Source organism: Luteibacter sp. TLI7-4A (assembly GCF_056754745.1).
The window spans coordinates 1,598,217-1,709,440 of record NZ_JBPGWO010000001.1 but is presented as its reverse complement, the minus strand read 5'-3'; the positions used below and the strand labels follow the sequence as shown (position 1 = coordinate 1,709,440).

Below are 111,224 nucleotides of genomic sequence, written 5' to 3'. Positions count from 1 at the left end.
GCTGATCCGTCCGTCGGCCGGCGAGAGGATCGCCTGCGGGTCCGGATCGGCCTCGCGCGCGCCGGCCTTCAGCTTGCGAGTGAAGAACGCATTGAAGTGCTGGTACGCGAAGGGGTCCGGCTGGGCGGCCTGGCTCATGTCGACGGCATAGCGCTGCACGATCTCCCGAATGAGAAAATTCTTCCATGGAGCCCACTCCCACCGGGTCGCCTGGTAGACGATGCGAGAGAGAAAGCGGTGCGGGAGGATGTACTGCAGCAGGACGTTGGGCTTCATGCGCAGGAGTATAGGCGGGAGCGGACTCCCTCCGCGATGTCCCCTACCGCTGCGGCGTCACGCGGGCCGTCAGGAAATCGATGAACGCGCGTACGCGGGGCGGTACGAACCGGCTGTGCGGATAGAGCAGGTTGTAAGGGCGGGAGCGTCCCGCGAGCTCCGGCAAGACTTCTACCAATGAACCTTCGGCGAGATCCTTTTCCACGATGAAACGGTAGGTCTGGAAGATACCCGCTCCCGCGCGGGCCAAGGTCACGCCGCCGAGCACGTCCTCCGACACGGTGAACGCGCTTTCGGCCTCGAATTCGACATCCTGGCCGCCGTCGCGAAACAACCAGGGGATACGCCGGCCGCTGCTTGGCAGGTCGAACTGGATGCACTCGTGAGAGGCCAGGTCGTCGAGCGATCGCGGCACGCGACGCGTTTCCAGATAAGCGGGGGTGGCCACCAGCACCAGCGGCGCATCTTCCAGATGGCGCAGGATCAGCGTGGAATCCGCCTGCGGCCGCACGCGGATCGCGAGGTCGAAGGCCTCGTCGGAAAAGCCGATGTTGCGATTGCTGACGTGCAGGTCGAGGCGTACGTCCGGATGCTCGCGATGGAAGTCGGGCAGCATCGGAAGCAAACGATAGTGCGCATACGTGGTCGGCACGCTGATGCGCAGCCGTCCCGATACCTGGGCCTGCTGGCCGCTGGCGAGCCGCTCCGCGTCGGCGAACTGGGCCAGCGCCTGCCGGCATTGCTCCATGTAGACGCGGCCCGCATCGGTGAGACGGATCTGCCGCGTGCTGCGGACGAACAGGCGCACGCCGAGGCGTGCCTCCAACCGGGCGACCGACCGGCTGACCGCCGCGGGCGTGACACCCGCCGCCGTGGCCGCGGCGGTGAAGCCACCCAGTTCGCCGGCAAGGCAAAACAGCTCGATGCTGCCGAGCATCAGGTCGTCGAATTGCCTGTGCATGGATTACACCATGTAATGATTCAATTGCTCCGGATCTTATTTATGTGCGCCAGGCGTGGCAATAGATTGCGGGTCAGCCCGGGGCCACGGCCCCGGAACCTGACCATCTTCGGAGCAAGCAGCATGAGCACCCGTCAAACCGTCATCGTCACCGGCGCCTCCAGCGGCCTCGGTTTCGCCATCGCCAAGGCCTTCCTCGACCTCGGCTACAACGTGGTCGGCAACGGCCGCAGCCAGGCTCGTCTCGACGAAGCCGCCGTCGCACTGGGTAACCCGGACCGCTTCCTGGCGGTCGCCGGCGACATCGCCCTGCGCGACACCGCCGAGCGCCTGTTCGACCACGCCATCGAGGCGTTCGGCCAGGTGGACGTGCTGGTCAACAACGCCGGTATCTTCATCGCCAAGCCTTTCGTCGAATACACCACCGACGAGATCGCCGCGCTGATCGACACCAACCTGCGTGGCTTCATCTACCCGTCGCAGTTCGCGGCGCGCCACATGGCCGCGCGCAAGAGCGGCCACATCGTCAACATCACGGCAAGCCTCGGCTTGCAGCCGGACCGGAACGTGCCTTCCGCGCTGCCCGTGCTGATCAAGGGTGGCCTCAACGACGTCACGCGCGGTCTGGCGATCGAACTGTCGCCGCATAACGTCAAGGTGAGCGCGGTCGCCCCCGGCATCATCGAGACCCCGATGCACGCACCGGAGACCCATGGCTTCCTGAGCGGCTTGAACCCGATGGGCCGCCTGGGCTGCCCCGAGGACATCGCCGAAGCGGTGGTCTACCTCGTGACCAGCAAGTTCACCAATGGCGTCGTGCTGCCGGTCGATGGCGGTTCGAGCGCTGGCCGCTGGTGACGCCGTCATGCCCTACGTCAATGTCCGTATCACTCGTGAAGGCAATACGCCCGCGCAGAAGGCCCAGGTGATCGCGGAGATCACCGAAACACTCGAGCGCGTGCTGGGCAAGTCGCCGGAGCTGACCCATGTCGTGATCGACGAGGTCGCCATGGAGGACTGGGGATATCGCGGCGTGCCGACGTCGCAGCTGCGGGGACCGAATCCCGGCACTTAGCGGATGCGGCGACCCGGGCGTGATCGTCCAGGTCGCCGTCCGTTAGAAGCCGGTGGTTACGGGCTTGCGGGAACGATGGGAAGTTCCAGGTACGTGCCGTTCTCGCCGTCGCGGACGATCTTCTGCGTCGCCTTGCGGTAATCGCCGGGTTTCGCATTGAAGATGTTCGGCACGAAGGTTTGCGGGTTGCGGTCGTACAACGGGAACCAGCTCGACTGGACCTGCACCATCACCCGGTGCCCCGGCTGGAACACGTGGTTCACCGTCGGCAGCGGGAAGCGGTATTCCAGCGGCTTGTCCGGTACCAGCGCCATGGGCTTGTCGTAGCCCTCGCGATAGCGGCCACGGAAGATCTCCATGGCGACCGGCAACTGGTAGCCGCCCATCGACGGCTTCTCCTCCACCTCGTCGGGATAGACGTCGATCAGTTTCACCACCCAGTCGCTGTCCGTGCCGCTGGTGGATGCGAGCAAATGCACCAGCGGCTCGCCGGACACGCCCATGGGCTTGTCGAGCACGGGCGATACGTAGGTGAGCACATCCGTACGCGTGGCGAACTGGCGCTGGTCGTCCACGAGCCATTCCGGCCAGGAATCCTCGCGATCCGCCACCCCGTGCGACCACGACTGGATCGGCCGCACGCGATACGGCACCGGTTTGGCCGGATCGGAAACGTATTCGTCTTCGCCCTTCGCGGGTGCCGTCGTGGCGAGGCCACCGTCGGCTTCGACGAACCAGCGCTGCATGACCGGCGCACAGCCGGTGCGACAGGCCGAAGGCCAGGAATCGAGTTGGCGCCAGGTGTTCTCGCCGGTGACGAAGGCATTGACCGGTGCGATGTCGGCCTTCGGCGCGTCGTCCTTCAGGTACTGGGCCAGGAAGGGGCGGAGGATCTTCTGGCGGAACGTGGTGCCCGTATCGCTGCCCAGGTCGATCGCGCCGATGGTGTCGCCCTTTTCCCAGGTCTTGGCGTGGCGCCACGGTCCCAGCACGAGCCACAGTTTCGTGTGCCCGGGGTCGCGAGGGGCGAGCGCCCGGTATACCGCCATGTCGCCGTAGTTGTCTTCCTGGTCCCACAGGCTGTGCACGAGCATGGTCGGCACGGTCATCGGCTCCTTCGCCGCGACCTTGTCGATGGCTTGCTCGGACCAGAAGCTGTCGTAGGCGGGATGGGCGAGCAGCTTCTGCCAGAAGCCGAGCGCTTCCATGCCGTAGGCGCGGCCGATGTCGCCGGCGGAGCCGCCGCGCAGGTACAGGTCGTAGTCGTCACGGTAGCCCGTGGTCCAGCCGATGTCGCTGCCGCGCGAGTTCACCATGCCGTAGATGTAGGGAATCATCTGCTGGCGGAATGCGCCACGATGAAACCAGTCGTCGCCCATCCAGCCGTCGATCATCGGGTTGATCGGCACGGCCACCTTGAGCGCGGGATGCGGGCGGATCGTGGCGACCATCGCCTCGAAGCCGTCGTAGGAGATGCCGATGATGCCGACCTTGCCGTTCGACTCCGGCACGTGCTTCACCAGCCAGTCGACCGTGTCGTAGATGTCAGAGGACTCGTCGACCGGGGTGGGGTTGCCGTGTCCGATAGGCGGACGGTTCATGACGAAGTCGCCTTCGGAGCCGTTCTTGCCGCGGATATCCTGGATCACGCGGATATAGCCGTCCTGGACGATGATGTCGGCCGGGTTGTCGTATCCGCGCAGGGCGGGGCCCAGGTGTGGGCTGTCGCTGCGATGTCCCATGCCGTCCGCGCCATAGGGGGTACGCGTGAGCAGGATGCCCGCATGCGTCGTGCCCTTGGGCATGAGGATCACGGTATGCAGCTTGACGCCGTCGCGCATCGGGATCTCGACCGTGCGGCGCACATAGTCGAAGCCGGGGTTCGTCGGCGTGAATCGGGCCGGCGTCTCCGTCGGCAGGTCTTTGTAGGTCTTTTCGCCGCCGACCGCCGGAGTCGCGAGGACTCCGGCGGCGAGCGCGACGATACCCAGTCGCAGTAGTGGATGCATGGGCTTCCCGTTAGAAGTCGTAGGTGACACCGAAGCGGGCGTAACGCGGCTGCGTGTAGCTGATGACCTGCTGATAACCGTCGTTCACCGAGTTCTTGCTGCCCGAGACCGGGTTCGTCCGCTGCGACCGCTGCTGGTTGAGCAGGTTGAACACCGAAGCGGTGAAGGCCAGCTTGCGGTCGGCCCACAACGGACGGTACTCGAGGTTGACGTCGACCAGCTCTTCCCACGGCTCGCGGCCCTTCGCGCCATAGGCCGAGGGTTCGCCGAAGCAGAAGTGGTAATAGCTGCCGTAGCCGGACGGATCGCTCTCGGCCTCACCGTAGCGGCCCAGGCACGACTTCGGCAAACCGGACTGGATGAGCAGGTTCGCGGAAACCAGCCATTCGGGCGCGATCTGGTAGGAGCCGTAGAGCTTCAGCTGGTGCTTGCGGTCGTTGGCCAGGTAGCCGTTGGCGTAGTTCATCAGCGTGGCGTAATCCCAGTCGCGCGAGGCCGCGACGGAGCCCTGGCCGACGTCCGAGCGCACCTGGCCTTCGGTATTGCCGTAGCTGCGCGAGTACAGGTAGTCGATCTTGCCCGACCACGTGCCGTCGAACGGATGCGACAGGTACAGGTCCAGGCCGTAGTAGTTGCGCTTGAGGTGGCTGAAGCCGAAGTCCGCATTGGTCACCGTCACGTTGGTGTAGCCGCCGTTGTTGTTGGCCAGCTGGTAGACGTTCGCCCGTCCGGGGTTGGACAGGTAGCAGCTGCCGACGGTGACCGCGTCGATGTCCGCGCCCTGGGCGATGGCCGCGCGGGTGATCGCGCCGTTGTCGCAGACGTCGTCCAGCGCGTTGCGCAGCTTGCGCACGGTGGCCTTCGCGCCCGCTATCCAATCGGCGTTCAGCTGCTTGTCCATACCGAGGATGAACTCGTCCTGGTACTCCGACTTGATGTTCTTGGCGCTGACGGTCTTGGGATCGGGCGGCTGGCCGTACTCGCCGTTGGGAGAGACGGCGCCACCGGTGGCCGACTGGATGAAGGTCACGCCGGTCGGCATGCCGCTCGCATCGATGCCCGTATAGGTGAAGTACTGGTTGGTGGCGAGCGAACCCGCCGAGGTACGCAGTGCGACGGATGCCGGCATGGCCAGGAAATAGCGGCCGGCGTTGCCGTAGATCTTCATGCTGGAGTCGCCGTTCACGTCCCAGCTGAAGCCCAGGCGCGGCGCCCACTGCGGCTTGGTCAGCTTCAGGTAGGGCTGGCCGGCCGGGTTGTAGTTGGTGAACTGGTCGTTGCGCAGGCCCAGCGAAAGCAGCAGGCGGTCGGTGACCTGCCAGTCGTCCATGATGTACTGGGCACGCTGCTTCACGCGCACGGAGGCGAGCGTGTTGTAGTGGCGGTAATAGCCGTAGTAGCCGGTTTCGCCGCCGGGATAATTGCCCGGCTTGTCGACGAAGGGGCTATCGCTGATGTTGAGGTTCTTGTCGCCCTTGGCGTACCACAGCTCGTAGCCGTCGCCGCCGATCGTCGTGCCGTCGTCGATGTCGCGCGAATCCTGGTTGTCGATGCCCGCGGTGATCGAATGGCTGCCGATCTTGTAGTTGAGGTCGACGCGAAGGTTGCGATTGGTGGACTCGTGGTCCGGATTGTCGATCGTGTCCAGCGTCTGCCCGTTGGTGATCGGCGTACCGCCGTTGAGCGCGGGGTTCTGCTGGCTCACGTTGCCGATGAACGGGCCGGTGACGCCTGTGGCGGGCGGTTCGTTGTAATAGGTGAGTTTCGACTTGCCGTACAGCGCGGTGAGCGTCAGGTCGTCGGTGATGTAGCTGGTGAACTTGGCGACATAGACCATGGCCTTGGTCTTGTACGTCGAATCCGTGCTGGCGAAGTCGCCGATGGTGTTCGTGTCGTAGTCGTAGGTGTATTTGTTGCCGTTGGATCGATGGGTCTGGTTGACGCCGGTCAGCTCGAGGATGTTGCTGTCATTGATGTTCCAGTCGAGCTTGCCGTACCACTTCGGGTCCTTGTACGTGTACTTCGTGTCGTACGCGTGGTTCACGTCGCCGATGCTGTTGCCCTTGCTGCGCTCCATCTCCACGGCGGCGAAGGCGTACAGCTTGTCCTTGATCAACGGGCCGCCGGCATAGGCGCTGACCGTCGTGCTCCATTCGTGGTTGTCGTCGTTGCGCTGGTTGATCGTGCCCGGAGGCGCCGGATTGTCGTGGCCATAGGTGATGTTGCGGGCGCTGGCGCGGGCGAAGTCCGGCTCCCAGAGCACCTGGGCACCGAAGTGCCATTCGTTGGTGCCGCGCTTGCCGACCTGGCTGATGACACCACCGTCCGAGCGGCCGTACATCGCGGAGTAACCCCCGCTGAGCACCTCCTGCTGGTCCACCGCGCCGTAGGGCAGGGTGACGCCGCCGAAGCCGCTGAGCGGATCGGTCGTGTTCATGCCGTTGATGTAATACGCGTTCTCCGAGACGGCCGAACCGGCGAAGCTGACCAGGCTGCCACCGAAGGCGTTCTTGAATCCGGTATAGCCGGGCGAGGCGCCCGGTGCGAGCAGGGCCACGGCTTCGGCCGAGCGCTGCAGCGGCAGGCGGGCCATGTCGGCGGCGGTGATCACCGTGCTGGAAGCGACGGTGGCGACGTCGATCTTCGGCATGTTGGTCGCCGAAACGGTCACGCCTTCGAGCTGCTGGGCGTTGCCGGCCGGAGCGGTTTCGAACGAGACGTCGGTGGCGGCGCCCACACGCAGGGTGATGTTGTCGCGCGTGTCGACGATGTTGCCGTTGGCCTTCAGCGAAACCTTGTAGGTGGCCAGGGGCAGCGATTCGGCGACATAACGGCCGCGGGTGTCGACGGGCACCTCGCGGGTGATGCCGTTGCTGCCTTCGATGAGGACGGTTTCACCGGCGGCGATGGGCGCCGCACCGGTGATGCGGCCGGTGGTGGCCTGGCCGAAGACGACGCCGGACAAGGATGCCGCGACCGCGGCGCATAAGAGGGTACGTCGGAGGGTGGGGCGGGGACTCATGGGATGCTCCGGAAGGACGATGTATGTGACGGGGTGGTTTCAATCGATCTAAGCAGATGACGGATGGCGGCCTTCATGGCGCGGTGTTGTTTCAGGCGTATGCGATGTCGCCCACGGCCTTACGAATGGCGGCGATCGCGCGGGACTTCTCCGAGCGACGGTCGGTCACGAGCACGTCGATGCGGTCCGCGGGACACCAGGCGACGCGGCTGCGTACGCCCATCTTGGAATGGTCGGCCGCGATGACGATGCGGCGCGCATTGGCGCACATCGCCCGTGCGATCTCGGCTTCTTCCATCTCGAAACTGCTCGCGCCGGCCTTGGCGTCGATGCCGACCGGCGAAAGGATGGTGAGGTGCGGTTGATACCGTGCGATCTCGGCGACGGTGGCGGCACCCTGGGTGCAACCCGTTTGCGCGTTGAAGCGGCCGCCCAGCAGGTGCACGTCGTTGCCGGCCCGCGCGGCGAAGCGCGCGGCCACGTCCACCGCGTTGGTGACGATGGTGAGCCCGCTGCGCGTGGCGAGTGCCTCGGCCACGAGGTTCATCGTGCTGCCCGCATCCATGAAGATGGTCTGGCCACTGTCGACCAGGCTGGCCACCTTCTTGGCGATCGCGCGTTTCTCGCGCACCCGCGTGGCATGGCGCACGTCGATCGGCGGCTCGTCGCCGGTGAGCACCGCGCCGCCGTGCACGCGGCGGATCTCGCCGCGCTCGGCCAGTTCGACGAGGTCGCGGCGGATCGTCTCGCGCGACACGCCCAGCTCGGTGACGATCCGCTCGACGGACACCTGGCCGCTGGTGCGCAGCAGGTCGCGAATGCGGGAATGCCGTTCTTCATGCCACATGGCGTCGGTCCTTGAGTACGTGGAGGAGGAGGCGCATCGCGCCGAGTGCGAATGCGCTGGCAAGCACGACGCACATCGCATACGCGGCGGCTTGCGCGAGGAAACCGTTTTCGTCCAGGCGCATCACCGTGACCGAGGCGAGCCCGAGTTCGGGAGTGACCAGGAAGATCACGCCCGACAGCGTCACCATCGAGCGCATGAACAGGTAGAAGAAGGTGGATATCGCCGCCGGCGCGGCGAACGGCCATACCGCGTCGCGCAACACGTGGAAGGTCGTGCCGCCCGATACCGCCACGGCGTCGTCCAGCGCTTCCGGTACCTGGCGCATGCCGGTCTGCATGGTGAGGAAGGCCTGCGCGTGGTAATGGAAGAGGCTGCATGCCGCCACGATCGCCACGCTTCCGTAAAGCCAGCTGGAAAGTGGTCCGTGGTTGAAGGCCAGCACGTAACCCAGGCCCAGCACGAGGCCCGGCACGGCGGCAGGCAGGGAGGCGATGAACTGCGCGGGTTTGGCGATGAACGGCGGTGCGCGGCGCAGGCCCGCGGACAACGCGAACACCAGCAGCACGCCGGCGCCCGCGGCAAGCAAGGACATGGTGACCGATGTCGCCACGGGACCGTATCCGTCGGGCATGCCGCCCATGTAGTTGGCCAGCGTGAGCGTCCGGTCGTACGGCCACAGCTTCACCACGCTGACATAGGCGACGGTGGCGACGACGCCGACAAGAGGCAGCAGGGCCAGCAGCGAGATGCCGCCCAGAACGATGTCACGCCACGGGTGCCGCGCGGGAACCAGCGTGCGCCCCGGGCTCGCGTCGCCCGTGTCCTGGCGGCGTTTCGCCAGCCGGGCCAGCCAGACCGAGATCAGGGCGGGCGCCAGCAGCACCACGCCCAGCGTCGCGCCCATGGCGAAATCCAGTTGCCCGACCACTTCGCCGTAGATCTCCACCGCCAGCACGCGGTAGCTGCCGCCGACGACCACGGCGCTGCCGAAGTCGGTCAGCGTTTCGGTGAAGACCAGGAACGCCGCCGCGAGCAGGGCGAAGCGCAGCCGGGGAATGGTCACGTCGAGGAACTGCCGCCAGGGCGTCGCACCCATGGATTCGGCGGCGTCGTAATGGCGTGCCGGCGTTCGGGCCAGCGCGGCGGAAACGATGATCACCACCTGCGGCAACCCGTAGAGCGTGTTCGCGATGAGCAGGCCCCAGAAACCATAGATATCGGTGGGCAGGCCGGTAAGCCGGTGCACCAGCCCGTTACGTCCGAGCAGGCAGACGAGGCCCAGCGCGAGGACGAGCGAGGGCGCGAGCATCGGCAGGAGCAGGGCGCCACGGATCAGGGCCTTCCCGGGCAGGCGGGTACGATGCAGCGCCATCGCCAGGCACAGCCCCAGCGAAACGGTGCACAGCGTGGTGGCGACGCCGATGAGCAGGCTGCGCAGCGCCGCTCGTGGAAGCCCGGGATCGTCGAACAGGCGTACGTAGTTCGCGAATGTCGGCATTCCCTGTGCATCGGTGACGCTGTGCACGAGCACGGTCGCCAATGGATGAAGGAAGAACACGAGCAGGCACAACAGCGGAACCGCCAGCAGGAGCATGCCCGTCGCGCGCATCGTGTTCATGCGCATACCCACGCGCCGCGCAGCGCATCCACGGAAACGGGCTCGCCCCGGTTCAACGCACTGCGTCCGGGCTGCTCCACCAGCAGCTTCCGTCCCCGCCAGGCGAGCGTGATGCGCGCGAGGTTGCCGAGGAAGACGGTGTCCTCGACCACGGCCTCGCCGCGCGGGTCGCTTTCGATCACCACGTCCTCGGGGCGCAGGCACAGCTCGTAGGTGGCCTCGTCGCCGGGCGGGCGCCGTTCGAGGAAGCCGGGTATCGCATCGCGCACGAACGCCGTCGGCAGCAGGTTGGCGCGGCCGATGAACTCCGCGACGAAACGGGTACGCGGTCGCTCGTAGAGGTCGCGAGGGCTGCCGGTCTGTTCGATCCTGCCGCGATTCATGCAGACGATCGTGTCCGCCATCGCCAGGGCTTCTTCCTGGTCGTGCGTCACCATGATCGTCGGGATGCCGAGCGCACGCTGGAGCAGGCGGATCTCCCCGCGCAACTGCCCGCGTATGGCGGGATCGAGCGCGGAGAGCGGTTCGTCGAGCAGGAGCATGGCCGGCTCGGTGGCGAGGGCGCGGGCCAGCGCCACGCGCTGCTGCTGGCCGCCGGAGAGTTCGTCGGGGAAGCGCGCGCCGAGGCCACCCAGGCCGACCCGTTCCAGCAGTTCGCTACAGCGCGCGGCGATCTTCGCCGGAGCGTCGCGGCGCAGGCGCATGGGGTAGCCGACGTTGGCCGCGGCGGTCATGTCGGGGAACAGGGAATAGGCCTGGAAGACCAGGCCCATGCGCCGCTCGCGCGTGGGTAACGCGCTGATGTCGCGACCGCCGAGGATCACGCGCCCCGCGTCCGCCGCGGTCAATCCCGCGACGATGCGCAGCAGGGTGGTCTTGCCGCAACCGCTGGGCCCGAGCAGGCAGACGAACTCGCTCTCCCCGGCGTCGAACGAGACGCCGTCGAGCACGGTATGCCCGTTCCATGCCTTTGCGATGTCGTCGATACGCAGGTGCATTCCCCAACTCCCCAAGGCCGGCGCGTCAGCGCGTCAGCCGCTTGTATCTGGCGATGAGCGCCGCGCGTTCGCGCGCCGCGGTGGCGAAATCGCGCACGGGCAGCGTCGCGACCAGGTCGGCGGGCAAACCCTGCCGCTGTTGTTCCGCGCTCGGCACGCTGCCGGGAGCGGCGACGATCTCCTTGTAGCCGCGATACAACGCGGCCGCTTCGGGCGACGCGGTCCAGTCGAGAAAACGTTTCGTGTCATCCGCGTGCGGAGAACCCTTCATCAACGCGGATGCCTCCAGTTCGTAACCCTTGCGTCCTTCCGGGATCACCATCGTCACCGGATAGCCCTGGCGGATGGATTGCATGGCCGAGAAGGCGAACGAGATGCCGATGGGAAATTCGCCGATGCGCGCGAGCTTGCACGGTGCCGAACCGGACAGGGTGACCTGGCCGACATTGCGCGCGATGTCGCGCAACAGGTCCATGCCTTCGGTATCGCGGCCGGCATCCGAGAGCGAGGACACCAGCATGTAACCCGTGCCGGACGACGAGGGATCGGGCATGGCCACCTGGCCCCGGTACTTCGGCGAGGCGAGGTCGCGCCAGCTGCGTGGCATCGGCAGGTTACGCTCGGCCAGGGCCTCGCGATTGACGCACAGGGCGGCGAGGTATCCCGTGGGTGCGAACCAGAGCCCGTCGGTGGCGCGGAACGCCGCCGGGATACGGTCGATGTTCGGCCCATGTACCGGCGCGAGCAGCGTGGCGATGCGCGGTTCGAGCATGTCGGTGACCGCCATGCCCCAGATCGCGTCGTTTCGCGGTTCGGCCGATTCGGCGAGCAGGCGCGCGGCGAGGTCGCCACTGGACAGGCGAAGGACACGGATGTCGAGGCCGGGCAGGGCCTTCTTCGCCGCGTCCAGGTAGGTGGCGATCTCGTCGCTTTCCAAGGCGGAGTACACGGTGACCGTACCGGCACGGGCCATGCCACAGGCGGCCATGAGCAGCGCGATGACGCTTCCGATTTGGCGGTATGGACGCATGGCCGGTTTTTTCACCCTGTGACGCGGTTCGTCGAAGCTGCCCCACGGAAGGTTCATGATGCACCCCACCATGTGGCATTTTGGGTATATTTGCAAACCTGTGGCTTCCGAGTCCACCAGAGAATTTTCGTTTTTGTCATCATCCCGAAACGTGCGAACGCTAGGCCGCGCACGTCTTTCCAGCCAGGAGTGTCGTTGATGGAATCGTTGTCCGCCGCAGAGCGGAAGGAGTTCGAGGCATTCGCCGCGGGTATCGCCGATAACGCGCGTGCGTTGTCCCTGCCGAGATTCCGCCGCCCGGTGGATGTGACGCTCAAGGGTGACATGAGCCCCGTGACAGCCGTGGACCGGGGCGTGGAATCGATGTTGCGAGAGCGCATCGAACTGGCGTGGCCCTCGCACGGCCTGCTCGGCGAGGAATACGGGGCGACACGCGTGGATGCGGAGTACGTCTGGTCGATCGATCCCATCGATGGCACGCGCAGCTTCATTTCAGGCTGGCCGCTCTGGGGCACCTTGCTGGCCTTGCTCCGCCACGGCAAGCCGGTACTCGGCGTGCTGGACATGCCCGTGCTGGACGAACGCTGGATCGGGCACACGGGCGTGGGAACGACGATGAACGGATTGCCTTGCCGTACCCGTGCGTGCGAGACCCTCGCGGCCGCCACGCTCTACACGACCACGCCGGACATGTTCAGCCCTGACGAATGGTCTCGTTTCGACCGCACGAGCCGTGCCGCGTATGCGCGCCGTTTCGGCGGCGACTGCTACGGCTATGGCATGTTGGCGGCCGGCCATATCGATGCGGTGGTCGAGGCCAACCTCATGCCGTACGACTACCTCGCCATCGCGCCGGTGGTCGAAGCCGCCGGTGGCGTCATGACCGACTGGGAAGGCCGCGCTCTCGGCCTCGACAGCGGCGGTCGCGTCGTCGCCGCGGCCACGCCCGCCTTGCATGCGGCACTCATCGAATCGCTCGCCAGGGACTGACGCCGGATGTTTTCCCGCGATCGCCGCCGTTTCCTCCATGCCGCGGGCGCCACCGTCGTCGCCTCGCTGGTCGCGCAGGGTTTCCCTGCGGCGATCGCCCGAGCGCTGGCGACCGGCCCCGACCGCCGCACCGGCACGATCGCGGATGTCGGTCATGTGGTGATCCTCATGCAGGAGAACCGTTCGTTCGACCATTACTTCGGCAGCTTGCGCGGTGTGCGTGGCTTCGCCGATCCGCGCGTGCTGGAACTCGGCAATGGCGATCCGGTGTGGCGCCAGCCAGTGACGGCGGCGCGCACGAAATACTGGAAGGCACGCGGCATCGGTGACGACGTGGGCTGGGTCTATCCCTTCCACCTGGACACGCGCGCCTGCGGCGATCATCACGAGGGCACCGACCATGGCTGGAGCAGCGGCCACGGTGCCTGGAACCTCGGCCGCAACGACCGTTGGATCGAACAAAAGCAGGACGTGCTGACGATGGCGTACCTGCGCCGCGAGGACGCGGCATTCCATTACGCGCTCGCCGACGCCTTCACCGTCTGCGACGCGTACCACGCCTCCGCACTCGCCGACACCGCCATCAACCGGATCTACCTCTGGAGCGGCACGGCCGATCCTTCCGGGCGGCTGGGCAAGAAGGGCAATGGGCCGGGCACCGAGGAACGCCCCGATGCGGATGGCTATACGTGGACCACGTATCCGGAGCGGCTGGAGAAGGCGGGCGTCAGCTGGCGCGTGTACCAGGGTGGCACTGGCGATCCGGGCTCGCCGACCGACAACTACACGGACAACTCGCTGGAGTTCTTCGCGAAGTACCAGGTGAAGGAAGGCGCCGATCCGAAGGGTTCGCTCGTGCGCAACGGGGTGTCGAACCACAGCCTGCGCGAACTGCGCGACGACGTGTTGCACGATCGCCTGCCACAGGTGACGTGGATCGTCGCGCCGTACAAGTACAGTGAACATCCCACCTCGTCACCCGCCGATGGCGCTTTCTACATTCGTCGCGTCATGGAAGCCTTGACCGCCAATCCGAAGGTGTGGAGCCGCACGGTCCTTTTCCTCAACTACGATGAGAACGACGGCTTCTTCGATCACGTGGTACCGCCGGCGCCGCCACTGGAAAGCGGCGAGGACGGGCAGGGCATGGTTTCCGACGACCTGCTCGCCGGCCTGGGCGACGAGATCATGGACCTCGACGCCCACCCGAGGATCTCGTCGCCGCTCGTACCGGACAGCGATCCACGCGGCGAACAGCCGGTCGGCCTGGGCAATCGCGTGCCGATGATCGTGGTCTCGCCGTGGACCCGTGGTGGCTGGGTCTGCTCGGAAACCTTCGATCACACCTCGGTGCTGCGTTTCCTCGAAAAGCGCTTCGGTGTCGAGGAGCCGAACATCAGCACATGGCGCCGCTCGGTATGCGGCGACCTGACCAGCGCCTTCGATTTCGCCGGCAACGCCGACCAGCGCGTGCCGACGCTGGGTGTGCCGGCTGGTTCGGATGGCAAGGCAGTCATCACGGTACCGCACGAGCAGGCCATGCCCGTGCAGGAGCCGGGCACGCGTCCATCGCGCCCTCTCGGCTACGCATGGACGGTCGAACACCGCCTGGATGCGGACAGCAGTCGCATTGCCTTCGCCAACAGCGGCCGCCTCGGTGCCGCTTTCCTCGTCTACGACGGGCTCCAGCGCGACGCCCCGCCGCGTCGCTACGCGGTCAGCGCGGGCAAGCGCATCGAGGATCGCTGGGCGCTGGCGAAAGCCGGCGACGGCTACGACCGCCGCATCCATGGCCCGAATGGGTACTTCGCACACCTGCGTGGGTTCGCCGGTGATGGGTTGGAAGTGGTCGTTGCAGGCACGTCAGGCGCTCGCAGCGTTGACGTGCGCCTGAGCAACCGGGGGACGACGAGCGTGACCGTCCGCGTCACGGATGCGTATGGCAGCACGGCACCCCGCGATCTCGAACTCGACGCTGGCCAGTCGAAGACCCTGCCGCTCGATCTGACGGGCAGTGCCGGGTGGTTCGACATCGCCGTTACCACGCCGAGCGCACCACGCTACCTCCGGCGTTTCGCCGGGCATCACGAAGACGGTAAACCTGCGACAAGCGATCCTGGTCCGCGGAGGCTCTAGTAAAAATGGTTCTTCAGGCATTTCCGGGGTTCGCCTGGTGCGGGGCTCGGCTTCGCCCTCGCATTCGTTGTGTGCGTGGCGGGGAGCTGCCGGGCGCCACCCTCGGCGCGACGGTAGTCGCCGTCCCTTGGGGAGGGATGCCGCTGCGCGGCCGTGTTTGATGGCTGCGCCCCTTCGGGCTCGGACGGTCGGGCGGGGGTTTCCGATTCGCCCTCCTGGCTCAGCGGAAACGGCCGGCCATCCCTGGCCGGCCCCCTGCGGGCCTTCTCCGCCCGCCCGTCCTCGGCTCCTAATGTCGCGCCGAGGGTGGCGCCCGGCAGCTCTCTCGACCCTGGGGTGGGTGGGAAGGAAAGAGCAACGCTCGCCGCGTGTCGCGTGTCGCGTGCCGCTCTCCGTGTTGCCTACCGCACCCGGGTGGGAAGCGGGCTGGCCCGCGAGTCCTCGATCCCTCCGCTGGCGAAGGAGGCCTTGCACTGATCGAGCGAGGCTTGTCACCGCTCGCTCGGTTGCGATGCATGGCCTCGCTCGAAATAGGGGTGACGAATCGCGGGCCAGCCCGCTTCCCACCCGCGTGAGGGGGGTTCACACGGAGACGGCATCCACCCGAGTCGCGGGCCTTGCTTGTGCCACCGACCCTCCTGGTGCGACGGGGCGCCAGCCATCAGACATGGCTGCGCAGCGGCATCCTTTCCCGAGCGACGGGGTAACCGGAGCGACGAGGGTGCGGTCTACGGCTCCGCCTACCGCATTATCCATTTTCCAGACGACACGCCTGTCCCTGACCACTTGAAGCCGACGCCATGACCGAATGGAAGGATCTTTTACCTCTCGACGACATGCTTGCGCGTATTGCCTCGTTTCCGGTTGACGAGATTCGCATCGACCCCAACGCGCAAACTGTCTGGGGTTCTGTGGAAGTGAAGAGCTTGAAGGCGGCCGGGAGTGTGTTCGTTCTTTCCTGGGACTATGTCGACGTCCAGTTCAAGTTCGAAATGTATGTTACGTCGCTTGATGAGCGAACCTCCGAATTGTCGGGCAGCTGGAAAACGGTGGCTACGATGAAGCCTGCCGCTCGCATTCTTTTCCTGGTTCGCGCGGAATGGATCAGGCCGGCAATGTCCGGCGAGGTTCCAGATGCATACGAACAAGTCATAGAAGAGGGTGGGCGACTGGATGTTGCGCCAGCTTCGGCCATCGCGGGAGGCCTTGGACTTCGGGGCATCATGCTGATGGGAGACACGACGGATCAGCGAGTGGGTGTCATTGGAATTGACGACAGCCATGGTTACAGCCTTCAGTGGCTTTCAGAGCACGCCGCGATCGATGCGTACCTGTCGGACTGCCACGTTTACGACCTGGATGCGCTGAGGGCATTCAGAAAGCGGGTTTCTCGCGCTGACGGTGATCCGCTGCGAGCTTAGCGCATCGCTTCCGCCGCCTTCTCGCCGCGAAGCGCGCCGGCGCGGCCGGGGGCTTGGGTGAGCGCGGTCTTGAACGCGGCCAGCGCCGGTCCCGGTTGCTTCTGTGCCAGCAGAAGCTCGCCGAGTTGTTCGCGCGCGGGGACGATCGGTCCCGGTGTCACCGGCCGCTTCTCGACCCGGTCTTCCCGTTCGGCGGCATCGGTCATCAAGGCGACGGCGGCAGCGGCGTCGCCGCTGGCCTGGGCGGCCCATGCCTTTACTTCGGAAGCGAGGACGCCGGTCTGCGTGGACCAGTAGTCGTCGCCGGAGGTCTTGAGCTGGGCCTCGATCTGGTCGAGACGGGCCGCCTGGGCGCGCGCTTCGTCGGGATGGCCGCTGCGTGCGAGGCCCAGGCCCTTCGCCCACACCGCGATGGCCACCACCGAGGCGGGCGCGCCGTCGGGTGGCGCGATCGTGGCGGCCTCGCTCCATCGCCCTTGCTCCATGACTTCGCGAATCGGCATGGCGGTCGCGGCATAGGCGACTCCGAAGTCGCTCATGTCAAGGCCGCGCATGGTCTTCAGGTCGCCGATGACCGCCCGGGCCTCCTTGTCGCGGCCGGTTTGCATGTACGCGTAGACGAGATAGTCCATGGCGTGCAGCTGGCCCATGGTGTCGCCGTGCTCGCGCGCCGCCTTTTCCGAGGCGAGGTTGGAGTGGATCGAATCGTCCCACAGGCCGAGCCGGGTGAAGATGTGCGAGGGCATGTGCAAGGCATGCGGCGCCGAAGGCGCGATACCTGCGTATTTCCTCGCCGCCGGCAGGCCGCGTCGCGCGAGTTCGGCGCTATCGCAAGCGTGGATCAGGTAGTGCGCGATGCCAGGGTGATCCGGGTATGCGCGGAACAGTGGGTCCAGGATCGCGATGGCCTGCTTCTGCTTCGCGTGTGTCTTGTCGGTCATCGGGGCGTTCGACAACAGGGCCACGGCATAGAACACCTGCGCCTCGACGTCCTTCGGGTTGTCGCGGGCGACGCCGGCCATCGCCTGTTCGTAGCCAAGGGTGCGCAGCGCGGGCATGATGTCGCCGTCCTGATAGAGCTGTCCCAGCGCGCGGATGTATGCCCGCTCGCGCGGTGACGAGGTCGCCGCCAGGCGTGCCGCCGCCCGGGCCGCCGCCTGGCCTCGGGCGAAGGTGTCCGTCGGCAGGGCGGGCGTCCACACGGGGTGGAAGAAAACCATCGCGATGCCCCAGTGGCCCATGGCGCAGGCCGGGTCCTTCGCCACGACACCCTCGAAAGCCTGGCCGGCGGCGGCATAGGCGAAGGAGTGGAGGAGGGCGACACCACGGTCGAACGGCTTCTGCACCGAGGGATCGCACGAGATCGGGAACGACACCTTGCCGAGCTTCTCGGGGATACCGTGGTCGTGCATCTCCTGGGCCCGGGCAGCGGATGCCACGAGCAGCGATACGGCGAGGATGCGCAGGAAAGCGGTCATGCCAGACTCCGTTCATCGGGCGTCGCGCGCCCGCGAGACCGTTGGAATGTACGCCCGCCGAAGGCCGGTGCCCATCGGCAGAAAGGCCGATGGCGATCGTGTGGGCCCCGACCCGGACGGCTATACTCCCCCGTCAGCCCCATCGAACGCCGCCTCCCGTGACCAGCGAACTCTCCTCGATCATCGATTTCATCCGCTACGGCGCCAGCCGTTTCTCGGCCGCCGGCCTGACTTTCGGGCATAGCCACGACAATCCGATCGACGAGGCGACCCATCTGGTCCTGGCCGCGCTGCACCTACCGCCGGATATCCCGCCGGCCTATGGCGCGGGCAATCTGGTCGCCGAAGAGAAAGCGAAGGTGCTGGCGCTGATCGAGCGCCGCGTGACCGAGCGCGTGCCGGTGGCCTACCTGGTGGGCGAGACCTGGTTCGCCGGGCTGAAGTTCAAGAGCGACCATCGCGCCCTGGTCCCGCGTTCGCCCATCGCCGAGCTGATCGAGAGCCGTTTCACCCCGTGGCTGGACGACCGCCATGTGGAGCGCGCGCTGGATCTCTGCACGGGCTCCGGTTGCATCGGCATCGCCATGGCCGAGTACAACCCGGATTGGCGGGTCGACCTCGTCGACATCAGCGACGACGCCCTCTCGCTGGCCAACGAGAACATCGTGTTCCAGCACGCGGACGACCGCGTGCGGGCGATCAAGTCGGACCTGTTCGACGGGGTGAAGGGCGAGGTCTACGACCTGATCGTGTCCAACCCGCCGTACGTCACCAATGACGAATACGCCGCGATGCCGGCCGAATACAGCCATGAACCGGTCCTCGGCCTGACATCGGGCGATGATGGACTGGACATCACCTTGCGCATCCTCGACGAGGCGGCCGACCACCTCAGCGAAGATGGCCTGCTGATCGTCGAAGTGGGCGACAGCGAGCACGCGCTGGTCAACCTGCTGCCGCGCGTGCCGTTCGTCTGGCTGGAGTTCAAGGTCGGGCAGATGGGCATCTTCGCGCTGGAGCGGCGCGACCTCGTCGAACACGCCGCGGAGATCTCCGCGGCGCGTGCAGCAAGAAACTAAATCCTCACCGGAAGCACCGTGTCCTCCAATACGTTCGGCAAGCTCCTCTCCGTCACCACCTTCGGCGAAAGCCACGGCCCGGCGATCGGGTGCGTGGTGGACGGTTGCCCGCCCGGGCTCCCGCTCGACGCGGCGGAGTTCCGCGCCGACCTCGAACGCCGCGCCACCGGCCGCTCGCGGCATACCTCGCAGCGTCGCGAGGCGGATGACATCGAGATCCTCTCGGGCGTGTACGAAGGCGTGACCACCGGCACGCCGATCGCCTTGCTGATCCGCAACACGGATGCCCGCTCCAAGGATTACGGCAACATCCTCGATACCTTCCGCCCGGGCCATGCGGATTACACGTACTGGCAGAAGTACGGCATCCGCGATCCTCGCGGCGGCGGCCGTTCGTCGGCGCGGGAAACCACGATGCGCGTGGCCGCCGGCGTCATCGCCAAGAAGTGGCTGGCACAGCGCCACGGCGTGACCGTGCGCGGCCACGTGGCCCAGATCGGCGAACTCGTGCCGCGCGGCTTCGATGCCGGTGCGATCGAGGGCAATCCGTTCTTCTGGCCCGACGCCACGCAGGTGCCGGAGCTGGAGTCGTACATGGACGCCCTGCGCAAGTCGGGCGATTCGGTCGGCGCCAAGGTCACCGTGGTGGCCGATGGCGTGCCCGCCGGATGGGGCGAGCCGATCTACGGCAAGCTCGACGGCGAACTCGCCGCCGCCATGATGTCGATCAACGCGGTGAAGGGCGTCGAGATCGGCGACGGCTTCGCCGCCGTGGCCCAGCGTGGCACGCAGCACCGCGACGAGCTCAGTGCCGATGGTTTCCTCTCCAACCACGCGGGTGGCATCCTCGGCGGCATCGCATCCGGACAGCCGGTGGTCGTCTCGATGGCGTTCAAGCCGACGTCGAGCATCCTCGTGCCGGGCCGCAGCGTCGATCGCGCAGGGCAGCCGGCCGAGGTCGTGACCAAGGGGCGCCACGATCCCTGTGTCGGCATCCGCGCCGTTCCCATCGCCGAGGCGATGCTCGCCCTCGTGCTGATGGACCAGGCCCTGCGCCATCGCGCCCAGTGCGGCGACGTGGGCGAGGTGCCGCCGCGCATCCCGGGCACGTTGCAGGAATAGATCATGAGCAAGCCGATCGTCTGGATCTCCCGTCCGTTCTTTCCGGACATCGTCGACCGCCTGCGCCCGTGGTTCGAGGTGCGCGCGGAGACGGAGGAGCGTTCGTTCTCGCCAGCGGACCTGGCCGCGCGGTTGGCCGGTGCCGATGCCGCCATCGTCGGCCTGGCCGAGCGCATCGACGCGGCGGCGATCGCTTCCGCGTCGCGCCTGCGCTTCGTGGCCAACCTCGGCGTGGGCTACAACAACCTCGATATCGACGCGCTGACCGAGGCCGGCATCGGCGCGTCGAACACACCGGACGTGCTCAACGAAACCGTGGCCGACTACGCCTGGGCGCTGATGCTCGCGGCGGCCCGCCGGATCGGCGAAGCCGAACGCTGGCTGCGTGACGGCCAGTGGCATGGTTCGCGCTTCGAAGGCTGGCTGGGCGCCGACGTGCACGGCAAGACCATCGGTATCCTCGGCATGGGCCGGATCGGCCAGGCCATCGCACGGCGTGCCTCCGGGTTCCGGGCGAAGGTGATCTACCACAATCGTTCCCGGCTGGCGCCGGAGATCGAGCGCGAGTACGCGGCGACCTATGTGGACAAGGCCAGCCTGCTGGCCGCGTCGGACCACCTGATCCTCGTGCTGCCGTACACGCCGCAAAGCCACCATGCCATCGGCGAGTCCGAACTCAAGGCGATGAAGCCCACGGCCACCCTGGTCAATGTCGCCCGCGGTGGCATCGTCGACGACGCGGCCCTGGCCCGCGCCCTGGCCGATGGCACGATCGCCGCGGCCGCCCTCGACGTGTTCGAAGGCGAGCCGAAGGTCCATCCCGACCTCATGAAACTGCAAAATATCGTGCTCAGTCCACACATCGCCAGCGCAAGTCGCGACACACGTCGCGATATGGCTGCGCTGGCTGTGGACAATGTGCTGGCGGCGTTCGGGCATGGTCCTGACGCCGGCCGGCCGCCCACGATCCTCAATCCGGGTGTGCTGGCCGACGCCAGCTGAACCTGTTTTCCCACGCCTGACGAAAGCGAAGCATGAGCAAGAAGACGAGTTACAAGGTGGCCATGGTGGGTGCGACCGGCGCGGTCGGCGAAACCCTCCTGTCGATCCTCGCCGAGCGGGACTTCCCCGTGAGCGAACTGGTGCCCCTGGCGAGCGAGCGCTCGGCGGGCGGTACGGTCGACTTCAATGGAAAACCTTACGTCGTCCAGGACCTGGCCAAGTACGATTTCGCCGGCGTGGACATCGCCTTCTTCTCGGCCGGTGGTTCCGTGAGCCGCGAGCACGCGCCTCGCGCGGCGGCGGCCGGGGCCGTGGTGATCGATAACACCTCCGAATTCCGCTACCAGGACGACATCCCCCTGGTGGTGTCCGAGGTGAATCCGCACGCCATCGCCGACTACACGGTGCGCGGCATCATCGCCAACCCGAACTGCTCCACGATGCAGATGCTGGTGGCGCTGGCGCCCATCCATCGCGAGGTGGGCATCGAGCGCATCAACGTCGCCACCTACCAGTCGGTGTCGGGCGCGGGGCGCAGCGGCATGGACGAACTGGGCAAGCAGACCGCGCAGATGCTCAACTTCCAGGAAGTGGAGACGGCCAAGTTCCCGAAGCAGATCGCGTTCAACGTGATCCCGCACATCGACGACTTCCAGGCCAATGGCTATACCAAGGAAGAAATGAAGATGGTCTGGGAGACCCGGAAGATCCTCGAGGACCCATCCATCCAGGTGAACCCGACCGCGGTGCGCGTGCCGGTGTTCTACGGCCACGCCGAGGCCGTGCATATCGAGACCCGCGACAAGATCACGGCCGAACGCGCGCGCGAACTGCTAGAGCAGGCACCGGGCGTGGTCGTGCTGGACGAGCGCAAGCCGGGTGGCTATCCGACGCCGGTGGGCGACGCGGCGGGCAAGGACCCGGTGTTCGTCGGCCGCATCCGTGAGGACATCTCGCACGAGCGCGGCCTCGACCTCTGGGTGGTGGCCGATAACATCCGCAAGGGCGCGGCCCTCAACGCCGTGCAGATCGCGGAGATCCTGATCGAGGACTACCTGTAATGAAAGCGTGCGCCGCCGCCTGCCTGCTTGTCCTGCTGTCGCCCCTGGCGCTGGCGGAACAGCGGTCGCCGACGGCTCCGGCACCTGCCGCGACGGCCGAGGCCCGCGCGAGGCTCGAGGCCTTGCAGGGCCAGGTGAAGAGCGAGGACGCCCAGGTCCGCCAACTCAAGGCGAAGGTCGACACGCTGGAATCGAACACGCAGGCCGCCCGCCGCGCACTGGAGGAACGCGATCGCAAGATCGCCGAACTCCAGCGCCAGCTGGAGGCGAAACAGGGCCACTGACCGGGGCCGGGACATGTAAGGGGGGCGTGTACGGGCCTCGCGAACGACTTAACGTTGTCGCGTAACTATCCGTACCCGCTATTGTTAGTTGTTGCTGGGGTGCACTACAGTGGCGCCTTCGCGGCCGATCGCCCTAATAGAGGCGCGCCGCCGGCATGGGTTTAGTTCGGGGGAAGCGAGTGATGAACCGTACGTTGAAGCTTTCGATCATGCTGGCGCTCGCCACATGGGGCAGTCAGGCCCTGGCGCAGAACCTGGGCCCGGTCCAGGTCCGCTCCACGATGGACCAGCCGTTGGTCGCGGAAATCCCGCTGACGGGCGTGTCGGGCAACCTCGACAATGTGCATGTCGCCCTGGCCTCGGAAGAAGCCTTTACACGCGCCGGACTGAATCGCGGCGGCTTGCCCGTGGCCCTGAACTTCGCCGTGAGCAAGAACGCATCCGGACAGCCGGTGGTGCGGGTCAGCAGCGCCGAGCCGGTGCGCGACACCTACCTCGACTTCCTGGTCGAGGTGTCCACGGGCGGCAACAAGGTCGTGCGCGAAGTGACCATGCTGCTCGATCCGCCGGGTACGCCGGTGAATTCCGCGGCGGCCACTTCCGCCGCACCCAAGGCCCAGCCCTCGCGCACTTCCGAGGTTCCCGCCCGGGTACCGTCGCATGCGGAGGCACGGCCTTCGCGCGCGGAGGCCACGGCCACGGCGGCTCCCGCCAAGGCCGCCGCCGGCGATACCTACGGTCCGGTGCAGCGCGGCCAGACCCTGTCGACCATCGCCCGCCAGCACGCGGGCGGCGCCGACATGAACCAGATGTTGGTGGCCCTGCACAAGGCCAACCCGGATGCCTTCTATCGCGACAACATGAATGCGCTGAAGACCGGCGCCGTCCTGCGCATTCCGTCCACCGACGACGTCCAGGCACTGTCCGCCGCGTCGGCGCTGGCCGAAGTGCGCCGCCAGAACGAAAGCTGGCGCGCGGGCACCACGCGCGCCCCGTCGGTGGTGGCCGATGCCGCTTCGTCCGCCACGGGCCAGGGTGAAGGAAAGCCGGCCGCTCCGGCGACCGATCGCCTGGCCATCGTCCCCTCCAAGGACGGTGGCGACGCCGCTTCCACGCGTGCGGGCAGCAAGGGCGGCACGGGCGACGCGCAGGTCGCGGGCCTCAAGCAGCAACTGGCCACGTCGCAGGAAAGCGTCGCTTCGCTCAAGCAGCAGGGCGAGGAACTGAAATCGCGCATCGGCGACCTCGAGGACATCAACTCCAAGAACCAGCGCCTGCTGAGCCTCAAGGATTCCGAAATCGCCGAACTCCAGCGCAAGCTGGCCGAGGCGCAGAAGGCTTCCGGCCAGCCGGCCGTGGCGAGCGCGCCGGCTCCGGCCGCCGCCGCGACCTCGTCGGCACCGGCACCGCCGGCTCCCGTCGCCGCCGCCAGCGCGCCCGCACCGGCCTCGGTTCCGGTCGCCTCGGCCACGCCGGCGGCCTCGGCTCCGGCACCTGCCTCGACCGTGGCGATTTCGCCGCTCAAGGAACCCTCGGCGGCGACGTCACCCGCCGCCAAGCCGGTGACGAAGCGGGCGCCGGTCGCTCCCGTTCCGGTCGAGGAAGACCCGTGGTACATGCAGCCGTGGGCCTGGGGTGGCGGTGCCATCGTCATCCTCCTGCTGCTGGTCGCGGCGGTTTTCGGCCGCAAGAAGCCGAAGGCCGCGGCCGCTGCCGGTACCACGTCGCTGGCCGACCGCTTCGGCCAGGAACACGCGTTTGGCAGCTTCGGTGAGCCCAGCGAGGCCATGGACCAGGACCAGCGCGAAATACTCGACGCGCTGGCCGAGCATCCGGACGACATCGGCCTGCACCTCGAACTGGTGAGCCTCTACTACGGCCGCCGCGACGTCGAGCATTTCGAAGCCGCGGCCGAAGCCATGTTCGCCCACGTCGCCGATCCGGAGCAGCCGGAATGGCGCGAAGTGATGATGATGGGCGAGGACCTGGCACCGAGCCATCCGTTGTTCGGTGGCGTACCCGTCGACGAGATCGAGGAGCCGTACGAGGACACCTATACGGCCTCGCGTCCGCACAACGAGGACGAAGTCGCCGCACTCGAGGAATTCGACCTCGGCAACTACGTCACCGGTCCGGACGAGGAAGAACCCCCGCAGAAACCGGCGCCGCAGAAGCACAGCGAATACCATTTCAACTTCGACCTGACGCCGGTGCAGCGCGCCGAAGCGGATCGCCGTCCGAACGCCCCGGGCGTGTTCGATGTCGATGCGCCGGAATCGCCTTATGCCGAGCCGCACGAGACGAACGGCAAGGCGGCCGCCGGTAATGAAACGGCCGGCAAGGACGAGGAACCCTCGACCTGGTCGTTCGAGGACGAGCATGACCTCGCTTCCCGTGGCCATGCCGAGCCGGCCACGACGGCCGGTCACGTGCCCCGTTTCGACGAACCGACCTTCCCGGACGAAGAGCCGCTAGAGGACCACGGTCCGGAGAGCTTCAGCGACGACCCGGTCGATACCAAGCTCGACCTGGCCCGCGCCTACCTCGACATGGGCGACGCCGAAGGCGCCCGCCTGATGCTCGACGAAGTGCTCGCCGAAGGCTCGCAGATGCAGAAGGACACGGCCCGCCGGATCCTCGGCGACATCGTCTAAGAACCATGTGTGTGGCAGCAGCTCTTGTGGGAGCCGACCTTGTCGGCGATGGGTGCTCGCCACACGCTGGCCCGCTGGCGCGGGATCGCCGACAAGGTCGGCTCCCACCCGGCGGTCTGTTACACCCTGGCACGTACCTGCTTCAGTGACTTCATTCGAAGGAGTGCGAATATGTCCAAGCGTCTGCTCGCGGAGTTCTTCGGTACCTTCTGGTTGGTTTTCGGTGGTTGTGGAAGCGCGGTGCTCGCCGCGGCCTTTCCCGAACTAGGCATCGGCTTCGCCGGTGTCGCCCTGGCCTTCGGCCTCACCGTGCTGACGATGGCGTATGCCGTCGGGCACATTTCCGGCGCCCATTTCAATCCGGCGGTGACCCTGGGTTGCTTCACGGGCGGGCGCATTCCCGCCAGCGACGTATTGCCCTATATCGTCAGCCAGGTGATCGGCGCGGTGGCGGCGGGTGGCGTGCTTTACCTCATCGCCAGTGGCAAGCCGGGCTTCGACGTGGCGGCCGGTTTCGCCACCAACGGATACGGCGAGCATTCCCCCGGTGGTTATTCGTTCCTCGCCGCCGTGGTCGCCGAGTTCGTGCTGACCGCCTTCTTCCTGCTGGTCATCCTCGGCGTGACGCACAAGCGGGCACCGGTGGGTTTCGCCCCGCTGGCGATCGGCCTGGCCCTCACGCTCATCCACCTGATCAGCATCCCGGTCACCAATACCTCGGTGAATCCCGCGCGCAGCACGGGCGTGGCCTTGTACCAGGGCGGATGGGCGATCTCCCAGCTCTGGGTGTTCTGGGTCGTGCCATTGCTCGGCGGTGCCGTCGGCGGCTGGATCCATCGGGCGCTGTTGGAGAACGACGGCTCGATCGATCGTTGAGCCAGAAGGAAGGCTCCCACCCCCGGCGGTGGTAACCTTTCCGGTTTCCACCGCCTTTCGAACAACTCCATGCGCATCGCCCTAGGCGTCGAATACGACGGCACCGACTTCCGCGGCTGGCAGCGGCTCAGCCATGCGAAGACCGTGCAGGGGGCGCTGGAGGAAGCGCTGAGCCGGGTCGCCCATCAGCCCATCGAAGTGACCGCCGCCGGGCGCACCGACGCCGGCGTGCACGGCCGCTGCCAGGTGGTCCACTTCGACACCGAGGTGGTGCGGGACATGCGGGGCTGGGTCCTGGGTGCCTGCTCGAACCTGCCGCACAGCGTGGCGGTGACCTGGGCGCTGCCGGTGGCCGACGATTTCCATGCGCGCTTTTCCGCGCGGGGCCGCCGGTACCGTTATCGCATCCTGCCGCGCTTCGTCCGTCCCGCGCTGGACGCCCGTTTCGTGGCATGGGAGCGCCGGGCGCTCGATGCCGAGGCGATGCACGAGGCGGCGCAGGCGATCGTGGGCGAACACGATTTCTCCGCGTTCCGTGCGATCTCGTGCCAGGCGGCGCACGCGCGGCGCAACGTGCGCTCGATCCGCGTGTTTCGCGAAGACATCCACGTGGTGGTGGAGATCGAGGCCAACGCCTTCCTGCATCACATGGTGCGCAACATCGTCGGATCGCTGCTGCCCATCGGTCGTGGCGAGCAGCCCGTGGGCTGGATGGCCGAGCTGCTGGCCGGCCGCGATCGCGAAGTCGCCGGTGCCACGGCGCCCGCGGAAGGCCTGACCTTCATCGGTCCCCTTTATGAAGCCCATTGGGGCCTGCCACAGGAAGTGACGCTATGACCCGGATCAAATGCTGCGGATTGACCCGTATCGACGACGTGCAACTGGCCGCGCGGCTGGGTGCCGATGCCGTCGGTTTCATCATGACGCGCAAGAGCAAGCGTTTCGTCGACCCGGCGTCCGCCGCGTGCTTGCGCGATGCCGTGCCGCCCTTCGTGACGACGGTGGCGCTGGTGATGGACGACGATCCGGCCTATGTGGAGGAAGTGGTGCGGGTGCTGCGTCCGGACATGCTGCAGTTCCACGGCGCGGAAGCGGATGCGGAATGTGGCGCTTACGGTGTGCGCTACCTGAAGGCCATCGCGATGGGCGAGGGTGCTTCGGCGCTGGCTCGCCTGCGCGATTATCCGGGAGCCGCCGGCCTGCTCCTGGATGGCCACGGCCTGGGCGAGCAGGGTGGCAGTGGCCAGCGGTTCGACTGGTCGCTGATGCCGAAGGATCTTGCGCAACCGCTGCTGCTCGCTGGCGGACTCACGGCCGAGAATGTCGGCGAGGCGATCCGCGTCGCCCGGCCCTGGGCGGTGGACGTGTCCAGCGGCATCGAATCGTCGCCCGGGATCAAGGATCGGGCTAAGATGGAACGCTTCATTTCCGCCGTGCGCGCCGTCCCCAACGCGTGACACGGCCTCCAGCAGGTAACGAGAAGGCAATGATCGACATCGCGGATTTCCACGCCTATCCCGACGCGCATGGGCGCTTCGGCGATTACGGCGGCATCTACGTGGCCGAGACCCTCATGGAGCCGCTCGCGGAACTCACCGCGGCGTACGAGAAACTGCGCAAGGACCCGGCCTTCATCGCCGAGCTCGACCGCGACCTCAAGTACTACGTGGGCCGGCCCAGCCCGGTGTATCACGCCGAGCGCCTGTCCAAGCATGTCGGCGGCGCGCGCATCGTGCTCAAGCGCGAAGACCTGAACCACACCGGCGCGCACAAGATCAACAACACTGTGGGCCAGGCGCTGGTCGCCCGGCACATGGGCAAGACGCGCATCATCGCCGAGACCGGAGCCGGCCAGCACGGCGTGGCCAGCGCCACGGTCGCCGCGCGCATGGGCCTGAAGTGCGTGGTGTACATGGGCGCGGTCGACATCGAGCGGCAGAAGATCAACGTCTACCGCATGCGCCTGCTCGGCGCGGAAGTGGTACCGGTCACCTCCGGCTCGAAGACCCTGAAAGACGCGCTCAACGAAGCGATGCGCGACTGGGTCACCAACGTCGCCGACACTTTCTACATTATCGGCACCGTCGCCGGCCCGCATCCGTATCCGCAGATGGTGCGCGATTTCAATGCCATCGTCGGCCGCGAAGCGCGCGAGCAGACGCTCGAACAGTTCGGCCGCCTGCCGGACGTGATCACCGCCTGCGTGGGTGGCGGTTCGAACGCCATCGGCCTGTTCCACGCCTTCCTCAACGACCGCCAGGTCCGCATCGTCGGCGCCGAGGCGGCGGGCGAGGGCATCGAGACGGGCCGCCATGCCGCCTCGCTCGCGGCGGGCAAGCCGGGCGTGCTGCACGGCAATCGCACGTATGTGTTGTCCGACGCGAACGGCCAGATCATCGAGACGCATTCGGTCTCCGCCGGCCTGGATTACCCGGGCGTGGGCCCGGAGCATGCCTTCCTCAAGGACGCCGGCCGTGCGGAATACGTCGGTGTGACCGACGACGAGGCGCTGGAAGCCTTCCACCTGCTGGCGCGCACCGAGGGCATCCTCGCCGCGCTGGAATCGAGCCATGCGATCGCCCAGGCGATCAAGCTGGCTCGCGAGCTTCCGAAGGACGGCCTGGTCCTCGCCAACCTTTCCGGTCGCGGCGACAAGGACGTGCACACCATTGCCGCGCGCGAAGGAATCGAACTCTGATGAGCCGCATCGAACGCCGTTTCGCGGCGCTGAAGTCCGCGGGCCGCACCGGCCTCGTTCCGTTCATCACCGCCGGCGACCCGTCGCCGGATGCCGTGGTGCCGTTGCTGCACGGCCTGGTCGCCGCGGGCGCCGACGTGATCGAGCTGGGCGTGCCGTTCTCCGATCCGATGGCCGATGGCCCGGTGATCCAGCACGCCAGCGAGCGCGCCCTGGCCAAGGGCGTCGGCCTGGGCAACGTGCTGGCCTGGGTCGCAGCTTTTCGCGAGACCGACAACGAGACCCCGATCGTCCTGATGGGTTACCTCAACCCCGTGGAAATGTACGGATACGCGGCGTTCGCCGAAGATGCCGTCGAAGCGGGCGTGGATGGCGTCCTGATGGTCGATTGCCCGTTGGAGGAATCGCATGTCCTCGAACCCCTTCGCAAAGCCGGCCTCGACCAGATCCTGCTCGCCTCGCCGACCACGGCCGAGGCCCGGCTGGCCCGGCTTTGCGAGGCCGCATCGGGCTTCCTGTACTATGTGTCGTTCGCCGGCATCACCGGCGCGGCCCAGCTGAGCACCGGCGAGATCGCCGGGCGCGTCGCCGGTATCCGCGCACGGGCGAAGGCTCCGGTGGCCGTGGGCTTCGGCGTTCGTGACGCCGCGAGCGCTAAGGCGATCGGCGAATTCGCCGACGCCGTGGTCATCGGTAGCGCCCTGGTCGACCGCCTCGCCGGCGCGACCTCGGCCGACGATGCCGCCGGCAGGGCACGGGACTTCCTCGCGCCGATCCGCGCCGCGCTCGACGCGCGCTGACGGTCGGTGCGGTAGTACAGATATTCGGAGAAACACGATGAACTGGCTGCAGAAAATCATGACGCCGAAGACCCGCGCACCCAGCGCGGCCGGCGGCAAGGGCAAGGTGCCCGAGGGCGTGTGGGAGAAGTGCGCCGGTTGCGGCACCGTGCTCTACAAGCCGGAGCTCGAGAAGTCGTTGATGGTCTGCCCGAAGTGCGGCCATCACCACGCGATCTCCGCGCGTGCGCGCCTGGCTGCCTTCTTCGACGAAGGCAGCACGACGGAATTGTGGCCGAAGATGGAAGCGGTCGACGCGCTGAAATTCAAGGACCAGAAGAAGTACAAGGACCGTGTCGCCGCCGCACAGAAGAACACTGGCGAGAAGGACGCGCTGATCGCGATGTCCGGCCGCTTGCTGGAGCGTCCGCTCGTCGCGGTGGCCTTCGAGTTCTCCTTCATGGGTGGCTCGATGGGCTCGGTGGTGGGCGAGAAGTTCGCGCGTGCCGCGGAGAAGGCGCTCGCCGAAAAGAGCGCGCTCGTATGCTTCTCCGCCACGGGCGGCGCACGCATGCAGGAAGGCCTGTTCTCGCTGATGCAGATGGCGAAGACCTCGGCGGCCCTCGCCCGCATGCGCGACGCGGGCGTTCCCTACATCTCGGTGCTCACCCATCCCACCACCGGTGGCGTGTCGGCGAGCCTGGGCATGCTGGGCGACCTCAACGTGGCCGAGCCGAAGGCGCTGATCGGCTTCGCCGGCCCGCGCGTCATCGAGCAGACCGTGCGAGAGACCTTGCCCGAAGGTTTCCAGCGTTCCGAATTCCTCGTCGACCACGGCGCGGTGGACGTGATCGTCGACCGTCGCGAGATGCGCGACAAGCTCGGCTCGATCCTCGGCATCCTGCAGAAGGCGCCGCGCGCCGCCGCCTGATTTCGTGTGGGAAGCCCGGTATAGCCGGCAATACCCGGTACGCGGCTCAGACCAGCACGCGTTCCGCCCACAGCGACAACGTGCCCAGTCCACCGCCGATGGCGGTGGCTGCGAGCACGTCGCTGGGGTAGTGCAGGCCGAGCACGACACGCGATGCGCCGACCAGGGCGGCGAAACCGATCAGGAAGGGCGCCAGCACCGGGTAATGCGCCACCGCCACGACGGTGAACGACACCGCTTGCAGCGTGTGCCCCGAAGGAAAGCTGAACTCGTCCAGTGGCGGCACGTGAGCGATCACGCCGGGGCAGGTGCGGAACGGACGCGGACGTCGTGTCCAGCGCTTCAGTACCCGGTAGAGCATCAGCGCCGTGAGGCCGGTGATCGCCATCTGCACCGCCACGGCCACGCCGTGCCATCCGCCCACGAGGGCGATGACGCTCATCAGCGCATACCAGAACACGCCATCGCCCAGGCGGCTGATGGCGCCGAAGAAGATGCCGATCGCCCTGCGCGCGCCCCAGCGGTTGGCGGCGACGCACATGCGGCGGTCCAGGTTCGCCCTACGCGGCGACGGCGGTGCTGCGTTCATGGACGTGCTCCTCGGCGAGGGATTGCATGATCGATTCGAACTCGGCCACGACCGATTCCGGCGAAAGGCCGGCCACCGAGTTGCGCGCGGCGACGCCCATGGCGGCGCGCACCGTGGCATCGGCGCCCAGTGCGGCGGCGCGTTCGACCAGTCCGCCTTCGTTGCCCGGCGCCACACGAATGCCGTTCTGGCCGTTGCGAATGAACTCGCGCGCGGCGGCTTCCGCATAGGCGACCACCGGAACACCCGAGGCCATCGCCTCGAGTACCACGTTGCCGAAGGTCTCGGTCAGGCTCGGGAAGACGAAGAGGTCGGCGCTGGCGTAGAAGGTGGCCAATTCGTCGCCACGGCGCGTGCCGGCGAAGACGATGTCGGGATTGGCGGCTTCGAGCGCCGCGCGGCCGGGACCGTCGCCGACGATCACGCAGCGTGCTCCGGGCGTGCGGCGGGCGAGGGCGCGGAAGGCATCGATCACCACATGCAGGTTCTTCTCGGGCGCGATGCGGCCGACACTGAGCAGCACCGGCGCATCGGCCGATGCGCCCCAGGAGGCGCGCAGGCTTTCGTCGCGGCGATCGGGGTGGAATCGCTGGGTGTCGACGGCGCGTCGCAGCACGCGAACGTCGTGCACGCCGAGGTCGTTCAGTTCGCCTGCGAGCTGGCCGGTCGGCACCAGGGTGGTCTGCGCGCGGCGATGGAAGCGGGCGAGGTAGTGGCGCACGAGCGGCGTCAACGCGCCGAAGCCGTAGTGGCCGACGTAGAAGTCGAAGCGGGTATGGAAGCCGGTGGCCACCGGGATGCCGAGGCGGCGCGCGGCGCTGACGGCGCTCCAGCCCAAGGGGCCTTCCGTGGCCACATAGATGGCATCCGGCCTGTCGGAGCGCCAGCGGCGCTCGATGCGAAAGCGGGAGGGCAGGCCGAAGCGCAGGCCTGCGTAACGGGGCACCGCGGCGCCTTCCACGGCCAGGACGTCCATCCCGGCATCGGCCAACGGCGGGGTCGCCGGATGGATCGGGCGGACGAGGTCGACGGAGTGGCCGCGGCGGACGAGACCGCGGGCGAGCGACTGGACGGTCAGGGCGACACCGTTGACGTCCGGTGCATAGGTCTCGGTGACGATGCCGACGCGCATGGCGGTGCCCCTACTGGCCTGGTTGGCTCATGCTGGCCTTCCGCCGTGTCGCGCGGGTTATGGCGGCATGACCGGCAGATGACAGCGACCGGCCTGAAAACGGGCCGTATCGGTTAAAATCGCCCGCTTGTCCGCCCGATGACCCTCACGATGACCGTCCGCACCCGCTTCGCCCCCAGTCCCACCGGCTACCTCCATATCGGCGGCGCGCGCACCGCGTTGTACTGCTGGCTGGAGGCCCGTCGTCGCGGCGGCGAATTCGTGCTGCGCATCGAGGACACCGATCGCGAGCGCTCCACGCAGGAGGCCGTACAGGCGATCCTGGACGGCATGTCCTGGCTCGGACTCACGCACGACGAAGGCCCGTACTACCAGACCCTGCGCATGGACCGTTACCGCGAAGTGGCCGACCAGCTGCTGCGCGAGGGCAAGGCCTACTACGCCTACGAGTCGAAGGAAGAGATCGAGGAGATGCGCAACGCGGCGATGGCCGCCGGCGTGAAGCCGCGTTACAACGGCTATTACCGCGACCGCAACGAGCCGTTGCGTGACGATCCGAATCGCGTCATCCGTTTCAAGAACCCGACCTCGGGCAGCGTCGTCTTCGAGGACAAGGTGAAGGGCCGCATCGAGTGGTCGAACGAGGAACTGGACGACCTGGTGATCTTCCGTTCGGACGGTTTTCCCACCTATAACTTCGCGGTGGTCGTCGACGACATCGACATGGGCATCACCGAGGTGATCCGTGGCGACGACCATGTCAACAACACGCCGCGGCAGATCAACATCTACAAGGCGCTGGGCGCGCCCGTGCCGGAGTTCGCGCACCTGCCGATGATCCTCGGGCCGGACGGCCAGAAGCTGTCCAAGCGCCATGGCGCGGTCAGCGTGATGCAATACCGCGACGACGGTTTCCTGCCGCACGCATTGCTCAATTACCTCGTGCGGCTGGGCTGGTCGCACGGCGACCAGGAGATCTTCTCGGTGGAGGAGATGACGGCGCTGTTCGACATCGCCGACGTCAACAAGGCGGCGTCGCGTTTCGATGTGACCAAGCTTTCCTGGCTCAACCAGCATTACCTGAAGACCGACGATCCGGCATCGCTCGGTCCCGAGCTCGCGTGGCACCTGGCGAAGATCGGCATCGACGCCACGCAGGGTCCGAATCCCGCCGACGTGGTCGTGGCGCTGCGGGACCGCGTGCAGACGTTCAAGGAAATGGCCGAGCGCGCGAAGATCTGGTACGGCCCGATCGTCGAATGGGATGACAAGGCGGTGGAGAAGCACCTGCGCACCGACACCGCGCCGGCCGTGCTCGACGCCGCGAAGAAGGAACTGGCCGCACTCCCCGAGTGGACGCCGGAAGCGGTGCACGGCGCGGTCGAACGCGTCGCCGCCTCGCTGGAACTGGGCATGGGCAAGGTCGCCGCGCCACTGCGCGTGGCGATGACGGGCACCCAGGTTTCGCCGTCGATCGAGCACACCATCTATCTCGCCGGCCGCGAGAGTGCGCTCTCGCGCATCGACGATGCGCTGGCGCGTGCTGCGGCCTGAATCCCGGCGAGCGAGCGGGGGTGAGCGGTGAATGAGCTGCTCGCCCGCGCCATGCAAGGGGTCGACCCGGACGATCCGGGCGCATTCCTGCAGATATTCATGAACCTCATGGCCCTGGTTCCCTGGGGCCAGCTGATCCTCTGGCAGGTCGTTTTCGTGGTGGTCGGCGGCCTGCTGGGTTGGTGGCGGGGCCGGACGATGGCGGGCGTGGTCGCAGCGCTGATCCTGGGGCCGTTCGGCTGGGTGGTGCCGTTCCTGCCGCGGCGTACGCCGCCGCCATTGCCCGGGTCGAAAAAACGCTGACCCGCCCTCATGTTACGATGACGGCCATGAGGATATGCCTGTGACGAACCACGCCGCCCACCGACATGAGCACGACCATCACGACGACGCTCGTGGCTTCGTCGCGGCCGTGGAGCACGTCTCCACGGAACGTGGCCTGCGGCTGACGCCGCTGCGTCGCGAGGTACTCGAACTGGTCGCCGGCGCGGGCAAGCCCGTGAAGGCCTACGACCTGCTCGATCGCCTGCGTGAGAAACACGGTAACGCGGCACCGCCCACGGTGTATCGCGCCCTCGACTTCCTGCTCGAGAACGGCTTCATCCACAAGCTGGAATCGATCAACGCCTACGTCTCCTGCCATCATCCGGCCGAAGCGCACCAGGTACCGTTCCTGATCTGCGACAAGTGCCAGTGCGCGCAGGAAGTGTGCGACGAGCGCGTCGCCGAGTTGATCGAAGCCCAGGCGAAGGCCTTCGGCTTCCGTCCGCAGGCGCAGACGCTGGAAGTGCATGGGATCTGCAAGAACTGCAGATAGGGCGAGCGTGCGGTTTAAAGCTCACTAGTAGATCGCAACCATACTCTCATACCCGGTCCAGACCCCTTGCCAGTCGGATATCACTGGTTCAGGATTCAACCACAGGTCACGGATGCAGGGGATGGGGATGGGGATGGGGAAGATCACGCTGTCGCTGGGCCTAAGCTTGGCATTACTTAGTTCGCCTGTCTTTGCGGGTACGGTCACGTATTTCTATACCGATCCGCAGGGGAGCGTTCTCGCTACATCGGACGCAAGTGGAAATATGACGGCAGTCCGTGATTATCGTCCTTATGGCGCACCGGCGCTGGGGGAGGTGGTGCAGGGCCCGGGCTATACAGGCCATGTGGAGGATTCGGACAGCTCCCTCGTTTATATGCAAGCCCGCTACTACGATCCAATTGTGGGGCGCTTTGCAAGCGTCGACCCCAAGCCACCAGAGGCAGGGGATATTTTCGGATTCGGTAGATACGTATATGTGAACGGCAATCCTATTGCACGCATAGATCCTACCGGGAAGGTTGGATTGCTTTTCTGGACTGCCAAGAATCAAGTCACCTATACGACGCAGTATGTAATCGGAACGTCTGGCGGCGCGCGCCTTCCGGTCTCGCCCGCTCAAATCAATGAACAGATCGCCCACGATTTTTCCGGCACTGTAAAGATTGGCGCGGTGACTGTAACAGTCACCGCGCAAGCAGTTGAAGCGACATCCTCGGCTGCACAAGGGACATCCAACTTTATTAACGTTGTTCCCGATACACAAGGTGTTACATCTACGGGGCGTGCTGAAACTAACGCGGTTGGCGGCGATCGTGTAACTGTTGCCGCTTCTGGAAAATATGGCGCCACGCCGCTAGTGATATCGCATGAGCTCGGAGGTCACACGGGAGGTGCTGGAGATCAGTACAAGAACGGCACCGCCGCGAATGGAAGCACTATTACGAGTGAGCCAGCTGGGGCTTCCGGTATCATGAATAACCTTAGCGGCGATCCTGCTAATGAGCAGGCCTTGCGAGAAATACTGCAGGCGCCTGGAAATATCAATTCGTGCGCACCGGACGTTCATGCTGGAAATGGGAGGTGCTGAAATGAAGCCGACGGAATTAGTGGTTTCGTCCATCGCACTCGCGCTGCTCGTCTGGAATCCCGTCTTCGCAACACCCTCTACTTTACAGGGCCCGCCCGAGCCTCCGCGGAAGTGCGTTATCCAGCAGAAGGCCTGGTGCATACAGGAAGGCGCGGCCGTTGAAATCACGCTCGCCCAAAGGGAGGGGCGTGATGAAGCGAACAATAATGTCTGGAGACTCCGGGATGTTCGGCATCCGGAGTTTGTGATGACTATTGTCGAGCCGGAAGGATGTAGACGCGGCTACGCCGATAGGGTGCAGGCCCTTGGATACAGTGCAAACGTCGCATGGCGAGGCCAAGTGTGGGACGAGATGAGAGTGAGCCTTCGTACTGACGGCGGCTGCACACTTCGCCTTCTCGTCACGCCATACAACGGCAGTGACTTCGAGTGGGCATATTCAACAGGCAGGTTGCTACTTGCTGCGTGCAAGGACGAAGGTTGCGATGTACTCGTCCCAACAATCGCGGATGTGACGTCCGTTTACAGGGATAGGTTCCGAGGGATCGCTAAGGGAGATTGAGATTTTCAGGGGCGGTGGGCTCGTTTTCACGACCATCGTCGGGCGTGTGGAGCGCTCCTGCGGAGCTGGCTCTTGGCACCGAGCGACCTTAGCCTGTAGCCCGCAATAGAATTGCCGTGATGTTGTCGCGCGCACTCCCACCCAGCGCTTCCAGGATCAGGTGATCCACGCACTCCTGCGCGGCGATGTCGGTCCGCGAAACGATCTCGCCGATGCGTTTGTCTTCGACTTCGTCGGTCAGGCCATCGGTGCACAGCAAGAGCCGCGCTCCCGCGGCAAGCTCCCCACGCGCAAGGCCGATGTGTAGCTGCTCGGGCGAAGTGATGCCGAGCGCCTGGGTCAGCACGCTGCGCTGGGGATGCGTGCGCGCCTGAGCCTCGGTCAATTCGCCCGCCTCGACCAGCGCTTCCACGATCGAATGGTCATGAGAAAGGCGGGCTAACGTCCCGTCCCAGTGATAGATTCGGCTGTCGCCAACCCAGGCGGCCTCATAAGACCGGCCGACGATACGCACGGCGGCGATGGTCGTCCCCATGGGGCGCGAATCGGCCAGGCCGCTCGAACGGGCGATCAGCGCCTCGTTCACCCGCTGGATCGCATCGACCAGCGATTGCCCGGCCGCAACCTGGGCCACGACGCCGTCACGCGCGGTGGCCGAAGCCACCTCGCCATGCTGGTGCCCGCCCATGCCGTCCACGACCAGGAACAAGCCCAGGCCCGCGTCGGCGTAATAGGTGTCCTCGTTGCGCGTACGGCGAAGTCCCGTATGCGTGCCGTGTCCGAACTCGATCATGGAGACCTTGGAAAAGCGAAAGGAAGGGCACCGATGCGCCCATTGCCCGGGCAGGATGCCCCATCAAAAGCCTGTTGTCACGGCAGAACAGACCCACTATCATTGCGGGCCCGGCAGGGCTCAACCCCTGCCGTCGACCGTTCACGGAGAGGTGGCAGAGTGGTCGAATGTACCTGACTCGAAATCAGGCGTACGTGTAAGCGTACCGAGGGTTCGAATCCCTCCCTCTCCGCCACTTGATACAAGTCGTTGAACGCCCGGTGATCTCAGATCGCTGGGCGTTTTTCGTTTTGGGGCTTCCGGGTAGGTCAACACGCATATGCGTCTACCCCATCATCTGCTTCGGCACAAGTCCGGCATGTAGTATTTCCGGATCATCGTCCCGCGTGACCTCATGGGCACGCTCGGTAAGAAGGTCATCAAGCGGAGTTTGGGCACCCGCGAGCCGGGCCTCGCCAAAGCGTATGCGTATGCCCTGGGCGCGCAGTGTGCTCGGACCATCGTCGAGGCCAGCCAACCCACAAGGCCCGGCCATATCTGAGCCCTTGCTCGCACCGGGTGTTCAAGAATCCACATCGTCATTAGCCCGAGTGCTCCGCGCCTAGCGCGTTAGGACGGGTAACGACGCGGGTGGGTAAATCGGCCAAGCCCAGGCTCGCGTCGTGCTTGGTAGCCCACGCAAGGAGGTCTTGAAGGATGGGCAGCACGTCCACGCCGGCTTGGGAGAGTTCGTATTCGACCCTGGGAGGAACCTCAGGGTAAGCCCGGCGTATGACCATTCCGGATGTGACGAGGTCCTTGAGTTGGGCCGTGAGCATGTGCTGCGTGATTCCAGGGAGCGCACGCTTCAGCGCGCCGAACCGCACGGGACCCTCGACCAGCAAGCCTACGATCTCGATCTTCCATCGACCTGTGATCGCTCGAAGAGCCTGCTGGAACCGACGGGTTTGCTCTGGGTCCGGGCCGGTGCAGCCATCGCAATCGTCGCTTCGGTAGCGCCTCGGTTGGGCGAAATCGGTTTCCATTGCTGGCCTCGGTCTGTTTTTTCTTACTAGGATGAAAAAACATCCTACTTGTCGAGCCCCTGATCGTCTCTCACGATGACCGCATAACGGAGGTTCGACCATGAGTAAAGTTCTTGTAACAGGAGGCTCCGGCTTCTTGGGCATTCATTCCATCCTGCGCTTGCTCCAGGACGGACATAGCGTCCGGACGACGGTGCGCTCGGCTGAGAAGCAGAAAGCGGCGCAGGACACCCTGGTGTCCGCCGGGGTCTCGACCTATGACGTTGAGTTTGTCCAGGCCGACCTGCTGCGCGATGACGGCTGGCAGGCGGCTGCGACCGGATGCGATTACGTTTGGCACGTCGCTTCCCCGTTTCCGGGCGCGTCTCCCAAAGACGAAGACGAAATCATCCGACCCGCGCGGGAGGGCACCCTGCGTGTATTGCGTGCTGCGCGTGCCGCCTCGGCCAAACGGGTGGTGCTGACCTCCTCGTTTGCGGCGGTCGGCTATGGAACCCGGCCCATCCCCTCCTACACATTCACTGAAGCCGACTGGACCGACCCGCGGCTCCCCAACCCGCCCTATATCCGTTCCAAGGTGCTCTCGGAGCGCGCGGCATGGGACTTTGTTGCTTCCGAAGGCGATGGTTTGGAACTGTCGGTGATCAACCCGGTGGGCATCTTTGGGCCGGCGCTGAGTGCGGACTACTCCACCTCCATCGGCATTGTGAAAGCGATGCTGGAGGGCGGCTTACCCGGCCTGCCTGATGTCGCGTTCGGCGTGGTGGACGTTCGCGACGTGGCTGATCTCCATCTAAGAGCCATGCGAAGTGAGGGGGCCAGTGGGCAGCGATTCCTGGCTGCGGCAGGTCCCCTGATGTCCATGGCAGACATCGCTTCGGTCCTTCACGAACGCCTGGGCGCCGCAGCCGCCAAGGTTCCGACAAAGCGCTTGCCCAGTTGGCAGGTTCGGCTTGCCGCGCTCGTGGATAAGCGGGCCCGTGAGATCGTCCCCAACCTGGGCGTGCGCCGCGAGCCGTCCAGCGAGAAGGCCCGTCGGATCTTGGACTGGCGTCCCCGATCGAACGAGGACGCCATCGCGGCCGCTGGGAAGAGCCTGTTGGATCTCGGTCTAATCGCCCGCTAGCCAGGGGCGACCTTCAACCCAGGCGTGGGCGTTTTTAGTAAAGGCGTCCGGCCTGAACCTTGATGCCGTCGACGGAGGTCAGCCGTTGATCAAGGTGGTCAATCGCGCTTGCCACGGGCTAGCCGCCGCTTCCAGTTCGCCAGATGGCCTAGATCTATTTGCGATCAATCATTTAAGTGGCTGCGGGGTTCTCCAGCTCTATAGACCCAAGCTAACCCGCGTTAGCTTGGGTGTCTTGGGGCACCTACTACCAAATAGCGTGGCCGCGAAAAAGCTTCGGCGCGCAAGTCGGGATACACGAGGCCTCAATGAGACTTCCGCACTACCTCTGGCGCCATGAAGGGAACTATCCTCCCGGCAGTCATCCGGCGCGAAGGTCTTGCCATGCTCGCTGATATCACTGAATCCAAAGCCGCTTGTCACTGCGGTACCGTTCGCTTCTCGGTCAAACTCACCGACGGGCTCCGAACCGCACGACGCTGTAACTGTTCGTACTGCCGCATGCGTGGCGCGATCGCGGTGTCAGCCGAGCTCGATGGCATCACCATTGAGCAAGGCGAAGATGCACTCAGCGTCTACCAGTTCAACTCCGGCACCGCGAAACACTACTTTTGTTCGAAGTGCGGCATTTATACCTTCCACCGGCGCCGTTCCAACAACGCCCAGTATGGTGTCAATGTGGCCTGCCTAGAAGGCATCAGTCCGTTCGACTTCGACGACATCCCTGTTCTCGATGGTGTGAACCACCCCGCCGACGGCGGCCGAAGCGCAGGTACTCCCATCGGCCATCTCCGCTACATCCCCGTCGACTGACTTCTCTACGGATGGGGTCCAACTCGGCGCCCGTATTGCCGTGTGAATCAGGCTTGACCCCGATCGGCCTGAGTGTCCCCGATATCAAAGCGCACCACCTTCCCACCCTCCACCCGAAACACATGCATCACCGTCTTGTCCTTCAACCCATGGGCCAGCCCCTTCAACGGCTGCCCATCGAGATCGAAGACGGTCTGGATCACCTCGACCGAGACGACACCATCGTCTGTTTCATGAAAGGCCACGGGCTCGACGTGTGGGCTGACGACCGACCATTGCCGCGTCCAATAGTCTCGTAGAGCCTCGTGCCCGTGAACATGGCCACCGTACATGCCGTTGGCCCAGGCGACATCGTCGTCAAGCTCGATGAGCACGCCGTCGATGTCCCTCGCGTTGAAGCGGTCATATAGGCGCTCGATAAGTTTCGCGTAGTTTTCCGACATGCCGATTCCTCAAGGTTGATGAGCGTCAGCGGGCGGGTAAGCCGCACTTGCCAACTCGTCCGTCAATATATATACGTACATATATAGTTGACAGTCAACCCGGATAGAGGATGAATGGGATGAAGAACGACGTGCTTTCCACGCCAGGACACCTCATAAGCCTGGCGGCACGGGGATTCGCCCGCCTGAGCGAGGCACGCCTCAAGCCTTTGGGATTCGGCGTCGGTCAATTGCCGGTGCTGATCGCATTGCGGGACGGGAAGGCAAGCACGCAACGGGAGTTGGCCCGTTTCGCCAAGGTCGAACAACCACCGATGGCGCAAATGCTCGCTCGCATGGAGCGTGACGGGTGGATTCGTCGGACGCCCCACCCGGAAGACGGTCGAAGCAGCCGTATCGTTCTCACGAAGGCGGCGCAGAACCGCATGCCCGAAGCCGTCGAAACACTCTTCAAAGGGAATCGTGACGCGTTGAACGGGTTCACGGAAGACGAAGCAAGCCAACTCGTGAACTTGCTTACCCGGCTGATCGCGAACCTCGATCAGATCACCGGCGCGGCGGCGTCACCGGACAACTCATAGGACTCGACCGCACGACCCAGGGGTCACGCACGCAGACCAGCCGTAAGCACGCCCGCATGCTGCGCACCAAGCGCATGCAGGTCCGGCGCAAACGGGCTGTCCGGGAACGTTTCCCGAAAAAGAACCCCCATCAACATCGGCCCCATCACGGAAAACAGCATCAAGGCCCGATCGCCGGCACGAATGCGTCCCGCTTTCTGCCCGCGTTCGATGACTCCTGTCAGGACACCAGCGACCCTGGCGATGACCTCGTCATGCCACACGCTGGCAAGGTCCGGAAACGTCCGGCCCTCAAGCAAGACCATACGCACGATGCCCGGCAATCTCGCGTCACTCATCTTCCCGGCCACGTGCCCCAACAGCATGGGAAGAAGGGTCAGCGCATCGACATCCGTGGCGCCGGGCGCATTCTCGATGGCCTTGAGGTTTTCGGAGGCGAGGTGTCGTGCCACGGCACGGAAGAGGTCCGCCTTGGTTTCGAAATACCGGTAGATCGTTCCCTTGACCACGCCGGCCCGCTTCGCCACGTCGGTCAGTTTGGTGTGGGCATAGCCCTTGGCGACAAATTCATCGATGGCGGCCTCGATGATTTCCTGGGGACGGGCGTCCTTGCGCCGGGTCCATTTCGTCTCTTTTTCAGTCACGGATGCCGCCTCGTTCCTTTCCCACCATATAAGAGCGCGACGTGAAGTAGGCATCCAATGTATCGGCCGAACCTTCGGGATCGGCCAGCGCGACCCATGTGTCGGGGCGAAGCAGATAGACGGCGTGTTGCTTCAGGCCTGCCTTGCCATGCTCATCGGCCCATGCAAACTGCCGCAGTGTCACGCCGTTCTGGACGCACCAGGCTCTTACGCCAGGGGTTGCCGTGCCGTAGACGTGCACTTGCCAGCCCATGACGGGCAGGGATTCGAAGTTGTCTTGTCCGTCGACGTTCACCCAGGGCAGCCGATCGCCCCCTTCGACGTCACCGGCGCGACCCTCGCTCAAGGGGCTGTCCTTGTAAGCCAGCCCCGTCTGCGACACCGTCTTGAAGAGCATCTCTCTCGCGCTGCCGATCGTGTAGATGACACCGGCGATGAGCGGCACGCCGTAGCTCCGCATCAGGTTGGCGAACCCACCGTCGGCGGTGACCAGGCTGAAGATCCGGTCGGTGGTCTTCACCAGTTCGCGGGCGAATGCCTGGCGCTCGGTGGCATAGGTATCGAGCAGGGCATCCGGCGCTTGTCCATGGATGACAGCCGCCAGCTTCCAGGCAAGGTTGATCGCGTCGAGGATGCCGGTGTTCATGCCTTGCCCGCCTACCGGGCTGTGGACATGTCCCGCGTCGCCCATCAAGAACACACGTCCCTGGCGGAATCGGTCGGCGACACGGTGATGCACCCGGTAGTGGGAAAACCAGTTGACCTTGTCCACATGGATGCCAACGCTCGCCATGGCCTCGTGGCCGACATCGTCGAAGGTCAGGTTTTCCGGGTGGTCCGCTCGCTCGTCGCGGACCGTGCCGATGAATCGGGCCTTGCCGTCACCGCTATAGGGCAATACGACAACGAAATCCTCGCCGTTCAGGGCGACGTGCGCTTCCCCCGCGTTGTCGAGCCCGGACAGTTCCACATCGGCCACATAGAACACATGCCGGTAGGTGCCACCTTCGAAGCCGATGCCGAGTTGCTTGCGAACGGTCGAACTTGCGCCGTCACAGGCAGCCAGATATCGGGCGTGAATGGTCTCTTCCGTACCGTCGGTGCGGCGGACGCGGGATTCGACATGCTCACCCTTGTCTTCAAGGGACAACAGTTCCGTGTTGCGTTCCACCTCGATGCCGACCGACTGAAGCTTCGCCACGAGGGTTTTTTCGTGAAAGTCCTGGGGATACACGAGAATGAAGGGGTAGGGCGACATACCGCGGCCGATGTCTTGCACGGCGATCCTGGCCCGGTGTTTGCCCCGCGCCCAGATGTTCATGGCGGGGGTGCGGAAGCCTGCCGACACCACCTCATCGGTGAATCCGAGTTGGCGGTAGAGCTCCAGCGTCCTCGCCTGCACGGCCATTGCGCGGGACGTCGTGCCCGGGGCCCCGGTGCGATCGATGATGCGAACCTTGACGCCCTGCGCGTGCAGCCAGAGGGCGTGAACCAGGCCGGTGGGACCTGCGCCGACTACGAGTACGTCAAGCATGGTGCACCCTCCGTCGCCATTAATGACTCTTGGGTCATTTTGGCATGAAAGGGAGTGTCGTCAAGGGCCTTCCAGAACCTGACGAACGTATTCTGCGATTGCCTTGCACGCGGTATGGCGCAGGTGGCGAAGGATTCCGGTCTGGGCCGCGAGAGCCTTTACAAAGCACTTCGTCCTGGGGCGCAGCCGAAGTTCGAAACGATGAATAAGGTGTTTTGCGCCCTGGGGTTCCGCCTATCCGTAAAACCCGCGAAACGTCGACGCGCCACCGCGTAAAGCTTGGGTGATGGCGGCACCGTAAACAGCGCCGTGACGTCGCATTTACCGGCTCGGGTGTATCGGTATGCTCCCTCCGAACAGGGCATCGCTATGCATCACGTCACCGGCTACTTCCCCAACCAGTTCTCCGCCGCGGCCATCGTCGACAAGATGCTTGGCCGCGGTATGCCTCGTGATCGCATTGTCGTCGCCACTGATGAGAGCATCGGTGACTCACCAGCCAGTTCGAACGCGCCGTCCAATGTCCTCTCCGATGTCAGCCACCTCGGACGCAACAGGCAGCGGGATTCAGGGGCGCGCGGCCTGGCTTCCGATCGCTCGGTTACACCCGACGCTCCCGAAACACTCGGCAAATCCGTGGTGACCGTCATGACCGGTGGCGAATGGAGCGAGTTGGTGTTACGGGAGTGGATGGAAACCGCGGGTGCGGAAAATATAGCGGTCGGAAGCGATGACGTCCCGCAGGAGAACGATAGTGTTTGGCCGTCATCCCCCGAAGGCGATGCCACCGATGTGGAGCGCGCGATCGCGGCGTCGCGTCGCGGTGCTTCGGATGTGGGTTCATCGAAGCCATAGATAAACCCACGCCATGGCGAGTACATGGATGCCCCGCAAGTATCGCGGGGCATTTGTTTCTACATGCATAGTCTCATCGTCGGCGCTCTTGTCTCGCCGTACGAATTTTCCCCACGAAGTAAGATAGGTCCAACCGTAACCGTCCCACCCAGGTTTCCTTGGCCGCCGCCAAATCCACCGCCACCGGAACCATGGGGTGTGTCGTGGGGAGTACAGTGCTTGCCGCCGCCGGTGTGGAGAGTTTTCTGCGTAGCTACGCCATCGAACCATGTTTGCCCTGCGCCACGCACGTATTTCACACACCACGATGCATTGCAAATCGTCACAGTATCACCCTCTTCTACAAACTTCTGAGCCAGCACGAACCAGCGCTGTTCACCAGACCATTGAACAAGAGTGCTTTGAGTAATGGGATCTGGGACAGGCGTCTGTAGCGTGCAGGTCGGGCATATATCTTTGACTACGTAGTTGGTGGCCGATGCATGGCCGCTAGTCACTAAACAGATCGCTGCGAGAACTTCCTTTCTCATGGTCATTTCCTTACCGGCAGCGGCTGTTCAGGAAGATGCTGGCTTCCGTGTCGGCACGCGTAGCTTCAGACGTCGAAATCTGGCTTGCCACCGCCGCGCGCTCATCTAGGGAGACCAATCCCGGATACAGGACGACGAGTTCGCGTTGCAGCAGATAGGCACCCGGCATGTCTTTGTCGAAAACGTCGCCCCCCGAAATTTTTTGCCTGTAGATGGCATCTATTGCATCGACATTGCAGCGCCCGGCAAGCGTGGTGAGGTACGTGAGGGCGCGCGATCGGTAATCGAATCGAGCTGACTTGCTGCGTGCGGTGATGTCACTCGTTCGCAATTCCTGAGCGCCAGCGATGGAGAAAACATACATCGCTCGCTCGTCGCCTTTGTCGGCGGCCGTGGATAGCCACGCACCGGCATCGGCTATGTCGCTTTCCTGCACGCCAGAGCAGTACTCGATCGCGGTTTCCTCAGGACCGTATGCACGCAGAGCCCTGCATCTGGATAAGCCCGCATAGACAAAGGCATAGGCGGAAGTATCCCCGGCCCGAGCTTGCTTCTTCAACTCGGGCAGTATCGCGGCGAGTGGGCCTTCAGGTGCAGGTATCCCGCCATAATGGCCGGCCTTGGGGAAGATGTTCGAGGCGATGCCCGCTGGCGTTTGCGGTGACGAATGAACGGTTGTACTCATGGCGATAGCGATCGCCGCCGATGCGATGTGGAATTTCATGATGGAGTCCCTTTGTGAGTCATGCGCTGCGCAAGACTCCATCAGTTCATCACCTCATCGATGCGAAATATGTAGGTGAGTTGGTGGTGGCCGTGAGGGCGCGGTGCGCGGCCACCAAATGTGAGCGCGGCCATGACGTAAAGACCACGCTCCACCAAACCTCCTCCCGCGACGCTGTCGGCGTGCCGGTCATTCGACCGGCCGCCTTGCCGTCCAGGAGCGCCCGTGAACGACGAATCCCGCAAACACCGTCCCCAATCCGCCGACCGCAACGACAACTATGTCGCCAGGCTCGACAAGCCCGCCCAGAAAAAGCGCGACAAGAAAATCGCGGAGGGCGAGAAGAAAATGGACGAGCTCGGCAAGCGTGACCAGGGCATCCGTTGACCCGGGTCAGAACACCACTTGTGCGCGGACCCCCAGCGAGTTGCCTGAATCCGGGCCCTGGAAGCTGCCGACCTTGTTGTCGGTATTCCAGTGGATGTAGTTCAGCATCAGCCGCGACCAGTCGTTGAGATACCAGTTGAGTCCCAGCGTGTAGCTCTTGCCGGTGCCTCCCCGCGGCGCGCCCGTGTAGTCGTAGTGATCGACGCGACCGGCGAGTTCGAACGCGCCCCAGCCGCCGGAGGTGACCGGGTCGTTCACCTTCACCGCTTTCCAGCTGCCCGAGCGGCTGGAGAATCCCGGTGCCTCGCCCGTGATCATCCAGCCGGCGGCGAAACTCGACCCGTGACGGCTGACCGAATCGGCGGTGCTGGAGTCGATCGTGCGCTTGCCGTACTCGGTCATCATCCAGACGTTGCGCATCACTCCGCCGAGTTCGAAGCCCTTGCCGTGGTCCTGTGTCGGATTCGCGATCGAACTGGCGGAGACGGCGAGGTTGTCGTTGTAGTCGAGTGCGATGGCCGGCGTGTTGTTGATGCTGGTTACGCCGTCGCTGATCTTCTCGTAGTAGTACCAGGCACCGACGTGCAGGAAACCGTCCTGGCTTTTCCAGGGATTCCAATGTGCGCGGGTGAGGTAGGTGGTGGTGTCGGTGTGCGTGCCGGAGGTGGAACTGTTCGGCGCATTGCCGCTCACGGACAAGCTGTAGTGCCAGTTGCTGCCGTACATGCGCATCTGGCCGCCCATGCCGAAGTAGCTGATGACCGGTTGGCCTACCGCCGTGGCCGCGTTGCGCAGCATGAAGGGGACGCGGGCGGATTCGGATGAGCCTTCCGTGCCGAGGTCCTTCAGGAAATTGCCGAGGTAGAACTTCGTCGTGTTGCCGAACACCTTGGTGGTGTAGGTGAGGTAGGTCTGGCGTAACGCCACCTCGTTGTCGGCGAAGTCCGCTTCGATGTGATAGCCGATGTTGCCGATCGTGCCTTCACCGCCCAGCCGGGCGCTGGTGATCTGTGCACCGCTGATGTTGCGGGTGTCGTAGTCGGAACCCTTGGTGCGGGTGAAGTCGAGTAACAGGCGGCCATCGGGCTTGAAGGTGAAGAAACCGTCGTCACTGCGGAAGGTGGGCCCGGCTTCGCCGCCGCGTCCCCAGCGTGCTCCGCCACCGGACGACGTGGTCGTGGCGCCGCGCGCCATCGTCAGTGCGAGTTCGCTCTCACGGGTATCGGCGATGGCGGCGTCCACCTGGGCCTGGTGGCGATCGTCGGGCGTCTGCGCCGTGGCGCTGGCGACAGACGGCGTTGCGGCGGAAGGATGGCGCTCGCTTTCGACGGCGGCCAGCCGCTTCTTCAGGTCGTCGATCTGCGCGGCCTGCTGCTTGATGAGTTTCAGCAGTTCGGCATTGGTTACATGGTCGGCGGCAAGCAGCGGCGAGGAAGCACCGGCGAACAGCGCGGCGGCGATCGCCGGGTAGAGGCGGGACTTGCTTGTCTTCATGGCATGGGTCTCGTCAATGGCGATCAGTTGTCGTCCGGGCCGGCATCGTCGGCCGCGGGAGCACGAGGCGTCGCCGTCGGCATCGCGAAGGGGCCGGTGTCCACCGACGAGAAGAAGCCAGCACGGCGTGCCCAGGCCGCGAACAGGCGCGGCCATGCCGCCACCGCCGAACCCGGATCGCCCAGGCCCCAGCCGTGACCGCCCTTGTCGAACACATGCAGTTCCGCGTCGACGCCGTTTTTCCTCAGTGCGTCGAACATCACCAGGCTGTTACCGATATTCGCTATGGGATCGTCGGCGGCCTGGGCGAGGAAGGTGGGCGACGTGTCGTGGGATACATGCAACTCCACCGAGTACGCCTGCACGGCGTCGGCCTGCGTGGACAGCTCGCGACTGGAGCGCGTGGTGTCGAAAGGCTTCTGCAACGACACCACGGGGTAGATGAGTCCCGCGAAATCGGGACGTGCCGACTGCCCATCGGCGGCATCCACGGCCGGATAGAAGCTGTCGGCGAAACGGGTCTCCGCGATGCCGGCGAGGTTGCCTCCCGCGGAGAAGCCGAGCACGCCGACGCGCTTCGCGTCGATGCCCAACTCCGCCGCGTGGGCGCGAAGCACGCGCAACGCCCGCTGTGCATCCTGGAAGGGTGCGACCGCGGGCCAATGGTCCGCGGGAAGGCGGTAGTAGAGCACCACCGGCGTCACGCCGAGCGCGGCGAGCCACTTCGCCGTCGGCATGACCTCATGGCCGATGCCGATGCGGAAGTAGCCGCCACCACCGATCAGGATCACGGCGGCGCCGTTCGGCCGCGCGGGCTTGTATACCTCGATGCGCGGACGGCTGATGTTGGATACGGCGCCTACGCCGGTACCCGATTGACCGATGCGTTCGGGACCGCTGGGGCCGCCGCCACCGGGGGGCGTGCCCGGCCATAGATCGATGACGACCGGCTTGCCGGCATCCGGCGCGGCTTGCGCGATGGCCTGGCCGCAGCCGGCGAGGACGACGGCCGCGATGAGCGCGGCGCGAAGTAGCTTCATGGTTGTTCCCCCTGTGTGGCGATGAGCGTGGCGCCGTCGCCGGCGCGATCGAAAAGGGCGTCGTCGAGGGCCTCGCGGTCGAGCGCCCCCTCCCAGCGGGCGACGACGATCGTCGCCACGGCATTGCCGACGAAGTTGGTCAGCGAACGGCATTCGCTCATGAAGCGGTCGACGCCGAGGATCAACGCCATGCCTGCCACGGGCAGCGACGGCACGACCGAGAGCGTGGCGGCGAGGGTCACGAAGCCGGCCCCGGTGACGCCGGCCGCGCCCTTGGAACTGACCATCGCCACCAGCAGCAGGGCCACTTGTTCGCCCAGGGTGAGCGGCGTGTTGGTGGCCTGCGCGATGAACAGCGCGGCCAGGGTCATGTAGATGTTCGTACCGTCGAGGTTGAAGGAGTAACCGGTGGGCACGACGAGGCCGACGACGGATTTGTCGCAACCGGCGCGTTCCATCTTCTCCATCAGCGAGGGCAGGGCCGCTTCGGACGACGACGTGCCGAGCACGAGCAGCAGTTCGGCCTTGAGGTAGCGCAGCAGCCGGAAGATCGAGAACCCGGCGAGGCGGCCCACGGCGCCGAGCACCACCAGCACGAACAGCAGCGAGGTGAGGTAGAAGGTCGCGACGAGGAGCAGCAGGTTCGACAGGGAGCCGATGCCGTAGCGGCCGATGGTGAAGGCGATCGCACCGAAGGCGCCGATGGGCGCCGCCTTCATCAACAGGTGGACGAGCTTGAACACCGGTTCGGTCAGCGCCTCGAAAAAGGCCACCACCGGCCGTGCGCGCTCGCCGGCCAGGGTCAGCGAGATGCCGAACAGCACGGCGAAAAGCAGCACCTGCAGGATGTTCCCCGAGGTGAAGGCGCCGACGACGGTCTCGGGGATGATGTCGAGCAGGAAGCCGGTGAGCGAGATATCGTGCGCCTTCGACGCGTAGGTCGCGATTTCCTTCGTCGACAGCGTGGCGGGGTCGATATCGAGGCCCGCGCCCGGCTGCACCACGTTGGCCACGACGAGCCCGACGACCAGCGCGAGCGTGGAGAAGACGAGGAAGTAGATCATCGCCTTCAACACCACCCGGCCGACGGCGTTCAGATGGGGCATGCCGGCGATGCCGGTGACCACCGTGAGGAAGATCACCGGGGCGATGATCATCTTCACCAGCTTGATGAAGGCATCGCCAAGGGGTTTCAGCGACTCGGCGAAGGCGGGCCAGTAGTGGCCCAGCACCGCGCCCAGCGCGATCGCCAGCAGCACCTGCGCATAGGTCTGGCGGTAGAAGGGCAGGGGGACGGGAGCGGCGACGGAGCGAACGGACATGGCGGCACGACGGTTTCGCCCGGAAAGGGCGGTGCCGATTTGTAGCCCCTGTGCGCCATCCAGCCCATAGCACATTCCGGCTAGGGAACCTGTCGATATGCGAGGATGCAGCGGCTCGCCAACGTTCCGGAACCCATGCCCCGACCACGCGCCACCCGCATCCTCTGGCTGCTTGCCCTCGTGACCGCCATGGCGGCCACCGCGGCGTCGGGCGGGTGGTGGGCGTGGCGCCGCGCACTGGACGGCATCGCCGGGCAATCGGCCGATCGGCTCAACCTGCATGCCCTGGCGGTGCGGCGCCTGATCGATCGCTTCACCGTCCTGCCCGACGTGCTCGCGCTCGACCCCGAGCTCCGCGCGGCGCTTTCGGGACCCTCGTCGGCGATCGACACGGCGGCGCTGAACAGCAAGCTCGTCAAGGCCAATGGCGCCGTGCATGCCTCGACGCTGACCTTGCTCGACCGCCAGGGCCGCGCGCTGGCGGCGAACAACTGGAATACCCCGGAGAGCAATGTCGGTCTCGACTACCGATTCCGCCCGTATTTCCAGGACGCGATGCGCGATGGCCGGGCCACGTTCTACGCCGTGGGCGTATCCACGAACGTGGCGGGCTATTTCATCGCCCGGGCCGTGGACGACGACAGCGGCAGGCACGTCGGCGTCGTGGTGGTGAAGATCACCCTCGACGACGTGCGCGACGACTGGTCGCGTGGCGACGACATCGTGCTTCTCGCCGACCGGCACGGTGTCGTCTTCCTCGCCAACCGGCCGGGCGACTGGATGTACCGCACGCTGCTTCCGCTCGCACCTCGTGATGCCGCCTCGATCGAGGAGACTCGCCAGTACGGCGGGCGCCCGCTGCCTCCCATCGTGAGGCGAACACTCGGCGACGCGGGCGAGGGCGCGGAGCGCGTACGTGTCGACTCGCCCACGCTGCGTCACGAGGTGATCTGGCGCAGCCTGCCGCTGCCACGGCAGGACTGGACGCTGCATCTGCTGGCCGATGCGCGGCCGGCCGCCGTCGCCGGACGGAACACGGCGCTCATCGTGCTGGTCGGGTGGCTGCCACTGATCCTGTTCGGCCTGTTCCTGCAACAACGCATCCGTCTTGCACGCCTGCGCCAGCGCAGCCGCGAGGAACTCGAACGGATGGTCGCGCACCACGCGGCTGCCTTGCGTTCCGCGCAGGACAGCGTGGTGGCCGCCGCCCACGAGGCGACCCGGGGTGGCCATGGCAATCTCGAACACCTGCCGCAGGGCGTCAGCGTCGTGGACGCCAACCTGCGCCTGGTCGCGTGGAACTCGCGATACCAGCAGATCTTCGGCTTTCCCGGCGAGCTCCTGCAGGTCGGCCGGCCGATCGAGGATGTGTTCCGCTTCAACGCACGCCGCGGCCTGTTGGGTCCCGGCGACGTGGAGGAAGCGATCCAGCGCCGTCTCGACTACCTGCGTGCCGGCAGCCCGCACATGTACGAGCGCGAGCGGCCGGACGGCACCACGATCGAGATACGCGGCAATCCGCTGCCGGACGGCGGCTTCGTCACCAGCTATGCCGACATCACCGCATACAAGGCGGCGGCGCGCGAACTGCGTACCCTCGCCAGCACGCTCGAACGCCGCGTGGACGAGCGCACCCGCGCCCTCAATGAGGCCAAGGCCGACGCCGAACGCGCCAATCGCTCGAAGACCCGTTTCGTCGCCGCCGCCGTGCACGACCTGCTGCAGCCCCTGAACGCTGCGCGGATGTTCGTTGGCGCCCTGGCCGACGGTTCGCTGGCGGCGGAGGAACGGCAGTTGCTGGAGCGGGTGCGCAGCGCGCTCGACACGCAGGACGAGATGCTGGCGAGCCTGCTCGACGTTTCGCGCCTGGAGGGCGGTGCGGTGGAGGCGCGTTTCGTGGCGTTGCCGCTGGGGCCGATGCTCGCCGAACTCGCCCGGCAGTTCGGTGTGCTGGCGGCGGCGCGTGGCCTGGACCTGCGCATGGTGGAAACGCGGGCCGTCGTTCGCAGCGATCCACTGCTGTTGCGCAGGGTGTTGCAGAACTTCCTTTCCAATGCCATCCACTACACCCCACGTGGGCGTGTCCTGCTCGGCGTGCGGCGGCAGGATGGCCAGGTGCGCATCGAGGTATGGGACACCGGCATCGGCATTCCCGAGTCGAAGACGCGGGCGATCTTCGACGAGTTCCTGCGACTGGATAACGGGGTGGACCGCGATCGCCGCAGCGCGGGCCTGGGCCTGTCCATCGTCGAGCGGATCGGCCGCCTGCTTGGCGCCGCCATAGGCGTGCGTTCATGGCCCGGGCAGGGCAGCGTCTTTTCCATCACGGTGCCGCTGGCGGGCGAGGGCGCGCCCGTCGCGGCGGATGCCGTCCGTGGTGAAGACGAATCGCCGTTCGCGGGCAAGCGGATCTTCCTTATCGATGCCGACATCGGCACGCGCCAGGCCACGACCGCGCTGCTGGCTTCGTGGGGTTGCGACGTGGTGTCGGCTGGCAGTGCCGGCGCCGCGCTGCGTTTCGCCGAGACCGACGAGGCACCCGACATCCTATTGCAGGAGGACCCCCTGGACGGCGTCGCTGGTGACGAGTTGCGCGCCGCGCTGATGGCGCGTTGGGAGCACGCGCCGCCGGCCGTTCTGATCGGTGACGCGCCCAGTGCGTCGGACATCGAGCGCGCCAACGCGGCCGGCCTTCGCTATCTCGTGAAACCATTGGCTCCGGCGCGCTTGCGCGCGGTCATGAGCCGGCTGTTGATGGTCTCTGGCTAACCGGGGTGTGACCCGTCGACGCCTTCGTCGAGGTCGAGGGATTTCACCAGCACGGCGGCCTGGGTGCGCGAACGGCATTCCAGCTTGGAGAGCACCGCCGTCACGTGGATCTTCACCGTGTTCTCCGCGAGGCCCAGTTCGGCGGCGATCTGTTTGTTGAGCAGGCCCTCCGCCATCAGCATCAGCACGCGGAACTGCGCGGGAGTGAGCCGTGCGAGGCGCGCGGCGAGGCGCGCGTCGTCGTCGCTGCGTTCGGCACGCGCGGCGGCGAAGGCGGTGCCGCCGTTCATCACCTCGTTCACCGCGTCGCGCAGCACCTCGGCCGGTGCCGATTTCGAGACGAAGCCGGCGGCCCCGAATTGCTGCGCGCGACGCACGTTGCGTGGATGGTCGTTCGACGACACCACCAGCACGGGGATGTCCGGATGCTCGCCGCGTAGCCAGAGCAGCGACGAGAACCCCATCGCGCCGGGCATGGTCAGGTCGAGCAGCACCAGGTCCACCGTTTCACCGCTGGCGAGCACGGCTTCCATCGCGCTGTGGCTGGCGGCTTCCAACGCCCGGCCACCGCGCAGCGGTTCGGCGAGCGCATGTAGCAGGGCGCCGCGAAACATCGGATGGTCGTCGGCGATCAGCAAGGTCAGGGCCATCGCTGCATTCTAGCCGAGGTTACCGCGCGGTTCCTCGCCTTCGCGTTCACATCTCCTGCGCTCCGTCTTTATCGTCCCGCACCGATGGTGGAGGAGATCACGACGAGGAGGACAGGCATGGGACGGGCCCTGGGCGCTTTCAAACGCACGATCATGTCCGCCGTCGACGGATTCAGCGACGACGAACTGATGACCCGCGCGGCGGCCCTTTCGTTTTACGCGGCGCTGTCGTTCGCGCCGCTGTTGCTCCTGCTGGTGTGGATCGTCTCGATCCTGAATCCGGCGTGGCAGGGGGAGTTGTCCGATGCCTTGGCCAGCGTGGTGGGGATGCGTGCCGCCGAGGCCCTGAACAGCGTGATCGCCAGTGCGAAGTCGCATCCACGGCTCGGCGATCTCGCCGGGATCGTCGGCATCGTGGTGACGGTGTTCGGCGCGTCCGCCGTGTTCGCCCAATTGCAGGGCACGCTGGACCGCGTATGGCGCGTGAAGGCGAAGCCGGGCGAGGCGGTGGGGGCCTGGCTTCGCGCCCGGGCCCGGGCGTTCGCCTTGCTGGGCGGAATAACCTTCATGCTGATCGTTTCGTTCATCGTCAGCGCGGTGATCCAGACCCTGATCCGTGGCGACGGCACGACCTGGAAGGTCGTCGAATACGCGGTATCGGTCCTGGTGTTCGCCGCCGCCTTCGGCGCGATGTACAAGGTGCTTCCCGATGCGGTGATCGACTGGAGCGAGGCCTTGATCGGCGCCGTGCTCACCACGGTGCTGTTCCTCGCCGGCAAGTACGCCATCGGACTCTACATCCAGTATGCGGACGTCGGTGGCGCCTACGGTCCCGCGGGTGCCTTCATCGTGCTGCTCACCTGGACCTACTACTCGTCGATCATCGTGCTGATGGGCGCGGAACTCACCCGTGGCGTGGCCGATGCGCGCGGCAAGCCGATCCGTCCCAGCGAGCACGCCGTGGAGATCGAGGCGGCGCCGTCCGAAGTGCCATCGTCGTCGGCGAACAAGCCGGCGGCTCGGCTGTAGTATGGTGATCGCAAGCGGCGAGAACGCCGCCACCGCGGAGCCCTGAGCATGCTTCAGAAGGCCACGCCCGAGCGGCCTGAAGAACCGGCCATGCGCGAGGTGCTCGATGGGCACCGGCGCGGCCTCTCCGCCCTGTTGCCTTTCGCCGGTCCCGCCGTGGTCGTGTCGGTGGCCTATATCGACCCCGGCAACTTCGCCACGAACATCCAGGCCGGCGCCCGCTACGGTTATGCATTGCTCTGGGTGGTGCTGCTGGCCAACCTCGTGGCCATGCTGTTCCAGAGCCTTTCGGCGCGGCTGGGCATCGTCACCGGGCACAGCCTGGCGGAACTGTGCCGCGAGTATCTGCCGAAGCCCCTGGTCTACGTCATGTGGGTGGTGAGCGAACTTGCCGCCATGGCGACCGACCTCGCGGAATTCCTCGGTGGCGCGATCGGCCTCGCGCTGCTGTTCGACCTGCCCCTGCTGGTGGGCATGGGCATCACCGCGATCGTCACCTATGCGCTGTTGCTTCTGGAAGGCCAGGGTTACCGCCGCCTGGAATTGACCATCGGCGCCCTGGTGGGGGTGGTCGGGCTGGCCTATCTGGCCGAGTTGTTCATCGCGCCGATCGGATGGCGCTCCCTCGGTCAGCAGATCTTCGTGCCGAACCTTCCCGATGGCGCGGCGGTGGCGATCGCGGTGGGCATCATCGGCGCGACGGTGATGCCGCACGCGCTATTCCTCCACTCCGGCCTGACCGAGCGGCGTGCGCGCCCGAAGACCACCGACGAACGGCGCCGCATCATCGGCCTGTCGAACCTGGAGGTGATCCTCGCCTTGTCGGTGGCGGGACTGATCAACCTGGCCATGGTGGTGATGGCGGCCGGTGCCTTCCACGGTAGCCATCCGGACGTCGCGAAGATCGAGACGGCGTACCAGACCCTGGTACCGTTGCTCGGCGGCGCGGCGGCGACGATCTTCCTCATCTCGCTGATCGCCTCCGGCTTCTCCAGCTCGGTGGTCGGCACGATGGCGGGGCAGATGATCATGCAGGGTTTCGTCAACTTCCGGATTCCGCTCTGGCTGCGCAGGGCGGTCACGATGTTGCCGAGCTTCGCCGTGGTGATCGCCGGCGTGGACGCCACGCGCGCGCTGGTGTTGAGCCAGGTGGCCCTGAGCATCGCCTTGCCGTTCCCGATGATCGCCCTGGTCTGGTTCACCAGCCGCCGGCACATCATGGGCGTATTCACGAACCGCCCGGCCGTCACCCTCGCCGCGGTCGTGGCCTCGCTCATCGTGCTCAGCCTCAATACCGTGTTGCTGCTCGACGCGTTCGGCCTCGTCTCCCTCTGACCGCAAAGCTGGTAACCTCCCGCGCCTGACCGACCGGAGAATCCCATGAGCCTCATCCAGACCCCCGTTTCCTACGGCGAACTGCTCGACAAGATGACGATCCTCCAGATCAAGCTGCAGGAGATCAAGGACGAGGCGAAGCTGGCCAACGTGCGCAACGAGCTGGAACTGCTCGAAGCCACGTGGAAGAACGACAAGGCGTCCGAAACGGATATCGCCGAAGAGACGGCGCGCCTGCTGGCGGTCAACCAGCGCCTGTGGAAGATCGAGGACGATATCCGCATGAAGGAGCGCGCCCAGGCCTTCGACGACGAATTCATCCGGCTCGCCCGTTCCGTGTACATCGAAAACGACGAGCGCGCGGCGATCAAGCGCGAGATCAACCTGAAGCTCGGCTCCACCCTGGTCGAAGAGAAGTCCTATCAGGATTACCGCGCGCCCCAGGCCTGACTAGCCGACGAGGGGCAGGTGGAGGTGCGCGGCGCAGGCTTCGAAGCGGTCGACCATCTCGTCGACCTGGACGAGGTCCATGACGCCGGCTTTCTCGATCTTCGTGCCCCAGGGGATTTCCGACGCCGGCTTGCCGAGGAACTTCCGCGAGGCGGCGTCGTATTTGTCCACGCACCAGCGGCGGTCCGAGTACGGTCCTGAGCGATGGGGATTGCTGGCGGCATGCAGTCCCAGCACTTTCACGCCGGCCGCGTTGGCCATGTGCATCGGCCCGGAATCGGGCGTGAGGATCATCGCGCTGCGAGCGAGCAGGGCCATGAACCGCTTGAGCGTGTCCTTGCCGGTCAGGTCCAGCGGCGCCTGCCGGACCGCGCCCAGGATCGCGTCCGCCAGCCCGCGTTCGGCATCGGAGGGGCCGCCCACCAGGGCCACGCGCATGCCACGCGCCATGGCGTGGTCGACAAGCGCCGCGTAGCGCTCCACGCGCCAGTTGCGCACCGTGTGGCTCGACATCGGGCTCACCAGCAGGGTCGGCGCCTCGCCCGGCAGCTGTTCCGCGGCCCATTCATGGGCATCGTCCGGCACCGGGATGTCCCAGCGCACCTCGGTCTGTTTCAGGCCCAGCGGCTCGATGAAGCTCGCCATCGCATCCAGCACGTGTTCACCGGTGCGTGCCTCGATCCGCTCGTTCACGAACAGCCCGTGCAGGTCCTTGGAGCGGGCCCGGTCGTAGCCGATCCGCCGGTCGGCCTTCACCGCCAGGCTGAGCAGGTTGGAGCGCAGGGCCACCTGCATGTGAAGCAGGGCGTCGAACCGGCGGCCCGCCAGTGCCTGCCGCACGTCGCGCACGCCTTCACGCCCCTTGCCCTTGTCGAAGGTGACGAATTCCACGCCGGGCAGGTCGCCGACCAGACGCCGTTCGAGCTTGCCGACGATCCAGGTGAGGCGGGTGGCCGGCGCCTGGGCCTGCAGCGTGCGCACCAGGGGGACGACGTGGGTCACGTCGCCGATGGCCGAGGTGCGCAGGATGCAGAGGCTGGAATCTCCCGGCGGGAGTGGACGGCTTGGTAGACTGGACACGGATCGGGTTACCGGATGAGTGGCCGCGGAAGGCGGCCGGGCAAATGACAGAGCAACGAGTGGAGGAGGGTGCGGGCGGCACGATTCTGTTCGACGCGGCCCGTGTACCTCAAGTCGACGACGACTGGTTCTTGCCCCACCGCTGGCGAGAACGCGGTGCGTTGCGCGCGCAGGCCGGTGGCCGGGGCGGCGTGGCGATCATCGATACGCCCGCTGGCGAGGCCGTGCTCCGGCATTATCGCCGGGGTGGCATGGTGGCGCGTCTCCTGGGCGACCGTTACCTTTTCACCGGCGCCCAGCGTACACGCAGCGCACGCGAATTCCGTCTCCTGGCCGAACTCGCACGGCGAGGCCTTCCCGTGCCGCCGCCCCTGGCCTCGCGCTACGTGCGCCACGGCCTGCGTTATTCGGCCGACCTCATCACCCTGCGCATCCCCGATGCCGCCACGCTGGCGGAACGTCTCGCCGACGGCGCCTTCAATGCCGGGTTGGCGGGCCGGGTGGGCGACCTGATCGCCCGGTTCCATCGCGAAGGCGCCTGGCATGCGGACCTCAACGCGCACAACATCCTCGTCAATGGCGACGGGCTTTTCCTGATCGACTTCGACCGCGGCCGCCTGCGCGCGCCTTCCGCCGGATGGCGGAGGGCCAACCTCGCCCGGTTGAAACGTTCGCTGGTGAAGCTGGGTGCGCGCGATGCCGCCGGCGATACCTTCGACGCCGAATGGTGGCCGGCCCTGATCGAACAGTACGAGCGGAGCCTGCGCGCATGACCTGGGATCTGCGTTTCCTCGGCACGGGCGCGGCGCATGCCGTCGAGCTGGGATCGTCGGCGGTGGTGCTCGAACGCGACCGCCAGCCGTTGCTGCTGGTGGATTGCGGCCCCGACACGCTTGATCGTTACGTGGACACCTATGGCGCGCCACCACCGGCCCTGTATGTCACCCATGTGCACATGGACCACGTGGCGGGCATGGAGCGACTGTTTTTCCGCCTGTGGTTCGACGAGGCGCTGCGCGGGCGCACCAAGGTCTTCCTGCACGCCGCCCTGCTGCCCTGGTTGCAGGGCAGGGTGGCCGACTATCCCGGCGCGCTGGCCGAAGGCGGCGTGAATTACTGGGAAGCGTTTCGCCTCGTGCCCTGCACGCGCGGGTTCTGGCACGAGGGCCTGTGGTTCGATGTGTTTCCCACACGCCACCACGTACAGGGCACCTCGTATGGCCTGGCGTTGCGTGGCAGCTTCGTCTTCACCGGCGATACGCGCCCGGTGCCCGAGGCGCTGGCGATCCACGCGGCGAACGGCGAACTGGTCGCCCACGATTGCGGCGTGATCGGCAATCCCTCGCACACCGGTGTGGACGACCTGGAACGGGAGTATCCGGCCGAGGTTCGCGAGCGCATGGCGTTGTATCACTACGGTGGCGTCGAGGACGGCGAGACGCTGGTTTCGCGCGGATACCGGATCGCCCGGCCTGGTGAGTCGCTTGCGTTGCCCGAACCGCACCCGGCCCGTCCGACGGCGGGTTAGGTCTCGCTCCGGCCGATCGCCGCTTGCCCCGCCGGGGCGCTAACGTTATCCTTCCGCTTCTTTGCCGGACAGGAAGCCGGGGAAGAGGTTGTACCAGTGCGGAGAGGTGTCCGAGTGGTTTAAGGAGCACGCCTGGAAAGTGTGTATACGTTAATAGCGTATCGCGGGTTCGAATCCCGCCCTCTCCGCCAGTTTCAAGATCGAGTTATCCCACACGTTGTAGCTCCGGTAAGCGAAGCCGCAGCGTGGGGGCGGGATTTGAACCCGCGCGGGTTCGACGAATTTGTCTGGAACAAATTCGGACGGCGCGTAGCGCCGGCCCCGTAGCGAAGCGAAGGGGTGAGGCCCAGGATGGGCCGAACAATCCCGCCCCTGCGCGAAGGATCGCGAGAAATGGTTTTAGAAAAAGCACTATCTTTATGGTGGCCCTGTCGGTCCCCCCGCGACGATAGTCCGTAAACTCCGCCAGGTCCGGAAGGAAGCAACGGTAGCGGACGATTCGGGTGCCGGGGTGTGGCTGGCAGGGTCATCGCCTTTTCGGGGGCAAGCTTTCGCGACCCTCCGGTCCTTGGCACAATCCACTGTCGTCCCAAGGTACTACGCATGTCCTATCAGGTCCTCGCACGCAAGTGGCGCCCGCGCAAGTTCGCCGAACTCGTGGGTCAGGAGCACGTGGTCCGCGCGCTGACCAACGCGCTCGACTCCGGGCGCATGCACCATGCCTACCTCTTCACCGGTACCCGCGGCGTGGGCAAGACCACGATCGCGCGCATCTTCGCCAAGTCGCTCAACTGCGAGCGTGGTGAATCGGCCGATCCCTGTGGCGAATGCGCCGTCTGCACGGCGGTGGACGCCGGCCGCTTCGTCGACCTGCTCGAAATCGACGCGGCCAGCAACACCGGCGTGGACGACGTACGCGAGGTGATCGAGAACGCGCAGTACGCGCCCTCGCGTGGACGCTTCAAGGTGTACCTGGTCGACGAGGTGCACATGCTTTCCAAGCCGGCCTTCAACGCCCTGCTGAAGACGCTGGAAGAGCCCCCGCCGCACGTGAAATTCCTGCTCGCCACCACCGATCCGCAGAAGCTGCCGGTGACGGTGTTGTCGCGCTGCCTCAAGTTCAACCTCAAGCGCCTGTTGCCGGAACAGATCTCCGGACAGATGCGGCACATCCTGGGCGCGGAAGGCATCGAATACGAAGACGAAGCCATCGGCGAACTCGCGCATGGCGCGGACGGTTCGCTTCGCGACGGCCTTTCGCTGCTCGACCAGGCGATCGCCTACGGTGGTGGCGCGCTGCGCGCGGCCGACGTTCGCGCCATGCTCGGCAGTGTCGAGCGTGGCCAGGTGCTGGGCGTGCTCGAGGCGCTCGCCGCCGGGGACGGCGCGGCGCTGATGGCCGAATCGGATCGCATCGCCTCGTTCTCGCCCGATTTCGCCGGCGTGCTCGACGACCTGGCCACCGTGCTGCACCGGGTGCAGCTGCTCCAGCTGGTGCCGGGCTACCGTGGCGAGGAAAGCGATACCGGGCTGGCCTCGCTCGCCGAACGCATGGCGCCGGAAGACGTCCAGCTCTACTACCAGATCGTCACCAATGGCCGTCGCGAACTGCCTATGGCTCCAGATGCCCGTATCGGCTTCGAGATGGTGTTGCTGCGCATGTACGCGTTCCGTCCGGCCGAACCCGGGCAGGGTGCCGCAACGACGCGTGCGCCCGCCGCGCCGTCGCCCGCCGCTCAACCGCCGGCGGCACCGCCGCGTGCGGCGGCGTCCGCTCCGGCATCTCGTCCGCCGGACGCACCCGTGTCTCGTCCGCAAGCCGCGCCCGCCGCGGCTCCGGCACCCGCACCGGTTCCCGCTGCCGCGCCGCCCGCGCCGCAGCGCCCGGTCACCGTCGACGCCAACGGTCTCCCGGACTGGCACGAGGTCGTCGAACGCGCCAACCTGCGTGGACCGATCGGCCAGCTGGCGCAGAACTGCTCGTTGCGTGGCGTGGATGGCGAGAGCATGGTGCTGGCACTGATGCCCTCGCACATGCATCTGGCGGTGGAACCGCTCACCAGCCAGATGGAAGAAAAGGTCTCGCAGGCACTCGGCCGCCGCGTTCGCTTCCGCTTCGTGGCCGACCACGGCAACCTCGGCACGCCCGCCGAGCGCCGTGCGCAGGCACTCAGCGAGGCACAGGCCAACGCGGAGGCCTCGATGGAGACCGACCCGCTCGTACAGACGCTCAAGCGCGAATTCGACGCGCGTGTCATCCCGCAATCGATCAAACCCGTGGAGCCAGGAACGTGAAAGGTCAAATCGGTCAACTGATGCAGCAAGCCCAGCGCATGCAGGACGAAATGAAGCGCGCGCAGGACGAACTCGCCAAGACGGAAATCACCGGCAGCGCCGGTGGCGGCCTGGTCACGGTGACGATGACCGGCGGTCACGAGGTGCGCTCCGTGCACATCGATCGCCAGGCCTTCGCCGACGATCCGGAAATGGCCGAGGACCTGGTCGCCGCGGCGGTCAACGACGCGGTGAACAAGATCGCCGAACTCAGCCGCAACCGCCTCGGCGGTGTCACCGCCGGGCTCAACCTGCCGCCCGGCTTCAAGATGCCGTTCTGACGGATCGCCGCCGAGATCATGAGTAACGGTTCCCGCCTGCTTGGCGAGTTGATCGACGCCCTGCGTTGCCTGCCGGGCGTCGGTGCGAAAAGCGCACAGCGCATGGCTTTCCACCTGCTCGAACGCGAGCGGCAGGGCGGGCTTCGCCTGGCCTCGGCACTGGAATCGGCGATGCGCGACGTCGGCAACTGCACGCGCTGCCGCAATTTCAGCGAGACGCCGGTGTGTTCGCTATGCGCGAGTCCCAGCCGCGACAAGCAGGTGCTCTGCGTGGTGGAATCGCCTTCCGATCTCGCCGCGATCGAACAGGCCACGGGTTATCGCGGCCATTACTTCGTGCTGCTCGGCAGGTTGTCGCCGCTGGACGGCCTCGGCCCGGACGAACTGGGCTTGCCCCTGCTGGCCGAGCGCCTTGGCGAGGGCGAGGTCGACGAGATGATCATCGCCACGAACCCCACCGTCGAAGGCGAGGCCACCGCGCACTACATCGGCCAGTTGGCGAAGGCCGCGGGTATCCGCGCCACGCGGCTGGCGCATGGGGTGCCCCTGGGCGGCGAACTGGAGTTCGTCGACCGTGGCACGCTGGCCCACGCATTCGGCAGCCGTCAATCGCTGGGCTGATCCATAAGGAAAACGACGCATGTCCGACACCATCTTCGCCAAGATCGTCCGCCGCGAAATTCCCGCCGATATCCTCTACGAGGACGACAATGTGCTCGGGTTCCGCGACGTCAATCCGCAGGCGCCCGTGCACGTGCTGTTCATCCCCAAGCGCGCGATCGCCACGCTCGACGACGCCACGCCGGCCGATGCCGAACTGCTCGGCAAGCTGTTGCTGGCGACGGCTTCCTACGCGCGTGCGCAGGGCCTGGCGGAAAAGGGCTATCGCACCGTGATCAATACCAACACGCACGGCGGGCAAACCGTGTTCCACATCCATGTGCACCTGCTCGCGGGCCGGCAGATGACCTGGCCCCCGGGCTGAGCGAACGGAAGTCTCCGGGAGCCGACCCTGTCGGCGACGGGCGCTTGCCCTGACTTGGGTGGGAGCCGACCTTGTCGGCGATCCCGCGGCAGCGGGCCAGGGTGAGGCAAGCACGGTGGGAGCCGACCTTGTCGGCGAATCCCGCGGCAGCGGGCCAGTTAGTCGCAAGCACCCATCGCCGACAGGGTCGGCTCCCACCAAGGTCGGTCCCACCATCAACGAAAAAGCCGGCTTTCGCCGGCTTTCTCGTTTCGACCGTCAGCGCGCGCGGGGCGGCGGCGGATGCGGGACCGGGCGCGGCACGATGATCGTGCGCGGGCGGTACCAGAACGGGTCGCCCCACGGACCATAACCGTAGGGGCCCCAACCCGGACCCCAGCCCGGGCCCCAGAACGGGTCGTAGAAGCCTGGCGGGTAACGCGTCACCGGGATGCGCTTGGGCCACAGGTAGACGACATCGGCCTCGACGCGCGGGTAGGCGTAGTCGAAGTCGCCGACCTTTTGCGTGACGGCGCCGTGCAGGGTGCCGGTGACGGTGATCTCGCGCCCGCGGGTGAAGACCTCCGGATCGTAGAAGCCGTCGCGGCAGGCCACGAAGCGGCCCTGGCTGTCGGTCTTGCTGGCGGTCGGGCGGGCCTCGCTGTCCAGCGGCTCGGACAGGACGAAGAAGCAGGTCTGCTGCGGGCCCGGCTCGGTCTTGATGATCTCGCCGCCCCAGCGCACCTTGGCGCCCGGCGCGCCGCCTTGCTGGGCGCCGGCCGTGGATACGTCGTTGAACTGGCCCTGCAACGGCTGCGGCACCGTGGCGCATGCGCCAAGGGCCAGCGTCGCGGCGGCGATGACCAGCGGTTTGTACATGGACATGTCACATCTCCTGGAGGCACCGGGCACGGCCGATACCATGCCTGTTATTTGACCACGCGGCGCGCCTTTAATTCCTTCACCGCACGACCGAATTCGCTCACCGATTCAGGCGGCGGTTCGTCATACCCGTAGCGCGACCGCAAGTAAAGCTCGCTCAACCTTTCCAATGCATTTCTTTGCGCGGGCAACGCGCGTGCGGCGCGCGCGAAGAAATGCCTTGGTCCTTCACCTGCCCGTCGCGTTACGCCGGCCTTCGCAAGCTTTCGCTGCAACCGTCGCATCCACGCATCCAGTGCGTCGCCTTCACGGCGCTGGAACAACGCCCAGCCCAGCGCGGCCGCCACCAGCAAGGCACAGCCGATCGCAAAGACCAGTGCGAGATCGGTGACCTCGGCATGGGCGATGCCGAACGGTTGCAGCAGTCCCTGCTGGCGTAACGCGTCGAAACCGATAACGCCGCGGTTCCACCATTGGTTGACGACATCCCAGCGGTCGCGCAGGTTGCGCAACCAGGGCATGTCGAACAATCCCTCTTCGCCGCCATGGCCCGCCGCGGCCGCGGCCGCACCCAACTGCACGCGCTCGGGCCTGACCGAGGCGGTGGGATCGAAACGCACCCAGCCACGGCCTTCCAGCCAGACCTCCGACCAGGCATGCGCATCCGACCGGCGTACCAGCAGGTAACTGCCCGTGGTGTTCCAGTAGCCACCCTGGTAACCCGTGACCACGCGGGCGGGAATACCTGCCGCACGCATGAGGAAGGTGAAGGTCGAGGCGAAGTGTTCGCAGTAGCCTTCGCGCGTCTGGAACAGGAAGTCGTCGATCCGGTCCCTGCCCAGCGGGGCGGGCGCGAGCGTGTACGAGAAGTCGGCATGGAACATCGCCAGCGCGGCTCGCGCGATGGCCGCATGGTCGGCGCCATGGCGCTGCGCCCAGGATGCCGCCAGTTCGCGTGCCTTCGGGCCGGCACCCATCGGCAGTTGCAGGTTGTCCCGGCGGACGCCTTCGTCCAGGACAGGCTCGAACCGATAGCTGGTGGCGGCGAGCGCGGAGAAGGTCAACACCTCGTCGATGCGCCGGTTGGCCAACACGGTGTGGTCCGGCCGCAGGACGGTGTCGGGCGGCGCCATCGTCGCCAGGTCGAGCATCGGCACGACGCGGTCGTGGGTCGGTTCCAGCGACGCCTGGTAGGCGATGCGCTTGCCGTATTCGGCGTCCGACGGTGGGCGCCGCGAACTGCGCGAGCCCGGACTCCATCCCTGGCCGTCGAACTGTTGCATCGTGTATGCGCGGAAATAACGGGCGGCATTCGGTGGCGGCGGACCATCGAAGCTGACACGTAGGGCCGGCGTGTCGTCCGTCATCAAGTCGAGCATGTCGCCGGGTGACAGGCGGTTCGACAAGCCCGTCACCGCCTGGCTGTTCTGCGGCGTGCCCCACAGCGGCGTGCTGAGGCGCGGCACGAAAAGGAAGGCGAACAACGACAGCGGCACGGCGGCAAGCAATGCGAGCAGCACAGGCATGAACTCGCGCGACCACGGCGTCGCTTGCGGCTCCACTTCCTCCAGCGAGCGCAACGTGGCCAGTGCCGGTACCAGTCCCAGGCTCACGAAGAGGCTGGCGACCAGGCCCTGGTCGAAGAGCAGGGCGCTCATCAAGGCGAAGCATGCGAACGCGATGCCGACGCGTGCGTCGCGCCGGTGTTCGCTCTCCAGAAGCTTGAGCACCAGCAGGCCGACGGCGAACGCGCTACCCGGTTCGCGCCCGAACAAGGTGCCGTTCTGCAGGATCACCACGGCCAGGAGCAGCCCGATGAGCGGCAGCTTGATCCAGAAGGGCGCGTTGCGGCCACCACGGCGGCGCTGCTGCCAGCGGGCGACCAGCACGACCCCCAGGGCGGTGGTCAGCCACCATGGCAGATGCATGGCGTGGACCAGCAGCACGAAGCCCATGGTGAGGCAGAGCAGGTCGAACGATCGTGCGTGGAGCACGGGGTCGCCGGTCGGCCGGCGGCTCAGCGAGGGACGGATGCCGGTCATGGCCGCAGCGCCAGGGCGGTCATGCAACGGTGGTAGTGCTCGTCGCCCTGGGCGACGTCGAAATACCCGTCCGGCAGTTTCAGGCTCCAGCGCCTGCCGGTTTCCTTCGCTTCGTCGATCCAGCGGGCGAGGCGCGCGATCCGCGATTCGTCGTCGAGGCCATGCATGCCATCCCAATCCAGCCGCCAGTCTTCCTGGGGGGCGGGTTGTTCGAGATCCTTCACCAGCAGGCCGTGGTGACGCGCGCTCAACTTCCAGGCGATCTGCCGCCGCGGATCGCCCGGGCGGTATTCGCGCAGGGCGGCCAGCTCGTCGCCCGGGCGTGGGCGTCCGCGGTCGGCATCGCCACGCGGTTCGAACGGCTTGGGACCGAGCGCCTCCGGACGCGGATAGACGAGCACGGCGCGATCGGGATTGAGCCAGCTCCACACGCGGAACATGCCCAGCGGCCAGCGGCTATGCACGCGCATCCGTGGCAGTGCGAGCCATCCGCGGAATTCCGTGGGCAGGTCGAATTCCACGGTCGTGGCGGCGCCGGCGGGTACGACGAAAACGTGCTCCCGCCCCTGGATATCGAGACGCACCGCCATGCGTTCGCGCTGGCTGGCGCCGATGTCGAGCGACACCCGGACGGGTTCGCCGGCGCGGGCGGTCCCTGCGCGAAGGCCGCCGATGGTCAGGCCGTTGAGCACGCGAAAGGCCACGAGCATGCTGCCGGCGGTGGCGGCGCCGAGCAGGCAGGTGAGCATCAGCGCCGCGTTGTTGGCGTAGTTGATCGAACCCACCAGCATCACGCCGAGCAGCACCGAGAAGCCCACGCCGAAACCGGTCGGCACGATGTAGATGCGCCGGCGGTGCAACTGGATGGGCAAGGATTCGCGTTGGCGCAACCGGGTCAGCGAAGGCAGGCGGCGTTCCGCCCAGGCGACCAGCCGCTGGGCGCGTGAGGGCATCAGGGCACCGCGGTCTCGGCCAGGATGGATCGCGCGATGGCTTCGCGGTGGCTGCCACGGCCGGGGACGAGGCGGTGCGCGGCGGCCGGTACGAAGACGGTCTGCAGGTCTTCTGGAATCACGTAGTCGCGTCCGCTCAACAGGGCCCACGACCGCGACGCGGCGAGCAGGGCCAGGCCGGCGCGGGGTGAAAGACCGACGCGCACCTCGTTGTGCTTCCGGCTGGCGGCAAGCAAGGCTTGCAGGTAATCGAGCAGCGCGGGGCTCACCTTCACCGACTGCGCCGCGGCGTGCAGCTGGCCGATCGCCGTGACGTCGAGGCGCGGCGTGAGCGAAGCCATCATGTCGCGGCGATCCTCGCCGGTGAGCAGGGCGCGTTCCGCGGCGGGGTCGGGGTAATCGAGGCTGAGCCGCAGCATGAAACGGTCCAGCTGCGAATCGGGCAGGGGAAAGGTGCCGGCCAGGTCGAGCGGGTTCTGCGTGGCCACGACGAAGAAGGGGCGCGGCAGTTCGCGGGTGACACCGTCGACGGTGACCTGGCCCTCGGCCATCGCTTCGAGCAGCGCGCTCTGCGACTTCGGTGTCGCCCGGTTGATCTCGTCGGCGAGCAGCAGGCTGGTGAAGATGGAGCCGGGATGAAAACGGAATTCGCCGGTCTCGCGCTCGTACACGCTGACCCCGATAATGTCCGATGGCAGGAGGTCACTGGTGAACTGGATGCGTTGGAAGTCGAGATCGAACGTGGCGGCCAGCGCATGCGCGAGCGTCGTCTTGCCTACCCCGGGCACGTCCTCCAGCAGCAGGTGCCCGCCCGCGATGAGGCAGGTGAAGGCCAGCTTCACCTGGCGAGGCTTGCCCAGCAGCACCCCGTTGACCTGGGCCAGGGCGGCATCCAGGCGATGCCGGAGCATTTCATCGTGGAGTGGATTCGTCGCGGACATGATCGATGCGTCTGCCCCCCGTCCTGGCCATGTCGATGAGTGAGCGTTCGAGTGTAGCGGTGCCGGCGCGATCCTGGCGAGCGATGTTCCTCGTCCTGCTGGTGGTGTCCCTCATGGCCAGGGTGGTCATAGCGTGCACGTTGTCGCCCTTCGGTGACGAGGCGTTCTATTGGCAGGAGAGCCTCGCGCCGGCGTGGGGCTACAGCGACCTTCCGCCACTGACCGCATGGCTGATCGCCCTTTCCGAAGGCGTGCTTGGTCATGGCCTTTTCGCCATGCGCCTGCCGTTCCTGCTTATCGGCGCCTGCGTGCCGTGGCAGGTGGCGGCCATCGCGAGTCGCTACGGTGGCGACGTGGAGCGCTGGCAGGCGGCCACCTTCGCCATCGCGTTGCCATTGGTGGGAAGCCTTGGCGTGTTGGCGCTGCCGGACGTGCCCCTCACCTTCGCCATCGTGCTGGCGACACGGGGCCTGCTCGCCGCGCTGGAAACCGACCGGCTTCGCGACTGGGCATGGCTTGGGCTGGGGCTCGCCATCGCATGGGCCACGCATTACCGGGCCGCGATGGCGATGCTTGCCGGGGTGATCTTCCTGCTCGCCATGCCGCGTGGCCGCGCGCAATGGTCACGGCCCGGCCTGTGGCTGGCATCGGCGATCGCCTCCATCGGCCTGTTGCCGATCGTCTTCTACAACCTGGGGTCGCAAGGCGCGGGGATCGCGTTCCAGGTCGTCGAACGGAACCCATGGCGCTTCCACGCCGATGCCCTGGTGCAGCCGCTCGAGCAGGCGATCACCTGCACTCCCGTGGCATGGGTGGTGATGCTGTGGGCATTGTGGCGATCGTGGCGGCGACGCGATGAGGCACCTTTCGACGCGGTGGCGACCATCGCCGGCACCTTCGTCGTGGCGTACTTCGTGCTCGGGCTCTTCGCGGACGACATACGCTTCCGCGTGCACTGGCCGCTGCCGGGATATGTGTTGATCTGCGCCGTCCTGCCCGGCCTGCTTCGCGATGCCTCCACGGCCTGGCGGCGGACAGCGTTCGCGGGATTCGCGCTCGCCGGTCTCGGCCTTGCGGCTGGCCTGGGTTATCTGGGACTGGCTGCTTCGAAGGACGGCGCGGCGCGTCTCGCCGGCGTCAAGGCGTTCCCCTCGAATTTCACCGGCTGGAGCGAAAGCGCGCAGGCGGTGCGCAAGCAGCTCGCCCTTCGGCCGGGGCTGATCGTCGTGGCCGACAACTTCATGCTCGCGGCGGAGCTGCGCTTCGCGTTGGGTGGTGCGCGCGAGGTGTATTCGCTGGACAGCCCCTTGAACGTCAAGCATGGGCGCGCACCACAACTCGCGGCCTGGCGGCTCGACGAATCGGCGCTCGCGGCGCATGCCGGACAGCCGCTCCTGCTCGTGGTCGACGAGACGGCGTTGCGGGAACGCGAGAAGAGGGACTGGCTGGGCTCGGTCTGTTCGCGGGTGGAGGTCATGTCGCCCCTGGAACGGGTGGACCGCTTCGATGGACGCCGGCGTTTCGCGTTGTACGCGGCCACCGCGCGTGCGATGCGCGGTTCGTCGACCGATCCCGACGCCTGCGTGGTGTGGACCTCGGCCTATCGGGCGTCGCTGGCGCCGTAGTGTTCGCGAAAACCTACGGAAGGACGACCCCGGCGGCACGCAGCAACCGCGAGGTGGCGATCAACGGCAAGCCGACCAGCGCCGTCGGGTCTTCATTGTCGATCCGTTCGAACAAGGCGATGCCCAGGCCCTCGCACTTGAAGCTTCCTGCGCAATCGAGGGGCCGTTCGCGTTCGACATAACGGGCGATGTCTTCCGTGCTCAGTTCGCGGAAACGCACCCGCGTCTCGTCGACATGCGTCGTCGCGTCCCCTCGCAGGTCGATCACGCAGACCGCCGTGTGGAAGACCACGTCACGACCCGAACTGGCCGCCAGCTGCTTGTGCGCCGCATGCACCGTGACCGGTTTGTCCAGCACGGTGCCGTCGAGGTCGGCGACCTGGTCCGAGCCGATCACCACCGCGCCCGGGCGTATCTCCGCCACCGCGCGCGCCTTGGCTTCCGCCAGGCGGGCCGCCCGGGCGCCGGGACGCTCGTCCTGGAGGGCGGCTTCATCGGTGCCCGGCGAGGCTTGCTCGAAGTGCTCGAGCAGCCGCCGCAACAGGCTGGCGCGGTAGGGCGAGGTGGAGGCGAGGACGATGGTGGCTTGCGGTGACACGATCAGAACTCCTTGTGGATATGTTCGCGCACGGCGGTATCGAGCGCCGTCTGCGCATCGTCGAGGGCGCGCAACCGCGGCTCAAGCTGATGCCGGGCCCGGACCAGGGCGTCCACCGCCTCGTCCAGTTCACGCTGGCTGGCATCGGGTGCCCGGTCGCGGATCCACAGGCGTTGCTGGAGCAGGGCGCGGAGCCCCGAGTCGACCGCTTGCTGGGCTTCGACCTCGCCGGTGGCGGGCAGGTCGGGACTGACCGACATGACGGCGTGGGCCCGTTGCAGGCGGTCGCGACAGTCCTTGAGATCGGACTCCAGGCGGTCGGCATTGTCCATGAGATCTTGCAGGGCGCCATGCCGGCGGCGCGAACGCTGGTGCCGTACCGTCCATGCGCACAAGCCCACGGCGACGACGATCACCCCGGCAAGTGCATAATAGGCAAAGGAAAACACGCGACCTCTTCCCCCTGGTGGGCGTGCTGCGGCAAACTGGCCGGAAGGAAGCGAGTCTGCCCGAAAGTCCCGACGCTGCGCAAAAGCGCGCCGTTCCTGGATGCCGGAGGCCTAACCGGTTGACTTCAAGGGTGTTGATGCCTACCATTTCACGATTATGTCCGTGACTTTGCCATCGTCCGTGGACGCTTGGCGCGAGGTTCGTGCGCGGCGTTCGTTCCAGGGTCAGCTCCCCGTGTCCGCATTCAAGCGTCTCGGAGAGGTGGTCGCGTCTCCCGAAGGGGACGTAACCTACACGCTGGATTTCGGTCGCGACGAATTCGGTACCGCCTACGTGGCCGTGCTTGCGAAAGCCCAGTTGACGCTGATCTGCCAGCGCTCACTGGAGCCTTTCCAGTTGCCGGTGGAGGTCGATACCCGTCTCGGACTGATCGTCGAGGAAAGTGAAGAGGCTTCGCTGCCCCCGGGCTACGAGGCGCTGCTGGTCGAACAGGACGGCAAGCTCGACCTGGTCGCGACGATCGAAGATGAACTGCTGTTGGCGCTGCCCCTGGTCCCGGTGAATCCGGATCACGAGTTGCCCGACGACGTAACCGGACCCGGCGAGGACGAAACACCCTCGCAGGAAACATCTGAAAACCCGTTCGCGGCACTCCGCGGACTCATAAAGTAATTTCGCTGGAGATTTGTCATGGCCGTTGCCAAAAGCCGCAAGACCCCGTCCACCCGCGGCATGCGTCGTTCGCACGATGCGCTGAAGACCGTGCAGCTGTCGACCGATCCGACGAGCGGCGAAGTCCACCTGCGTCACCACGTGACCAAGGATGGCTTCTACCGCGGCAAGAAGGTCATCGACACCCGCGGCGCGGTTGAAGTCGAGGACTGATCTCCCTACCTTGGGGAAGATCACAACGCAGGCGGCGCGGTAACGCGCCGTTTTGCATTTGTGGCATCCAGCTTTCCGGCCCCGGGGCAGACATCGCTCCGGGCGAATCCTCCCTCACTTGGGGATACGGTTCTGAAATACGCCCGCATCATCGGTACCGGCAGCGCGCTTCCCGAGAAAGTGCTGACCAATGCCGACCTCGAAAAGATCGTCGATACGAGCGACGAGTGGATCCGCACGCGCACCGGCATCACCGAGCGTCACATCGCGGCGGATGGTGAAACCACTGGCGATCTCGCCTTCCTCGCCGCGCAGCGCGCGCTCGAGGCGGCGGGGGTCAAGGCGTCCGAGATCGACCTCATCGTGCTCGGCACCACCACGCCCGACATCATCTTCCCGTCCACCGCCTGCCTCGTGCAGCACCGGTTGGGCGCCAACGGTTGCGCGGCGTTCGACGTCAACGCGGCGTGCTCGGGCTTCGTGTACGCCCTGGGCGTGGCCAATGCCTTCATGCGCAGTGGCCAGTCGAAGAAGGCCCTGGTGATCGGTGCCGAAACGCTCACCCGCATGGTCGACTGGACCGAGCGCGAGACCTGCGTCCTGTTCGGCGACGGTGCCGGTGCCGTGGTGCTGGAGGCTTCGGACGAGCCGGGCATCTTCACTACCCGCATGCGCGCCGACGGCGGATTCAAGCACCTGCTGTTCAATCCGGTCGGTGTGTCCGCCGGGTTCACCGACGCCCCCAACCACGGCGTGCGCATCAACATGCTCGGGCGCGAGGTCTTCAAGGTCGCGGTGAAGACGCTGGATTCCCTGGTGGGCGAGACCCTCGAGGACGCCGGGATGAAGGAAGACGAGATCGACTGGCTGATCCCGCACCAGGCGAACCTGCGCATCATCGAGGCGACGGCCAAGCGCCTGAACATGTCGATGGACCGGGTCATCGTCACGGTGGACAAGCACGCCAACACGTCCTCGGGCTCCGTGCCGCTCGCGCTCGATTACGCGGTGCGCTCGGGCAAGGTCCAGCGTGGCCAGAACCTGCTGCTGGAAGCCTTCGGCGGCGGCTTCACCTGGGCCTCTGCGCTGCTGCGCTACTAGGCTGCCGGAATCGCCGACAGGGTCGGCTCCCACCAGGACTTGCAGTCCTACCAGGGCTTGCGGTTGTGGAGGCTCTGGTGGGAGCCGACCTTGTCGGCGATGGGTGCTTGCCTCGACCTTGCCCGTTGTCACGAGATCGCCGCTGAAGCGGCTCCCACCCTCACCCTGGCGCCCCTGCGCCCCAAAGCGGCCTCGCCAAAGCGGCCCTCGCCGCCCCGGGCAGGCATCCTCCACACGCCCGCGAATGGTGCATTGGCCCATGGGTTGCTGGCACCATGCGCGGTTTGAAGTACCGGAATCGCTTCGCATGAACTCATCCAGCGCATCGCTCGCCTTCGTTTTCCCCGGTCAGGGTTCGCAGTCCGTCGGCATGCTCGCCGACCTGGCCGCGAATCACGGGGAAGTCCGCGCCACCTTCGAGGAAGCCTCGGCTGGCGCCGGCATCGATCTTTGGGATATCAGCCAGAACGGCCCCGAGGACACCCTCAACAGCACGGAGAACACGCAGCCGGCCCTGTTGGCCGCCAGCGTCGCCGTCTGGCGCGTATGGCGGAAGCTGGGCGGGCCGGTGCCGGCCTACCTGTCCGGCCACAGCCTGGGCGAGTACAGCGCCCTGGTGGTCGCCGGTGCGCTCTCGCTGGAGGATGCGGCCGGCCTGGTCGCCCAGCGTGGCCGCCTGATGCAGGCCGCGGTGCCGGCCGGCGTGGGTGCCATGGCGGCCATCCTCGGCGGTGACGACGCGCAGATCGCCCAGGTGTGCGAGGAAGTCGCCCAGGGCCAGGTCGTCGCCCCGGCCAACTACAACTCCCCCGGACAGCTGGTGATCGCCGGCCACGCCGAGGCGGTGGACCGCGCGCTCGCCCGCCTGGCCGAGCTGGGCGTGAAGAAGGCCGTGAAGCTGGCCGTGTCCGTGCCCTCGCATTGCATGCTCATGCGCGATGCGGCCGATAAGCTCGGGGAGGCGATGAACGCGCTGGAGTGGCGCATGCCTTCGATCCCGGTGGTCCAGAACGCCGATGCACGGGTGCATGCGTCCCTGGAGGACATCCGCGGCGCGCTGATGCGTCAGCTCTACCTGCCTGTGCGTTGGACCGAGTGCGTGCAGGCGCTGGCCGCCGCAGGAATCGTCCAGACGATGGAATGCGGCCCGGGTAAGGTCCTTTCCGGCCTCATCAAGCGCATCGACAAGTCGATCGACGGCAAGGCCATCGGCACCCCGGCCGACCTCGAAGCGGCGCTGTCCCCCGCGTCCGCCTGATCCCATTCAAGTACCACAGGACATCCCCATGAGCTCATCCCTGAAGGGTGAAATCGCCCTCGTCACCGGCGCCAGCCGCGGTATCGGCGCGGCGATCGCCGATCGCCTCGCCTCGCTCGGCGCCACCGTGTTCGGCACCGCCACCAGCGAAGCCGGTGCCAAGGCCATCGACGAACGCCTCGCCGCGCACGGCGGCCATGGCCGTGTGCTCGACGTGACCGATGCCGGGGCGATCGAATCGCTCATCGACGGCATCGGCAAGGAAACCGGCGCCATCTCGATCCTGGTGAACAACGCCGGCATCACGCGCGACCAGCTCCTCATGCGCATGAAGGAAGATGACTGGAACGCCATCATCGAAACCAACCTCACCTCGGTGTTCCGCACGTCGAAAGCGGTGATGCGCGGGATGATGAAGGCGCGCAAGGGCCGGATCATCAGCATCGCCTCGGTGGTCGGCGTCACCGGCAACCCGGGGCAGGCGAACTACGCGGCCGCCAAGGCCGGCATCATCGCGTTCTCGAAATCGCTGGCCCGTGAGATCGGTTCCCGCGGAATCACCGTGAACGTGGTGGCACCTGGCTTCATCGACACCGACATGACCCGCGCCCTGCCGGAAGAACAGCGCACCGCGTTGCTTTCGGGCATCGCCCTGGGCCACCTGGGCGAAGCCGGCGATATCGCCGAGGCGGTGGCCTTCCTGGCCTCTCCGGCGGCCAAGTACATCACCGGCGAGACGTTGCACGTCAACGGTGGCATGTACATGCCCTGATGGGCCAGGGCCGGCGGCAGTCGCCACCGGCCCGTTTTTGAGAGACAATCGTCATTTCGCGCCCGGCTAAGAAAAACCGGGCGTCACCCACGTGACGGCGGTGTGTTGGCGGGTTCTGTCCTTAGCCACTACAATGCCGCCGGATTTTTCCCTCGGGAGGTAAAGGCAACATGAGCACCATCGAAGAGCGCGTCAAGAAGATCGTCGTTGAACAGCTGGGCGTTAAGGAAGAGGATGTCAGCCCGAACGCTTCGTTCGTGGACGATCTGGGCGCCGATTCGCTCGATACCGTTGAGCTCGTGATGGCTCTCGAAGAAGAGTTCGAATGCGAGATCCCGGACGAAGAAGCCGAAAAGATCACGACGGTCCAGCAGGCGGTCGATTACGTCAAGGCCCACGTCAAGGCCTGATCGAGCGACTGGCTGTCGATCGGAGGCGCCGCCTCCCGTCGATCTCCGAGCGACACGGAAGCTGCGCCTCATGGCGCAGTTTTCGTTTGCGTCTAACGCAACCTGCGCCCGCGTATGGTTTGCGCGGAACACAGTGAAGGATGAAACGCATGAGTAAACGACGTGTGGTAGTGACCGGTATGGGCATCGTCTCGCCGGTCGGCAACGATGTCGCCACCGCCTGGAAAAATGTCGTCGAAGGCAACAGCGGCATCGGCCCTGTGACCGCGTTCGACGCCAGCGCCTACACCACCCGCATCGCGGGTGAGGTCGAAGGTTTCGATGCCGTCGACGCGTACTTCGCCGGCACCGACGCCCCGGACGACGAACGGCGCGCCATCGCGAAGGACTTCAAGCGGATGGACCCGTTCATCCACTACGGCATCGTCGCCGGCACGCATGCGTTCCGCCAGTCGGGCCTCGTCGTGACCGACGAGAACGCCGGCCGCATCGGCGTGGCCGCGGGTGCCGGCATCGGTGGCCTGCACACCATCGAGGGCACGGCCCTCGAACTGGCGGAAAAGGGCCCGCGCAAGGTATCGCCGTTCTATGTGCCGAGTTCGATCATCAACATGGTGGCCGGCAACCTGTCGATCTACCACGGCATGAAGGGCCCGAACATCGCGTTGGTGTCGGCGTGCACCACGGCCGCGCACAACATCGGCATGGCGATGCGCCTGATCCAGTACGGCGATGCCGATGCGATGCTCGCGGGCGGCGCCGAGTTCGCCACCACGCCCACGGCCATGGCCGGTTTCTGCTCGGCCAAGGCGATGTCAACGCGCAACGACGATCCGGCGCATGCCAGCCGTCCGTGGGATGTCGGCCGTGACGGTTTCCTGCTGTCCAACGGCGCGGGCATGTTGATGCTCGAGGAATACGAGTTCGCCAAGGCGCGTGGCGCGAACATCCTCGCCGAACTCATCGGTTTCGGCATGAGCGGCGACGCTTACCACATCACCGCGCCCAGTGGCGACGGCGCCGAGCTGGCGATGCGCAACGCGCTGCACGATGCGGGCATTCAGCCGTCCGAAGTGCAGTACGTCAACGCGCACGGCACGTCCACGCCCGTGGGCGACCTGGGCGAAGCCAAGGCCATCCGCAACGTGTTCGGCGAGCACGCCACGAAGAAGGGCAAGTTCGCGGTCAGTTCCACCAAGTCGGTCACCGGTCACCTGCTCGGTGCCGCGGGCGGCGTGGAAGCGATCTTCTCCATCCAGGCCCTGCGCGAGGGCATCATGCCGCCCACGATGAACCTCGTCGACGTGGACCCGGAAGTCGCGGCGCTGGGCATGGACCTCGTGCCGAACAAGGCGGAGAAGGCGGACATCGAGGTGGTCATGTCGAATTCGTTCGGCTTTGGCGGCACCAACGGCACGCTCGTTTTCCGTCGCGTCTGACGCGTTGGCTTTCGTCACGCGAACCCTGGCCGGCCGGCGCGATCTGCTCGCGCCGGCCGCGTCATATCCGGAGCGCTACGTCGCATTGCTGGCCAGTGCGGTGACCGGTACGCCGCAGTCGCGCTTCGACATCCTCTTCGCGGCGGGCGATGCGTCACTGACCTTGTCCACCGACGGGGTTACCCGTGACGCGCAGGGTGCCATCGTGCCCGGCGATTTCCTCGATGCATTCGACGCTGCCTGCGCCGCGCAGCGCAAACCGCGCGTCGACGACGGGCTTCCGTTCCATGGCGGATGGGTGGTCTACCTCGGTTATGAACTGGCCGGCCAGATCGAGCCGAGCCTGCATCTCCCACCCACCCATGGCGCCGCTCCCGTCGCGTTCGCGCTACGCGTTCCCGCGGCCGTCATCGTCGACCACGTGGAGCAGCGCACGATCCTGCTTGCCGAAGAAGGTGCGGAAGACTGGCTGGATGTGCTCGCCGCCGACGTGGAAGGCACGCTTTCCGACGTGCCGCTGCCGGCGCCACGGAGCGTGGAGGAAGACGATCCCTCGCGGTTCCTCGACGGCGTGCATCGCGTGCACGAGCACCTGCGGGCAGGCGACGTCTTCCAGGTGAACCTTTCGCGCCGCTGGACGGCCACGTTCGACGAGCCACCGGCGCCGGCCCATTTGATGCAGGCGTTGCGACGAGCCAATCCCGCGCCGTTCGCCGGCCTCTTGCAGCAGCCGGGATGGGCCATCGTCAGTTCCTCGCCGGAGCGCCTGGTGGAATCGCGTGACGGCATCCTGCAGACGCGCCCCATCGCCGGTACGCGTCCGCGCCTGGCCGGTGACGACGATGCGCAGCGCATCCGCGAGCTCACCGCCCATCCGAAGGAGCGCGCCGAACACGTGATGCTGATCGATCTCGAACGCAACGACCTCGGGCGCGTCTGCGTGCCGGGCAGCGTGAAGGTCGATGAACTCATGGTGGTGGAAAGCTATGCGCACGTGCACCACATCGTGTCGAACGTGCGCGGCCGGGCACGCACGGGCGTGACGCCGGGACAGGTGATCGCCGCGACTTTTCCGGGCGGCACGATCACGGGATGTCCCAAGGTGCGTTGCATGGAGATCATCGGCGCGATCGAACAGGAGCCTCGCGGTGCGTACACCGGCGCGCTCGGTTATGTCGATGACAACGGCGACATGGACCTGAACATCCTGATCCGCACGCTGGCCGTCGAGGGCGCGCAGGTATCGTTGCGCGCCGGTGCGGGCATCGTCGTCGATTCGGTGCCCGAGAAGGAACTCGACGAGACCCGGGCCAAGGCGCGCGGCCTGCTGCGCGTGTTCGGCGCGGCATGAGCACGCGCACTTCCGTCGATTTCATCGACGCCGACCATGTTTCCGTCACCGATCGTGGCTTCACCTACGGCGATGGGCTGTTCGAAACGCTGCGCATCGTGGGCGGGCGGATTCCCTTGTGGCCGCGCCACGAGGCGCGTCTTCGCCAGGGCTGCGCCCGGTTGCGCATACCGTTGCCGGACATGGATGCGGTCCTTGCCGAAGCGATGCGGCTCTCCCGCGATCTCGCCGATGGTGTCGCCCGGATAACCCTTTCGCGCGGCGAAGGCGTGCGTGGCTACGCGCCACCCGCTTCGCCTCGCCCGACGCTCGTGGTGACGGTCGCGCCGCTTGCCTTGCAGGCGCCGGCCTATGACGATGGCATGATCGTTCGCTTGTGCGATACGCGCTTGGCGGCCCAGCCAGCGCTAGCCGGCATGAAGCATCTCAACCGGCTCGAACAGGTGCTGGCGCGCGCGGAGTGGGATGATCCTGCGATAGGCGAGGGGCTGATGCTCGACATGGAAGGCGGCGTCGTCTGCGCGACGGCCACCAACCTGTTCGCCGTCTTCGACGGCCGGCTGGTCACCCCGCCGGTCGATTCCTGTGGCGTGGCGGGCGTGGCCCGCGCGGAAATCCTGGCCGTGCGCGACGTGGCGCAGGCGCGGATGAACCCCGCTCGACTCGTCGAGGCCGACGAGGTCTTCCTCACCTCCGCCGTTCGCGGCATTCTCCCGATTCGGGTTTTCGCGACCCGTTCGTGGCAGCCCGGTCCCGTCACCCGCGCCTTGCAGGCGCATTGGCGCGACATCGGCCTGCCGTTGCCCACCGGTTCGAAGGAATCCGATCGATGAAATTGCGCGGCCTCGCCCTCTGGCGAGTCATCCTGCTGGCGGTGCTGATCGCCATCATCGCCACGGGTTCCTGGCTTTGGTTCGACTGGGCGCGCTTCGCCCGTACCCCGCTGGCGGTTCCCGCGGCCGGGCAGAGCATCGACGTGGCGCGCGGGGCGTCGTTCAAGGACATCGTGCGCGACCTGCGCAATCGCAAGGCCAGCCGGGCTTCGCCGCTGTACTGGCGATTGCTTGCGATGCAGATGCATGCGTCCGGCCGGCTGCATGCGGGCGAGTACGCCTTGCGACCCGGCATGACGCCGCGCGACCTCATCGGCGACATGGCCAGCGGCAAGGTGATGCAGCGCAACTTCACCATCGTCGACGGCTGGACCTTCGCCGACCTGCGCCGGGCGCTCGCCTCGGTGGGCACGCTCACCCACGACACCGCGAGCATGGACGATGCGGCCATCATGAAACTGCTGGGTGCCGAGGGTGACAATCCGGAAGGCCGTTTCCTCCCGGAGACCTACGCCTACGTCAAGGGCGATACGGATTCGAGCATCCTCAAGCGCGCGTACGCGGCGATGACGAAGACACTGGACGCGGCATGGCCGGGCCGGGCGCAGGGCCTGCCCCTGGCCTCGCCCTACGAGGCCCTGATCCTCGCCTCGATCGTCGAGAAGGAGACGGGCAGGGCGGACGAGCGCCCGCGCATCGCCGGCGTGTTCGTCCGCCGCCTGCAACAGCGCATCCTGCTGCAGACCGACCCGACCGTGATCTATGGGATGGGTGCCGGTTATGCGGGAAACATCCACAAGAGCGACCTCACCACCGACACCCCTTACAATACGTATACGCGGGTGGGGCTGCCGCCCACGCCGATCGCCCTGCCGGGGCGTGCGGCGATCCAGGCGGCGCTGCATCCCGCCGAGGGCAAGGAGTTGTACTTCGTCGCTCGCGGCGACGGCAGCCACGTCTTCTCGTCGACCCTCGAAGAACACAACCGGGCCGTGGCCTGTTACCAATTGAAGCGATGCCAGTGACCTCTCCCATGCGCGGCCGGCTGATTACCCTCGAAGGTGGCGAAGGCGCCGGCAAGAGCACCTTGCTGCGCGGCCTCGAAGCGCACCTCCGCGAGCGCGGTGTCGATCTCGTGGTCACCCGCGAACCCGGTGGCACGGTCGTCGGCGAGGCGGTGCGCGGCGTGGTGCTGGATGCCGCCAACAACGAACTCTGCGCCGAATCCGAGCTGCTGCTCATGTTCGCGTCGCGCGCCCAACTGGTGCGCCAGGTGATCGATCCGGCACTGGCCGCGGGCCGCTGGGTGCTGTGCGACCGCTTCACGGATGCGAGCTACGCGTACCAGGGCGGTGGACGTGGCCAGCCGGTCGAGCGCATCGCCGAACTGGAACGCTGGGCCGCCCGTGGCCTCAAGCCCGACATGACCCTGCTGCTCGACCTGCCGGTGAGCACGGGCCGGGCGCGCGCCGCGGGCCGTGGCGATGCGGACCGGATCGAGGTGGAAGGCGATGCCTTCTTCGAACGCGTGCGTGAGGCGTATCGCGAGCGTGCATCCGCCGATCCGGCACGCTTCCGCGTGCTGGACGCCAGCGCGGCGCCCGGCGACGTGCTCGACCAGGCCATCGCCGGCGTCGCCGGACTCTTCGCGAAGGCCGCTTCGTGACGGCCCGTCCCTGGCTCGCCGATGCATGGGCGCGCTTGCAGGCGCGGCGCGAACGTGACGCCCTGCCGCACGCGTTGTTGCTTGCCGGTCCGGCCGGCCTGGGCAAGCGCGATTTCCTCGCCGCCTTCGTCAACGGGTTGCTCTGCCAGCACCCTGCCGCCGGCGTAGCCTGCGGCACCTGCCGCAGCTGCCAGCTGCTCGCGGCCGGTACCCATCCCGACCTCGTCACCCTGTCGTTCGGCCTGCGCAAGGACGGCGTCACCCGCAGCGAGATCGTGGTCGACCAGATCCGCGACCTGTCCCAGCGCCTGTCCATGGCGAGCCAGTTCGGCGGCTGGCAGGTCGTCACGATCGATCCCGCCGATGCGATGAACGCGGCGGCGGCCAATGCGTTGCTGAAGACGCTGGAAGAACCCACGCCCTCGACCTTGCTCGCCCTCGTGGCCGACGAACCGGCGCGCCTGCCGGCGACGATCCGCAGCCGCTGCCAGCGGATCGATTTCCTGGTGCCCTCGCGCGAGGCCGCCCTCGGCTGGCTGCGCGCCGAAGGCGTACAGGACGCCCCCGCCGCGCTGGAGGCGGCCGGTGGCAACCCGGGCATGGCCCGTGCCTGGGCCACCGATGGCGCCTTGAAACAGCGCGGCGAGGTCCGCCACGACCTCAAGGCGCTCGCCGCGGGGCGGGGCGATGCCATGGAGGTCGTCAAGCGCTGGCAGGCGGCCGATCCCTCGCGCTATCTCTGGTTCGCCGCCCAGGCGGCTACCGACGAACTGCGCGCACGCGCGTCCGGGAGGGCCACGCCGCTGGACAGCCAGCTCGATGACGAGGCGCTCGACGGGTGGTACGGCAAGGCCAACCGCGCGCGCGACGCCTTGCGCGGTCCGCTGCGGGCCGACCTCATCCTCATCGAATTACTCGCGGCGTGGCGTTGACGCGCTTTTATCGCGCGTTCGGTCCTAATCGGACCGACGTTTTCGAACCGTAAGGAGAGTCACGTGTCGCGCCATCCGGTCATCGACGGCAGCACCCGCCTCCTGGTGGTCGCTCCGCATCCCGACGACGAATCCCTGGCCGCCGGCATGCTGATCCAGCGTACGCTGGCCGCGGGTGGCCGCGCCGATGTGCTGTTGCTGACCGATGGCGACGACAACCCGTGGCCGCAGCGGTGGATCGAACGGCGCCTGGTCATCGATGCCAGCGGTCGCGCCCGCTGGGGCGCCCGGCGCCGGGGTGAGGTAGCCGCGGCGCTGGCCCGGCTCGGCGTCGGTCCCGACCACCTGCACGCGCTGGGCTGGCACGACATGCGGGTGACCGAGGAATTGCGGTCGCGTCATGCCGCGGCCGTCGGTGTCATTCGCCGCGTGGTGGAGCGGACGCGGCCCAGTCTGGTCGTCATTCCCGACCTGGGCGATACCCACCCCGATCATGGTTCGGCCCACGTGCTCGCACGCCTGGCCCTGGCGGCGGCAGGGTCGCGGGCCGATGTGCTCACCTACATGGTGCATGGCACGGAGCGGTCCGCGCCGGAAGACCTGCTGGTGCCGGATGTGGACCCGGAGCGGCAGGCGACCAAGATCGAGGCCGTGCTGGAACACGCCACCCAGATGGCCTTGAGCCGCAAACGGATGCTCGCCGTGGCCTCGCGCCCCGAACGGTTCGACCGGCCACCGCCCGCGCCCGGCAGCGGCTTGCTACGCTTGCCGTGGCGTCCCGGTCCCCTGGCGCGTACCCGCTTGCGCCTGGTGCTGGCGGACGGGCAGGGCGTGGCGACATGGCCCTGGCGCAAGGCCCCGCTCGAACGGGCAGGTAACGGCTGGGTGTTGCCGTTGCGCGACGCCCCCGGACCGGCCTTCCTCAAGCTCACCGCCGACCTTTCCACTCCCTGGATCTACGACCGCTACGGGTGGACGGGTCCCGATCCGGAGCCGTTCGGGCTTGTGGCCCGGCCCGCCGCCTAGCTAGGATGCCGCTCAGCCAAGGGGATTCCACGCCATGACCGCCACCAGCTCCTCGCCGCGACAGGGCATTCTTTCCCTGAAGATCAAGGACGTGAATTCCCTGTACATCTCGTACATGCCCTATCTGAAGACGGGCGGCCTGTTCGCGCCCACCGCCCAGCGCTACAGCCTGGGCGACGAAGTGGCCCTGCTGGTGACCCTCATCGACGAGAACGAGCGCCTGTCGGTCGCCGGCCGGGTCGTCTGGATCACGCCGGTGGGCGCGCAGGGCAACCGCACGGCCGGCGTGGGCATCCAGTTCAACGAATCGCCCGAAAGCGAGGCCGCGCGACAGCGCATCGAGGGACTGCTGGCCGGAACCCTTGCCTCCGAACGTCCTACCCAGACGATGTGACCCTGCGATTGCACCATCGCGATGCAGTTTTTCCCTCATTAAGGCTTGTCGGAATACCTGCACGCACTGGTACAATAGATCGGTTCCCCAACGTGAGATTGTGGATATCCGGAGTCGTTGGCGCGCCCGCCGCGCCGGCACGGGTCGGTCCGTTTGGATCGATTCGAAAAAAGCTCCGGCGACACTAGCCGGACCGCTCGTCCCCGTCGACGGTCACTGATGCGCCCAGCGAGGCGCGGAGGTACGCAGCATCGTGCTTGCCCAATATTGGCCCGTCCTGTTGTTCATCGCCGTCGCCATCGGCCTTGGCAGCGTCCTTCTGGTGGTCGGCATGCTTGCCGGGCCGCGCCGTCCGGAATCGGAGAAGCTGTCGCCGTACGAGTGCGGCTTCGAGGCCTTCGAGGATGCGCGCATGAAGTTCGACGTGCGCTATTACCTCATCGCCATCCTCTTCATCATTTTCGACCTCGAAATCGCCTTCCTGTTTCCGTGGGCGGTGGTGTTCGACAAGATCGGCGCCATCGCGCTGATCGAGATGGCGCTGTTCCTCGCGCTGCTCGTGGTCGGTTTCGCTTACGTCTGGAAGAAGGGAGCGCTCGAATGGGAGTGATGACCAGCATCGACCGGGTGATGCACAACCCGGAACCGCTGAACCTCGTCGACGACATCCTCCGTCCGAACGGCGACGCGCCGGTCGTGAACCGTGGTTTCGGCGTCACCAGCATCGACGCTCTGATGAACTGGGCGCGCACCGGCTCGATGTGGCCGATGACCTTCGGCCTGGCCTGCTGCGCCGTCGAGATGATGCACGCGGGTGCCGCGCGCCTCGACCTCGACCGTTACGGCGTCATCTTCCGTCCCAGCCCGCGCCAGTCCGACGTGATGATCGTCGCCGGCACGCTGGTCAACAAGATGGCCCCGGCGCTGCGCAAGGTCTACGACCAGATGCCCGACCCGAAGTGGGTCATCTCGATGGGCTCCTGCGCCAATGGCGGTGGTTACTACCACTATTCCTATTCGGTCGTGCGTGGCTGCGATCGCATCGTTCCGGTCGATATCTACGTGCCGGGTTGCCCGCCGACGGCCGAAGCGCTGATCCACGGCATCCTGCAGTTGCAGAAGAAGATCCGCCGCACCCACACGATCGCGCGTTAACAGGGCATCGCACATGAGCGTTACTAACGAGACCTCGCTGGTCGAACGGCTAGCCGCGCGCTTCGGCGACATGCTGGTGGTCAAGGTCGAGCGCAACGAGGTCACCGCCGAGGTGGCCCCGCGCGACCTCATTTCCGTCGCCACGGCGCTGCGCGACGAGGCCGGATTCCGTTTCACCACCGTCATCGACGTCTGCGGGATCGATTACCTCAGCTACGGCCAGACCGAATGGGATACCGACACCGCGCAGGGCGAGAGCTTCTCGCGCGGCGTGGAAGGACAGTCGGCCGGCCGCTTCACCTGGGCCGAACGTCCGCGTGCCGTCGAGCTGCCGCGCCGGTACGCCGCCGTCATCCACCTGCTGTCGATCGAACTCAACCAGCGCATCCGCCTGCGCGCGTTCTGCGAAGACGATGCCTTTCCCGTCGTGCCTTCGATCACGCCGGTGTGGCCGGGTGCGGACTGGTTCGAGCGCGAGGCGTTCGACCTGTTCGGCATCATCTTCGACGGTCACCCCGATCTTCGCCGCATCCTCACCGACTACGGTTTCGTGGGCCATCCGTTCCGCAAGGATTTCCCGCTGATCGGCAACGTCGAGGTCCGCTACGACCCCGAGCAGAAACGCGTCGTCTACGAACCGGTCTCGATCGAACCGCGCGTGCTGGTGCCGCGCACGATCCGCAACGACGCCGACCTCGATCAGGCCAGGGCGGAATCCGCCGATCACTGGCGGGAGAACTAAGCCGTGGAAGAAATTCGCAATTACACGATGAACTTCGGCCCGCAGCATCCCGCTGCGCATGGCGTGTTGCGCCTGGTGCTGGAGATGGACGGCGAGACGATCGTCCGTGCCGATCCGCACATCGGCCTGCTGCACCGTGGCACCGAGAAGCTGGCCGAATCCAAGCCGTTCAACCAGTCGATCGGCTACATGGATCGCCTCGACTACGTGTCGATGATGTGCAACGAGCACGCCTACGTGCGTGCCATCGAGAACCTGCTGGGTATCGAGGCGCCGGTCCGCGCGCAGTACATCCGCACGATGTTCGACGAGATCACGCGCATCCTGAACCACCTGATGTGGGTCGGTTCCAACGCGCTCGATCTCGGCGCCATGGCCGTGTTCCTCTACGCGTTCCGTGAACGCGAGGAACTGATGGACGTCTACGAGGCGGTGTCGGGCGCGCGGATGCACGCCACGTACTACCGTCCCGGTGGCGTCTACCGCGACCTGCCCGAACAGATGTCGAAGTACCGCGAGTCGCCCTGGCACAAGGGCAGCGACCTGAAGCGCCTGAACGCCTGGCGCGAAGGCTCGATGCTCGACTACCTCACCGAGTTCACCAACGACTTCCCGGCCCGCGTCGACGAATACGAGGCGCTGCTGACCAACAACCGCATCTGGAAGCAGCGCACGGTCGGCATCGGCGTCATTCCACCCGAGAAGGCCCAGGCCTGGGGCATGACCGGTGCGATGCTGCGTGGCTCGGGTATCGCCTGGGACCTGCGCAAGAAGCAGCCGTATGCGGCCTACGCCGACATGGATTTCGACATCCCGGTGGGCGTCAACGGCGATTGCTACGACCGCTACCTGGTCCGCGTCGAGGAAATGCGCCAGTCGAACAACATCATCAAGCAGTGCGTGGCCTGGTTGAAGGCCAACCCGGGCCCGGTGATGACGCAGAACTACAAGGTCGCGCCGCCCAGTCGTGAAGAAATGAAAAGCGACATGGAAGCGCTCATCCACCACTTCAAGCTCTTCACCGAGGGCTATGGCGTGCCGGCGGGTGAGACCTATGCCGCGGTCGAGGCACCCAAGGGTGAATTCGGCTGCTACCTCGTGTCCGACGGTGCGAACAAGCCTTTCCGCGTGCACCTGCGCGCGCCGGGCTTCGCGCACCTGTCTTCCATGGACGCGATCGTGAGGGGCCACATGCTCGCCGACGTCGTCGCGATGATCGGCACCTACGATCTCGTCTTCGGCGAAGTCGACCGCTAAGTCGACGGAGTGAACTGAATCATGAAAGCCACCGGTCATTTCGAGCAGGTGAAGGACGTCGATCCTCTCGTCGTGCTCAACGATCACACCCGCGCCCATATCGATCATTGGGTGTCGAAGTTCCCGCCGGACCGCAAGCGTTCGGCGCTGATCCAGTCGCTGATGGGCGCGCAGGAACAGAACCAGGGTTACCTCACGGACGAACTGATCACCGCGGTCGCGAAATACCTCGACCTACCGGCGATCTGGGCCTACGAAGTGGCGAGCTTCTACTCGATGTTCGAGACCTCGCCCGTCGGCCGCAACAACGTCGCCATCTGCACCAACATCTCCTGCTGGTTGAACGGTGCCGAAGGCCTCGTTCGCCATTGCGAAAAGAAGCTCGGCATCAAGACCGGCGAGAGCACGGCCGACGGCCGTATCTATCTCAAGCAGGAAGAGGAATGCCTGGCCGCATGCGCCGGCGCCCCGATGATGGTCGTCAACGGTCACTACCACGAGAAGCTGACGACCGAATCGGTCGACGCCATTCTCGACGGTCTGAAGTGAGGTAAGGGCAATGGCTAGCAGCACTGGTCCGGTCGGACCCGCACCGCAGGAACACCAGGTCGTCTACACGACCCTGCATTTCGAAAAGCCCTGGGCCCTCGATAGCTACGAGAAGGTCGACGGTTACAAGGCGTGGCGCAAGATCCTGGCCGAGAAGCCCGATCCGGCCGCGCTGATCGAAGAGATCAAGAAGAGCGCGTTGCGCGGTCGCGGCGGCGCCGGCTTCCCCACGGGCCTGAAATGGTCGTTCATGCCGCGCACGGCACCGGGCCAGAAATACATCCTGTGCAACTCGGACGAATCGGAGCCGGGCACCTGCAAGGACCGTGACATCCTGCGCTTCAACCCGCATGCCGTCATCGAAGGCCTGGCCATCGCCTGCTACTGCACGGGTTCCACCGTCGCCTACAACTACCTGCGTGGCGAATTCCATCACGAGCCGTTCGAGCACATCGAAGAGGCGTTGAAGGAAGCCTACGCGGCGGGCCTGCTCGGCAAGGACATCGCCGGCTCGGGCATCGACGTGGACATCTACAACGCCCTCGGCGCCGGTGCCTACATCTGCGGCGAAGAGACCGCGCTGATGGAATCGCTGGAAGGCAAGAAGGGCCAGCCGCGCTTCAAGCCGCCGTTCCCGGCCGGTTTCGGCCTGTACGGCCGTCCGACCACGATCAACAACACCGAGACCTACGCTTCGGTGCCGGCGATCCTGCGCAATGGCGCGGAGTGGTTCCTCAACATCGGCAAGCCGAACAACGGCGGTCCGAAGATCTTCTCGGTATCCGGCCACGTGGCCAACCCGGGCAACTTCGAGATCAGGCTCGGCACGCCGTTCTCCGAACTGCTGCAGATGGCCGGCGGTATCCGCGGCGGCAAGAAGCTCAAGGCGTGCATCCCCGGCGGTTCCTCGATGAAGGTGCTGCCGGCCGAGAAGATCATGGAATGCACCATGGACTACGACTCGCTGCAGAAGGCGGGGTCGGGCCTGGGTTCGGGTGCCGTGATCGTGATGGACGAGACCACCTGCATGGTCCGCGCCTGCCACCGCATCGCGCGCTTCTACAAGGCCGAATCGTGCGGCCAGTGCACGCCGTGCCGCGAAGGCACGGGCTGGATGTACCGCGTGCTGACGCGCATCGTCGAAGGCAAGGGCACGCAGGACGACCTGCATCGCCTGAAGGCCGTCGCCGGCCAGATCGAAGGGCACACCATCTGCGCCTTCGGCGAAGCCGCCGCGTGGCCGGTACAGGGTTTCCTGTATCACTTCTGGCACGAATTCGAATACTACGTGGAGCATGGCCGTTCGATCGTCGACGGTCCGGCTGACACGGTCACCACTGGAGTCGCTGCATGAGTGCGCAGCCCGTAGCCAATGCCGCGCCGGACCTCGTCAACATCGAGATCGACGGCGTTCCGGTGCAGGTAGCCAAGGGGTCGATGATCATCCAGGCGGCCGACGCCGTCGGTATCCCCATCCCGCGCTTCTGCTATCACCGCAAGCTCGCGATCGCCGCCAACTGCCGCATGTGCCTGGTGGAAATCGAGAAGATGCCGAAGCCGGCGCCGGCCTGCGCCACGCCGGTGGGCGAGGGCATGAAGGTCTTCACGCGTTCGGACAAGGCGCTCAAGTCGCAGCGCAACGTGATGGAGTTCCTGCTCATCAACCATCCGCTCGACTGCCCGATCTGCGACCAGGGCGGCGAGTGCGAACTGCAGGATGTCTCGCTCGGCTACGGCCGTTCGGTGTCGCGCTTCAACGAGCGCAAGCGCACCGTGGCCGACGAGAACCTCGGCCCGCTGATCGCCACCGAGATGACCCGCTGCATCCAGTGCACGCGCTGCGTCCGCTTCACCAGCGAGATCGCCGGCACGTACGAACTCGGCGGCATGAGCCGTGGCGAGAACCTGGAAATCGGCACCTATATCGGTAAGACGATCGAGAGCGAACTGTCGGGCAACATCATCGACGTCTGCCCGGTCGGCGCGCTGACCAACAAGCCGTTCCAGTTCCAGGCGCGCGCCTGGGAACTGATCGCGCGCCCGTCCATCGGTTATCACGATGCGCTGGGCTCGAACCTGTGGATGCACACGCGCCGCGGTGAAGTGCTGCGCAACGTGCCGCGCGACAACGAGACGATCAACGAGTGCTGGCTCTCCGACCGTGACCGCTACAGCCACCAGGGCCTGTACGCCGCGGACCGCGTGAAGTCGCCCATGGTCAAGCGCAACGGCCAGTGGTCCGCCACGACGTGGGACGACGCGCTTTCCGTCGCCCGCGAATCGCTGAAGAGCGTCGCCGGTTCCGACCTCGGCGTGCTCGTGCACGGCGCCACCTCGAACGAGGAAGGCGAGCTGCTCGTCCGCCTCGCCCGTGGCCTGGGCAGTGCCCATGTCGACCATCGCCTGCGTCAGCTCGACTTCGCCGACAACGCCTTCGCCAAGCCGTTCGCCTCGTCCATCGCCTCGTTCGAGAAGGTGAAGGCCGCGCTGCTCGTCGGTTCGGACCTGCGCCACGAAGTGCCGCTGCTCAATCACCGCATCCGCCAGGCGGTGAAGAAGGGCGCCAAGGTGTACGCCGTCAATCCGGCCCACTTCAACTTCAACTATCCGCTGGCCGGCGAGTCCGTCGCCGCGCCGCACGCGCTGGTGAACGAATTGCTGGTCCTGGCCAAGGCCGCCAGCGAAGGTGGCGCCGGCGTGCCGGAGGCGATCGCGCCGGCACTGAACGGCGTGGAAACCACCGACGCGCATCGCGACGCGTTCAAGGCGCTGTCCAGCGACGCCGTGGTGATCCTCGGCCATGCCGCCGCGACGCATCCGGAAGCTTCCTGGCTGCGCGCGATCGCCCGTTTCATCGCGCAGGCCGCGGGTGCCGCGTTCAACGAGATCCCGCTCGCCGCCAACGCGATCGGCCTGTCCTCGGTCGGCGTGCTGCCGACCGCCGGTGGTCTCGATGCGCGTGCGATGCTTGCCCAGCCGCGCAAGGGCTACGTGCTCTACAACGTCGAGCCGCCGCACGATTTCGCCGACGGTGCGCTCGCCTTGCAGGCGATGCATTCGGCGCAGACCGTGGTGGCCTTCGCTGCCTACGCCAGCGATGCGCTGAAGGATTCGGCGGACGTCATCCTGCCGATCAGCCTCACGCCGGAGATCGACGCGAGCCTGGTCAACGTGGAAGGCAACACCCAGACCATGCTCGCCGGTGCCAAGGCGCCGGGCGACGCCCGTCCGGGTTGGAAGGTGTTGCGCGCCCTCGGCGGCTTGCTCGGTCTGCCGGGCTTCGAATTCGAGGACCTGGCCGGCCTTCGCGACGGACTCACGGAGCGTGCTTCGGAGGTCCGTCACCAGCTCGCGCCGCGCACCTCGGGCGTGACCTTCTCGCGCCTGGCCACGACGCCGATCTACCGCGTGGACGCCGTGCTGCGACGTGCGGGTGCCCTGAACGCGCATCCGCTGAACCGCCCGGCCGCCATCCGCATCAATGCGGACGACGCCGGCAAGCTGGGCCTCGCCGAGGGCGGCAACGCCCGCATCGGCGATACCGTGCTGCCGGTGGCGATCGATGCCGCGGTGCCCGCGGGCGCCGCCTGGATCGAAGCCGCGCATTCCGAAACCGCCATGCTGCCTCCGTACGGCGCGGCCATCACTTTGAGCAAGGCATAAACCATGGGTCAGCAACTCTGGGACCACCTGTTGATGCCCGTGCTGTTCATCGTGGCGATCGTCCTGCCGCTGATTATCGCGGTGGCGATGTTCGTCTACTGGGAACGCAAGGTCATCGGTTGGATGCACGTGCGCATGGGGCCGAACAAGGTCGGCCCCCTCGGCCTGCTGCAGGCCTTCGCGGACGTGGTCAAGCTCCTCATCAAGGAAGTGATCCTTCCGACCAACGCGAACAAGTTCCTCTACTACCTGGCACCGATGCTGGCCCTGGTGCCCGCGCTGGCGGCCTGGGCGGTGGTGCCGTTCGGCCCGGAGACCGTGCTCGCCAACGTCAACGCCGGCGTGCTGTACCTGCTCGCGATGACCTCGATGGGCGTGTACGGCATCATCCTCGCCGGCTGGTCGTCGAACTCGCGCTACGCGATGCTCGGCGCCATGCGCGCGGCGGCTCAGGTCATCTCGTACGAACTGGCGATGGGCATGTCCATCGTCTGCGTGCTGGTGCTGACCGGCAGCCTCAACCTCACGGCGATCGTCAACGGGCAGTCGGGCAACTTCTTCGACTGGTACTGGTTGCCGCTGCTGCCGGTGTTCGTCATCTACTTCGTCTCGGGCGTGGCCGAAACCAACCGCGCGCCGTTCGACGTCGCGGAAGGCGAATCGGAAATCGTCGCGGGCTTCCACGTCGAGTACTCCGGTTCCGCGTTCGCCATCTTCTTCCTGGCCGAATACGCCAACATGATCCTGGTGAGCTTCCTCACCTCGATCCTGTTCATGGGCGGCTGGCTGTCGCCGTTCCCCGAGTCGTGGGGCGTGGTCGGCCACGGCGGCTTCCACTGGCTGTTCATCAAGGCCTTCATCTTCGCCTTCCTGTTCCTGTGGTTCCGCGCCAGCTTCCCGCGCTATCGCTATGACCAGATCATGCGCCTCGGCTGGAAGGTCTTCATCCCCATCACCATCGTCTGGGTCCTTGTCGCCGGCTGCATGAAGTATTTCGGCTGGGTCCACATCGGCACGGGAGCCTGAAAGCCATGACCCGCGTTACCCACTATTTCAAGAGCCTGCTGCTCATCGAACTGTTCCAGGGCATGGCGCTGACCATGCGCTACATGTTCAAGCCGAAGTACACGATGCGCTACCCGATGGAGCACATCCCCAAGTCGAACCGCTTCCGTGGCCTGCACGCCTTGCGCCGTTACGCCAACGGTGAAGAGCGCTGCATCGCGTGCAAGCTGTGCGAGGCGGTGTGCCCGGCGCTGGCGATCACGATCGATTCGGCCCCGCGCGCGGAAGACGGCCAGCGCCGCACCACGCGCTACGACATCGACCTGTTCAAGTGCATCTTCTGCGGTTTCTGCGAAGAGAGTTGCCCGGTGGATTCGATCGTCGAGACGCACGTGCACGAGTACCACTTCGAGCATCGTGGCGAGAACGTGGTGACCAAGGGCCAGCTGCTGGCCATCGGCGACCGTTTCGAGCAGGACATCGCTGCCGCCCGCGCTCAGGACGCGGCTTACCGCTGAGCGCCGAAGAGACCTATGCGATGAATAACGATCTGCTCCAACTCATCTGTTTCTACCTCTTCGGTGCCGTGTCCGTCGTCGGCGCACTGATGGTCATCAGCGTGAAGAACTCGGTTCACGCCGTGCTCTCGCTGGTGCTGACCTTCTTCAGCATGGCCTGCGTCTGGCTGCTGGCCGAAGCGGAATTCCTCGCCATCGCCCTCGTCGTGGTCTACGTCGGCGCGGTGATGGTGCTGTTCCTCTTCGTCGTCATGATGCTCGACATCAAGCAGGAGCAGGTCCGCGAGGGCTTCATCCGCTACCTGCCGGTGGGCATCGTCGTGGCCCTGGTCATGCTGGTCGAAATGCTGGCGATGATCGGCGTCAAGGCCATGCACGCCCATACGCTGGGTCCCAACCCGGCCGGTGAGTCGAACGTCGCGTGGCTGGGCCAGGCCCTGTACACCGAGTTCCTGCTGCCGTTCGAGATCGCCGCGCTGATCCTCACCGTGGGTATCGTCGCCGCCGTGGCCCTGACCTTGCGCCAGCGTGCCGGTGTACGCCATCAGTCCGCCGCGCAACAGGTTGCCGTCAACGCCGTCGACCGCGTCCGCGTGGTCAAGGTGGCCAGCGAGCAGATGGCTTCCGTCAGCCCGGCCCCGGTCGTCGTGCCGCCGCAGGAGAACACTCCGTGATCACGCTTTCCCATTACATCGTCCTCGGCGCGATCCTCTTCTGTATCGCCGTCGCCGGCTTGTTCATCAACCGCAAGAACGTGATCGTGCTGCTCATGGCGATCGAGTTGATGCTCCTGGCGGTGAACACCAACTTCGTGGCCTTCTCGCGCTTCTTCGGCGACGTGGGCGGCCAGGTGTTCGTGTTCTTCATCCTCACCGTGGCCGCGGCGGAATCCGCCATCGGCCTGGCGATCCTGGTCCTGCTGTTCCGTAACCGCAGCACGATCAATGTCGCCGAAATCGACAGCATGAAGGGTTGATCCGATGAGTCTCTCGCTTTCAATCCTGCTGACGATCGCCCTCGCGCCGCTGGTGGGTTCGATCCTGGCCGGCCTGTTCGGCAAGGTGATCGGCCGGGCAGGGGCGCATACCGCCACGCTGCTCGGCGTGGCGATCGCCTGCGGCCTGTCGTTCCATGTGCTGTACCAGCTGGTCTGGGGCGGTGCGCAGAACTTCAACCAGGACATCTACACCTGGTTCCAGATCGGCCAGTACCACGCCTCCGTGGGCTTCATGGTCGACCGTCTCACCGCCATGATGATGGTGGTCGTGACCTTCGTCTCGCTGCTGGTGCACCTGTACACCATCGGCTACATGGCGGACGACCCGGGCTACCAGCGCTTCTTCAGCTACATCTCCCTGTTCACCTTCTCGATGTTGATGCTCGTCATGAGCAACAACTTCATGCAGCTGTTCTTCGGCTGGGAAGCGGTGGGCCTGGTTTCGTACCTGCTGATCGGCTTCTGGTACAAGCGCCCGACGGCGATCTTCGCCAACCTCAAGGCCTTCCTGGTCAACCGCGTGGGCGACTTCGGTTTCCTGCTCGGCATCTCGGCGATCCTGTACTTCATGGGCACGCTGGACTACCAGACGGCCTTCGACCACGCTCCGGAACTGGTCGGCAAGACCCTGCAGATCACGCAGAACCATGCGTGGGACGCCGCGACCGTGATCGGCATCCTGTTGTTCATCGGCGCGATGGGCAAGTCCGCCCAGGTGCCGCTGCACGTGTGGCTGCCGGATTCGATGGAAGGCCCCACGCCGATCTCGGCGCTGATCCACGCGGCCACGATGGTGACCGCGGGTATCTTCATGGTCGCCCGCATGTCGCCGCTGTTCGAGCTGACCGACGCCGCGCTGTCGTTCATCCTGGTGATCGGCTCGACCACGGCGCTGTTCACCGGCCTGATCGGCATCGTGCAGAACGACATCAAGCGCGTGATCGCGTACTCGACGCTCTCGCAGCTGGGCTACATGACCGTCGCGCTGGGCGTGTCCGCGTATAGCGGCGCCGTGTTCCACCTGATGACCCACGCTTTCTTCAAGGCGCTGCTGTTCCTCGGTGCGGGCTCGGTCATCATCGGCATGCACCACGAGCAGGACATGCGCTACATGGGTGGCCTGCGCAAGTACATGCCGGTCACCTGGATCACGATGTGGATCGGTTCGCTGGCCCTCGCCGGTACGCCGTTCTTCTCGGGCTTCTACTCGAAGGACGCCATCATCGAGGCCGTGGGCGAGTCGCATCGCTGGGGCGCGGGCTACGCGTACTTCTGCGTGCTCGCCGGCGTGTTCGTCACCTCGCTGTACAGCTTCCGCCTGCTCTACATGACCTTCCACGGCAAGGAGCGCTTCACGGTGGCGCATGGTCACGCCCATCACGATGCGCACGCCTCGCACGACGACGCGCATGGCGATACGCACAAGGAAGACCCGCACCACGAACCGGGCATCCTGGAACACGCGCCGCACGAGTCGCCGTGGGTCGTCACCGTGCCGCTGGTGCTGCTGGCCATCCCCTCGATCCTGATCGGCTTCTTCACCGTCGGCCCGATGCTGTTCGGCGACTGGTTCGGCAAGGCCATCCACGTGAACGAGGCGAACAATGTCCTCGGCGAACTCGCGCATGAATTCCATGGCGCGCTGAACATGGCGATCCACGGCTTCACCGCCGCGCCGTTCTGGCTGGCCTTCGCGGGCTTCGCCGTCGCCACGTACGTCTACCTGTTCAACCCGTCCGTCGCCGACAAGGCGAAGAGCGCGCTGAAGCCGGTGTACGAGCTGCTCAACCACAAGTACTGGATCGATGAACTCTACTTCGCGGTGTTCGCGAAGGGTGGCGTGAAGCTGGGTGAAGGCCTGTCGAAGGTGGGCGACGCCGCCATCATCGACGGTGCCATCGTGAACGGCTCGGCCGGCCTCGTGCAGCGCATCGCCAGCGGCACCCGCCGCCTGCAATCCGGATTCCTCTTCCACTACGCGTTCGCCATGATCCTCGGTCTTATCCTGCTCCTCGGCGGGTACTGGCTGATCGGGCAATAAGGGAAACGAGCTCTATGTCGAATCACTTGCTCAGCCTGTTGATCTGGCTCCCGGTCGTCGGCGCCATCCCGGTGCTGCTGGCCGGCGCCGGTCGCCCAGGCCTCGCCCGCTGGATCTCGCTGCTGGTCGCGGTTGCCACCTTCGCCGCCAGCCTGGCCCTCCTGCCTGCCTACGACGCCTCCACGGGTACCCTCCAGCTCGGCGAATCGATGAGCTGGATCCCGTCGCTGGGCATCAACTACTCGCTGGCGGTCGACGGCATCTCCGTCGCCCTGATCATCCTCACCACCTTCGTCCAGATCCTCGTGATCGTGGGTGCGTGGGAGATCATCCAGAACAAGCCGCACCAGTACATGGCGGCGATGCTGATCCTCGAAGGCATGATGATCGGCGTGTTCTGCGCCACGGACGCGTTGCTGTTCTACGTGTTCTTCGAGGCCATGCTGATCCCGATGTTCGTCCTCATCGGTATCTGGGGTGGTCCGCGCCGCGTCTACGCCACGCTGAAGTTCTTCATCTACACGTTCTTCGGCTCGATCTTCATGTTGATCGGCCTGATCTACCTGTACCACAAGACCGGTGGCAGCTTCGCCATCGCCGACATGGCCAACGTCCACCTGACGATGACCGAGCAGAGCTGGCTGTTCTTCGCCTTCCTGCTGGGCTTCGCGATCAAGGTGCCGATGGTGCCGGTGCATACCTGGCTGCCGGATGCCCACGTGGAAGCGCCCACCGGCGGTTCGGTGGTGCTGGCGGCGGTGATGCTGAAGATCGGTGGCTACGGTTTCCTCCGTTTCAGCCTGCCGATCACGCCCGACGCCTCGCATCACTTCGCCTGGCTGGTCATCGTGCTCAGCCTCATCGCGGTCTGCTATATCGGCTACGTGGCGCTGGTCCAGCAGGACATGAAGAAGCTGGTGGCGTACTCGTCCATCGCGCACATGGGCTTCGTCACCCTGGGTATCTTCATCGCCTTCCTGCTGGTTCGCGAGACGAACAATCCTGAAGCCGCGCGCCTGGGCATGCAGGGTGCGATGGTGCAGATGATCTCGCACGGCTTCATCTCCGGCGCGATGTTCAGCTGCATCGGCGTGCTCTACGACCGCATGCACACGCGCCAGATCAAGGACTACGGCGGCGTCATCAACGTGATGCCGATCTTCGCCCCGTTCTACGTGTTGTTCGCCATGGCCAACAGCGGCCTGCCGGGAACCAGTGGTTTCGTCGGCGAGTTCATGGTCATCCTGGCCTCGTTCAGCGCCAACCCGTGGATCGCGCTGTTCGCCGCGTTCACCCTGATCATCGGCGCCGCGTACACGCTGTGGATGGTCAAGCGCGTGCTCTGGGGCGATGTCACGAACAAGCACGTCGCGGAACTGACGGACGTCAACGGTCGCGAGATCTTCATGCTGAGCGCGTTCGCCGCCGGTGTGCTGATCCTCGGCATCTGGCCTGAGCCGCTGGTCCACCTGATGGATGCCTCGGTCGCTCGTATCGTCGAGCAACTGGCCATCACCAAAGTCTGAGCGGGAACTATCCATGCCGAGTATCAACGACATCCTGATCCTGCTTCCCGAGGTCTACCTCGTGGTCGCGGCTTGCGTGCTGCTCCTTCTGGACGCGTACCTCAAGCCGGGCCAGAAGGGCGCGGTCCATTGGCTTTCCATCCTGGTCCTGCTGATCGGCGCCTATCTCGTCGTCAGCGGCCAGCCCGCGGCGCCGGTCACGGCTTTCAGCGGCATGTTCGTCCGCGACGGCGTGGCCGAGGTCCTCAAGCTCTTCTCGCTGCTGATCACCGCGGTGATCTTCGTCTACGCCCGTCCTTATCTGAAGGAAAGGGCGATTCCGTTCGGCGAGTTCTACACGCTGACGATCTTCGCCACCGTCGGCATCATGTTCCTGGTGTCCGCCGGTAGCCTGGTCACGGTCTATCTCGGCCTCGAACTGCTGACGCTGTCGTCGTACGCGCTGGTGGCGTTGAACCGCGATTCGCAGCTTTCCTCGGAAGCGGCGATCAAGTACTTCGTCCTGGGCGCACTGGCCTCGGGCATGCTGCTGTATGGCATGTCGATGGTCTATGGCGCCACGCACAGCCTCGACCTGCACACGATCCACGCGGCCATCGTCGGCACGGAGTGGAAGACCCTGCTGCTGTTCGGCCTGGTCTTCATGATCGTGGGCATCGGCTTCAAGCTCGGCGCCGCGCCGTTCCACATGTGGATCCCGGACGTGTACCAGGGCTCGCCGACGGCGGTGACCGTGTTCATCGGTTCCGCGCAGAAGCTGGCCGCGTTCGGCATGGCGTATCGCCTGCTGTCCACCGGCATGGGCGATGCCGCCGGTGGCGCGACCGGCCTGGCCTCGCAGTGGCAGCTGATGCTCGCCGTGCTGGCGGTGCTTTCGCTGGCGATCGGCAACCTCGTCGCCATCGTGCAGACCAACCTCAAGCGTTTGCTGGCTTACTCGACTATCTCGCACATGGGCTACCTGCTGCTCGGCCTGGTCAATGCCGGTCCGGAGGGTTATTCGGCCTCGATGTTCTATGCGGTGAGCTATGCGCTGACCAGCGCCGCGGCCTTCGGCATGATCCTCGTGCTGTCGCGCTCGGGCTTCGAATGCGAAGAGATCGACGACCTGCGCGGCCTCAACCAGCGCTCGCCGTGGTTCGCCTTCCTGATGCTGCTGGTGATGTTCTCGCTGGCCGGCGTGCCGCCGTTGTTCGGCTTCTTCGGCAAGCTGCTGGTGCTGAAGGCGGCCGTCGACGCGGGCATGCTCTGGCTCGCCCTGGTCGGCGCGGTCTTCGCGATCATCGGCCTGTACTACTACCTGCGCGTGGTGAAGGTCATGTATTTCGACCAGCCGGTCGAAGGCACCGATGTCCGCGCCACGGCCGACGCGCCGGCCCGCTGGGTCCTGTCGATCAACGCGCTCGCGCTGCTGGTCCTCGGCTTCACCTGGGCACCGCTGCTGGCGTGGTGCCAGCGGGCCTTCGCAGGCTGATCCGCAGGGCAGGGAACGATCGAAGGGCGCCGGCGATCCGGCGCCCTTTTTGTTTGTGGGAGCCGGATCATGGGGGCTGCCTTGCAGGCTGTTGTGGGAGCCGACCTTGTCGGCGATGGGGGCTTGCCTTGACCTGGCCCGCTGCCGCGGGATCGTCGACCAGGTCGGCTCCCACCGAAGCTTTTTTGTCGCGGCTTTGCAGGTACCGGTCTCGGTGCCGCGACGAACCTTTTTCACACGAACGTAAGAAAAGGGCTTGCAAGAATCCGGCCACATCCATATACTTGCTGACTCTGATGCGGGGTGGAGCAGTCTGGCAGCTCGTCGGGCTCATAACCCGAAGGTCGTAGGTTCGAATCCTACCCCCGCTACCAGTTTTCCAAAGGCGCGAACTCCGGTTCGCGCCTTTTCTTTTGTGATGTGCACAGACTCGCAGATGCGTTTCGTGCAGCGCATCCCGTGCCCGGGACCTTCATCGGCCTCGGTGACGGCCACAGCCGCGTCTCTCGCGACCCTGTCTGGTAAGAAGGTATCCGGTGGTTTATGCGCGTCCATATGCCACGTACTGAGCGCCGAGGGGAATGCCGGTCAACAGGCTCTCCAAGGGACGAAGCATTGAAAGTACACGTGGAAAGAACATTACATAGTCGACGGAAATATCCTTGAATCCCGATGCACGCATCAATCCTACAGATTCGTGCTTAGGCAGCAGGATCGCATCGTCGTCGAACGGGCACTCCCTGACGATTTTCTGTGTGATGGGATTGAGCGGATTGTGTTCGAAAATGTAGAGGCTTCCTCCCGGCCGGATGATGCGATGAAGTTCGTCCGTCCATTTCTGGCGCTCAGCTGGGAGCATGTGGTGGTAAACGCCCACTGCTATCGCCACATCGATTGAACTGTCGTCCAGCGGGAGCGATGCCTCGATCACACCGAAGTTGACGGAAGGGAACTTTTCCCTGGCTGCATCGATGCTCGCGCTTGACACGTCCAACCCGTGAATCCTGGAGTCCGGGAATGCGCGGACGAGGTGGGTGAGGCAGTTACCCACGCCACATCCAAAGTCGAGAATATCCGCAGAAGGGCTTGCCGATTTACGAAGATGGTCCGAGAGGAAACCCATCTTATAGGCAGCGAAGTAATCCGGGCCCTCGCCAGCGATTCGCGTGCTTTCGCGGTGCAGGTCGTTGTACGTGTCGGCATACTGATCGAACTTTGGCTTGTCGAGCATGCGCTTCTCCTCAGATTTCGGAATGGTCCTATGATCTTTCGGATCGTCCAAAGTAGCGGCGGTGCTTATCACATTAGGCGACGCCCTGATGGTGTTCGCGGCGTTAGAGCTGCATGGTTCCGCAGATTCGGGGCACCAAGGGAGTTTGTCGCATCGCGGTCGAGGGAAGTCAATTCAGGGATTTTGACGGAGCGACGTGTAGAATTATTCTATTTTATTCAATAGCTTATTGATGAAATGATGACTAATGGATCAGTGGGATAGTGTGCGGATCGAGCTCCGCTACCAATTTTCTAAAGGCGCGGAGCGCCTGGTTCGCGCCTTTTCTTTTGCTTGTTCGTCTAGGTATTCCGACACTTATTCCGCCGGCTTTTCGCGATTACGTTTCACACCAAGTCACCAAAGGAGCAAGGCATGAGAGCGATAGGAAACGTGTTGTGGTTCGTGATGGGCGGGTTCGTCATGGGCTTGGGGTGGTGGTTGGCGGGACTTCTCTGTTTCCTGACCATCGTCGGTATTCCGTGGGGCCGCGCTTGTTTCGTGATCGGCCAGTTCGCCTTCCTGCCGTTCGGCCGGGAAGCGATCAGCCGCCGTGAACTGTCGGGACGCGGCGACATCGGTACGAGCGGCCTCGGCACGGTCGGCAATATCGTCTGGTTCGTCTTCGCCGGCATCTGGCTGGCCATCGGCCATGTGTGTTCGGCGATCGCCTGCTTCGTGACGATCATCGGCATTCCCTTCGGCATCCAGCACCTCAAGCTGGCCGGCATCGCGCTCGCGCCGATCGGCAAGACCATCGTCAGCAAGGAAGTGGCGGAAGCCTCGCGCCGGATGGGTGCGGAAGCGGCCGTGCTGAAGGCTCGCGGAGCGATCTGATTTCAGCCGGGTTCGAGGGCTTCGCTGCCCGAGACGTAGCGGTTACGTCCGGAACTCTTCGCGGCATACAGGGCCTGGTCCGCTTCGCGTACCAGGTTCTGCACACCTGGCGGCAGCCCCGTCGCCACCCCGATGCTGACCGTCACCCGGCCGTCGACGCCATGTGCGTGTTCTAGTTGGGCTTCGTAGATGGCGCGATTCATTCGCCGTGCGACGACCTGCGCTCCGAGCCCGTCGGCACCTGGCAGCAAGGCGACGAATTCCTCGCCGCCGTAACGGGCGATGAAGTCCGTCGGACGCCGTAACGTACCGGCGAGCAGGCGCGCCACGGCGCGGAGCGCCACATCCCCTTCGGGATGACCACGCGTGTCGTTGAACGTCTTGAACAGATCCACGTCGATCATCAGCACGCTCATTGGCTTGCCTTCTCGTGCTGCTTCCTTCGTGCGCTCGGCGAAGGCCTGATCGAAGGCGCGGCGGTTGGGGATGCCGGTCAATTCGTCCAGTAGCGATACGCGTTCCACCGCGGCCAGGGCATCGGACAACATATCGCGTGTGCGCGCAAACCAGAATTGCGTCTGCGTCACGCGAACGACATAGGCAAGCATTGCCAGCGCAAGCACCACGCGGCCGAACGTTCCCTGTGTCTCGCTGATGCCGAGGCTCAGCGCGAAGATCGCCGCGAGCAGCAGGCCCGGAGCGAGGCTGCCCGACAACTGGCGCGCCCAGCGGTGTCGTGTCGGTTCGAAGGGCCGGCTATGGCGCTGCGCATGCAACAGGCAGATGAGCGCCATGAAGGGGATGGTGGGCAACACGTCCGCCAGTTGCTGGAAGATGGGAAGGTTGGGATGGAGTTCGTCGTGGTTATGGATGCCGGCGGCGAGCGCATAGAGACCCAGGAAGACCGTGGTCAGCCTGAAGAAGCGGTGTTCCCGATCTTCCGTGGCCGTCAGGCTGCGTATGACGAAGGTGATGAACAGGAAGACGTTCTCCACGTCGAAGGCGATGACGACCCAGACCATGTCTTCGTTCTTGAGGAAACCGTTGGCATCGCGCAGGTCACGCACACCCAGATAGCAGAGGATGACCAGCAGGACGAGCAACGAGCCGTCGACGATCCGCCGTGAGAGCATCGAGGGTTCGTCGCGGGTCGAGACGGCGGCATAGAGCAAGGGCACGCCGTAACTGACGAACAGTACGTACGTGGATATCAGGTTTTCTTCGGCTCCCGAGCGGGCGATGGCATAAGCCATGCCCGCGAACCAGCAGGCCAGGCCCAGGGCCAGGCAAACCATGGTACGACGCTCATAGGTGGGAACACGCAGGCAGGCGAGTGCGGCCAGGCATGCCGCGCCCGATGCGAACAGCATGAGGTAGTAGGCCAGCTCCGGCAGATCGCGTCCGGCGAGTGGCGGGACGATGACCTGCGCGGCGGGCAGCGCCAGGCAGGCTACTGCATAACCAAGGTAACGCCTCGTCTTCCCCATGCCGCGCTCCCTCCCCCGAAAGCCATGCGTGCCGGAGTCATCCTGCCACGCTTGAAGTGCGGCCGCTATGTCATTCCGGTCACTTTGCGGCGCTGCCGAAGACGGGGTCCTTGAGCCCCGCGATCGCATGCGTGCCACCGGGTTGCATTTCGAGGACGACGATATCGTTGTGTCCTTCGTGCAACCACGACGGCGGCATGTAGAGCGTCCGTTGCGGCCCGATGTTCCAGAAGCGCCCGAGGTGATGTCCGTTCACCCAGGCGTTGCCCTTGTTCCAGCCACGCATGTCGAGGAAGGTGCCTGCGACCTTGCTTACGTCGAAGCTGCCGTGCCAGAACGCCGGGCCCTGCGATGGCGCAGCTGCCTTGAACGTCAGGCCCGAGAGGTCGTCGAGGGGCAGGGGATAGACAGTCCAGTTCGTGAGGTCGTTCCCGGCCACCTGCACCGACAAGGTGATGCCCTTGTTGTCCTCTTCCATGCCGGTGCCGATGTTGATCCGGCCCATGTTCTCCACGACGAGGTCGAGGGTATCGCCCGTCTTCAGGTCCACGGGCAATTCATGTTCGAGCTTGCGCCGGTCGAGGGTGCCGGTGGGACGGCCATCGACCAGGATCGTCGCGTAGTCGTGCACGTCGTTGACGTCGAGCTTGCCCTTGGCGTCGGCGTCGAGCTTCTTGCGATAGAGGATCAGTCCATAGTCCTGGCCATAGGTTTCCATGCCGTGCGGCGTCAGGCTCGTTTGTGGCTTCGAGAGCATGGGCAAGACATCGAGGAGTGCCACTGACTCGCTCAACTCGAAGCGCGGGATGACGATGGTCGGCGACGACGCAGGTACCTTGGGCAACGACTCGCCCTTGGGCAGGTGGGCGGCGATGACCTTGCGCAATGCCTGGTATTTCGGCGTGATCCGGCCGGCTTCGTCGATGGGCGAATCGTAGTCGTAGCTGGTGGTGACGGGCAGGTACTTGCCATCCTCGTTGTTCGCGCCGTTCATCCAACCGAAGTTCGTGCCGCCGTCGACCATGTAGAGGTTGAACGAAATGCCGCGATCGAGCATCCAGCCGACGGCACCGGCCACTTCGTCGGCCGTGCGCGTGTTGTGCGGCTCGCTCCAGCGGTCGTACCAGCCACTCCAGTACTCGCCGGCCATCCTCGGCATGCCTTGCATGAGTGGTTCCGAACGATGGAAGGCGCGTTCCGTTTTCGCCGCGTCGCCGGTGAAATTGATCACCGACAGCATCCCCGGCAAGGTGCCCCGCGCCATCCATGTGGGCCCCGGGCCGTTCGACATGAACAACGGCAGGTCGAAGCCGGCATCGACCATCTGCCGGCGGATCGCTTCCATGTAGTCGCGATCGTTACCGACGTAACCGTATTCGTTCTCCACCTGCATCATGAGGATGGGGCCGCCGCGCGTGCTCATCAGCGGCGTGAGTTCTTGCCCGAGGCGCTTGAACCACGCCGCGCTCGCCTGCAGGAAGCGCGGGTCCAGGGAGCGCACGCGCAGGCCCGGTGTTCGCAGCAACCAGGCGGGGAATCCACCGAACTCCCATTCCGCGCATACGAACGGACCGGGACGCACGATCACGTTGAGCCCTTCCTCCTGCGCGGTACGCACGAAGGCCGCGATATCGTTGTCGCCGCTGAAGTCGAACTTGCCCGGCTCCGGTTCGCTGGCGTTCCAGAACGCATAGGTGGTGATGGTGTTCAGACCCATCGCTCGCGCCTTGCGCAGGCGGTCGCGCCATTCGGCGTGGGGAATGCGCGGGTAGTGCATCTCGCCGGAGCGGATGACGTAGGGCTTGCCATCCAGCAGGAAGTGGTCGCCCTCGATGGCGAAATGCGGTGGCGTGGCGGCCAGGGCGGAAGAGGACAGGGCCGCCGAAGCGACGAGGCAGGTCGAGAGGAACAGGCTCAGACGCTTCACGGAAGGCCTCCATCATGGGAATCGCCCGACGTTACACAGCACGTCGCTCGCGCGGCAAGCGACCGGGTCACATTCCCGGTGCCCTTCAAGGCCTGGCGGTCTCCAGCACCTTCAGCCGCTCCCGTGCATGTGCATTGGCGGGATCGAGCGCGAGTGAGCGCCGGTAGTTCTCGATCGCTTTCGAGGAGTCGCCCGCCGTCTCGTAGCCTTCGGCGAGGCTGTCCCACGCGTTCCAGCTCTTTGGCCACCGGTCCACGTTGTACTGGAACACCTCGATCGCCTGCGCGGTCTTCTTCGCCTTGAGCAGGGAGTAAGCCCAATCGTTCACCTTGCCTTCGCCGAGGTGTAACTCCGGGTGCTTCTGGCGGACCGATGCGACGGTGCCGGCGAAGTCGTGGAAGTCCGACTTTGCCAGGGCGCTTTCCAAGGCGGTCTGTGCGGCTGGTTTGCCGAGCATGTCGAGGCGGGCCTGTTCCGCCAGTACCTGCAGTTCGCTTTGCGCGCTTCCCGGACGATTGGCCAGCAGGACCACGCCGTAAGCCTCGTCGGGATAGATCTCCATGTAGCTCGAAAAACCGAAGGTGCCGCCGGAAGCGCGCAGGCGGCGTTTGCCGTCGATGGTCTTGTCCACCTTCCAGTTGTACGCGACGGCTTCGCCTTCGGGATCGCCCCAGGCCACGCGCTGGCTGAGCGCGATGGCGGGGTCGGTGCCATTCAACTCGGTGAGGATGAAGCGCGCCATGTCCTGTGTGCTGTAGCGCAAGCCACCCGCGCTGGTGACATAGGGGGCGTCGAGCGGTGGAAGGGCACGGTGTTCCGCGTCGTAACCGACCGCCAGGCTTTCGTCGCGCGCATGGCCCACGCCCCGGCCCATGCCGAAGGGCTTCTCGATATGGCGGTCGAGCAACACCTCGTAACTGGCCCCGAAGGCTTTCTCCACCGCCACGGCCAGGAGGATCGAGGCGAGGTTGGAATGCCTGGGCATCGTGCCCGGTCGTGCGGAAAGCCGGGCGGTCGTCAGGTCCGCGAACATGCGCGTCCGGTCGTACCTGGCCAGGGCCTCCGTCGCGACGAACGGCACGCGATCGGGCGATGCGCCGGCGACGAGCTGGCCCATGTCCGGGAGATTGTCCGGAAGCGCCGATGTGGTGTCGGCGAGGTCGACGAGGCGGATCGGCGTGCCCTGGTAGACCAGGTTGGGGTAGGGGCCGGGAAGATAGCGGCGCAGGTCGTCGTCCGGCTTCGCGCGGCGCTGGATCACGGCCTGTGCCAGCAGGAGCGAGGTGAAGACCTTGGTGATCGATCCGATCTCGTAGATCGTCCTCTCTGTAGGCGAGGCAGCCTTTCCCGGCACCAGCGCGCCGAAGTTGTAATAGCGCACCTTGCCATGATCGACGACGGCGATGGAAAGGGCGTCGGTCTTTCCGGCGTCGACGAAGGCCTCGCCCAGCCGTCCATAGGCGCGATCCATGGCCGCCGGATCGATCGGTGGAGTGGACCGCGCGTCGGCGGCTCCGCAGACGACGAGCAGGGACAGCGAGGCGAGCAGCGGCAGGCGCGGCATGGGGCTTCCCTTGGCGATGGCGGTAGGACCATTTGCGGCGGATCGGCGTGTCCACGCAATGTCCCATTGGTCATGTCGATGGGCGATGCGAGGTTTGCTCCTCGTCCTGAATTCTCACGATCCTTGTCACACGGTATGTCACCGTGTGACCCGTGAGTTCAACGGAGAAGGCGATGATGGGTACCAGGGAAGGCGAGGAGTTGGTGAAGGCTTTCTGCCTCGACGTGGCCTGCGCGGCGCCCATGGAGCGGATCGACAGGGTACGCCGCGGTATCGCGCCGGTATGGGTGAAGCGCCTGGCCAGGGCCATGCGTATCGCGGACGAGCACCTCGTGCTGTATCTCGGCCTGGATCGCCGGGCGATGGCGAGGCGGGTGGCCGGGGGTGAGCGCCTGGATCCGCACGACTCCGAAGCCATCGTGGCGACGGCGAAACTTCTCGGCGATACGTTCCTGGCGCTGACCGCTGGTGGCCAGGCCGTGCAGTACGTTCACATCGCCCGGCAGCTCGGCATGTGGTTGCGCACGCCCACGCCGGACCTGGATCACCAGGCACCCATCCAATACCTGGATGTGACCGAGGGGCGTGAGCTGGTCGCCCGCTTGTGGGTCGGACGCTACACCTCCGGGGGCGATGGCAGGTCCGCCGATCCTTCGGCCTGATGCCCTTTACGCAATAACTTGCGAATGGCTTCGCCCGGGCGGGCAGTCCGTTACGCCTGCGTCGGGCATGCCGCGGTCTCCATTTCTCATCCGATTCTGCGGGGCACGTCACGGACAGGGCTTTCCGGCGTGCCCCATAGCCACCGGGAAAGCCTGACGAAAGCTTCCCACCTCCATTGCTCGACCCTGCAGGGGGAGCAACAGGCGGGACGGTGGGGGAATTCGCGATTTCCTGCGATGCACGCAGCAGGGGTCCGTCTGACCGGCGGGGAAGATGCCGCTTAGCCATAACGCCAGCAGTGTCAGGGCTTCCGCCTTGGCGGAAGCAATCTACGGGCTAATGGAAGGATCAATCATGAAGATCGATGCATTTGCTTCAGGGATCACACGCAAGACGGTACTGACGATGGCGATCGCGCTGGCGATGCCGTCCCTTTCCGCGCATGCGGAGGATGCGTGGGTATCCACGCACACGAGGGCGGCGATGCTACCCGTGGCGGCGACGCAGGCGGCCGCCACCGGCTACGCGCTCAACATGACCGGCTCCCCGCATATCGACGGCGCGGCGGTGACGGCGATGGCGGCGGACCAGCCACTGCACGTTACCGTCAGCCTCAAGCTGCGCAATCCCGACCAGTTGCAGGCTTTCCTGGCCGGCGTCACCACGCCGGGCAATCCGCTGTACGGCAAGTTCCTCACGCCGGACCAATTCAAGGCGCGTTTCGCGCCGACCCAGGCGCAGGTCGACGCGGTCGTCGCGCACCTGCGGCAGGCCGGTTTCACGAATATCGACGTGGCGCCCAACAACCTGCTGGTCTCCGCCGATGGCACCGCGGGTACGGCGACCAATGGCTTCCATACATCGATCAAGCGCTTCAACGCGAACGGACGCGAGTTCTTCGCCAACGACACGCCCGCGCTGGTTCCGGCCGCGCTCGGCGATTCGGTCGATGCCGTGCTGGGCCTGCAGAACGTGTCGGTGAAACACACGCTGCACCACGTGTACAAGCCCGAGAACGTGACCGTGCCCGGACCGGCGTCGAGCACGCTGGCCACCGCGGCCGTCACTTCACACAACCCGCAGGACTTCGCCGCCATCTACGGTGGCTCCAGCGTGCCGGCGGCGACCAACACCGCCGTGGGCATCATCACCTGGGGTTCGATCACGCAGACCGTCGCCGATCTCAACAGCTTCACGTCCAGAGCCGGCCTCGCCACGGTGAACTCCACCATCACGAAGGTCGGCAGCGGCACGTTCGCCAACGATCCCGACTCCAATGGCGAATGGTCGCTCGACAGCCAGGACATCGTCGGCATCGCCGGTGGCGTCAAGCAGCTGATCTTCTACACCTCGGCGAACGGCGATTCGAGTTCCAGCGGCATCACGAACGCGGGCATCACCGCGACGTTCAACCGTGCCGTGACCGACAACATCGCGAAGCTGATCAACGTCTCGCTCGGCGAGGACGAGACGGCCGCGGAGCAATCGGGTACGCAGGCCGCCGACGACGCCATCTTCCAGCAGGCCGTGGCCCAGGGGCAGACGTTCTCGGTGGCGTCCGGCGATGCGGGCGTATACCAGTGGTCGTCCGACCCCGTGTCGGGTTCCCCGGGCTACGTGGCCAATTCCGCGGGCACGGTGAAAATCGACCTCACCCATTACTCGGTGAGCGAGCCGGCCAGTTCGCCCTATGTGATCCAGGTGGGCGGAACGCAGCTGTCCACCAGCGGCACGACGTGGAGCGGCGAAACGGTGTGGAACGAAGGCCTGTCCGCCATCGCACCGAGCCAGGGCGACAACAACCAGCGCCTGTGGGCGACGGGCGGTGGCACCAGCCTGTTCGAGACGGCGCCGTCGTGGCAGTCCTCGGTCACCAGCTCGACCAAACGCGTCGGTCCCGACGTGTCGTTCGACGCCGCCTCGTCCTCCGGTGCGCTGATCGTCGTGAACGGCACGACGGAACAGGTGGGTGGCACGAGCCTCGCCTCGCCCTTGTTCGTGGGTGCGTTCGCGCGCATCGAATCGGTGGCGAACAACGCCATCGGCTTCCCGGCCTCGAAGTTCTACCAGGCCTTCCCGACGCAGACGTCGTTGTTGCACGACGTGACCTCCGGTAACAATGGCTACCAGAGCCATGGCTACACCGCGGCCACCGGCTTCGACGAGGCGACCGGCTTCGGCAGTTTCGACATCGGCAAGCTGAACACCTATGCCCAGGCGAACTGGGTGAGCGGTGGGGGCACGACGCCGCCGCCCAACAACGTGTTGCAGAACGGCGTGGCGGTGACGGGCCTGGCGGCGGCGCAGAACGGCAAGCTCAACTACACCGTGGCGATCCCTTCGGGCGCGACCAACCTGAAGATCGCGATCTCGGGCGGCACGGGCGATGCCGACCTGTACGTGAAGTTCGGCTCGGCGCCTACCACGTCGAGCTACGACTGCCGCCCGTACATCACGGGCAACACGGAAAGCTGCTCGTTCTCCTCACCGCAAACCGGCACGTACTACGTGATGCTCAACGGCTATACCTCGTTCTCCGGCGTGACCTTGAAGGCGACGTGGACGAACTGATCGACGTATAGGCAACACCGGAAGGAGGGCGCCCGCTTGGAAGAGCGGGCGCCTTTTTTGTGCGAGCTCCCACCAGGGCTTTCCCGTGCCCATGGCGTGAAATGTCCGGTCCGCGTCCGGGCGCGGCCTGTCGGTCGGGCTCGGCGAAGCGGAAACTGGCGTTCTCTTCCTGAAGGAAAACCGCCATGTCCCTTGCCGATACCGTCTTGATCGTCATCGACGCCCAGGAGTCCTTTCGCCATCGCCCCTACTGGCGCGATGAGGACGTGGCTGCTTATATTGAGCGGCAGCAGGCCCTGGTCGATGGGGCGAAGCGGAGCGGGATTCCCGTCGTGCAGATATTCCATGTGGAAGAAAACGGGGTGTTTTCCGAAGCGTCGGGTTTCGTCACCACCCTGGCGCCGCTCCGTGTCGAGGCGGACGTCTCGTTCCGCAAGCGCCGCCATAGTGCGCTGGTGGGTTCGGGCCTCGATGTCTGGCTGACGATGCACGGTATCCGGCGGCTGATCGTTTCCGGCATTCGTACCGAACAGTGTTGCGAGACCACCACGCGCCACGCCTCCGATCTCGGCTACGACGTCGACTATGTAGGCGAAGCGACGCTCACGTTTCCGATGGTCGACGTGGAGGGACGCGAGTGGAGCGCGGCCGAAATCCGGGCTCGTACGGAACTGGTGCTCGCCGGCCGTTTCGCGCGGATCGCCACGGTCGAGGAGGCGCTGGCGGGGATGCCGCGCGTAGCCGCCTGATGCCAAGACCCTCGCCACGCCAGATACCGGTCTACGTGGTGGTTCCGCCGCGGGTGTTGCTGTTGGATGTCGCGGGACCGATCGAGGTATTGCGCAGGGCGAACCTGGAACAGGAAACCGTTCGCTTCGACGTCACCTATGTCGGTCCCGCGCGCACCGCAGGCAGTTCGATCGGCCTGGACGTCACAGGTATCGTGGCCTTGCCTGCACGTATCGCGGAAGGCGCGCTCGTCGTGGTTCCCGGCGCGGCGGATGTTCCGCTCGGCACCGTCCGGACGACGGCCGCGCAGGACGACGCGAGTGAAGCGTCGATTGTCGCGTGGCTGCGCAAGGTGGTGAAGCCCGGCATGCGCGTGGTTTCGATCTGCTCGGGCGCCTTGCTCGTGGCCCGCGCGGGCCTGCTCGACGGCTACGAGTGCACGACGCACCACGGTTGCACCGCGCAGCTGACGCATGCCGCGCCGTCCGCCCGCGTGCGGGAGAACCGCCTGTACGTCGAGGATGGCGAACGCCTCACCAGCGCGGGGATCACCGCGGGCGTCGACCTGATGCTGCACCTGGTGGCCACCCTGGCCGGGCCACCCGTGGCCCTCGCTGTCGCGCGTTTCCTGGTGGTCTACCTGCGCAGGGCCGGTGGCGATCCTCAACTCTCTCCGTGGCTGGAAGGGCGTAATCACATGCATGCCGCGGTCCATCGCGCGCAAGATGCGGTAGCGGCCGATCCGGCGCGCGATTGGTCCGTGGGATCGTTGGCGTTGGTCGCCGCGTCGAGTCCGCGGAACCTGTCGCGCCTGTTCAACGAGCACACGGGCATGAGCGTCACCGACTACGTGAACCGCATGCGCGTCGCCCTCGCTCGGGAGTTGCTCACGGGGTCGCGCCTGGATATCGAGGCCGTGGCGGAAAGGGCCGGGTTCGGCTCGTCGCGCCAGTTGCGTCGCGCATGGGCACGCATGAACGACCTGCCGCCGAGCCGGATGCGCGAGGTCGAGGTATAAAATGCGTTCATGAGCCGCACCCTGCTTGCGTTGATGGTTCCGGAAGCCGAACCCCTGGTCGGCGATTTGCGCGCGCGACTGGACCCTGCGGCACAGCGGGGGCTGGGTGCCCATATCACGCTCGTTTACCCATTCGTCGACAGCGACACCATCGACGAAATGGCGATGGAACGATTGCGCGATGTCGCGCGGGCCCATGCCCCGCTGTCGTTTCGCCTGGACTCGGTGCGGACGTTTCCCTCGACCGTCTGGTTGAAGCCATCGCCCGGGGACGCCATCGTGGCGCTTGCGGCCGCACTGGGGGCGGCGTTTCCCCAACGGCCACGCGATGGCAGGGCGTTCCCCGATTACGTGCCGCACCTATCGGTGGCCAGGAACGTTCGCGGCGATCGTGCCGTCATCGTGACGACCTTGGAAGACCGGTTGCACGCGAGCGGTCCGATTCCATGCGTCTGCCGTGGCGTCCACGTCATGCGGCGCGCCTCTGATGCATGGCACAGCCTGGCGTCTGTTCCCCTCGGGACATCCTGACCGCGTTCCAGTCAGGCCATTTCCACGCGGTTGCGGCCGGCGTTCTTCGCACGATAAAGCGCTTCGTCCGCCGCCTGGATCAACTGGTGTACCAGTGTATCGCTGGAGGCGCACACGCCCACGCTGGTGGTGAAGGCGATGCTGGCATCGGAATATGGCGCGGGCGCCTCGGCCACGCGCATCCGTAGCGCCTCGGCGAGGCCGGCGGCGTCGCGAGGGTCCATGCCGGGAACCAGCAGCAGGAATTCCTCGCCGCCGTAGCGGGAGAAGAGCGAGTGCGCGGGCAGGCCACCCGAGCGGATCACCTCGGCGAAATGTTTCAGCACCGCGTCGCCGCCGGCGTGACCCCAGTGATCGTTGATGGCCTTGAAGTTGTCCAGGTCGAAGAGCAGCGCGGCGTTCGGATAGCCGCGGCCCGATGCCAGTTGTCGGTTGGATTCCCTGAGCAAGGCCGAGCGGTTCAACAGGCCGGTCAGGCCATCCACCTCCGCCGCACGCCTGAGGTCGTGGACCAGCCGCTGGGCCAGCATCAAGGTGAACCCGGTGTTGAGCAGGAAGGTGCAGAGGATGCCGAACAGGTAATTCGAGGTGGTCAGCACGGTCGCCAGGAGGACGTGCGACTCCATCTCCGGGTGCAACGAAACCGCGCCCCGCGCGAGATAGAAGAAAGTGTCGATGACGAAGATCATCGCGGTGAAGGCGGCGCTGGTGCGCAATTCGCGCGGCGCACGAAAGAGCAGCAGCCAGATCATCCACGCGTCCCATACGATGCTCTTGGCACCGAATACCGCCGCTTCCACCGCCTGCGGTGGAGGCGCCAGGAGGAAGCCGACCTGGATGGCCAGGAAAAGGATGATGACGAGCGCTGGCCAGCGCCAGCGCAGCGGCTGCCCGATATGGACGGCTATGCCAAGCACCATCGCGCCATTGGCCAGGGCGATCAGGGCACTTCCGACGATGGCGGACAGGAAGGTCGACTTCTCGTCGTAACCCTCGGCGAGGCCCGCCGCGGTGAGCAACCAGAAAGCCGCCGCCCAGATGTGCAGTGCGAGCATCCCGCGCAGCACCAGGCTGAGCAGGGTGAAACTCAACGCGATGGTCACGCCCACCGCCAGGCCGATGACGCCCAGCGTGTGGACGTCCAGCCCCGATACGCCGTCCATTCCCCGATCCCCCGTTCGCCCCCGGGGCCATTCTAGGCCCAGATGGGCTAAAGGCGGCCGTCGCCGAAAAGGCGGCGATGAGCGCCATGGTCGTACCAGTGGGTGACGGCGGCGGGGACCAGCGACCGCATGTCGATCCCGGCCGCTTCGAACATGGCCCAGGTGTCCAGCAAGGCCTGGCCGAGACGCGTGGCACCCGGATCGTCCGGGGCATTGTGACGGGCCCAGTCGAGCGTCTCGACGATGCGCAGCGACCAGTCGTGGAGCAGGTCCGCGCGGGTCATGAGATGGGCGTGGAGCCAGGGCCGCAGGCCGTCCTGCAACGCCAGGCCTTCCTCCACCGCGATGCGCCGTAGCACGCCGGTCACCTCGGGGTGGGCGCCCCGATACCATTCCGTATGCCCGCCCGCCGTGGCCGGCACCACCAGCGGGGCCATGGCGTGATAGTCCGTGAAGGCGCCGATCAAGCGGCGCTCGATCCGCCGGGCCACGGCGACACGCTCGGCATCCACCAGCAAGCCCCGGTCGAGGTCGAAGAACTCGAAGAAGCGCCGGTGCAGGGTGCTGAACCGGGTGAACGGGTCGCGCGAGAAGCCCAGCTTGAGCAGGTCCTCGTCCCGGCACGGCACCACGTAGACGTAGGCGCGGCCTCGGGAGGCGAATCGGGGGTAGGGCGCTTCGTCGGTCATATCGAGAAGGTATGGCTTCGGCGCACGCAGAGGAACGGGCCGAACCGGCATATTCATCGAGCAGGGTGAGATATGTTCACTTATCGACATTCGATAAACGATATGCCATGATCGTTAGAGGTGAATGCCATGACGAAGAAGCTCCCGCCTGTCCATCCCGGCGAGGTGTTGAGGGAGGAGTACATGTTGCCCCTGGGCCTGTCCAGCAACGCGCTCGCGCTCGCCATCGGCGTGACCGCCGCACGCGTGAACGAGATCGCCAAGGGACGCCGCGGCATCACCGCCGATACCGCGCTAAGGCTGGCCCGCTATTTCGGGACGGATGCCCGCAGCTGGATGAACCTGCAACAGAATTACGAACTGGAGTGTGCGGAGCGGGACCTTGGTGAGGCCTTGTCCGCCATCCGGCCACGGGCGGCATGACGGGGCCCCGGGGCCCGGTTGTGAATGCGCCGGCCAACTTGC

Annotated in this window: 110 protein-coding genes, 3 tRNA genes and 1 other RNA gene (1 of these 114 only partly in view); 79 read left to right on the top strand and 35 right to left on the bottom strand. The window is 65.9% G+C overall.

The features are described 5' to 3' along the window. Together asd and ACR9Y6_RS07515 are read right to left on the bottom strand one after the other, a co-directional pair. A protein-coding gene (gene asd / locus ACR9Y6_RS07520) for an archaetidylserine decarboxylase (RefSeq protein WP_481280737.1) crosses the window boundary here: on the bottom strand, positions 1–276 show its start. It extends 579 nt beyond the left edge of the window; 276 of the gene's 855 nt are visible here — the first part of the coding sequence; it begins with the start codon at positions 274–276; its stop codon lies beyond the left edge, outside the window. A gap of 43 nt (positions 277–319) precedes the next feature. After that, positions 320–1,237: a substrate binding domain-containing protein gene (locus ACR9Y6_RS07515; protein WP_481280736.1), complete on the bottom strand. Its 918-nt coding sequence runs from the start codon at positions 1,235–1,237 to the stop codon at positions 320–322. A gap of 123 nt (positions 1,238–1,360) precedes the next feature. On the opposite strand from ACR9Y6_RS07515, the gene ACR9Y6_RS07510 reads away from it, so the two are divergent. Together ACR9Y6_RS07510 and ACR9Y6_RS07505 are read left to right on the top strand one after the other, a co-directional pair. Next, positions 1,361–2,095, top strand: coding sequence for an SDR family NAD(P)-dependent oxidoreductase (locus ACR9Y6_RS07510; protein WP_481280735.1), 735 nt, complete (start codon positions 1,361–1,363; stop codon positions 2,093–2,095). A 7-nt stretch (positions 2,096–2,102) separates the two neighbouring features. Further along, positions 2,103–2,312, top strand: a complete 210-nt coding sequence (locus ACR9Y6_RS07505) for a tautomerase family protein (protein WP_306847501.1) — start codon at positions 2,103–2,105, stop codon at positions 2,310–2,312. A gap of 56 nt (positions 2,313–2,368) precedes the next feature. Here ACR9Y6_RS07505 and ACR9Y6_RS07500 read toward each other — a convergent pair whose 3' ends face one another. The 6 genes from ACR9Y6_RS07500 to ACR9Y6_RS07475 all read right to left on the bottom strand — a co-directional run bounded on the left by ACR9Y6_RS07500 (position 2,369) and on the right by ACR9Y6_RS07475 (position 11,896). Then, entirely contained in the window at positions 2,369–4,321 is a 1,953-nt protein-coding gene (locus ACR9Y6_RS07500) for a CocE/NonD family hydrolase (protein ID WP_481280734.1), read from the bottom strand. A gap of 10 nt (positions 4,322–4,331) precedes the next feature. After that, positions 4,332–7,343, bottom strand: a complete 3,012-nt coding sequence (locus ACR9Y6_RS07495) for a TonB-dependent receptor (protein WP_481280733.1) — start codon at positions 7,341–7,343, stop codon at positions 4,332–4,334. A gap of 91 nt (positions 7,344–7,434) precedes the next feature. Further along, complete coding sequence (locus tag ACR9Y6_RS07490; RefSeq protein WP_481280732.1) at positions 7,435–8,190, bottom strand: DeoR/GlpR family DNA-binding transcription regulator; 756 nt, start codon at positions 8,188–8,190, stop codon at positions 7,435–7,437. Beyond that, positions 8,180–9,811 carry an ABC transporter permease subunit gene (locus tag ACR9Y6_RS07485; RefSeq protein WP_481280731.1) on the bottom strand — a complete coding sequence of 544 codons (1,632 nt, stop codon included), beginning with the start codon at positions 9,809–9,811 and terminating at the stop codon, positions 8,180–8,182. Before ACR9Y6_RS07485 ends, ACR9Y6_RS07490 begins: the two co-directional genes overlap by 11 nt. Beyond that, a complete protein-coding gene (locus ACR9Y6_RS07480) occupies positions 9,808–10,809 on the bottom strand; it encodes an ABC transporter ATP-binding protein (protein ID WP_481280730.1) in 1,002 nt (333 codons plus the stop codon). Before ACR9Y6_RS07480 ends, ACR9Y6_RS07485 begins: the two co-directional genes overlap by 4 nt. Positions 10,810–10,834: 25 nt before the next feature. Next, on the bottom strand, positions 10,835–11,896 hold the full coding sequence (locus ACR9Y6_RS07475) for an ABC transporter substrate-binding protein (protein WP_481280729.1): 1,062 nt from the start codon (positions 11,894–11,896) through the stop codon (positions 10,835–10,837). Positions 11,897–12,037: 141 nt separating this feature from the next. Here ACR9Y6_RS07475 and hisN point away from each other — a divergent pair, with 141 nt between their 5' ends. From hisN to ACR9Y6_RS07460, 3 genes are all read left to right on the top strand, one after another. After that, complete coding sequence (gene hisN, locus ACR9Y6_RS07470; protein ID WP_481280728.1) at positions 12,038–12,829, top strand: histidinol-phosphatase; 792 nt, start codon at positions 12,038–12,040, stop codon at positions 12,827–12,829. A 6-nt stretch (positions 12,830–12,835) separates the two neighbouring features. Then, on the top strand, positions 12,836–14,965 hold the full coding sequence (locus tag ACR9Y6_RS07465; RefSeq protein ID WP_481280727.1) for a phosphocholine-specific phospholipase C: 2,130 nt from the start codon (positions 12,836–12,838) through the stop codon (positions 14,963–14,965). Positions 14,966–15,765: 800 nt separating this feature from the next. Beyond that, positions 15,766–16,386, top strand: coding sequence for a hypothetical protein (locus ACR9Y6_RS07460; protein WP_481280726.1), 621 nt, complete (start codon positions 15,766–15,768; stop codon positions 16,384–16,386). Here ACR9Y6_RS07460 and ACR9Y6_RS07455 read toward each other — a convergent pair. Beyond that, positions 16,383–17,864 carry a hypothetical protein gene (locus tag ACR9Y6_RS07455; protein WP_481280725.1) on the bottom strand — a complete coding sequence of 494 codons (1,482 nt, stop codon included), beginning with the start codon at positions 17,862–17,864 and terminating at the stop codon, positions 16,383–16,385. The two genes, ACR9Y6_RS07460 and ACR9Y6_RS07455, sit on opposite strands and share 4 nt — an antisense overlap. 158 nt (positions 17,865–18,022) lie before the next feature. Here ACR9Y6_RS07455 and prmB point away from each other — a divergent pair, with 158 nt between their 5' ends. The 12 genes from prmB (at position 18,023) to accD (ending at position 30,350) form a co-directional block, all read left to right on the top strand. Beyond that, positions 18,023–18,943 carry a 50S ribosomal protein L3 N(5)-glutamine methyltransferase gene (gene prmB / locus ACR9Y6_RS07450; protein WP_481280724.1) on the top strand — a complete coding sequence of 307 codons (921 nt, stop codon included), beginning with the start codon at positions 18,023–18,025 and terminating at the stop codon, positions 18,941–18,943. A gap of 18 nt (positions 18,944–18,961) precedes the next feature. Then, a complete protein-coding gene (gene aroC, locus ACR9Y6_RS07445; RefSeq protein WP_481280723.1) occupies positions 18,962–20,065 on the top strand; it encodes a chorismate synthase in 1,104 nt (367 codons plus the stop codon). 3 nt (positions 20,066–20,068) lie between these two features. Next, entirely contained in the window at positions 20,069–21,067 is a 999-nt protein-coding gene (locus ACR9Y6_RS07440; protein ID WP_481280722.1) for a 2-hydroxyacid dehydrogenase, read from the top strand. A gap of 32 nt (positions 21,068–21,099) precedes the next feature. Continuing rightward, a complete protein-coding gene (locus ACR9Y6_RS07435) occupies positions 21,100–22,128 on the top strand; it encodes an aspartate-semialdehyde dehydrogenase (protein WP_481280721.1) in 1,029 nt (342 codons plus the stop codon). Next, complete coding sequence (locus tag ACR9Y6_RS07430; RefSeq protein ID WP_481280720.1) at positions 22,128–22,412, top strand: hypothetical protein; 285 nt, start codon at positions 22,128–22,130, stop codon at positions 22,410–22,412. Before ACR9Y6_RS07435 ends, ACR9Y6_RS07430 begins: the two co-directional genes overlap by 1 nt. Before the next feature lie 182 nt (positions 22,413–22,594). After that, a complete protein-coding gene (locus ACR9Y6_RS07425; protein ID WP_481280719.1) occupies positions 22,595–25,066 on the top strand; it encodes a motility hub landmark protein FimV in 2,472 nt (823 codons plus the stop codon). A 171-nt stretch (positions 25,067–25,237) separates the two neighbouring features. Then, entirely contained in the window at positions 25,238–25,942 is a 705-nt protein-coding gene (aqpZ, locus tag ACR9Y6_RS07420) for an aquaporin Z (RefSeq protein ID WP_371023038.1), read from the top strand. A gap of 69 nt (positions 25,943–26,011) precedes the next feature. Continuing rightward, positions 26,012–26,779, top strand: coding sequence for a tRNA pseudouridine(38-40) synthase TruA (gene truA, locus ACR9Y6_RS07415; protein ID WP_481280718.1), 768 nt, complete (start codon positions 26,012–26,014; stop codon positions 26,777–26,779). Continuing rightward, positions 26,776–27,399, top strand: coding sequence for a phosphoribosylanthranilate isomerase (locus ACR9Y6_RS07410; RefSeq protein WP_481280717.1), 624 nt, complete (start codon positions 26,776–26,778; stop codon positions 27,397–27,399). The genes truA and ACR9Y6_RS07410 overlap by 4 nt, the downstream gene beginning before the upstream one ends. 29 nt (positions 27,400–27,428) lie before the next feature. Further along, positions 27,429–28,640 carry a tryptophan synthase subunit beta gene (gene trpB, locus ACR9Y6_RS07405; RefSeq protein WP_481280716.1) on the top strand — a complete coding sequence of 404 codons (1,212 nt, stop codon included), beginning with the start codon at positions 27,429–27,431 and terminating at the stop codon, positions 28,638–28,640. Further along, a complete protein-coding gene (gene trpA / locus ACR9Y6_RS07400) occupies positions 28,640–29,440 on the top strand; it encodes a tryptophan synthase subunit alpha (protein WP_481280715.1) in 801 nt (266 codons plus the stop codon). The genes trpB and trpA overlap by 1 nt, the downstream gene beginning before the upstream one ends. A 37-nt stretch (positions 29,441–29,477) precedes the next feature. Continuing rightward, complete coding sequence (gene accD / locus ACR9Y6_RS07395) at positions 29,478–30,350, top strand: acetyl-CoA carboxylase, carboxyltransferase subunit beta (protein ID WP_481280714.1); 873 nt, start codon at positions 29,478–29,480, stop codon at positions 30,348–30,350. 46 nt (positions 30,351–30,396) lie between these two features. On the opposite strand, the gene ACR9Y6_RS07390 is transcribed toward accD, so the two are convergent. Continuing rightward, entirely contained in the window at positions 30,397–30,939 is a 543-nt protein-coding gene (locus ACR9Y6_RS07390) for a phosphatase PAP2 family protein (RefSeq protein WP_306847460.1), read from the bottom strand. Next, on the bottom strand, positions 30,911–32,071 hold the full coding sequence (locus tag ACR9Y6_RS07385; protein ID WP_481280713.1) for a glycosyltransferase family 4 protein: 1,161 nt from the start codon (positions 32,069–32,071) through the stop codon (positions 30,911–30,913). The genes ACR9Y6_RS07390 and ACR9Y6_RS07385 overlap by 29 nt, the downstream gene beginning before the upstream one ends. A gap of 150 nt (positions 32,072–32,221) precedes the next feature. Between ACR9Y6_RS07385 and gltX the strand changes: the two genes are divergently transcribed. The 5 genes from gltX (at position 32,222) to ACR9Y6_RS07360 (ending at position 36,094) form a co-directional block, all read left to right on the top strand. Continuing rightward, positions 32,222–33,625 carry a glutamate--tRNA ligase gene (gene gltX / locus ACR9Y6_RS07380; protein ID WP_481280712.1) on the top strand — a complete coding sequence of 468 codons (1,404 nt, stop codon included), beginning with the start codon at positions 32,222–32,224 and terminating at the stop codon, positions 33,623–33,625. A 27-nt stretch (positions 33,626–33,652) separates the two neighbouring features. Then, positions 33,653–33,928, top strand: a complete 276-nt coding sequence (locus ACR9Y6_RS07375; RefSeq protein WP_371023030.1) for a hypothetical protein — start codon at positions 33,653–33,655, stop codon at positions 33,926–33,928. A gap of 40 nt (positions 33,929–33,968) precedes the next feature. Then, positions 33,969–34,442, top strand: a complete 474-nt coding sequence (locus ACR9Y6_RS07370) for a transcriptional repressor (RefSeq protein ID WP_481280711.1) — start codon at positions 33,969–33,971, stop codon at positions 34,440–34,442. 133 nt (positions 34,443–34,575) lie between these two features. Next, positions 34,576–35,532 (top strand): RHS repeat-associated core domain-containing protein, encoded by a 957-nt coding sequence (locus tag ACR9Y6_RS07365; protein ID WP_481280710.1) that lies wholly within the window; start codon positions 34,576–34,578, stop codon positions 35,530–35,532. A gap of 1 nt (position 35,533) precedes the next feature. Further along, complete coding sequence (locus ACR9Y6_RS07360) at positions 35,534–36,094, top strand: hypothetical protein (protein ID WP_481280709.1); 561 nt, start codon at positions 35,534–35,536, stop codon at positions 36,092–36,094. Between the two features lie 88 nt (positions 36,095–36,182). Here the strand turns inward: ACR9Y6_RS07360 and ACR9Y6_RS07355 are convergent, their stop codons facing one another. Continuing rightward, complete coding sequence (locus ACR9Y6_RS07355) at positions 36,183–36,887, bottom strand: PP2C family protein-serine/threonine phosphatase (RefSeq protein ID WP_481280708.1); 705 nt, start codon at positions 36,885–36,887, stop codon at positions 36,183–36,185. A 145-nt stretch (positions 36,888–37,032) separates the two neighbouring features. Here ACR9Y6_RS07355 and ACR9Y6_RS07350 point away from each other — a divergent pair. Next, positions 37,033–37,122 (top strand) — tRNA-Ser (locus ACR9Y6_RS07350). A 138-nt stretch (positions 37,123–37,260) separates the two neighbouring features. Beyond that, complete coding sequence (locus ACR9Y6_RS07345; RefSeq protein ID WP_481282705.1) at positions 37,261–37,428, top strand: DUF6538 domain-containing protein; 168 nt, start codon at positions 37,261–37,263, stop codon at positions 37,426–37,428. Positions 37,429–37,468: 40 nt separating this feature from the next. On the opposite strand, the gene ACR9Y6_RS07340 is transcribed toward ACR9Y6_RS07345, so the two are convergent. Next, on the bottom strand, positions 37,469–37,912 hold the full coding sequence (locus ACR9Y6_RS07340) for a winged helix-turn-helix transcriptional regulator (protein WP_481280707.1): 444 nt from the start codon (positions 37,910–37,912) through the stop codon (positions 37,469–37,471). Between the two features lie 100 nt (positions 37,913–38,012). Here ACR9Y6_RS07340 and ACR9Y6_RS07335 point away from each other — a divergent pair, with 100 nt between their 5' ends. Beyond that, positions 38,013–39,038 carry an NAD-dependent epimerase/dehydratase family protein gene (locus ACR9Y6_RS07335; protein WP_481280706.1) on the top strand — a complete coding sequence of 342 codons (1,026 nt, stop codon included), beginning with the start codon at positions 38,013–38,015 and terminating at the stop codon, positions 39,036–39,038. 384 nt (positions 39,039–39,422) lie between these two features. After that, complete coding sequence (locus ACR9Y6_RS07330; RefSeq protein WP_481280705.1) at positions 39,423–39,851, top strand: GFA family protein; 429 nt, start codon at positions 39,423–39,425, stop codon at positions 39,849–39,851. Between the two features lie 47 nt (positions 39,852–39,898). Here ACR9Y6_RS07330 and ACR9Y6_RS07325 read toward each other — a convergent pair whose 3' ends face one another. Continuing rightward, positions 39,899–40,294, bottom strand: a complete 396-nt coding sequence (locus tag ACR9Y6_RS07325; RefSeq protein WP_481280704.1) for a nuclear transport factor 2 family protein — start codon at positions 40,292–40,294, stop codon at positions 39,899–39,901. Positions 40,295–40,413: 119 nt separating this feature from the next. Between ACR9Y6_RS07325 and ACR9Y6_RS07320 the strand changes: the two genes are divergently transcribed. Further along, positions 40,414–40,875: a MarR family winged helix-turn-helix transcriptional regulator gene (locus tag ACR9Y6_RS07320; protein WP_481280703.1), complete on the top strand. Its 462-nt coding sequence runs from the start codon at positions 40,414–40,416 to the stop codon at positions 40,873–40,875. A gap of 23 nt (positions 40,876–40,898) precedes the next feature. On the opposite strand, the gene ACR9Y6_RS07315 is transcribed toward ACR9Y6_RS07320, so the two are convergent. After that, a complete protein-coding gene (locus tag ACR9Y6_RS07315; RefSeq protein ID WP_481280702.1) occupies positions 40,899–41,519 on the bottom strand; it encodes a TetR/AcrR family transcriptional regulator in 621 nt (206 codons plus the stop codon). Next, the gene (locus ACR9Y6_RS07310; RefSeq protein ID WP_481280701.1) at positions 41,512–43,053 is read right to left on the bottom strand and encodes an FAD-dependent monooxygenase; all 1,542 of its coding nucleotides are present in this window, start codon (positions 43,051–43,053) and stop codon (positions 41,512–41,514) included. Before ACR9Y6_RS07310 ends, ACR9Y6_RS07315 begins: the two co-directional genes overlap by 8 nt. A 114-nt stretch (positions 43,054–43,167) precedes the next feature. Here ACR9Y6_RS07310 and ACR9Y6_RS07305 point away from each other — a divergent pair, with 114 nt between their 5' ends. Then, positions 43,168–43,329: an addiction module antidote protein gene (locus ACR9Y6_RS07305; protein WP_481282704.1), complete on the top strand. Its 162-nt coding sequence runs from the start codon at positions 43,168–43,170 to the stop codon at positions 43,327–43,329. A 93-nt stretch (positions 43,330–43,422) separates the two neighbouring features. After that, positions 43,423–43,908 (top strand): hypothetical protein, encoded by a 486-nt coding sequence (locus tag ACR9Y6_RS07300; protein WP_481280700.1) that lies wholly within the window; start codon positions 43,423–43,425, stop codon positions 43,906–43,908. 59 nt (positions 43,909–43,967) lie between these two features. Here the strand turns inward: ACR9Y6_RS07300 and ACR9Y6_RS07295 are convergent, their stop codons facing one another. Both ACR9Y6_RS07295 and ACR9Y6_RS07290 read right to left on the bottom strand, forming a co-directional pair. Next, positions 43,968–44,438 (bottom strand): hypothetical protein, encoded by a 471-nt coding sequence (locus ACR9Y6_RS07295; protein WP_481280699.1) that lies wholly within the window; start codon positions 44,436–44,438, stop codon positions 43,968–43,970. A gap of 10 nt (positions 44,439–44,448) precedes the next feature. Then, positions 44,449–45,162 (bottom strand): hypothetical protein, encoded by a 714-nt coding sequence (locus ACR9Y6_RS07290; RefSeq protein WP_481280698.1) that lies wholly within the window; start codon positions 45,160–45,162, stop codon positions 44,449–44,451. A gap of 225 nt (positions 45,163–45,387) precedes the next feature. Between ACR9Y6_RS07290 and ACR9Y6_RS07285 the strand changes: the two genes are divergently transcribed. Continuing rightward, a complete protein-coding gene (locus ACR9Y6_RS07285; RefSeq protein ID WP_481280697.1) occupies positions 45,388–45,549 on the top strand; it encodes a hypothetical protein in 162 nt (53 codons plus the stop codon). 6 nt (positions 45,550–45,555) lie between these two features. Here the strand turns inward: ACR9Y6_RS07285 and ACR9Y6_RS07280 are convergent, their stop codons facing one another. Genes ACR9Y6_RS07280 through ACR9Y6_RS07270 form a run of 3 tightly spaced genes read right to left on the bottom strand, consistent with a single transcriptional unit; the run spans position 45,556 to position 49,405 of the window. Continuing rightward, positions 45,556–47,043, bottom strand: coding sequence for an OprO/OprP family phosphate-selective porin (locus ACR9Y6_RS07280; protein WP_481280696.1), 1,488 nt, complete (start codon positions 47,041–47,043; stop codon positions 45,556–45,558). A gap of 23 nt (positions 47,044–47,066) precedes the next feature. Continuing rightward, entirely contained in the window at positions 47,067–48,083 is a 1,017-nt protein-coding gene (locus ACR9Y6_RS07275; RefSeq protein WP_481280695.1) for an alpha/beta hydrolase, read from the bottom strand. Further along, positions 48,080–49,405 (bottom strand): dicarboxylate/amino acid:cation symporter, encoded by a 1,326-nt coding sequence (locus ACR9Y6_RS07270; RefSeq protein ID WP_481280694.1) that lies wholly within the window; start codon positions 49,403–49,405, stop codon positions 48,080–48,082. Before ACR9Y6_RS07270 ends, ACR9Y6_RS07275 begins: the two co-directional genes overlap by 4 nt. 135 nt (positions 49,406–49,540) lie before the next feature. Between ACR9Y6_RS07270 and ACR9Y6_RS07265 the strand changes: the two genes are divergently transcribed. Next, positions 49,541–52,174, top strand: coding sequence for a hybrid sensor histidine kinase/response regulator (locus ACR9Y6_RS07265; protein ID WP_481280693.1), 2,634 nt, complete (start codon positions 49,541–49,543; stop codon positions 52,172–52,174). Here the strand turns inward: ACR9Y6_RS07265 and ACR9Y6_RS07260 are convergent. Continuing rightward, a complete protein-coding gene (locus tag ACR9Y6_RS07260; RefSeq protein ID WP_481280692.1) occupies positions 52,171–52,824 on the bottom strand; it encodes a response regulator in 654 nt (217 codons plus the stop codon). The genes ACR9Y6_RS07265 and ACR9Y6_RS07260 overlap by 4 nt on opposite strands. A 117-nt stretch (positions 52,825–52,941) precedes the next feature. Here ACR9Y6_RS07260 and ACR9Y6_RS07255 point away from each other — a divergent pair, with 117 nt between their 5' ends. From ACR9Y6_RS07255 to ACR9Y6_RS07245, 3 genes are read left to right on the top strand one after another with little or no spacing between them, the layout of a single operon-like run. Then, positions 52,942–53,853, top strand: a complete 912-nt coding sequence (locus ACR9Y6_RS07255) for a YihY/virulence factor BrkB family protein (protein WP_481280691.1) — start codon at positions 52,942–52,944, stop codon at positions 53,851–53,853. Between the two features lie 48 nt (positions 53,854–53,901). Next, positions 53,902–55,188: an Nramp family divalent metal transporter gene (locus ACR9Y6_RS07250; RefSeq protein ID WP_481280690.1), complete on the top strand. Its 1,287-nt coding sequence runs from the start codon at positions 53,902–53,904 to the stop codon at positions 55,186–55,188. A 45-nt stretch (positions 55,189–55,233) separates the two neighbouring features. Next, positions 55,234–55,638 carry a DUF6165 family protein gene (locus ACR9Y6_RS07245; RefSeq protein WP_481280689.1) on the top strand — a complete coding sequence of 135 codons (405 nt, stop codon included), beginning with the start codon at positions 55,234–55,236 and terminating at the stop codon, positions 55,636–55,638. Here ACR9Y6_RS07245 and ACR9Y6_RS07240 read toward each other — a convergent pair whose 3' ends face one another. Beyond that, positions 55,639–56,718 (bottom strand): glycosyltransferase family 9 protein, encoded by a 1,080-nt coding sequence (locus tag ACR9Y6_RS07240; RefSeq protein WP_481280688.1) that lies wholly within the window; start codon positions 56,716–56,718, stop codon positions 55,639–55,641. It abuts the gene before it with no gap. Between the two features lie 44 nt (positions 56,719–56,762). On the opposite strand from ACR9Y6_RS07240, the gene ACR9Y6_RS07235 reads away from it, so the two are divergent. The 8 genes from ACR9Y6_RS07235 to ACR9Y6_RS07200 all read left to right on the top strand — a co-directional run bounded on the left by ACR9Y6_RS07235 (position 56,763) and on the right by ACR9Y6_RS07200 (position 61,846). Then, complete coding sequence (locus ACR9Y6_RS07235) at positions 56,763–57,491, top strand: 3-deoxy-D-manno-octulosonic acid kinase (protein WP_481280687.1); 729 nt, start codon at positions 56,763–56,765, stop codon at positions 57,489–57,491. Beyond that, positions 57,488–58,246: an MBL fold metallo-hydrolase gene (locus ACR9Y6_RS07230; RefSeq protein ID WP_481280686.1), complete on the top strand. Its 759-nt coding sequence runs from the start codon at positions 57,488–57,490 to the stop codon at positions 58,244–58,246. The genes ACR9Y6_RS07235 and ACR9Y6_RS07230 overlap by 4 nt, the downstream gene beginning before the upstream one ends. Before the next feature lie 100 nt (positions 58,247–58,346). After that, positions 58,347–58,437 (top strand) — tRNA-Ser (locus tag ACR9Y6_RS07225). Between the two features lie 238 nt (positions 58,438–58,675). Continuing rightward, positions 58,676–58,772: signal recognition particle sRNA small type (gene ffs / locus ACR9Y6_RS07220), an RNA gene on the top strand. Positions 58,773–58,849: 77 nt separating this feature from the next. Next, positions 58,850–60,541, top strand: a complete 1,692-nt coding sequence (dnaX, locus tag ACR9Y6_RS07215) for a DNA polymerase III subunit gamma/tau (RefSeq protein WP_481280685.1) — start codon at positions 58,850–58,852, stop codon at positions 60,539–60,541. Then, a complete protein-coding gene (locus tag ACR9Y6_RS07210; protein WP_306847417.1) occupies positions 60,538–60,861 on the top strand; it encodes a YbaB/EbfC family nucleoid-associated protein in 324 nt (107 codons plus the stop codon). The genes dnaX and ACR9Y6_RS07210 overlap by 4 nt, the downstream gene beginning before the upstream one ends. A gap of 18 nt (positions 60,862–60,879) precedes the next feature. After that, a complete protein-coding gene (gene recR / locus ACR9Y6_RS07205) occupies positions 60,880–61,482 on the top strand; it encodes a recombination mediator RecR (RefSeq protein WP_481280684.1) in 603 nt (200 codons plus the stop codon). A 19-nt stretch (positions 61,483–61,501) separates the two neighbouring features. After that, positions 61,502–61,846, top strand: coding sequence for a histidine triad nucleotide-binding protein (locus ACR9Y6_RS07200; RefSeq protein ID WP_481280683.1), 345 nt, complete (start codon positions 61,502–61,504; stop codon positions 61,844–61,846). 258 nt (positions 61,847–62,104) lie between these two features. Here ACR9Y6_RS07200 and ACR9Y6_RS07195 read toward each other — a convergent pair whose 3' ends face one another. From ACR9Y6_RS07195 to ACR9Y6_RS07180, 4 genes are read right to left on the bottom strand one after another with little or no spacing between them, the layout of a single operon-like run. Beyond that, positions 62,105–62,710 carry a Slp family lipoprotein gene (locus ACR9Y6_RS07195; RefSeq protein WP_481280682.1) on the bottom strand — a complete coding sequence of 202 codons (606 nt, stop codon included), beginning with the start codon at positions 62,708–62,710 and terminating at the stop codon, positions 62,105–62,107. Between the two features lie 44 nt (positions 62,711–62,754). Then, positions 62,755–64,749, bottom strand: coding sequence for a transglutaminase TgpA family protein (locus ACR9Y6_RS07190; protein ID WP_481280681.1), 1,995 nt, complete (start codon positions 64,747–64,749; stop codon positions 62,755–62,757). Beyond that, a complete protein-coding gene (locus ACR9Y6_RS07185; RefSeq protein WP_481280680.1) occupies positions 64,746–65,702 on the bottom strand; it encodes a DUF58 domain-containing protein in 957 nt (318 codons plus the stop codon). Before ACR9Y6_RS07185 ends, ACR9Y6_RS07190 begins: the two co-directional genes overlap by 4 nt. Beyond that, a complete protein-coding gene (locus ACR9Y6_RS07180) occupies positions 65,702–66,643 on the bottom strand; it encodes an AAA family ATPase (protein WP_371023007.1) in 942 nt (313 codons plus the stop codon). Before ACR9Y6_RS07180 ends, ACR9Y6_RS07185 begins: the two co-directional genes overlap by 1 nt. A 5-nt stretch (positions 66,644–66,648) precedes the next feature. Here ACR9Y6_RS07180 and ACR9Y6_RS07175 point away from each other — a divergent pair, with 5 nt between their 5' ends. Continuing rightward, positions 66,649–68,268: an ArnT family glycosyltransferase gene (locus tag ACR9Y6_RS07175; RefSeq protein ID WP_481280679.1), complete on the top strand. Its 1,620-nt coding sequence runs from the start codon at positions 66,649–66,651 to the stop codon at positions 68,266–68,268. Positions 68,269–68,281: 13 nt separating this feature from the next. Here the strand turns inward: ACR9Y6_RS07175 and ACR9Y6_RS07170 are convergent, their stop codons facing one another. Together ACR9Y6_RS07170 and ACR9Y6_RS07165 are read right to left on the bottom strand one after the other, a co-directional pair. Next, entirely contained in the window at positions 68,282–68,866 is a 585-nt protein-coding gene (locus ACR9Y6_RS07170; protein WP_481280678.1) for a Maf family protein, read from the bottom strand. 2 nt (positions 68,867–68,868) lie between these two features. Beyond that, a complete protein-coding gene (locus ACR9Y6_RS07165) occupies positions 68,869–69,315 on the bottom strand; it encodes a hypothetical protein (RefSeq protein ID WP_371023004.1) in 447 nt (148 codons plus the stop codon). A 235-nt stretch (positions 69,316–69,550) separates the two neighbouring features. On the opposite strand from ACR9Y6_RS07165, the gene ACR9Y6_RS07160 reads away from it, so the two are divergent. The 29 genes from ACR9Y6_RS07160 to ACR9Y6_RS07020 all read left to right on the top strand — a co-directional run bounded on the left by ACR9Y6_RS07160 (position 69,551) and on the right by ACR9Y6_RS07020 (position 96,684). Then, the gene (locus ACR9Y6_RS07160; RefSeq protein ID WP_481280677.1) at positions 69,551–69,988 is read left to right on the top strand and encodes a YceD family protein; all 438 of its coding nucleotides are present in this window, start codon (positions 69,551–69,553) and stop codon (positions 69,986–69,988) included. An 18-nt stretch (positions 69,989–70,006) separates the two neighbouring features. Next, positions 70,007–70,201 carry a 50S ribosomal protein L32 gene (gene rpmF, locus ACR9Y6_RS07155; protein WP_072321355.1) on the top strand — a complete coding sequence of 65 codons (195 nt, stop codon included), beginning with the start codon at positions 70,007–70,009 and terminating at the stop codon, positions 70,199–70,201. A gap of 132 nt (positions 70,202–70,333) precedes the next feature. Then, entirely contained in the window at positions 70,334–71,302 is a 969-nt protein-coding gene (locus ACR9Y6_RS07150) for a beta-ketoacyl-ACP synthase III (RefSeq protein ID WP_481282703.1), read from the top strand. 307 nt (positions 71,303–71,609) lie between these two features. Beyond that, positions 71,610–72,560, top strand: a complete 951-nt coding sequence (gene fabD, locus ACR9Y6_RS07145) for an ACP S-malonyltransferase (RefSeq protein WP_481280676.1) — start codon at positions 71,610–71,612, stop codon at positions 72,558–72,560. Positions 72,561–72,588: 28 nt separating this feature from the next. Next, complete coding sequence (gene fabG, locus ACR9Y6_RS07140; protein WP_481280675.1) at positions 72,589–73,332, top strand: 3-oxoacyl-ACP reductase FabG; 744 nt, start codon at positions 72,589–72,591, stop codon at positions 73,330–73,332. A 170-nt stretch (positions 73,333–73,502) separates the two neighbouring features. Further along, on the top strand, positions 73,503–73,742 hold the full coding sequence (acpP, locus tag ACR9Y6_RS07135) for an acyl carrier protein (protein WP_481280674.1): 240 nt from the start codon (positions 73,503–73,505) through the stop codon (positions 73,740–73,742). A 149-nt stretch (positions 73,743–73,891) separates the two neighbouring features. After that, positions 73,892–75,181 carry a beta-ketoacyl-ACP synthase II gene (gene fabF / locus ACR9Y6_RS07130; protein WP_481280673.1) on the top strand — a complete coding sequence of 430 codons (1,290 nt, stop codon included), beginning with the start codon at positions 73,892–73,894 and terminating at the stop codon, positions 75,179–75,181. A 4-nt stretch (positions 75,182–75,185) separates the two neighbouring features. Then, entirely contained in the window at positions 75,186–76,532 is a 1,347-nt protein-coding gene (locus ACR9Y6_RS07125) for an aminodeoxychorismate synthase component I (RefSeq protein WP_481280672.1), read from the top strand. Then, positions 76,529–77,365 carry an aminodeoxychorismate lyase gene (gene pabC, locus ACR9Y6_RS07120; protein WP_481280671.1) on the top strand — a complete coding sequence of 279 codons (837 nt, stop codon included), beginning with the start codon at positions 76,529–76,531 and terminating at the stop codon, positions 77,363–77,365. The genes ACR9Y6_RS07125 and pabC overlap by 4 nt, the downstream gene beginning before the upstream one ends. After that, complete coding sequence (gene mltG / locus ACR9Y6_RS07115) at positions 77,362–78,390, top strand: endolytic transglycosylase MltG (RefSeq protein ID WP_481280670.1); 1,029 nt, start codon at positions 77,362–77,364, stop codon at positions 78,388–78,390. Before pabC ends, mltG begins: the two co-directional genes overlap by 4 nt. A gap of 8 nt (positions 78,391–78,398) precedes the next feature. Continuing rightward, complete coding sequence (gene tmk, locus ACR9Y6_RS07110; protein WP_481280669.1) at positions 78,399–79,031, top strand: dTMP kinase; 633 nt, start codon at positions 78,399–78,401, stop codon at positions 79,029–79,031. Continuing rightward, positions 79,028–79,963, top strand: coding sequence for a DNA polymerase III subunit delta' (holB, locus tag ACR9Y6_RS07105; protein ID WP_481280668.1), 936 nt, complete (start codon positions 79,028–79,030; stop codon positions 79,961–79,963). The genes tmk and holB overlap by 4 nt, the downstream gene beginning before the upstream one ends. A 63-nt stretch (positions 79,964–80,026) precedes the next feature. Beyond that, positions 80,027–80,989, top strand: coding sequence for a PIG-L deacetylase family protein (locus ACR9Y6_RS07100; protein ID WP_481280667.1), 963 nt, complete (start codon positions 80,027–80,029; stop codon positions 80,987–80,989). A 34-nt stretch (positions 80,990–81,023) separates the two neighbouring features. After that, positions 81,024–81,383 carry a PilZ domain-containing protein gene (locus ACR9Y6_RS07095; RefSeq protein WP_306847397.1) on the top strand — a complete coding sequence of 120 codons (360 nt, stop codon included), beginning with the start codon at positions 81,024–81,026 and terminating at the stop codon, positions 81,381–81,383. Positions 81,384–81,636: 253 nt separating this feature from the next. Further along, the gene (locus ACR9Y6_RS07090; RefSeq protein ID WP_306847396.1) at positions 81,637–81,993 is read left to right on the top strand and encodes an NADH-quinone oxidoreductase subunit A; all 357 of its coding nucleotides are present in this window, start codon (positions 81,637–81,639) and stop codon (positions 81,991–81,993) included. Beyond that, the gene (locus ACR9Y6_RS07085; protein ID WP_072321341.1) at positions 81,984–82,538 is read left to right on the top strand and encodes a NuoB/complex I 20 kDa subunit family protein; all 555 of its coding nucleotides are present in this window, start codon (positions 81,984–81,986) and stop codon (positions 82,536–82,538) included. Before ACR9Y6_RS07090 ends, ACR9Y6_RS07085 begins: the two co-directional genes overlap by 10 nt. 13 nt (positions 82,539–82,551) lie before the next feature. Continuing rightward, positions 82,552–83,280 (top strand): NADH-quinone oxidoreductase subunit C, encoded by a 729-nt coding sequence (locus ACR9Y6_RS07080; protein ID WP_481280666.1) that lies wholly within the window; start codon positions 82,552–82,554, stop codon positions 83,278–83,280. 27 nt (positions 83,281–83,307) lie between these two features. Continuing rightward, a complete protein-coding gene (locus ACR9Y6_RS07075) occupies positions 83,308–84,537 on the top strand; it encodes an NADH-quinone oxidoreductase subunit D (protein ID WP_481282702.1) in 1,230 nt (409 codons plus the stop codon). 21 nt (positions 84,538–84,558) lie between these two features. Continuing rightward, positions 84,559–85,086, top strand: a complete 528-nt coding sequence (nuoE, locus tag ACR9Y6_RS07070; protein WP_306847394.1) for an NADH-quinone oxidoreductase subunit NuoE — start codon at positions 84,559–84,561, stop codon at positions 85,084–85,086. 10 nt (positions 85,087–85,096) lie between these two features. Beyond that, positions 85,097–86,440, top strand: a complete 1,344-nt coding sequence (nuoF, locus tag ACR9Y6_RS07065) for an NADH-quinone oxidoreductase subunit NuoF (protein ID WP_481280665.1) — start codon at positions 85,097–85,099, stop codon at positions 86,438–86,440. After that, positions 86,437–88,749 carry an NADH-quinone oxidoreductase subunit NuoG gene (nuoG, locus tag ACR9Y6_RS07060; RefSeq protein ID WP_481280664.1) on the top strand — a complete coding sequence of 771 codons (2,313 nt, stop codon included), beginning with the start codon at positions 86,437–86,439 and terminating at the stop codon, positions 88,747–88,749. The genes nuoF and nuoG overlap by 4 nt, the downstream gene beginning before the upstream one ends. 3 nt (positions 88,750–88,752) lie before the next feature. Next, positions 88,753–89,775, top strand: a complete 1,023-nt coding sequence (gene nuoH / locus ACR9Y6_RS07055) for an NADH-quinone oxidoreductase subunit NuoH (protein ID WP_371022988.1) — start codon at positions 88,753–88,755, stop codon at positions 89,773–89,775. 5 nt (positions 89,776–89,780) lie between these two features. Further along, positions 89,781–90,272 (top strand): NADH-quinone oxidoreductase subunit NuoI, encoded by a 492-nt coding sequence (gene nuoI, locus ACR9Y6_RS07050; RefSeq protein WP_306847390.1) that lies wholly within the window; start codon positions 89,781–89,783, stop codon positions 90,270–90,272. A gap of 20 nt (positions 90,273–90,292) precedes the next feature. Further along, a complete protein-coding gene (locus ACR9Y6_RS07045) occupies positions 90,293–90,946 on the top strand; it encodes an NADH-quinone oxidoreductase subunit J (RefSeq protein WP_481280663.1) in 654 nt (217 codons plus the stop codon). Further along, complete coding sequence (nuoK, locus tag ACR9Y6_RS07040) at positions 90,943–91,248, top strand: NADH-quinone oxidoreductase subunit NuoK (protein ID WP_036112219.1); 306 nt, start codon at positions 90,943–90,945, stop codon at positions 91,246–91,248. Before ACR9Y6_RS07045 ends, nuoK begins: the two co-directional genes overlap by 4 nt. Positions 91,249–91,252: 4 nt before the next feature. Continuing rightward, entirely contained in the window at positions 91,253–93,310 is a 2,058-nt protein-coding gene (gene nuoL / locus ACR9Y6_RS07035) for an NADH-quinone oxidoreductase subunit L (protein WP_481280662.1), read from the top strand. A 14-nt stretch (positions 93,311–93,324) separates the two neighbouring features. Continuing rightward, complete coding sequence (locus ACR9Y6_RS07030; RefSeq protein WP_481280661.1) at positions 93,325–94,836, top strand: NADH-quinone oxidoreductase subunit M; 1,512 nt, start codon at positions 93,325–93,327, stop codon at positions 94,834–94,836. A 13-nt stretch (positions 94,837–94,849) separates the two neighbouring features. Beyond that, on the top strand, positions 94,850–96,310 hold the full coding sequence (gene nuoN, locus ACR9Y6_RS07025) for an NADH-quinone oxidoreductase subunit NuoN (protein WP_481280660.1): 1,461 nt from the start codon (positions 94,850–94,852) through the stop codon (positions 96,308–96,310). A gap of 297 nt (positions 96,311–96,607) precedes the next feature. Beyond that, positions 96,608–96,684: transfer RNA gene (locus ACR9Y6_RS07020), tRNA-Met, on the top strand. 167 nt (positions 96,685–96,851) lie between these two features. Here the strand turns inward: ACR9Y6_RS07020 and ACR9Y6_RS07015 are convergent. Further along, a complete protein-coding gene (locus ACR9Y6_RS07015; RefSeq protein WP_481280659.1) occupies positions 96,852–97,541 on the bottom strand; it encodes a class I SAM-dependent methyltransferase in 690 nt (229 codons plus the stop codon). 414 nt (positions 97,542–97,955) lie between these two features. Between ACR9Y6_RS07015 and ACR9Y6_RS07010 the strand changes: the two genes are divergently transcribed. Next, entirely contained in the window at positions 97,956–98,417 is a 462-nt protein-coding gene (locus ACR9Y6_RS07010) for a YccF domain-containing protein (RefSeq protein WP_481280658.1), read from the top strand. A gap of 2 nt (positions 98,418–98,419) precedes the next feature. On the opposite strand, the gene ACR9Y6_RS07005 is transcribed toward ACR9Y6_RS07010, so the two are convergent. The 3 genes from ACR9Y6_RS07005 to ACR9Y6_RS06995 form a co-directional block, all read right to left on the bottom strand. Beyond that, positions 98,420–99,904: a GGDEF domain-containing protein gene (locus ACR9Y6_RS07005; protein ID WP_481280657.1), complete on the bottom strand. Its 1,485-nt coding sequence runs from the start codon at positions 99,902–99,904 to the stop codon at positions 98,420–98,422. Between the two features lie 79 nt (positions 99,905–99,983). Further along, positions 99,984–101,831 carry a glycoside hydrolase family 35 protein gene (locus tag ACR9Y6_RS07000; RefSeq protein ID WP_481280656.1) on the bottom strand — a complete coding sequence of 616 codons (1,848 nt, stop codon included), beginning with the start codon at positions 101,829–101,831 and terminating at the stop codon, positions 99,984–99,986. A gap of 85 nt (positions 101,832–101,916) precedes the next feature. Beyond that, positions 101,917–103,395 carry a serine hydrolase gene (locus ACR9Y6_RS06995; RefSeq protein ID WP_481280655.1) on the bottom strand — a complete coding sequence of 493 codons (1,479 nt, stop codon included), beginning with the start codon at positions 103,393–103,395 and terminating at the stop codon, positions 101,917–101,919. A 173-nt stretch (positions 103,396–103,568) separates the two neighbouring features. Here ACR9Y6_RS06995 and ACR9Y6_RS06990 point away from each other — a divergent pair, with 173 nt between their 5' ends. From ACR9Y6_RS06990 to ACR9Y6_RS06970, 5 genes are all read left to right on the top strand, one after another. After that, positions 103,569–104,057 carry an antitoxin Xre-like helix-turn-helix domain-containing protein gene (locus tag ACR9Y6_RS06990; RefSeq protein WP_481280654.1) on the top strand — a complete coding sequence of 163 codons (489 nt, stop codon included), beginning with the start codon at positions 103,569–103,571 and terminating at the stop codon, positions 104,055–104,057. 355 nt (positions 104,058–104,412) lie between these two features. Further along, positions 104,413–106,629 carry a protease pro-enzyme activation domain-containing protein gene (locus tag ACR9Y6_RS06985; RefSeq protein ID WP_481280653.1) on the top strand — a complete coding sequence of 739 codons (2,217 nt, stop codon included), beginning with the start codon at positions 104,413–104,415 and terminating at the stop codon, positions 106,627–106,629. Positions 106,630–106,814: 185 nt separating this feature from the next. Beyond that, positions 106,815–107,378 (top strand): isochorismatase family protein, encoded by a 564-nt coding sequence (locus ACR9Y6_RS06980; protein ID WP_481280652.1) that lies wholly within the window; start codon positions 106,815–106,817, stop codon positions 107,376–107,378. Then, the gene (locus ACR9Y6_RS06975) at positions 107,378–108,376 is read left to right on the top strand and encodes a GlxA family transcriptional regulator (RefSeq protein ID WP_481280651.1); all 999 of its coding nucleotides are present in this window, start codon (positions 107,378–107,380) and stop codon (positions 108,374–108,376) included. The genes ACR9Y6_RS06980 and ACR9Y6_RS06975 overlap by 1 nt, the downstream gene beginning before the upstream one ends. A 9-nt stretch (positions 108,377–108,385) precedes the next feature. After that, on the top strand, positions 108,386–108,907 hold the full coding sequence (locus tag ACR9Y6_RS06970) for a 2'-5' RNA ligase family protein (RefSeq protein WP_481280650.1): 522 nt from the start codon (positions 108,386–108,388) through the stop codon (positions 108,905–108,907). An 11-nt stretch (positions 108,908–108,918) separates the two neighbouring features. Here the strand turns inward: ACR9Y6_RS06970 and ACR9Y6_RS06965 are convergent, their stop codons facing one another. Both ACR9Y6_RS06965 and ACR9Y6_RS06960 read right to left on the bottom strand, forming a co-directional pair. Then, on the bottom strand, positions 108,919–110,070 hold the full coding sequence (locus tag ACR9Y6_RS06965; protein ID WP_481280649.1) for a GGDEF domain-containing protein: 1,152 nt from the start codon (positions 110,068–110,070) through the stop codon (positions 108,919–108,921). A 47-nt stretch (positions 110,071–110,117) separates the two neighbouring features. Beyond that, positions 110,118–110,759 (bottom strand): GIY-YIG nuclease family protein, encoded by a 642-nt coding sequence (locus tag ACR9Y6_RS06960; RefSeq protein WP_481280648.1) that lies wholly within the window; start codon positions 110,757–110,759, stop codon positions 110,118–110,120. Positions 110,760–110,888: 129 nt separating this feature from the next. Here ACR9Y6_RS06960 and ACR9Y6_RS06955 point away from each other — a divergent pair, with 129 nt between their 5' ends. After that, a complete protein-coding gene (locus tag ACR9Y6_RS06955; protein ID WP_481280647.1) occupies positions 110,889–111,182 on the top strand; it encodes a HigA family addiction module antitoxin in 294 nt (97 codons plus the stop codon). Positions 111,183–111,224: the final 42 nt, after the last annotated feature.

Excerpts from the sequence above, each read along its gene's own strand:
- ACR9Y6_RS07260 (WP_481280692.1), bottom strand. The coding sequence starts at position 52,824 with ATGGCCCTGACCTTGCTGATCGCCGACGACCATCCGATGTTTCGCGGC.
- ACR9Y6_RS07360 (WP_481280709.1), top strand. The coding sequence starts at position 35,534 with ATGAAGCCGACGGAATTAGTGGTTTCGTCCATCGCACTCGCGCTGCTC.
- accD (WP_481280714.1), top strand. The coding sequence starts at position 29,478 with ATGAACTGGCTGCAGAAAATCATGACGCCGAAGACCCGCGCACCCAGC.
- aqpZ (WP_371023038.1), top strand. The coding sequence starts at position 25,238 with ATGTCCAAGCGTCTGCTCGCGGAGTTCTTCGGTACCTTCTGGTTGGTT.
- ACR9Y6_RS07435 (WP_481280721.1), top strand. The coding sequence starts at position 21,100 with ATGAGCAAGAAGACGAGTTACAAGGTGGCCATGGTGGGTGCGACCGGC.
- ACR9Y6_RS07195 (WP_481280682.1), bottom strand. The coding sequence starts at position 62,710 with ATGTCCATGTACAAACCGCTGGTCATCGCCGCCGCGACGCTGGCCCTT.
- ACR9Y6_RS07190 (WP_481280681.1), bottom strand. The coding sequence starts at position 64,749 with ATGACCGGCATCCGTCCCTCGCTGAGCCGCCGGCCGACCGGCGACCCC.
- ACR9Y6_RS07275 (WP_481280695.1), bottom strand. The coding sequence starts at position 48,083 with ATGAAGCTACTTCGCGCCGCGCTCATCGCGGCCGTCGTCCTCGCCGGC.
- pabC (WP_481280671.1), top strand. The coding sequence starts at position 76,529 with ATGAGCACGCGCACTTCCGTCGATTTCATCGACGCCGACCATGTTTCC.
- ACR9Y6_RS07280 (WP_481280696.1), bottom strand. The coding sequence starts at position 47,043 with ATGAAGACAAGCAAGTCCCGCCTCTACCCGGCGATCGCCGCCGCGCTG.
- ACR9Y6_RS06970 (WP_481280650.1), top strand. The coding sequence starts at position 108,386 with ATGAGCCGCACCCTGCTTGCGTTGATGGTTCCGGAAGCCGAACCCCTG.
- ACR9Y6_RS07455 (WP_481280725.1), bottom strand. The coding sequence starts at position 17,864 with ATGACCGCTTTCCTGCGCATCCTCGCCGTATCGCTGCTCGTGGCATCC.
- ACR9Y6_RS07510 (WP_481280735.1), top strand. The coding sequence starts at position 1,361 with ATGAGCACCCGTCAAACCGTCATCGTCACCGGCGCCTCCAGCGGCCTC.
- ACR9Y6_RS06995 (WP_481280655.1), bottom strand. The coding sequence starts at position 103,395 with ATGCCGCGCCTGCCGCTGCTCGCCTCGCTGTCCCTGCTCGTCGTCTGC.
- recR (WP_481280684.1), top strand. The coding sequence starts at position 60,880 with ATGAGTAACGGTTCCCGCCTGCTTGGCGAGTTGATCGACGCCCTGCGT.
- ACR9Y6_RS07270 (WP_481280694.1), bottom strand. The coding sequence starts at position 49,405 with ATGTCCGTTCGCTCCGTCGCCGCTCCCGTCCCCCTGCCCTTCTACCGC.
- ACR9Y6_RS07430 (WP_481280720.1), top strand. The coding sequence starts at position 22,128 with ATGAAAGCGTGCGCCGCCGCCTGCCTGCTTGTCCTGCTGTCGCCCCTG.
- ACR9Y6_RS07340 (WP_481280707.1), bottom strand. The coding sequence starts at position 37,912 with ATGGAAACCGATTTCGCCCAACCGAGGCGCTACCGAAGCGACGATTGC.
- ACR9Y6_RS07005 (WP_481280657.1), bottom strand. The coding sequence starts at position 99,904 with ATGGGGAAGACGAGGCGTTACCTTGGTTATGCAGTAGCCTGCCTGGCG.
- ACR9Y6_RS07255 (WP_481280691.1), top strand. The coding sequence starts at position 52,942 with ATGGGACGGGCCCTGGGCGCTTTCAAACGCACGATCATGTCCGCCGTC.
- ACR9Y6_RS07045 (WP_481280663.1), top strand. The coding sequence starts at position 90,293 with ATGAATAACGATCTGCTCCAACTCATCTGTTTCTACCTCTTCGGTGCC.
- ACR9Y6_RS06965 (WP_481280649.1), bottom strand. The coding sequence starts at position 110,070 with ATGGACGGCGTATCGGGGCTGGACGTCCACACGCTGGGCGTCATCGGC.
- ACR9Y6_RS07310 (WP_481280701.1), bottom strand. The coding sequence starts at position 43,053 with ATGCTTGACGTACTCGTAGTCGGCGCAGGTCCCACCGGCCTGGTTCAC.
- ACR9Y6_RS07465 (WP_481280727.1), top strand. The coding sequence starts at position 12,836 with ATGTTTTCCCGCGATCGCCGCCGTTTCCTCCATGCCGCGGGCGCCACC.
- ACR9Y6_RS07015 (WP_481280659.1), bottom strand. The coding sequence starts at position 97,541 with ATGCTCGACAAGCCAAAGTTCGATCAGTATGCCGACACGTACAACGAC.
- hisN (WP_481280728.1), top strand. The coding sequence starts at position 12,038 with ATGGAATCGTTGTCCGCCGCAGAGCGGAAGGAGTTCGAGGCATTCGCC.
- nuoG (WP_481280664.1), top strand. The coding sequence starts at position 86,437 with ATGAGTGCGCAGCCCGTAGCCAATGCCGCGCCGGACCTCGTCAACATC.
- trpA (WP_481280715.1), top strand. The coding sequence starts at position 28,640 with ATGAGCCGCATCGAACGCCGTTTCGCGGCGCTGAAGTCCGCGGGCCGC.
- ACR9Y6_RS07180 (WP_371023007.1), bottom strand. The coding sequence starts at position 66,643 with ATGTCCGCGACGAATCCACTCCACGATGAAATGCTCCGGCATCGCCTG.
- nuoI (WP_306847390.1), top strand. The coding sequence starts at position 89,781 with ATGACCCGCGTTACCCACTATTTCAAGAGCCTGCTGCTCATCGAACTG.
- ACR9Y6_RS07485 (WP_481280731.1), bottom strand. The coding sequence starts at position 9,811 with ATGAACACGATGCGCGCGACGGGCATGCTCCTGCTGGCGGTTCCGCTG.
- ACR9Y6_RS07010 (WP_481280658.1), top strand. The coding sequence starts at position 97,956 with ATGAGAGCGATAGGAAACGTGTTGTGGTTCGTGATGGGCGGGTTCGTC.
- ACR9Y6_RS07175 (WP_481280679.1), top strand. The coding sequence starts at position 66,649 with ATGCGTCTGCCCCCCGTCCTGGCCATGTCGATGAGTGAGCGTTCGAGT.
- ACR9Y6_RS07300 (WP_481280700.1), top strand. The coding sequence starts at position 43,423 with ATGCATCACGTCACCGGCTACTTCCCCAACCAGTTCTCCGCCGCGGCC.
- ACR9Y6_RS06955 (WP_481280647.1), top strand. The coding sequence starts at position 110,889 with ATGACGAAGAAGCTCCCGCCTGTCCATCCCGGCGAGGTGTTGAGGGAG.
- ACR9Y6_RS06975 (WP_481280651.1), top strand. The coding sequence starts at position 107,378 with ATGCCAAGACCCTCGCCACGCCAGATACCGGTCTACGTGGTGGTTCCG.
- ACR9Y6_RS07250 (WP_481280690.1), top strand. The coding sequence starts at position 53,902 with ATGCTTCAGAAGGCCACGCCCGAGCGGCCTGAAGAACCGGCCATGCGC.
- ACR9Y6_RS06960 (WP_481280648.1), bottom strand. The coding sequence starts at position 110,759 with ATGACCGACGAAGCGCCCTACCCCCGATTCGCCTCCCGAGGCCGCGCC.
- ACR9Y6_RS07200 (WP_481280683.1), top strand. The coding sequence starts at position 61,502 with ATGTCCGACACCATCTTCGCCAAGATCGTCCGCCGCGAAATTCCCGCC.
- ACR9Y6_RS07235 (WP_481280687.1), top strand. The coding sequence starts at position 56,763 with ATGACAGAGCAACGAGTGGAGGAGGGTGCGGGCGGCACGATTCTGTTC.
- ACR9Y6_RS06985 (WP_481280653.1), top strand. The coding sequence starts at position 104,413 with ATGAAGATCGATGCATTTGCTTCAGGGATCACACGCAAGACGGTACTG.
- fabF (WP_481280673.1), top strand. The coding sequence starts at position 73,892 with ATGAGTAAACGACGTGTGGTAGTGACCGGTATGGGCATCGTCTCGCCG.
- fabG (WP_481280675.1), top strand. The coding sequence starts at position 72,589 with ATGAGCTCATCCCTGAAGGGTGAAATCGCCCTCGTCACCGGCGCCAGC.
- ACR9Y6_RS07230 (WP_481280686.1), top strand. The coding sequence starts at position 57,488 with ATGACCTGGGATCTGCGTTTCCTCGGCACGGGCGCGGCGCATGCCGTC.
- truA (WP_481280718.1), top strand. The coding sequence starts at position 26,012 with ATGCGCATCGCCCTAGGCGTCGAATACGACGGCACCGACTTCCGCGGC.
- ACR9Y6_RS07500 (WP_481280734.1), bottom strand. The coding sequence starts at position 4,321 with ATGCATCCACTACTGCGACTGGGTATCGTCGCGCTCGCCGCCGGAGTC.
- ACR9Y6_RS07095 (WP_306847397.1), top strand. The coding sequence starts at position 81,024 with ATGACCGCCACCAGCTCCTCGCCGCGACAGGGCATTCTTTCCCTGAAG.
- ACR9Y6_RS07305 (WP_481282704.1), top strand. The coding sequence starts at position 43,168 with ATGGCGCAGGTGGCGAAGGATTCCGGTCTGGGCCGCGAGAGCCTTTAC.
- ACR9Y6_RS07385 (WP_481280713.1), bottom strand. The coding sequence starts at position 32,071 with ATGCGCGTCGGCATCGTCACCGAGACCTATGCACCGGACGTCAACGGT.
- ACR9Y6_RS07295 (WP_481280699.1), bottom strand. The coding sequence starts at position 44,438 with ATGAGAAAGGAAGTTCTCGCAGCGATCTGTTTAGTGACTAGCGGCCAT.
- ACR9Y6_RS07080 (WP_481280666.1), top strand. The coding sequence starts at position 82,552 with ATGAGCGTTACTAACGAGACCTCGCTGGTCGAACGGCTAGCCGCGCGC.
- nuoE (WP_306847394.1), top strand. The coding sequence starts at position 84,559 with ATGAAAGCCACCGGTCATTTCGAGCAGGTGAAGGACGTCGATCCTCTC.
- ACR9Y6_RS07515 (WP_481280736.1), bottom strand. The coding sequence starts at position 1,237 with ATGCACAGGCAATTCGACGACCTGATGCTCGGCAGCATCGAGCTGTTT.
- dnaX (WP_481280685.1), top strand. The coding sequence starts at position 58,850 with ATGTCCTATCAGGTCCTCGCACGCAAGTGGCGCCCGCGCAAGTTCGCC.
- ACR9Y6_RS07085 (WP_072321341.1), top strand. The coding sequence starts at position 81,984 with ATGGGAGTGATGACCAGCATCGACCGGGTGATGCACAACCCGGAACCG.
- mltG (WP_481280670.1), top strand. The coding sequence starts at position 77,362 with ATGAAATTGCGCGGCCTCGCCCTCTGGCGAGTCATCCTGCTGGCGGTG.
- ACR9Y6_RS07490 (WP_481280732.1), bottom strand. The coding sequence starts at position 8,190 with ATGTGGCATGAAGAACGGCATTCCCGCATTCGCGACCTGCTGCGCACC.
- ACR9Y6_RS07030 (WP_481280661.1), top strand. The coding sequence starts at position 93,325 with ATGTCGAATCACTTGCTCAGCCTGTTGATCTGGCTCCCGGTCGTCGGC.
- acpP (WP_481280674.1), top strand. The coding sequence starts at position 73,503 with ATGAGCACCATCGAAGAGCGCGTCAAGAAGATCGTCGTTGAACAGCTG.
- ACR9Y6_RS07475 (WP_481280729.1), bottom strand. The coding sequence starts at position 11,896 with ATGAACCTTCCGTGGGGCAGCTTCGACGAACCGCGTCACAGGGTGAAA.
- ACR9Y6_RS06980 (WP_481280652.1), top strand. The coding sequence starts at position 106,815 with ATGTCCCTTGCCGATACCGTCTTGATCGTCATCGACGCCCAGGAGTCC.
- ACR9Y6_RS07290 (WP_481280698.1), bottom strand. The coding sequence starts at position 45,162 with ATGAAATTCCACATCGCATCGGCGGCGATCGCTATCGCCATGAGTACA.
- ACR9Y6_RS07355 (WP_481280708.1), bottom strand. The coding sequence starts at position 36,887 with ATGATCGAGTTCGGACACGGCACGCATACGGGACTTCGCCGTACGCGC.
- nuoH (WP_371022988.1), top strand. The coding sequence starts at position 88,753 with ATGGGTCAGCAACTCTGGGACCACCTGTTGATGCCCGTGCTGTTCATC.
- trpB (WP_481280716.1), top strand. The coding sequence starts at position 27,429 with ATGATCGACATCGCGGATTTCCACGCCTATCCCGACGCGCATGGGCGC.
- nuoF (WP_481280665.1), top strand. The coding sequence starts at position 85,097 with ATGGCTAGCAGCACTGGTCCGGTCGGACCCGCACCGCAGGAACACCAG.
- ACR9Y6_RS06990 (WP_481280654.1), top strand. The coding sequence starts at position 103,569 with ATGATGGGTACCAGGGAAGGCGAGGAGTTGGTGAAGGCTTTCTGCCTC.
- rpmF (WP_072321355.1), top strand. The coding sequence starts at position 70,007 with ATGGCCGTTGCCAAAAGCCGCAAGACCCCGTCCACCCGCGGCATGCGT.
- ACR9Y6_RS07185 (WP_481280680.1), bottom strand. The coding sequence starts at position 65,702 with ATGCCCTCACGCGCCCAGCGGCTGGTCGCCTGGGCGGAACGCCGCCTG.
- ACR9Y6_RS07440 (WP_481280722.1), top strand. The coding sequence starts at position 20,069 with ATGAGCAAGCCGATCGTCTGGATCTCCCGTCCGTTCTTTCCGGACATC.
- ACR9Y6_RS07330 (WP_481280705.1), top strand. The coding sequence starts at position 39,423 with ATGCTCGCTGATATCACTGAATCCAAAGCCGCTTGTCACTGCGGTACC.
- ACR9Y6_RS07410 (WP_481280717.1), top strand. The coding sequence starts at position 26,776 with ATGACCCGGATCAAATGCTGCGGATTGACCCGTATCGACGACGTGCAA.
- ACR9Y6_RS07075 (WP_481282702.1), top strand. The coding sequence starts at position 83,308 with ATGAACTTCGGCCCGCAGCATCCCGCTGCGCATGGCGTGTTGCGCCTG.
- ACR9Y6_RS07505 (WP_306847501.1), top strand. The coding sequence starts at position 2,103 with ATGCCCTACGTCAATGTCCGTATCACTCGTGAAGGCAATACGCCCGCG.
- tmk (WP_481280669.1), top strand. The coding sequence starts at position 78,399 with ATGCGCGGCCGGCTGATTACCCTCGAAGGTGGCGAAGGCGCCGGCAAG.
- ACR9Y6_RS07460 (WP_481280726.1), top strand. The coding sequence starts at position 15,766 with ATGACCGAATGGAAGGATCTTTTACCTCTCGACGACATGCTTGCGCGT.
- ACR9Y6_RS07325 (WP_481280704.1), bottom strand. The coding sequence starts at position 40,294 with ATGTCGGAAAACTACGCGAAACTTATCGAGCGCCTATATGACCGCTTC.
- gltX (WP_481280712.1), top strand. The coding sequence starts at position 32,222 with ATGACCGTCCGCACCCGCTTCGCCCCCAGTCCCACCGGCTACCTCCAT.
- ACR9Y6_RS07365 (WP_481280710.1), top strand. The coding sequence starts at position 34,576 with ATGGGGAAGATCACGCTGTCGCTGGGCCTAAGCTTGGCATTACTTAGT.
- ACR9Y6_RS07425 (WP_481280719.1), top strand. The coding sequence starts at position 22,595 with ATGAACCGTACGTTGAAGCTTTCGATCATGCTGGCGCTCGCCACATGG.
- fabD (WP_481280676.1), top strand. The coding sequence starts at position 71,610 with ATGAACTCATCCAGCGCATCGCTCGCCTTCGTTTTCCCCGGTCAGGGT.
- ACR9Y6_RS07245 (WP_481280689.1), top strand. The coding sequence starts at position 55,234 with ATGAGCCTCATCCAGACCCCCGTTTCCTACGGCGAACTGCTCGACAAG.
- ACR9Y6_RS07335 (WP_481280706.1), top strand. The coding sequence starts at position 38,013 with ATGAGTAAAGTTCTTGTAACAGGAGGCTCCGGCTTCTTGGGCATTCAT.
- ACR9Y6_RS07390 (WP_306847460.1), bottom strand. The coding sequence starts at position 30,939 with ATGAACGCAGCACCGCCGTCGCCGCGTAGGGCGAACCTGGACCGCCGC.
- ACR9Y6_RS07480 (WP_481280730.1), bottom strand. The coding sequence starts at position 10,809 with ATGCACCTGCGTATCGACGACATCGCAAAGGCATGGAACGGGCATACC.
- ACR9Y6_RS07265 (WP_481280693.1), top strand. The coding sequence starts at position 49,541 with ATGCCCCGACCACGCGCCACCCGCATCCTCTGGCTGCTTGCCCTCGTG.
- nuoN (WP_481280660.1), top strand. The coding sequence starts at position 94,850 with ATGCCGAGTATCAACGACATCCTGATCCTGCTTCCCGAGGTCTACCTC.
- ACR9Y6_RS07495 (WP_481280733.1), bottom strand. The coding sequence starts at position 7,343 with ATGAGTCCCCGCCCCACCCTCCGACGTACCCTCTTATGCGCCGCGGTC.
- ACR9Y6_RS07320 (WP_481280703.1), top strand. The coding sequence starts at position 40,414 with ATGAAGAACGACGTGCTTTCCACGCCAGGACACCTCATAAGCCTGGCG.
- nuoL (WP_481280662.1), top strand. The coding sequence starts at position 91,253 with ATGAGTCTCTCGCTTTCAATCCTGCTGACGATCGCCCTCGCGCCGCTG.